Raw genomic sequence first — 115,343 nt, 5'->3', positions numbered from 1 at the left:
TTTTACCGTGCGGTTCAGGGTGGGGTCGCGTTCCGGGCGATTGGTGATCACGGTTCTGGGGGCGGCTGTTTTTTCCGCGGGGCTGAGTTTCTCCGTGCCACGGGCGATCATGCCGGGATCGAAGTAGTTGAAAAAATGGGTCGGCCCGACCCCAATAATATCCGTATCGCCCTCCTGGTGATGCTTGTGGACGGACAGCATTGAAGCAGGAAAGAACCGGCTGAGGTATTGGAAGCAATGCCGGACACCGACCTCCATGTCAAGGTGACCGCATAACCGCCGGGTGACCTGGCGGAAAAATTCATATTTGTCTTCCACCGTCTCTTTCTGATCAAGGCCGCCGGGCCTGTTCTCATGGTCCCTGACCACAGCGTTCAGAAGCCATTTGTGCGCGTCATAGAAACCCGAGAGAAAAACGGAATGTTTTTCCGCATATCGGTGTTTGCCGGTAACCGTAAAAAATATGGCGCCGTAACGGACGGCCTGTCCCTTGATGGGCATGCCGATCAGCGACCAGTCCTTGAAACCGGACCGCGCGATAATATTCAGCCCGACCGGATCTGTTTCCGGTTCATTGATCATGTAAATGGCGGGCATGTCCTCCGATTGCAGGACAGCCAGGAGGTCGCCGGGCGCCGGAACGATAAAATCCGTTTTCTCGCCTCCCGTTGCACTGGCCTGGGCGATGATTCTCATGTGTTCCCGGCCAAGGTCAAACAGGGCCAGGCTCATCCGTTCCGCGGGAAGATGGTTTTGAAGATAATCGTAATACGCGTAAACCGCTTCGTAGATATCTCCCTCTGGCTCAGCGGCACGTTCTTTGATCTGGTTTAAAACCGTATCGGCTTCGTTTCTCATGGTTTATTCCGCAAATGGTTCCGCTTTTTCAGGCCGTACGGGATGCCGAGCTTTTTCATCCTGTTCCGGAGCGTGTTGGGCTGTATGTTCAGCAGTTCCGCTGCTCCGCCCGGACCGTTTATTTTTCCGTTGCACATGGTCAGGATCTTTTTAACGTGCCGGGCGAAAAATTCATCCAGCCCCAGAACATTATTTTTTGAAATTGTATTGTCCGGAGACTTGTTGCCTGACAGTCGGGGGTTGATATTCTCAAATGTCAGCGCCTCCCCCCCGCTGAGGATCAATTCTCTTTCAACCACATTTTCAAGTTCGCGGACATTGCCCGGCCAGTCATAAGCGGCCAACCGTTCCATGGCATCGGCAGACAGGGACGGCCTGGTATGGAGCTTCAGGCCAAGTGACTTTTTTTCAATAAAATAATCCACCAGGGCCGGGATATCCGACCGCCTTGACCGCAACGGCGGAATCCGGATGGGGAAGACATTCAGGCGAAACCACAGGTCTTCCCGGAACTTCCCGGCAGCGACCAGCTCTTCAAGATCGCGGTGGGTGGCGGCAATGACACGGATATCCACTGATACGGGCGCTGTTCCCCCGACCCGTTCGATCACTCTGTGCTGCAGCACCCGGAGCAGGCGGACCTGGACCGGCAGAGGGAGTTCCGCGATTTCATCCAGAAAGATCGTCCCCCCGTGGGCCCTTTCAAAGCGTCCCTTTTTCCGGGTGTCCGCGCCGGTGAAGGACCCCTTTTCATGACCGAACAGTTCGCTGTCAACCAGCGTGTCCGGTATGGCACCGCAGTTGACCTTGATGAAGGGACCGTTTTTGCGTAACGAATTGCGGTGGATGAAATTGGCGATGATCTCCTTGCCGGCGCCGGTTTCACCGGTCAGCAATACCGGGCTGCCCTGATCGGCCACCAGGCGGGCATGCTCCATGACACCCGCCAGGCCCAGGCTGCCGCCGACGATCGTATCCGCCGCATGGTAGTGCAGTTCTTCGGCCAGGTCCTTTTTCTCTTCTTCGATCAGGTTCTTCAGCCGGATCATTTCACGGTGTTTGATATTGTTTGAGAGGGCCAGGACAAAGGGATCGTGAAGCAGCCCGAACAGCTGCATGTGTTCTTCCCGGTAACGGTCCTTTCCTTCCAGCCCCAGTACGGCTACCCCGATGGCCTTTTTATGGTGCATAAGGGGCATGGAGATACACGATATTTCATGGCCGAACATCTGCGTGTAGGGCTGCATGGAGACAGACTGTTCCGGCCGGTTGATGATGCGCAGCCTCGGGGTTCTCCGCCGGTCAGCAGGATGGCGTTCCCTGGTTAGCAAGGGAATCAGGGTCCCGGACTTTTGATGAAATACGCCGAAGCTTTCCGCGAGAACCCGCTCGGACTGCAGTTCCGGTTCCAGCTGTCTGACGATTAAACCATCAGCCGGCAGAAAACGGCTGAGGTATTGAAGGCACTGGGTGACACCGGTTTCCAGATCAAGGTTACCGCATAATCGCAGGGTGACCTGGCGGAAAAATTCATTTTTGTCTTCAACCGGCTCTTTTAAGGTGGGGTCAGGGATTTTCTTTTCATTATCCGTAACGAGGATATCGGTAATTTTTTTAAGACGCGCCGCAAAAGACATGAGCGGGCGGGTATGCTCTGGCCTGTACCTGTCTTTTCCGTCCGCATAGATCGCTACCGAGGATAACGTATCCGCGCGGTTGTGGAAATTGATGAACATGGCCGACCAGTCAAACAGTTTGGCGCGCCGGGAGACCTCTTTTCCGACGGGATCGATTTCCGGTTGATTCATGATGTGGATTTCAGGCAGGGCGTCGCTGTTCAAAAACTCCACGATCTGGGCGGGGACATCGTACATGAAATTGGTTTTTTCGCCGCCCGTTTCAGAAACCTGGGCGATGATCCGTATCATCTTCAGGTCATAGTGGGTCTGAACCCAATGAATTTTATCGACCGGAATCCGGCTTGAAATCGATCTGAAAATATCATTCAGCTCTTCCTGAAGATCAGCTTCATCAGGAAGCGTTTTCTTGTCTGTCTGTAATTCAGCGTTCAATCGGGTATTCATTTTTTTGCCTCTTTATCGTGTTACATCATAGGGCAGATTTTCCGTATTTGGCAACCAAGAATCCGCATTTGGTAAAACAAAGCCGCTTATTATTATAAACCTTTGAATGTTTTGGTTAATTATTATGGCACGATTAATGCTCTGCAAGGCGCAACAACTTACGGATGGGCGTTTGTTGAGGCCCCCGATCATCTGGATATACCGGCTGAGTCGTAATTTAAGAAATATGAAAATTAACAGAGGAGGAACAGGATGAAATATCTGGACTTAAAGAAAGACGGCAACGTCTTTGTGATCACGTTAATTGACGGTGAGAATAAAAACACCTTTCGCAGCGAAGCGCTGGTTGAATACAATCAGATCTTTGATGAAATTGAAGGCTCCCCGGGCAACGCTTCCATGGTCATCACCAGCAGTGACCCCAAATTTTTTTCCAACGGCATCAATCTCCAGTGGTTTTCCTCTGTCAGTGTTGAGGAACGGAATGATTTTTTATACCAGGTCAAGATGACCCTGTTACGGGCGTCAACCCTTAACCTTCCGACCATTGCCTGCATCACGGGCCACGCCTATGCCATGGGCGCCATCATGGCAAGTTCGATGGATTTCCGGATAATGCGCGCGGACCGTAGCCGTTTCTGCTTTCCGGAAGCCACCTATGGCATGCCCCTGGACGACCCCCTGATTGCCCTGATCAACAACCTGTCCAGCCCGGCCGCTGTCAATGAAATGGTTCTTTCAGGAAAAGCCCTTACCGGGGAAGAGTGCCTTGAAAAAGGCCTTGTTCATTCCATTTACCCGGAATCTGAGCTTTTTGAAAAGGCCATGGCGTTTGCCCGGGACATGGCCTCAAAGGAACGAAGCAACTACGCGCTGATCAAGAACAACCTGAAAAAATCACTCAAGGACATGTATAACAACTGGTGTATGGATGCCCCTTCAAAACCTTCATTGAGTATGGCTTCTTAGAACAATTTGCCGGGTTAGTCCGTATATTTCATCAGCTTTTACACCACGGAAGACGTCCATGAAAAACGCACATTACCGGAGTACCGGCCTATACCTTTTCTGTTTTTTAATCCTGTTGAGCCATTTTGCCCTGACGTTTAACGCTTCAGCAAAAGAGTTGTCACCCGAAGACATGCAGCGAACAACAGAAGAAACCATGACGGCGATAATGACCGGCCAGGAATTCGGCCCGGGCCTGACAAACGAACAACAGGCCCTGAGAGGCTTGCTTGAAAGGGGAGTGATCACCAGCGCCCAGCTCGAGTCCATGGTGGAAAAGACGATGTTGCCTTTGCTCAATCGCCACAAAACGTCACGATATGTTCTCCTGGAAGCCGGAGAACGGGTAAATACGTCGTTTGCTCCTTATATAAACTGGGAAAGGTGCAGAGAAATTGCCTGGAAGGCAGGCGCGAGCATTGTTCCTGATGGCGAGGAAGTGCTGCTGAAAATCGGGACCCTGGCTCCGCCCGGAACACCATGGCTGACCATCCCCGATACGGTTCTGTTTCCCCGGATTGCCAGGTTAAGCGACAACAAGTTCATCGTAAAAATTTTTGGCGGCGGCGTTATGGGTGAGGATACGGATATCTTGAGAAAAATGGACATCGGCCAACTCGACGGCTGCGGCTGCACCGCACTTGGGCTTCTGGCTTCAGGGCCCGATATTTCCGTGTTCCTGCTGCCGGGGCTGTTCAGTAATTACGAAGAAATAGACTATATCAGGGAAAAGTTCAGAAAACGTATCGACGAGGCTTTTGAGAAAAGAGGGTATATCCTTGGCGCTTTCATTGATACGGGCTTTTTTTATATCTTCTCCAGAGAAAAAATAAAAGGCCTGGATGATTTGAAGAAACAAAGTTTCATCAACTGGTTCGGCGAGATGGAGACCGCCCTGTATGATGAACTCGGGATTACTTCCACGCCGGTTTCGGTACCCGAAACGATATCGGCCATAAGCACCGGACTGGCCAACGCCAATATGGCGCCCCCGGCCTGGATGCTCGGGATGCAGGCCTATCAGTACGTAAACTATTATATCAAAACACCGGTGCTGTATTCACCCGGGGTCATTGTTATCAGTGCCCAGACGAAAGAGCGGATCCGCAAGCGTTTTGCAACAACCGAAACTTTTGCCTTCAACGTTCAGGAAATGTTGATTTATGAAGTTTCCACCATTGAAAATGATTGGAAAAAGTTGAGCCGGAATTATGAAGAAAAATGCCTGCAGGCATTTGAACAGCGATGCGGCATCAAAGCCGTCGAGCTCTCGGTCGAAGACCAGAAGACGTTAAAACAGGCATCCCTGAACGTTCATGAAAAACTGGCCGGCAAGCTTTATCCCCGCGACCTGATGGATGACATAACCAAGGCGCTCGCGCAATACCGGTCTCAAAAGTAACCCAGCGGAGAACTTTTTCTGAAGATCTGTTTCACCGGTGTGGCCTCGTTATATTATGGATTAAGAATTGTGGCACGATTGGTGCCATACCGCGGAAAACTATTGAGGGGCCCTATTACCATAAAAGGCATTTTGAACAAACGTCATTTATTCAAGAGGAAGAGAAAGAAATAGGCAAGAAGGACAACTGAATGGAGAAACAAAAAAAGGAGTCACGATGTTATTGCTTAACCCGAAGAAGTATCAAGACAGAAAATATCCTGATGAGCGTTCCAGAGAGATTATGCTCAAGACCATCGCGTTTTTTGAAAACAAGGGTCTTAAGAAAATGAAGGAAGACACCTACGCTGCCGATTTTACCTATGACTTTGCGGCGTTTGTAAAAAAGGAGAGAATTTTTGAGACCCTTTTCCTGCCCAAGGGCTATGGCGATAATGACCAGTATTACAGTACGTACCGGATGTTTGAGTTTTCGGAGATATGCGGATTTTACGGCGCCGCCTACTGGTACATGTACCATGTTTCCACGCTCGGGCTGGACCCTGTTTTTCTGGGAGATAATGAAGACGCCAAGCGAAAAGCGGTTGCAACCCTGCGCGAAAACCCCCTTTGCGCCTTCGGCCTGTCTGAAAAAGAGCATGGCGCCGATATCTATTCCACGGAAATGAAGCTTTACCCCCAGAAGGACGGCACCTATCTGGCCCGGGGCACCAAGTATTATATCGGCAACGGCAATGAGGCTTCGATCATTACGGTGTTCGGGAAAATGGCGGATACGGGTGATTATGTCTTTTTCGTCGTCGACTCCCATCATGAGAAGTTCGAGTGTGTGCGGAATGTCATCTATGCCCAGAACTATGTGTCTGAATTTATCCTGCACGACTACCCCGTAACCGACGCGGACATTACTTCCCGTGGGCCCAAGGCATGGGATGACATGCTCAACACGATCAATATATGCAAGTTCAACATCGGGTCCGGGGCCATCGGTATCGTCACGCATTCTTTTTATGAGGCCCTGAACCATGCCGCCCATCGGAACGTGTATGGTAAATTCGTCACTGAATTCGCCCATGTGAAACGGCTTTTCATGGATTCCTACTGCCGGCTGGCCGCCATGAAGCTTTTCGGCTTGCGCGCGACTGATTACATGCGGGTGGCAAGCCCTGAAGATAAACGATACCTGCTTTACAACCCGGTGATGAAAATGAAGGTGGCCATACAGGGCGAAGAGGTCCATGAGATGCTGTGGGACATCATCGCGGCCAAGGGGTTTGAAAAAGACAACTATTTTTCACAGGCGGTAATTGAGTTAAGAGGTTTCCCGAAACTGGAAGGGACCCGGCATGTCAATATGGCGCTCATCGCCAAACTGATGCCGAACTATTTTTTCAATCCCGGCAAGTTTCCTGAGGTGGGCAGAATCACTGGCGCTGAAAACGACGATTTTCTTTTCCATCAGGGGCGCACCCGCGGATACGGCAAAACCCAGTTCCATGATTACCATATTGCCTATAACGCCGTTGATCTGCCGAACGTTAACGTGTTTAAAGAGCAGATCAAAACCTTTGCCGATTTCCTGATGATATCGGGCATGGAAATAGCCGACCAGATGATCAATGATTTTGATTTTCTGCTGGGCGTAGGCGAGATATTTACCCTGGTGGTTTACGGCCAGCTGATCATCGAAAGCGCCAGGATGGAGAAGGTCGAGGATGATCTGCTGGATTCCATCTTCAATGTTTTCGTGCGTGATTTTTCCCGGTATGCCCTGGATATTTACGGCAAGGCCACTTCAACGGAAGCGCAGAAGGAACAGTGCCTGAAAATGATCAAGAGCCCGGTCGCGGATAAAGAACAATTCGATCGTGTTTTGAAAACGCATGTTTACTCCCTTGTGGATGAGTATATAATGAACCCATAAGATCTCTTCAAATTTTAAAGGGGCGGGGGCTTGTCCCCGCCCCCTTCTTTTGGATTTAGTCCATATCGCCGGGTGGGACCAGACCCAGGCGCAAAATAAACAGGGCCGGCAAAGAGGCGCCTGTCTTCTCCTGCTGCGACGACAATCTGAAAAAACCGGGTGGACAGCCGTCCGGACATAGGCGGCCATTATTGTGGCCGGTCTCATCAGTCAGCAGTAGGGAAAGCCGGGTACGCGCTTCAGGGGCGGCGACCGTCTTGACCTGGTCCTTTATCAACAGCAAACAAAAAAGGGAGGTCGTATGAAGAAGTCATTATGCGCGTTGATCGGCTTAATCACTGTTTCAGCCCTATTTATTGTAAACACCGGCGAGTCGAGAGGCGCCTCAAACATCATTACGGTCAGGGCCGATACCTGGCCCCCGTATAATGATGACCCGACATCCACCCTTCCCGGCTCGATGGTAGAAATCATTAAAACCATTTACCAAAAGGCAGGGTATGAAGTTGATTATCAGGTCATGCCATGGGCCAGAAGTGTCATGGCGGTGGAACAGGGCACATTTGACGCGATTATCGGCGCGACGACAGAGTGTCCCGGGTGTATAACCCCCAAGGAATCCATCGGCGAAATGATCAATCATTTTTATGTAAAAAAAGGCAGCAATTGGAGATATACCGGTCCTGATTCATTAAAAACGGTTTCGGTGGGCGTTATCGCTGACTATTCTTATACCGATGATTTTGACGCCTACATGGAGAAGAATAAGAATGATCCTAAAAAAATTGATGTGATGTATGCTGATGAACCCCTGCAGAAGAACATTAAGAAACTGCTGGCGGGAAGGCTTGACACGGTCATTGAAAACACACTTGTTTTCCCCTGGACAGTCAAAGCCATGGGGCTCAAAGAAAGTGATTTTGAAGACGCCGGCGAACTTGAGAACAGTAAACTCGAACTTTTCATAAAGTTTTCTCCTCATCAAGAGGCCTCACAGGCCTATGCCGATATTTTTGATAAAGGAATGAAAGAATTAAGATCGTCGGGTGAGTTAAAGGAGATTCTGGCCAAATACGGAATGACGGACTGGAAATGATTTCACAGGGAACAAGGTGTCGGCTGATGTTTTCTTTTGGTTTGTGCGCATGCTGTAACCGATAGCAGCAGGAAAAACACTGACCAAGCAACCTGATTTTTATAAGGATAAAAGGCCATGAAAAAAACATTATTTTATCTGGCGGCGGTGGTTGTTTTAATGACGGGCGGACAAGCCCTGGCGGCCGAAGCGACCGGGGCGATTGATGTGAATTCAGCCTATGTCTGGCGTGGCATTACCTTTAATGACGGGCTGGTGGTCCAGCCCAGTATTGATGTGACCAGCGGCGGTTTCGGCATAAACGTCTGGGGGAATTATGATGTCGGCGACTATGACAACACCCTTGATGATAACGAGTTCTCCGAAATCGACATTACGCCCTATTATGGGTTCAGCCTGCAAAATGTGGAGATTGAACTGGGACTGGCCGAATACCTGTTCCCGGCCGGCGAAGACGGCACCCGGGAGCTCTATGCCAGCTTGGGATGGCCCGTCCTCGGAGGACTGTCGCTGGGGTTGGCCGCTTACTGCGACGTCGATGAGGTGGACGGCTGGTATGGCAATCTCTCCGCCTCTTACGGCCTGGATGTGACCGACGCCCTCGGCGTCGAAGTTTCAGCCGCCGCCGGTTTGGCGGATACGGATTTCGCGGAAGCCTATGGCGGTGATGACGGCGGCTGGTACGATTACTGTTTTTCGCTGAAGAGCGCTTATACAGTCAGCGACGCCTTGAGCCTGGAAGCCTCCATTAACTATAGCGACACTCTGGACAAGGATGTGCTGCCGGATGATGTGGTCGACACCAATTTATATGGTGGTATCAGCGTCGCTTACACTTTTTAGTCATGACCTTTGTCCTGGTTAAACCCTGAATCCGGGGGGCAAGGCATCGCTGCCCCGGATCCTGTTTTTCCGATATGCCCTGGGTATTTACGGCCAGGCCACTTCAGTTTATTTTCTCTTTTCCCAGCCATAGACAATCCCCAGTTTATCCATCCGGTGACGGAGGGTGCTGGGTTTGACTTTCAGCAATTCGGCGGCGCCGCCGGGGCCGTTTATTTTGCCGCTTGTCAGGGCCAGAACGTTGGTGATGTGCCGGATATACACTTTATCCATTTCCAGGTTTTCATTTTCCGGAAGCCCGTTGTCCGGGGCGTTAACTTTCGACAGATGGAAGTCGATGTTCTGAAAGGTAAGCGTTTCTCCCTTGCTGAGGATCAATTCTCTTTCAACCACGTTCTCCAGTTCACGCACATTCCCCGGCCAGTTATAAGCCGTCAAAATCTTCAAAGCGCCGGGCGACAGGGACGGTCTCTGGGATAGATTCAATTCAACGGATTTTTTTTCAATAAAATGATCCAGCAGGGCCGGAATATCCATCTTACGCGACCGCAAGGGGGGGATTTGGACGGGAAATACATTCAGGCGGAACCACAGGTCTTCCCGAAACCGCCCGGAAGCGACCATTTCTTCCAGGTTGCGGTTGGTGGCGGCAATGACGCGGATATTAACGGGTATGGATTCAGTTCCTCCGACCCGTTCGATGATTTTATGCTGAAGCACCCGGAGCAGGCGGACCTGGGCGGCCAAGGGCAGCTCGCCGATCTCATCCAGAAAGATCGTCCCCCTGTCCGCTCTTTCAAAGCGGCCCAATTTCCGGCTGTCCGCGCCCGTAAATGCTCCCTTTTCATGACCGAACAGTTCGCTGTCCACCAGCGTATCCGGTATGGCCCCGCAATTGACCTTGATAAAGGGACCATCTCTTCTTGACGAGTGCTGATGGATGAAATTGGCCACCATCTCCTTGCCCGTACCGGTTTCACCGGACAACAAGACCGGGCTGTCCTGACCGGCGACGAGGCGGGCATTTTCCATAACCCCCCTCAAGCCTGAATTCTTACCGATGATCGTATCGCCTCGAAAGTCATGCAACTCCTCCTGCAGGACTTTTTTCTCGGCTTCGATGGCATTCTTCAGATGGATGATTTCGCGGTGTTTGATATTGTTGGAAAGGGCCAGGGCAAAAGGATCGTGGAGCATGGAAAACAAGGCCATGTGCGTTTCATTATATTGATTCCTTCCCTCTATGGAAATGGAAGCAAAACCGAAGGGCATTCCGTCCCGATACAGCGCCATGGAGATGGCCGACCAGTCGGCGCCGAATCTTTCCACATAATCGCTGAGCAGCGGATCTTTTTCGGGTTGATGGGTGATGATGACCCGGGGCAAAGCCATCATTTCCATCAGGTTCGCTTTTTCCAGATTCCAGGGTATGGTGATATCCCCGTAATGAAAGAGGCCCGACCATTTAACTACGGTAACATCCGCTTGCATATCCTGGGATAACTGGCCGGCCATCAGTGAAGTGGCGGGTAAAAACCGGCTGATGTACTGAAGGCAGTGCAAGGCACCGGTTTCCAGGTCAAGATGCCCGCATAATCGCCGGGTGACCTGGCGAAAAAAATCATGTTCGTCTTCAACGGGTTCATATTCACGGTAACCTGAAAATGTAATCCCATATTTTTGAACGGCGATTTCAAGCAGCCATTTATGTTCATCATATAAATCTTTAAGCAGGAAAGAATGGTTTTCCGCAAATTTTTTCCGGGAATTGGCAACAAAAAGGATGGCTCCGCTTACCACATGATGTTCTTTAATCGGAAGAAAAATCAATGACCAGTCACTGACCCCTTCGAAATCAATGATCGCTCTGCCGATGGGATCTGTGTCTGGTTCATTGATCACATATATCTCAGGCAGCTTGCCTTGTTTCATCAAATCCAGGAGCTGCTCCGGGACCTCGTAGGAGAAATTCGTCATTTCACTCCCGGTTTCAGACACCTGGGCGAATATCCGCATGTATTTCTGATCAAAATCAAATTTCGCCAGACTGATCTGATCAACCGGCAGGAACTCATGAAGACACTCATAATACGCGCACAGCGTCTCACCGATATCCCCTTTTGAAGATAATCTCAATTTTACCTGGTTAAAATCGTAGTCCATCATCGGCTTCCGGTTATATGGTTTTACGTTTGGTTCTTTTCCAGATTAGTTTGAAAAGAAGAATTGAACCCTCGAACCCATTAGCGCCTTATTGAGAGGGTTGATTTACCCTGGTACTGTTTCAACGAATCGGGAGATGATCCTGACTGCTTTTCACGCCGAAAGGGATTTTCAGCTTTCTCATTCGGGTGCGCAGCGTGCTGGGATTAATATTGAGTAATTCCGCGGCGCCCCCCGGTCCTTCTACTTTTCCGTTGGTGAGGCTCAGAACCTTCTTAACGTGACGGGTAAAGATTTCATCCAGTCCCAGAACATTATCTTTCCAAAACACGTTGTCCGCAGGGCTGTCTTTTGACGGCATATGCTCGATGCTCTGGAACGAAAGCGCCTCGCCCCTGTTGACGATCAACTCCCTTTCAATGACATTTTTTAATTCGCGGATATTTCCCGGCCATTCATAAGCGGTCAGTCTGCCCATGGCACCGAATGACAGGGATGGTTTGTGAGAGAGCTTGAGTTCACGGGATTTTGTTTCGATAAAATAATCCACCAGGGCCGGGATGTCCGTTTGCCTTGACCGCAAAGGGGGGATCCGGATGGGAAACACATTCAGCCGGAACCACAAATCCTCCCGGAATTTCCCGGACGCGACCATCTCTTCCAGGTTGCGGTGGGTGGCGGCGATAATACGGACATCAACCGGTATGGTCTCGGTGCCGCCCACGCGTTCAATAACTTTGTTCTGCAGAACCCGGAGCAGGCGGACCTGGGCCGGCAGGGGCAGCTCCCCGATTTCATCCAGAAAAATCGTTCCGCCGCTGGCCCTGTCAAACCGGCCTTTTTTCCGGCTGGTCGCGCCGGTGAAAGCCCCTTTTTCGTGACCGAACAGTTCGCTGTCCACCAGCGTATCCGGTATGGCGCCACAATTCACCTTGATAAAAGGGCCATGATTTCTAGCCGATTTCCGGTGGATGAAGTTGGCGATCAGTTCCTTGCCCACGCCGGTTTCACCCCGGAGCAATACCGGGCTGTCCTTATAAGCCACCAGGCGGGCGTTTTCCATGATCTCTTTCAACCCCAGGCCGGCGCCGATAATGGCCTGGCTTCTGGTGTCCTGCAATTCTTCCTGAAGGTCTTTCTTCTCGGCTTCGATCATTTCCTTCAGGCGAAGGACTTCGCGGTGCTTGATATTGTTGGCCAGGGCCAGGACGAAGGGATCATGGAGCATTTCAAAAAGCCGCCGGTGTTCTTCCGTATAACGCTGCCTGCCTTCCAGACCCAGTACCGCAATACCCAGCCGGTTTTCCTTGTGAATAAGGGGCATGGCAATAAACGATATGTCCTCACCAAATAATTGGGTATAGGTTTTTGCAAAAGGGTGGTGATCGGGCTGATTGATAATACGTGTCTCCAGAAGTTCCCTGCCGTCCTTGAACAGCGAATCATCCGCGGCCAGAGGGACAAGGGATTCTGACTGCGGGCGAAAGAAACCATAGCTTTCAGCCAGTATGCGTTCGGAAAGCAGCTCCGGCTCCACCTGCCTGACAAAGAGCCCGTCGGCGGGTAAAAACCGGCTGAGGTATTGAAGACATCCGGCGAGTCCGGATTCCAGATCCAGGTGGCCGCATAATCTGCGGGTGACCTGGCGGAAAAATTCGTTTTTATCCTCCACGGGTTCTTTCCGGGAAGGAGGGAGGTTTTTCTTTTCGTGGTTTTTAATCAGGATATCCAGAACCAGGCCAAGGGGTTCTTTCAAGGCAAGCAGCCGACGGGAATGTTCCTCCGTAAAGCGGTCTTTACCTTCCGCCGTTATCATTGCGGAGCCATAAGCGCCGGAGGCGTTTTTAAAGATGACAAACACGGCTGACCATTCAAAATGCCGGGCACGCGCGGATATTTCGCTTCCGACGGGATCTTTTTCCGGACGATTGACAATGTAGATGTCAGGGTTTTCCCCGCTGCAGGCCAGATCCATTATCTCTTTCGACGTTTCATACATGAAATTGGTCAGTTCCCCTCCGGCCGGCAGGGCCTGGGCAATAATTCTCACCAATCGAAGATCCTGGTGATATTGGAGCCAGCTCATTTTCCACAGTGGGGCGATTTTTGAAATATAACCGAAAGTATCAGACAGCACTTTCTGAATATCGGTTTCATTGTTTATGCGCCGCATTTTTTGAAGAATGGTGTTCATGTCTATTGCCATGTGAATATCCTATCACAACCTTCCATATTCAACAACCTTCCACATTCAACAGGCAAAGCTTCCGTATTCAACGGAATCGTAGCAATTATCAAAATAACATACTGAAAATTAAATATTAATTTTTAGGCACGGATAATGCTCTATTTCTTGTATTCAGCTTTTATAATCTCGAAGAAGAGGGGGTATTCATGATGAAAAACAGAACCAAACATTTTACCTTTTCCCTGATACTGATGGTGTCACTGGCTGTTTTCGCGGGTATGGTGTTATGCGGACAGGCCCTGGCCGCGCGAACATACGCGCCCGATGGAAAAGGGTACCTTGAGTATATTACCACCGATACAGGCCATCAGCAGCCTTTTCTTCACCTGGAGGGCACCGGATATGAAATGGGGTTTCAGCACGGGTATCTGATGGGAACGGCCTGCACAAACACCTTGTCGGAGGCGTTTTTAATTGATTTTTGTTCCGAATATATAATGGAGCTGGGTGATTTTGGAGACATTATCGTCAACCTTCTTTTGGCAGATGTCGGCGAATGGGTGGGGCTGGATTATGGTGAGTCCGGCATGAGGCCGGCCGACTTTTTGCTTTTTGCGTTCAAGCGGATTGCCAAACACAATGAACAATACATCCCGCCGGAATATCTTGATGAAATGCGCGGTATTGTCGACGGCGCCGCCGCGGTGGGGGTCGTTCTGGATTATGAGGAAGTTTTACTTGTCAATGTCGGTTTTGACGCGCTGTTAAGTTTTGCCTATCCCCTGGCTACCCCGGTGCTGGCGACAGCCAGTGCGCTGGGTCAGGTGACCGGCATTCAGCTGGCCTGCAATGCCTTTGTCATGGACGGCAACGCCACCGTGGGCGACAGCCTCTATATGGGCCGGGACTTCATGTTCAGCGGACAGCGTCTTACCGACAATCCGCTGATTTATGAATTTTGCGGTGACGGCAGAAACCGGGTCGTCAGCGTCGGTATCACCGGCCTCATCGGGAGCATGGCCGCCATGAATGAAAAGGGCCTGGGCATTGGCATGGACATGGTGCCGTCCGGGGATTGCACCCCGGCTGATTTTGGTATGGGATGCCTGCTCACCGCCCGTCACGCCATGGAACAAGCCGACGAGCTGAGCCAGGGCCTTTCGGTTATCCAAAACGCCAAGCGAGGGGTTTCCTGGCTGTACGTCCTGGCCGACGGCCGGGGTGTCGAGCGCGGCGGCGCGTCCGTGGAGACGTCGGCGCACCATGTGTATACCCGGTACATGGATACGCCTCCCGCGGACCCTTTTCTGCAATTGCTCATGCCTTCGAATGTTCGCCAGCAGGAGAGCTACCCGGACTTCGTGCTTCAAACCAATCATTATGTGCTGCCGGATATGTATTTGAATGTTCCGTTAAATGTTGGAGAAGCGGATTCGGTGCACCGTTATGACAGGATGATGGAAATTTTCAAGGATCCTAATCACCCGTTGGGGGGATACGGAACCTATGATTTTGACAAGGCCTTTGATTATATCAACTGGATGTATTTGACCGGTGAAGAAAATGAAACACCGGACAGCAGAGTCGATCAGAGCACGACCCTGTTTGACCTGACTACCCTGAGAATGAAGACCTTGTGTGGCCCGACCTTTGCCCAGGGAGCGACGGAGTATGCCCTGCCGGCCGACCCCCCGCCGCCTTCCGCCTTTTCTTTTAAATCATATCATGGAACCTATTTTTGCGCGGAAAACAACGGCGGCAATACCGTCAATGCCAACCGGACCGCCATCGGTGACTGGGAAAAGTTTGTCGTGACCGGCACGGACGGCAAAACAGACAATATCGCTGACGGGGAGACGGTTACCATCCGCACGGGAAAGAACTATTATTTCAACGCCAAGAAAAAGGTCAAGGTTCTGTGGTGGTACACGGGCGGCGGGCTGGATGCCGACACCACCGCCCCCCAGACATTTAAACTGATCAACCACACCCGTCCCGGCGGGACCTTGCAGAACGGTGACCTGATATCCTTGAAGACTATTTACAGCACATACGTGGTTGCCGAAAGTGACGGCGACGCCCTGGCCGACAGAACATCCATCGGCAACTGGGAAAAGTTTAATGTGATTTTTCACTAAAAACGGCCATATAAACTCCATAAGACAGGGACAACGGGCATCCCCCTTTTGAGAGGGAGGAGGCCCGTTGTCTAACAAAACAACCCTTATCTTATATGACAACTTGCCATATCCCACAGCCAGTTCTTCCTTATTCGGTAATTTCAAAGCCAGTAAAAACAATAAGATATTGAATAATATTGATTATTTTTTTCGGCATGATTCATGCTGTTAAGATTATGATAAAAAGGATGCCTGATTATTCTGCAAGTCGACCACAACCGTAACATTATTAATGGGGGATGAGAGGATGAAGAAAAAATGGCTGTTTGGTGAACTGACTGTTTTGTCAATGCTTATCCTGTTTTTGTTGTTTCAGGCAACCACTGCATTCGCATCCGCGCCCAAGCCGCCTCCGCCGCCTCCACCACCACCGCCCGTCGTCGACGGCCCAGAACCCGGCCGCCATGTCGATCGTACGTACGCGCCCGACGGAAAGGGTTACCTGGAATATATTATCACCGATTCAGGGCACAAACAGCCCTTCCTTCACCTGGAAGGCAGCGGATATGAAATGGGCTTCCAGCAGGGGTACCTGATTCCGGAAAAATGCGCGGCTGTGGCATCGAACCAGTTTTTTACCAGTATCGCCGTGGGCAACCTGTCCAGTGTCGGGCTCTCGAAGGATTTGCTCTTAAAGCCTGTTGTGGAGCTGCTTCTGGGTCAGTTTTTCGGCGACACCATTGAAGATTACCCCGGGTGGTCGGTTACGGAAATCGGCATCATGGTTTTCAAGCACATCGCGTTGCTTAATGAGACGGATATCCCGACGGAATATATCGCGGAAATGCAGGGTATTGCGCACGGTGCCCAGGCGCGGGGGGTTGACCTGAGCTATGAGGATGTTCTGCTTCTCAATGTCGGTTTTGATGCCTTCATGAGCGCCGGCTATCCGATTGTCACCACCACGGAAATTTTTTCAGATGTAGTTGATCTTCTTCAGCTCTCGTGCAACGCCCACATCCTCGACGGCAACGCGACCAAGTACGACAATCTCTATTTCGGCAGGGACTTCATGTTCGGCGGCGACGGCTTTTCCGATAACCCGGTTATTATCGAGACCTGCGGTGATGGCGGCCGGAACCGGGTCGTCAATGTCAGTGTGGCCGGAATGGTGGGGGGGATTGCCGCCATGAATGAAAAAGGACTCGGCATCGGTATGGACATGGTGCCGTCGGCTGACTGTACGCCCGGTTATTTCGGTATGGGCTGCCTGCTGACCGCACGCTGGGTCATGGAACAGGCCGATGAACTGCCCGAGGCCATTTCCCTGATCAAAAATTCCAAGCGGGGGGTTTCCTGGCTGTATGCCATTGCCGACGGCCAGGGCGCCAACCGCGGCGGCGTGTCTCTGGAAGTGTCGGCGCACAGTTCCTTTGCCCGGTACATGAATTATACCAAGCCATGGTGGTACGCGCTTATGCCGGATTACCAGAAGGAGACCTATCCTGACGCCCTGATCCAGACCAATCATTATATCGCTCCTGACATGAACATTCTGGCCCCGACTTTTCAGGATGGCGGCTCCCTGTCCCGCTATGACGGCATGATCAATCTGTTGAATCGGGATTACGGGACGTATGACTACAACAAGGCGCTCGACTTTATTAACTGGATGTATGATGCCGAAAACCAGGTCCCCGGAGACTTTGTCCACCAGAGCACCACGTTGTTTGACCTGACCAACCTGAAAATGACCACCTTTGCCGGGCCCCAATTCGGTCAGGGCGCAACAACCTTAATATTGAAATAAAGGCACGAACCGGTAATTGTCAAAAACAAAGGCGCCTCCTTTTCGGGGGCGCCTTTTTCCTCGTAACGAACTGGTTTCCAACGGGTATTTTATGTTGACAAACACGTCTGCAGAGATTATTCTGCGGCCATTTTAATGCCATAACCCGGAGAGCGTCACCATGTTGCATAATGATCAACGAAGAGAAACCAGATATATCCCCGCATACGGCATGATTGCCGTCTGTGAATCCGATCCGAAATTTATCGGAGCGGTGCTGGATATTAGTTTGAGTGGTATGGCGCTCAAAAGCCATAAAAAGCCCGCCAATAAAAAAAAGCACAGCCGTATCCGTTTGATGGGTCCTAGAGGAATGAAAATTGACAATATCCCCATGGAAATTGTATCGATCTCAAAAACGCCATCCATACCTGCCGCCAGCAAGCAGCAGAAAGGTCATTTCCATCGGATCGGTATCCGCTTGCAGCCGGAATCAGGACAGGCCGAGCAAATCAATCAAATGATTGACGTGATCCGGTGAATCGGCCGCAGACATAACCGCATAGAAGCGGTTTCAAAATCAAGTGCTACACACTGGAAGGACAAGGTCACTCGTAAACCGCTAGAATGGCCTCGTCTCTCTCCGCCAGAAATTAGGAGCTCCTTAGCTATCGTGCGTTTTTTGTAAAGCCGATGTCGACTATTTCAATCGACCCGGTACAGGCATGCGTCTTGTTTGAAGAACTATATTAGTCAAAAAGGCTAACGATGACAGAAAAGGTTCTCGTTATCGGCAGCGGCGCGGTCGGCGCCGTATACGCCCAGGCCCTGGTGAAGGCGGGATGCCGGGTGGATTTTCTGGTACGCGACCGGCAAAGTCCCAACGCCGCCATGCCCCGAACCCTTTTTCGCTACAGCCTGTTTGGCGGTTACCGGGAAGAACGGCAGGACCTGGAAACCCTGACCCGGGCTGACGGTCACTATGACCAGGTATGGCTGTGCACGCCGTCCAATGCTCTGGCCGATTCGTGGCTGACCGGACAGATCGCCGCCATTGACGGGAGCACTCCTCTGATCGCGTGGACCCCGGACATCCAGGACCTGGATATTCTTCGCCGGTTTCATCCGGGCCCCATCTGTCAGGGATTGATCGCCCTGATCAGTTTCCAGTCTCCCCTTCCCGGGGAACAGGATCCTCCTCCCGGAATCGCCTATGTACCCCTGCCCGGGTCGGCGGTATTGCAGGACGATGAACACGGCCGCAAGGCCGCCCGCTGGCTGAAAACCGGCGGTATGCCGGCCGGCATACGCAAGGATCTGGCCTGGTGGGAAGCCAGAACGGCCAGCGTCAACATCTGCGCCATGGCGGCGCTGGAACAGGAAGGCTGGTCTCTGACCGGGCTGCGCCGGTCACCCCGGCTGGGGCTGGCGGTTCGCGCCGGTCGGGAAGCCGCCGAAGCCGGCGCCGCCTATCTGGGTGTGAGCAGCGGAATGTTCCGCTATGTGCCGATCGGGCTGATCCTGCGCACCATAATGCTGGTGGGACCGAAGCTGAGCCCCATCCCGCTGGAAACCTACCTGCGCTATCACTTCACCAAGATCGGCAGCCAGACAAGACAGATTCTTGACGCTTGGATACAGCGCTGCCGGGCCCACCACCTTCCCCATGAGAATCTTATCGCTTTGCGCCAAGGCCTTTGAGAGAGGGCTGCTGGGCGATGCTTTGCTATCAGAACTTGTCGTAGGCGATCATGTCCGGCTCCACCCCCAGATCATCCAGCATCTTTTCCAGGGCGGCGATCATGGGCGGCGGGCCGCAGAGGTAATATTCGATTTCGGCCGGGTCGTCATGATCCTTGAGGTACGCCTCATACAGGCAGGCGTGAATGAACCCGGTCAGTCCCTGCCAGTTGTCTTCCGGCTGGGGCTCGGACAGGGCCAGGTGGTAGGAAAAATTATCGAAGCGTTCGGCCAGGCCCCGGAACTCGTCATCGTAAAACACCTCCTGCCATGACCGGGCGCCGTACCAGAAGGTGATTTTCCGGCGGGTGTGGGCGGTGTTGAGCTGGTGCAGGATATGGGAGCGCATGGGCGCCATGCCGGCGCCGCCGCCCACAAAGCACATTTCCCGCTCACTGTCCTGGGCCAGAAAATCGCCGTAGGGCCCGCTTAAGATCACCCGGTCGCCGGGCTTCAAGTTAAAGACATAGGAGGAGCCCACCCCAGGGGGGATGTTTTTTGTTCCCGGCGGCGGGGTGGCGATGCGCACGGTAAACCGCAGCAATTTTTCGTAGGGCGGGTTGGCCAGGGAATAGGCCCGGTACACGGGTTCGTCCGTTCCGGCGCAGAAATCACGCAGATGAAACCGGTCCCAGGCGGTCAGAAACCGATCGGCCACGTCGAAACTGGTGAAGCAGACATCGAATTCCGGAATATCGATCTGCATGTACTGGCCGGCCTGGAACGCGACGGTCTGACCGTTGTCCAGCTCCACCACCAGTTCCTTGATAAAGGTGGCCACGTTGCGGTTGGAGACCACGGTCCCGTTGTATTTTTTTATGCTGAAAATGGAAGGAGGAACGTGAATCCGCATGTCCTCCCGGACCTTCAGCTGGCAGGCCAGGCGGATGTTGTCCAGGCGTTCCTGGCGGGTGAGATGATTCAGTTCCGTGGGCTGGACATCGCCGCCGCCGGCGTCGACCCGGCAGCGGCACTGGCCGCAGGCCCCGCCGCCGCCGCAGGCGGAAGGCAGAAAAACCGCGTTGTCCGACAGGGCCGACAGCAGGGTGGCGCCCAGACGGGTCTCGATCACCCGGTCCGGGTCATCGTTGATGACGATCCGGGCGTTTCCCCGGGGCGCGACCCTGGCCTCCAGCAGCAGCAGAAACACCACCAGAATGATGATGACCGCCGTAAAAACGCTGAAGCTGGCCAGGTAAATCAAGACGGTTTCTCCTTATCCGATTATAATGAGATGCCGGAAAACAGCATGAAGGACATGGCCATCAGCCCGGCCACCACCATGGTCAGGCCGTACCCCTCCAGGCCGGCCGGGGGATCGGCGTAGCGCATTTTCTTGCGAATGGCGGCCATGGTGACGATGGCCATCATCCAGCCCGTGCCGGAGCCCAGCCCGAACACCAGGGACTGGACAAAATCGTACTCCCTTTCCACCATGAACAGGGAAGCGCCCAGGATGGCGCAGTTGACGGAAATCAGCGGCAGGAAAACCCCCAGGGCGGTATACAGGGCCTGGGAATAGCGGTCGATGATCATTTCAATGCCCTGAACCATGGCGGCAATGACGGCGATGAAGGTGATAAATTTCAGGAAGCTCAGGTCCAGGTCCGGCAACCCCGCCCAGGACAGGGCCCCCGGCGCCAGCAGATAATAATAGATGATCCAGTTCAAGGGGGTGGTGATGGTCATGACGAACACCACCGCCAGGCCGAGTCCGGTGGCGGTCTCGATTTTTTTGGAGACGGCGATAAACGAACACATCCCCAGAAAATAGGCCAGCAGGATGTTGCCCACAAAGACGGAGTTTAAAAACAGGCTGATCAGTTCTTCCATCACCGGTCCTTCTGAATGGTTTTCTGCAGCCAGACCAGCAGGCCGATCAGAATGAAAGCCGCCGGCGCCAGGCTCATGAACCCCATGTTTTCATATCCGGCGGCATAGAACGCTTCCGGGATTACCGGCCGGCCCAGGAGCGTGCCCGCGCCCAGCAGTTCCCGGATGGCGCCGACAACGGTCAGCACCGAGGCGTACCCCAGGCCGTTGCCCAGGCCGTCGAGGAAGGCCAGATGGGGCGGGTTGCTCAGGGCAAAAGACTCGGTCCGGCCCAGTACGATGCAGTTGGTGATGATCAGGCCCACGAAAACCGACAGCTGCTTGCTGATATCATAGAAAAAGGCCTTGAGAAACTCATCACAGAGAATCACCAGCGTGGAGATAATGGTCAGTTCGGCGATGATGCGGATGTTCCGGGGGATGACTTTCCGCAGCAGGGAAACGATCAGGCTGGAAAACGATACCACCAGGGTCAGGGCCAGGCCCATGACCAGGGAGGTCTGAAGCTGGACCGTCACCGCCAGGGCCGAACAGATCCCGAGCATCTGGATGTGGATGGGGTTATGGGTCCAGATGGAATCGGTAAAAACGGCTAACGACCGGTTTTTCATAAACGACCCGCCTCATGGCCTTTGTTCTTGTTGCCTCACGGGTCCAGGGGACACAGCCCCTGCCCGGGAGGCAGTTGTCTCAACTCGTTCTGGCGAAACCGGATGGATACCGGCTCATATTCCTTGAGAATGTCATGCAGGCCCTGGCTCAGGTATTTACCCGTCAGGGTGGCGCCGCTGATGCCGTCAACGGTATGGGCCTGTTTTGCGGCGGGCAGGCGGTCCCCGGCCGGCCCCTTGGCCACGGTCACGGCCACGAATTCATTGGCCTGGTTGACGATCTGCTTGCCCGCGAAATTTTTCTGAAACCACTGTTTTTCGATTTCTCCGCCCAGCCCCGGTGTTTCCGAATGTTTGTAAACCGTAAAACCGGAAATGGTCCGGCCGTCCCGGCGAATGGCCAGATATCCCCGGATGTCTCCCCACAGGCCTTTGGTCTGAACGGGAAGGATATAATTTTCAATGGTCTGGTCGGGGTTGACATTCAGATAGACCGGCAGTTCCCGCGGGTGCGACTCCCCGTCGGCCAGGAGCCGTCCTTCCGGCGACAGGCGCAGGCAGCGGATATGAAGAGCATACAGCCGGTCTATTTCCTCCGGCGGGCAGGGTTTTCCCGCCGCCACCAGGCCGACGGATTTCAGCACATTCGTCTGCCGGTCGACCCGGATGTTGCGGTTCTGGTATTGGCGCAGGCCCACCGACGCCCCGGTCAGGGTCAGGCTGCAGACCAGGCAGAGTACCAGCGCGAAAACCAGTGATTTTAAGCTATCCGGCATGACAACAATCCGTCAGACATTGGGTATTCTCTTTTTCAACCGCAGCGCAATCCCGACATGATCCAGCAGCGGTGAAAACAGGTTCATGAACAGAATGGACAGCATCACGCCTTCCGGGTAAGCCGGGTTGAAGACCCGGATCAGCACCGTCAGGGCGCCGATACAGAAACCGTAAACCCATTTGGCCGGCTCCAGGCCCGGGGCTGAAACCGGGTCGGTGGCCATGTAAACAATGCCGAAGGCGAATCCGCCCATGACCAAATGGTAGAAGGGGTTGAGGCCGAACCATGGCTGGGCGGCCGGCCCGGCAAACAGGTTAAGCAGTCCGCCTGTGGCCAGGACCCCGAGGATGCCGCCGGCGATGATGCGAAAGCTGCCCACCCCGGTGGCGATCAGAATGACGGCCCCGGCCAGGCAGCACAGGGCCGAGGTCTCGCCGATACTGCCGGCGTGATGGCCGATCAGCATCCGGAAAAAGGAAAAATCCGATCCGGCCAGAATGGTCTCGATTTTCTGACCGACTTGGCTCAGGGCGGCCAGGCCCAGGGGGGTCGCCCCGGTGACCGCGTCCACGCCGGGGGTAAGCCGGGCCACCCAGACCGGATCGCCGGACATGCGGGCCGGGTAGGCGAAAAACAGGAAAGCCCGTCCGGTCAGGGCGGGGTTGAAGATGTTACGGCCGGTGCCCCCGAAGATTTCCTTGCCGATGACCACGCCGAAGGAAATGCCCAGGGCCGCCTGCCACAGGGGGATCGTCGGCGGCAGGGTCAGGGGAAACAGGAGGCCGGTTACCAGAAAGCCTTCGCTGATGGGATGCCGGCGGATGGCGGCAAAGAGCATCTCCCAGAAAAACCCCACTCCGTAAGAGACGATGATCAGCGGCATCACGATCCACAAGCCCCGGGCCGTTACGGACAGAAAGTCCGGCGGCAGCCCGGCCGTCCGTGAGGCCTGGTATCCGGTGTTGTAAATGCCGAACAGAAGCGGCGGGGCCAGGGCCAGGATGACCACGCTCATGAACCGCTTCAGGTCCAGGCTGTCCCGGATAAAGGGCTGCCGGCGGCTGGTCTCGCCGGGAATAAAGAAAAAGGTCTCCATGGCGGCAAACAGGGGCGCCAGCAGGGCCAGTCGACCGCCCGGTTGAAAGTGCCGGCGGCCGGCGTCGAAAATTTTCCGAACCGCTTTCATGGGCGCTCCCCGACCGCCTGTTGTTCCCGGTAATAGCTTTCCCTGGCCTGCCGCAATAAAAAGGTCAGCTCGATTTTGGACGGGCAGACATAGGCGCACAAGCCGCATTCCACGCAGTCCAGTAGACCATGGGCCAGGGCCTCCTCGATTTCGCCGGCCAGAACACTCTTGAGGGTGAACTGGGGGAGAATATCGACCGGACAGACGGCGGCGCAGCTGCCGCAGTTGACGCAGGCCCGTTCCTCGCCGTGGCGGCCCGCATCCAGGGCAAGCGGATCATTGTGGAGCGCGGACAGAAAAGCCCGCCAATGGCTGGGCTTGCGCCGGCCCGGCCGCAGAAAGCCCAGAAATTCAGGCTGATTTCCGGCGGGCAGCAGCGTCAGGGCGGCGTCGTAAAGGCCCAGATAATCATTCGGCCCCGCCACCTGTCCCCGCCACAGGCCGCCGGCAATGGTAACGTGGGTGTCATGGTTCCGGACTTCCGGGGCCAGAAGCGCCAGCGGCGCGCCCAGACGGCTAAGCACGTGCCGCGAGCCATTCGGCGACGAGACCGACACCAGTCGCTTGACCGGATAAACGCCGGAAGACAGGAATTTCCCCAGCAGCACCACGTCCCGGCCGTGAATATACCAGCAGCGGTTGGCGGCGGCGGAGGCGCGGGTATAATAAAGGAACACGCCCGGATCATCGGCCGGAAACCGCCCCCGGACCCGGTGTGTCACCAACCCCCTGATTTCCGGGGGCAGGGTGTCCTCTTTACGACAGGCAACGATGTAAACGGCCGGCGCCAGGCGTTTTAAAGCGTCCAGGCCGAACAGAAAAGCGCCAGCGGAGCCGTCCAGATACAGAGCCGGTTCGGCATGAAAGGGATCCAGCGTGTCCAGGTTGATAATAATAGCCGGAGGGGTGAAAGCGGGATCGGCGATGTCGCGAAACGGCAAAGAGCGGATCAGGGGCCAGAGTCCGCCCGCCATCAGGTGCCGGGCCAGGGCATCGCGCGACAAAACGGCCAGTTGATGCCGGTCCAGGACGCCGCGGTCTTCCCGGGCTTCTTCCCGGTCCACGCGAATGGTGATGGCGTTAATGGCCCGGCGGGGGCCGTAGTCGATAGATTCCACCGTGCCGCCGCCGGGAGAGGCAAAACCGATGTCCGGGTTCCGCTTGTCCGCGAACAGGATGGACCCCTGCCTGACCTTATCGCCGACCTTGACCAGCAGTTTCGGCCGGATGTGAGGGAATGATGCCGGCGACAGGCCGACGCGTTCCATGTCCATCAGCCGGGAAGCCGGCCCATCCGGTTGCCCGGGGATGTTCATGTCCAGCCCATTTTTGGCGCGGATGGTAATCACGGGGTGTCCCTACCACATTTTTTCCGGCGGCCGGCGTTCAGGAACATAAACATGGGGGATCCGGCCTTCATTCCAGTCCCGGGAAACATACAGCGCGCAGTAACAGCTGCCGAATTCCGTCACGTCCGGTCCCCGGTAAAAGCAGGGGCAGAGAATGTCGCCGTCCTTTTTCCGGTCTCCCTGCGCCAGCCGGCAGGGACAGGACATGTAGCCGTACCTTTCCTTGTTGACCAGCAGCGCCTTGAGCAGGTCCATCACCAGGGCCAGATCCTTGTTAAAGTAAAAGCCTTTGGGCTCCTGGGTTTTCTTCAACTGCTCGTATAGTTGTTCGGCGTTCATGACAACCCCAGCGCTTTTCTGATCTCGTTTTCCTTAAAACCGACGATCACTTTACCGTCAATAACAATAGTGGGAAAAGTGCAGTTGGGGTTGAGCTGCCTGACTTCATCGATCAGCGCCTGGCGCTTTTCGCCCGTCAGCAGGTCGATGTCCACGGAATGGAACGCGACCCGGCATTCATTGAGCAGGTTTTTGGTTGATTTGCAATGGCTGCAGGTGCTTAAGGTATAAAGTTTGACATCCGGTGTGGTCATTATTTTCTCCTGTTTGACTTTAACGGCTATTCCTTCAGGCGGCATTCCTTGTCCCACTCCGGGCAGACGTTCTTCATCTTGGACTGATACTGCGCCATACACTCGGCGCACTCCATGTCGACATTGGGAACATCGCCGAAACGGTCCATCATTTCTTTTTTGGTTAAATTGGAAACGGCACTGCACCCGCATTGCGGGCAGACATTCTTGATCTGATAACGCTGGGCCATGGTTTTCCCTCCAATTTAAAGGTTTATTATCTCCCTGATGGATACCTCCTCCAGCCGGAGATTTCGATAGAGATAAAACGGTTGATCATCAGCGGCCAGTTCTGTGAGAAGCAGCCGCAATCGCTCATCTTCAAAGGCCGCGGCCGCCCAGGCGGCATGGCCCCGCACGGCGGGTTCCCGGGAAGAGAGATAAGGCGGCAAGAAGTCGGCGGTCTTTGCCATCAATTCTCTCCGGGACCTGGCCAGCCGGCCGACGCCCCATAACAGTCCCGGCTGAAGGGCTTCCAGTTCCAGGTAGTTCTGCCGCGGATCCAGATACGAGATCAGCACGGCGTGAAATTCATCCGCCAGTCGCCGGTGTCCGGCCATGATTTCTCCCATGGCTTCGGGCGCTCCCCAGCCGATGCCGCCGGATTCATCGTTCAGGCTCCACATCAGGCGGCGCATGACGATCCGGGCCGAATCCATGTCCCGGTCGGCCAGGCCGGCCATGAGCCGTCCGATGGCGGTAACCGCATGCCATTTGAGCAGGGGCTCCCGGCTGCAAAAAAAGGAGATCAGCGGGTTGATGAGCCGCCGCTCGGGCTCCAGGGACAGGACCTCCGGCATGGCCTTGTCAGGGCCCCGCCTGAGCCACAACTCCATTTCCCGCTTTAACAACCGGTTGGTCGACATCGTGGGTTTGATAATATCCATTCTGGCTCATCCGGTCAATCCGGACCGCCCTTTAAGCGCGAAAGGCGGCCTGAAGCCGCCCCTGTGGTGTGGGCTTGTTCGGGTGGCCTTTAATCTTCCGACCAGACAATGCAGCGTTCCGGGCAATACTTGATGGCATCGTCAACCTCCGCTTCCGGGTACTCCGGAAGATCCGCCACCTCGACGTAGCCGGTATCGTTGATCGAGAACACCCGCGGACACATGCCGACGCAGGCTTCACATAGAGAGCAGTCGCCCAATTCGACCACGGGCCGTTTCATACCGTTTCCTTATCCCTGTTCATTGATCCGGCGGTTGACGGCCTGCCCGATCCGGCGGCCCAGGGCCAGACATTCGCCGATCCCCTTTTCGTCAGGCACGTACTGGATGCGGACGCCCGGTTCGATCAGATCAAACTTCATCTCGGCCAGTTCCCGCTGGATATGCTGCACGGATTCGCCGCTCCAGCCGTAAGAGCCGAAAGCGGCGGCGATCTTGTTTTTCGGCCGCAGCCCCTTCATGTACACCAGCAGGTCCATGACCGTGGGAAAGACGTTGTTGTTCAACGTCGGCGAACCCACCACAATGGCCCCGGTATCCAACACCTCGGTCATGACCTCGCTGCGGTCGTCATGCCTGAGGCTCATGATCCGGGCCGGTACGCCCTCGTCGGTCAGTCCCTGGCCGATTGCCTCGGCCATGCGTTCGGTGCTGTGCCACATGGTATCATATACGACCACCGCTTTTTTTACCGGTTCATGCCGGCTCCAGCGGGCATAGGCTTCGACGATCTTGCCGGGATTCGAGCGCCAGATGATGCCGTGATCGGGGCAGATCATGCGGAAGTTCAACCCCATTTCGGTCACACTCTCCAGCAGTTTCCTGATTTTCTCCGTGTACAGGAGCAGGATGTTGGCGAAGTATTTTTTGGCGTGGAACATGATGTCATCGCCGATCTCATCGTCGAATTTTTCCGGTCCGGCATAATGCTGGCCGAAGGCATCGCTGGAAAACAGGATGCCGTCCTCCCGGTCAAAGGTGAACATGCTGTCCGGCCAGTGCAGCATGCGCGTTTCCAGAAAGGTCAGGGTCCGCCGGCCCAGGCGCAAAGTCTCGCCGTTTTCCACGGCATGGTAATTCCAGGCTTGCGGAAAATGCAGGGAGAGGTTTTTCTGACCCATCTTGGAGACATACAGCGGTTTGCTTTCACCGATGCGGTGCATGATCCGGGGCAGGCCGCCGGAATGGTCCATCTCCGTGTGGTTGCTGATCATGTAGTCGATTTTTTTCGGATCCACGATCTGGGAAATGTTGGCCAGCAACTGATCCACCTGTTCCTTTTTGACCGTATCCACCAGGGCGATTTTTTCATCCACGACCAGATAGGCGTTGTACGTCGACCCGCGGGAAGTGGAGTATCCGTGAAAATCCCGAATGTTCCAATCCGTCGCGCCGACGCTGTAAATCCCCCTGGCTATTTCAATGGCCGCCATTGTGTTTTCCTCACTTCATTATTGTTTTTTAAGACCGCCCAAAGTGATCGTGGAGCCAACAGGATAGCCCTTTTACGAGAATGTCACTCTTTTGAGAATTCATCTTTACTGGCGCCGCAGACCGGACAGGTCCAGTCTTCCGGCAGTTTTTCAAAAGCGGTTCCCGCCGGAACGCCATTATCCGGATCACCTTCGGCCGGGTCATACACGTAACCGCACACATTGCATACGTACTTGTCCATGATGTTTCCCCCTTTAAATCAATGATGTTGATGTCAACCGGTTCTTCCTTTATTCAGTTAACCCAGGGGTTTCGGGGCCAAGGCTCAACCCCTTGAACCCTATCCTAACACGCCCGCCTTGAACGCCTCCAGCCCTATCCGGTCGATGAGGGCGCCGATGCGTTCTCCCTTCTTGGCGTTTCCCTTGTAAAAGGCGACCACCTTTTCAATCTGCCGCAAGGCGGTCTCGGAATCAAGATTTTCGGCCAGGGTGTCGGCCAGACGGAATTTGCTGGTGCCTTTGCCGCCCACGGTCAACACCCAGCCGTCTTTTGTACCGTACAGGCCGATGTCCTTGATACAGTTCTCGGCGCACTGGTTCCGGCAGCCGCTGACACCGATCTTGGTTTTGCTGGGCAGATCCATGCCGTGGTAGATTTCATCCAGTTTCATGCCCATACCCAGGCTGTCCTGCTGCCCTATCCGGCAGAAGGTCGTTCCCGGACAGGCCTTGACGCTGCGGACACACATGCCCACGGCATGGCCGGGCGGGATGCCCAGGTCATCCCAGACGGCATCGATATCCGTCTCTTTGATTCCCACAATGGCGATACGGGCGGCGCTGGTCACCTTGAGGGCGGCCGCGCCGTATTTTTCCGCGACATCGGCCAGCTTGCGAAGCTGGGCCGGCGTGACCACGCCGCAGGCCAGATGCGGGGCGATGGCATACGTCTCCTTGTCCCGCTGCAGCACCGCCCCTTTTTCACCATCCTTTAAACGTGTTACCTGTTCCATCATTTCTCCTTTATTTTATATGACATTCATCGCAATTGACCGGACCGGCTTTCTTGCCTGCTTCCGCCATTGTCTTGTGGCACCCCTGGCACTGCTTCATGACCTGCATTTTTTTTAACGCGCCCGAGGCCTTCAGCTCAACAATGGCGCCGGCGGTCTGGGGAAACAGGTTGTGGCACTGCTCGCAATTTTCCAGGGCCGCCTGATGGCCGGCGTGGGGCAGGGTGACGGCAGGCTTGGTTCCCGCGGGAATCACCAGTGTCGGAGCACCCAGATTCTTTTCCGCAGCCAGGGCCGTCACTACCATCAGCAGGGAAACAAATATCAAAAAAGCCGTTTTTTTCATGGTTCAACTCCTTGATTAATACTCCAGGTCTCCCTCCGCCACCTTTCCCCTGAACAGCAGATAGGCCCAGATCTGATAGGCGATCACCACCGGGATAACCAGAACGACCACCGTCAGCATAATTTTTAAGGTTAACGGACTGGAGGCGGCGTTATAGGCCGTCAGATGATACTGTTCCCCCAGGCTGGAGGGAAAAAGTTTCGGAAACAGGCCGATGATCCCGAAAAAGGTGCACAGCACAATGGTCAGCGCCGAGGAAAACCAGGCGCCGGCCCAGGCTTCTTTTTTGAGCAGAACTTTTATGCCCAGCAGGGCCGCCACCGCCGCCGCCGGAACAAGAAACAGGACCGGCCGGGCCAGGTAATTGTCATACAGGGTGGTGGCCATGGCGGAGGCGATCAGGAAGATTACCGCCAGCAGGAGGAGACCGTACCAGATGGTGTTGGCCGCCGACACCGCCCGGTCATGCAACGGACCGGTTGTTTTCAGGCAGAGCCACAGGGCCCCGTGCTGGAGAAAGAGGCACAGGAAAAGGCCGCCGCCCAGCAGGCCGTAGGGGTTTAACAGAGACAGAAGCGTTCCGTGATAGCCCTGGCTGTCAAAGGGCAGGCCCCTGAAAATATTGGCGAAGGCCACTCCGAACAGCACCGCCGGAGCGGCGCTGCCGACAAAAATGGCGGTATCCCATACTTTTTTCCAGAGGGGATGGTCGATTTTGCCCCGGAATTCAAAGGAAACACCCCGAATGATCAAGGCGAATAGAATCAGCATCAGGGCTGAATAGAGCGAGGAAAACATGGTGGCGTAAACCAGCGGGAAGGCCGCGAAAGTCACGCCCCCGGCCGTGATCAGCCAGACTTCATTTCCGTCCCACAGGGGGCCGACGGAGTTGATCATGACGCGCCGGTCGGTGTCGGTTTTGCCCAGAAAGGGATAGAGCGTGCCCACCCCGAAATCAAAGCCGTCGGTCATGAAGAAGACGGCCCACAGCAGGCCCCAGAGAAAAAACCAGATGGTTTCCAGAATCATTTTTCACCTCCTTCTTCGACCGGGCCGTTAATGGCATGCCGGGCCATCAGAAAAAGTCCCACGGCGCCCAGCAGACCGTACACCAGAACAAAACCCGTCAGAGAGGCCATGACCTGCCCGCCGGAAATAACCGGAGAAACCGCCTGGGACGTTTTCATGATACCATAGACGATCCAGGGCTGGCGGCCCACTTCCGCCACGATCCAGCCCAGCTGGACCGCGATATACGGCAACGGCAGGGACAGGAGCATGATCAGCAGGTACCAGCGGTTTTCCAGAAGACGGTGGCGCAGAAAAAGACCGACCAGGGTGGCCAGGCAGAAATAAAAACCCAGGCCGACCATCAGCTTGAAGGCCGTGTAAACGAGCAGCACCGGCGGCCGCTCTTCCCTGGGAAATTCCTTCAGGCCTTTCACCTCGCTGGAAAAATCATGAAACGCCATGAGGCTCAGGCCCCAGGGGATTTTGCCGATTTCAATCAGATTCCGTTCGTTTTTATCGTCCGGCAGGGCGAACAGATACAGGGGGGCCGGTGCCGATGTTTCCCAGTGGGCGTCCAGGGCGGCCAGCTTGGCGGGCTGGGTGTGGGCCAGGTCGGCGCCGTGCATGTGCCCTTCGATCACCTCGAAAAAGGAAAAGACCAGGCCGAACATCAGCGCAATGCGAAACGACCGGGTGAAGACCTCAACGTGCTGTTTTTTGAGCAGGTGCCAGGCGCTGATACCCATGACGAAAAAAGCGCTCAGGATATAAGCGGCACTGACGGTGTGCAGAAATTCCAGCACGGCGAAGCGCTGGAAGACGATGGCCGAAAAGTCGGCCAGTTCGGCCCGGCCGTTGCGGATGACATAGCCGACCGGATGCTGCATCCAGGCGTTGGCGATCAGAATCCAGATGGCGGAAAAAGTGCCGGCCAGGGCCACCAGCCACATGACCGCGGCGTGAGCCCGGGGCGACAGTTTTTTCCAGCCGAATATCCAGACTCCGATCAGTATCGACTCCAGAAAAAACGCCACCGAGGCTTCGATGGCCAGCAGGGAACCGAAAATATCACCTACAAACGCGGAGTAGCGGGACCAGTTGGTTCCGAACTGAAACTCCAGAGTGATGCCGGTCACGACCCCCAGGGCGAAATTGATCAGAAACAATTTGCCCCAGAATCGGGTCATGGACAGCCAGACTTTATCGCCGGTCCGGGCGTAACAGGTTTCCATCCAGGCCACCAGTAGCGCCAGGCCCAGCGTCAGTGGAACAAAAATAAAGTGAAACATGGTTGCGGCGGCGAATTGAAGCCGTGACAAAATAAGCGGATCCATCAATCTGGCCCCTCCCCTTTTGTTATTAATCTGACGGATTCAACTGCCTGTCAAGCCGTCCGGTTGTTCAGTTTGGCGGCGATCTCCTGACAATATTTCTTAATCATTTTCCCGGCGATTTTCACCGTGCTGGATGAAAGCATCAGCGGCTCGGCGGTCATGTTCATTTTGAAGACATGCTGCATGGTGCCATGAATTCGTTTGGGGACTTCACCGCTCCAGCCATAGGCCCCGAAGGCGCCGCCGACCTTTTCCACCAGGTCGGCTCTGGCCGCCAGAAAGAGCATCTCCTTCATGTTCTCGGTCATTTCTCCCAGGTAAGTGGGACACCCGAACAGGTAGGCGTTATAACCGAAGAGATCTGTCAGGTCTTTTATTTCATGGACATCAGACAGCTTTACCTCGATATCCAGTGACCGCAGTTCTTCGGCAAGCATTTCCGCGATTTTCTGGGTTTCACCCCTTTTGGTGTCATAGACAATCAGCGATTTAAACATATAGTGTCCTGTTGTGAAGTTTGGATCGCGGCTGAGCCCGATTCCCCTGGCGGTTTCAGATAATTTTGGCGGCGATTTCCCGGCCGTAATCCTGGGCCATTTTCATGCCGCCTTGCAGCGAACTTGATTTCAGCATCAACGGACCGCCGACCATATCCATCTGGAAGATGTTTTTCATGGTCTCATAAATGCGTTCCGGCGCTTCACCGCTCCAGCCGAAAGCCCCGAAAGATCCGCCGGCCTTGCCGGCCAGGCCGGCTTTTTCGGCCAGGAACAGAAATGTCTTCATGCTGCCGGTCATTTCGCCGTGATAGGTCGGAGAGCCGAACACATAGGCGTCATAACCGGCCAGATCGCTTTCTTTCTTGATATCCCCGGCACTGGCGAGGGTCACGTCGACAGCGGCAAAGCGAAGCCCCTCGGCAATCAATTCCGCGATTTTCCGGGTTTCCTCTTTTCTGGTGGAGTATACAATTAATGCTTTGGGCATGAATAATTCCTTCCTATGCTTTCCAGAGGCCATGCAGATTGCAGTATTCCCTGGCCGTGATGGCGTCGGCGGTCACCTTGAACACCGCTTCCGGGGCCTGACCGGGTTTGAGGAACTGGATGCAGCTCTTGCCGTCGGCAATCACTTCCACCCACTGAATATAATGTTTTTCTTCCATGGGATGGGCGACACTGCCGACCTTGACCTTAACTCCGTCGGCGGTTTTCTCAATCACCGGCACATGCTTCTCTTTGGCCGCGTCAACGGTGTTTTCCTTGAGCAGGGTCATATCCTGACCGCAGCAGACCAGGGTTCCGTCACTGCCAAAGAGCACTTCCACAATATTTCCGCACAGACCACACTTGTAAACCTGAAAACGTTCAGCCATGATGTTTCCCTCCATTTTTTTATTGTTTATTTATAATTACCAGTTTTCTCCCAGCAGTTCAAAATACGCCTGAGGATGGGCGCAGGCCGGACACATTTCCGGAGCCGCTTTTCCCTCGTGGAGATAGCCGCAGTTGCGGCAGCGCCACACGGCGGCCTCGCTTTTTTTGAAGACGGTACCCTTGTCAATGTTCGCGGCCAGGTCCCGGTATCGTTTTTCATGCTGTTTTTCAGCCACGGCAATTTTTTCAAAGACGATGGCGACATCTTCAAATCCCTCCTGCCGCGCGATTTTGGCAAATCCGGGATACATGGAGGAGTGCTCATGATGCTCGCCGTCGGCGGCCGCTTTCAGGTTTTCCAGGGTGGTTCCGATTACGCCAGCCGGAAATGTTCCGCAAACCTCCAGGTCACCGCCCTCCAGGAACTTGAAGAACCGCTTGGCGTGCTCTTTTTCCTGATTGGCTGTTTCTTCAAAAATGTCGGCAATCTGGACATAACCGTCTTTTCTGGCCTGACCGGCAAAATAGGTGTAGCGGTTTCTCGCCTGGGATTCACCGGCAAACGAGAGCAGAAGATTTTTTTCCGTTTGAGTTCCTTTGAGTCTACCCATTTTTTCCTCCTTTTAAGTCGATCTGTTTCTGATTATTCTTTCCACCAGCCCTTTTTGATGTGTTCCCGCTTTTCCTTTTCGGCCAGGGCACGTATCCGGTAGGCCGAATCCAGCATGACGCCGTAAAGCACCCCGCAGCCACTGTCTTCCCGGTCGGCGTCACCTTTTTCGGCAAGGGCAATCATCTGGTTGGCGATCTCTATCGTCTGTTGGATGTTCTGATCACAGGGTTTCAATTGCTTTAATTCTCTGTCGGTTTTAATGTTGATGCCTTGGTCAGCAAGCCGGTTTCTGGCCGTTGACATTTTTAATCGCAAGATTCATTCAACATGCGTGCCAACGCCGACGCGTTTCCGACATTTCCTTTAAATAAAACAATAACAGTTGGTTATCCAACAGGAAGAACGGGCTTAACCCGCACCGGTTCCTGACGGGCCGGAAACCTGAAACATTATTGTATCAGACAGGCGGATCGCACAGCAACTGGCGCAGCCGTTCGCTTAAAAACATGATGGATTCAATGTCAAGATGCTGGGTGATGGTTTCGTCAAACAGAAGCCGGGCTTCAGGTTCGAAACCGTCATCCGGCTCCGCGTCCCAGAACATGAGCAGCAGCGGCACCCGGGGCAGGGCCTGAAAATAGATGGCCGCGTCGGCCGAGCCGATGTCGCCGGTTACGTTTTTCCCCCCCAGTCTTGCGGCCGCGGCCTGCAATTGATCAAGTTTGCCCGCGAACGCTTTTTTTAACGGTTCTTCCACATGACTTTTCATGGATTTGATTTTGGAAACCGTGTTGGGAATCTCCACCAGTCCTTTCCATTTTCCCGTCGGTTCGGCTCGCCCGCCCTGGGCCATGTGGTTGAGGATAAACACCTGCTCATAGTGGGTCAGGGACGTGCCGTCCTCCCGGGTAACGCCGTCCGTGATGATGAAGACAACATCATTAAAATAGGGAAGCGCCAGGGCCGGCTGCCCGTTTCGGTCCACCAGCCGGCCGCCGATGCGTTCCGGCAGGTCGCTGATCTTCATGGAGGCCGAACGCTGCCTGGCCCACTCCAGGGCGTCCCGGCCCATATCCCGGCGGGTCCATTTGCCGGCGGCGTACTGGGCCTGCAGCTCGGCCTGACAGGACGCTACCGTTTCCGCGGAAAGATGGGGGCACTTTTCCAGGGGAAGCTGCTCTGAAACCACCATGCTGGCAAAGGCCAGGCAAGTGGGAAACCCGCACTCCCCGCAGTTGGTCCGGGGTAATACATCGCGATAAAGGTCAAGAGCGGAAAGGGGCATGGTTTTTTCTTGTCTTCACCGGCCGGCAGACGGGCCGCCTGTTTGGAGAAACTCAATATTTTCCATGATCGCCCTGGTCTGGGGATGGTTGTCCCCCAGGGAAATACGACATACCTCCAGGGCCTTCTGGAAGTATTCCATGGCCCGTCCGTTGTCACCCTTGCCGTGACAGGCATAGCCGAGGTTATTGTAGGTCGCAATCAGATTGGGATGATTCGGCCCCAGGGACTTAAGGGTAATTTCCAGATCCTTCATATAGTATTCGATGGCCCGGTCAAACTCGCCTTTTCGACGATAGGCTTCCCCCATGTTGTTATAGGTCGCGGCGATATCCGGATGGTTTTCCCCCAGAAGTTGAATCTGAACCAGCCAGGCTTTCCGGTAGGCTTCGATGGCCAGGTCATACTCGCCGTTGCGGTGACGGGCCAGTCCCAGCCGGTTATAGTCGACGGCTATATCCGGGTGATTTTCTCCCCTGGCCGCCACATCTGCTTTCAGCGCTTTTTGATAATAATCAGCGGCCCGTCCGTATTCGCTTTTTTCTGAATAAACTTTTCCCAGCCAGGACCAGGCGTCCCCGTATTCCGGATCCAGGGTAACGGCTTTGATCAGGGAATCGGCGGCTTCATCGGGAATCCGGCCGGCCAGGGTCTGACGGCTGGCCAGGTCCAGGGCTCTGGTAAACCAGGCCACGGCGGAGAGCCTGTCGATGGCCTTCCGGAGTTTATCGCTGACGGCCCTTTTTTCTTCCGACCGGGCGCTTGTCAGTTGCCGGCTCTCCGCTTCCAAAGCGCTGACCGTATCCAGGAGATCGGACGCTTTTTTCTGGGTGTCCTGATACTTTTTCAGAAGATCCCTGTCGTTGAGAAAACGTTCCGCCTGCGCTTCCAATGTGGCCGGATTGATTTGCGTTTTAACGGTGATTTCGAAAACGAAGGACTGGTCAACGGCATAACTTTTCTGCAACACCGTTTCGATTTCAAGGATCGCGGCCGCCAGAGCCGGAACAGACTCCTTGGGAACCTTTTGTTTTTTTACAACGGCCAGATTTTCAATGTGGGGTCCGGCCTTGCCTAACACGTCCCGCCGGGCCTGGGCGGTGGCCACAATCCGGGCATCCTCGGCAAATTGAGTGTCCGCGAAAGGGTACCGTACCGTGCTGACGAATGTTGGCGTGTCCGCCTGAGCCCCGGCGGTCGCCGGGGACATCCAGCAGAGTATGGAAAAAAAGGTAAAAAGGGACTGAAGGCGCCGGCTGATTTTTGTCGTCATGGGAATAAGACCTTATTGATAAAAAAGATAACAATTTTTACCGTATTTTCGTGCTTCCGTCAAGGTCCAGTCCTCATATTTCTGACAAGCACCAGAGAATCTGTGCCAGCGGAAGGCAATCCCGGTTGCGCGGGGGCAGAAACCAAGCGTGGTTGACAGGGCAGGAAGGGATCACTATAATTTTTGGAAATCGCCTTAAAGCAGACAAGGGAGGTCACATGAGTAAACACGAATGCCGTTCGATGAAAGATGTCATTGCCTTTGCCATTGAGCGTGAAGAGGAGGCCCGTGATTTTTATCTTCAATGCCGGGACAGTATAAATAAAAAGGCGTTGCAGCCGTTTTTTCAGGAACTGGCTGATGAAGAGGAAAATCACCGCCAGTTGCTGCTGAAGCGGGATGTAAGCAACCTGAAAGATTTTGAGCCGGCGCAAGTTCAGAATCTTAAAATCAGCGACTTCATGGTGGACATCCCCTTTTCCGCGGGGATGGGTTACCAGGACGCCCTGACCCTGGCCATGAAAAAAGAGGAGAAGGCCCATGCCTTTTATTCGGCCTGGCAGAACCGCTGTTCCGACAGCGAAACTGCCAGACTTTTTGGCTTTCTGGCCGGAGAAGAGCTGAAGCACAAGCGAAAAATCGAAAATGTTTTTGACGACGATATTCTGAAGGATAATTAGGCAAGGCGGCCGTCCGGTGGGTTGGAGATACCCGCCGACCGGTGAACAACCTTATCCGCGGACCGTGATTTTCCAGGCGGGCAACAAAATGGACAATTTCTGGCTGTGCTTCGTGCCGCTGTTCGTGGCGGTGGACGCCATCGGCGTTCTGCCCATGTTTCTTTCACTGACCGAAGGGGTGGACAGCGACAGAAGCCGAACGGTCGTTTACCAGTCCGTCATCACGGCCATGGCCGTGGCCCTGGCCTTTCTGGCCTTCGGCCCGGCCCTGCTGCTTTTTCTGGGGATAACCGTTCCGGACTTCATGATCGCCGGCGGCTTGCTGCTGATCGTCTTCTCCTTGAGTGACCTGCTCCGCGGGGAAAAAGAGCAGCGCCGTCCGGACGTTCACAGCCTCGGCGTCGTACCCATCGGCGTCCCCCTGATTACCGGTCCCGCCGTGCTGGCCACCTGCATTCTTCTGGCCGGATTGTACGGCCGGCTGATTACCGCCGCGGCGCTGGTCGCCAATATCGCTATCGCGGGGTTTATCTTTTTAATGGCGCAACCCATCACGCGGATCCTGGGCCAGACCGGCACCAAGATCGTATCCAAGATTGCCAGCCTTCTGCTGACCGCCATCGCGGTGATGCTCATCCGCAAGGGTATCACGGAAATCGCGGCTAAAATGGTTCCCTGACGGCCGCTACACATCCGTAAGGCGGCCAGTCTGCCTATATGTCCAGCCACATGTCCGCTTCGTTGCCGCAATGCCGGCACACGCCGGTTCCCTTGACCTTGACCCCTTCGGGATGGGCCTCATGCCGGTGTTCGGTTTTTTTCTTTGCGGCAACCTCGATTTCGGCCAGAGAACAGGTCACTTCCATTTCCGATTCATTGCCGCAGTTTTTGCAGGTGCAGACCTGCTTCAAAATTTTCGTCATGTTATCCTCCCATGGTAATTGCGGGGCGACCCGCCGGTCGTTCGTAACACGTCCATCCCATATCGCAGGGGCACGGCGCGCTCCTGCCCTGTTTACCCAATTATTGCCGCCAGCTCTCCATGATCGTACAAAATTCGCAGGCCGATGGCGTACAAAACAAGACCGCCGATGATTTCCGCATAACGTTTCAGCCAGGCGATCCGTCCGGCCCGGCTGCCCAGAAGCATGCCGGAAAACGTAAACAGGCCGGCGGTCAGGCCGATGATCACGGCCGGGAACCAGACCGAGACGCCGATCAGCGACAGGCTCAATCCCACGGCCAGGGCGTCGATGCTGGTGGCCACCGAGAGTATCACCAGCCGCCACCCCCGGGTGGGGTCTGTTTTAATTTCGTCCTCATCCTCCTTGCCGAACGCCTGCCGCAGCATGCCGGCGCCGACCACGGCCAGAAGCAGAAAGGCCAGCCAGTGGTCGTATTGCTCGATCCAGCGGCGGACGGAAAGCCCGGCGCACCAGCCGACCACCGGCATCATGGCCTGAAACAGGCCGAAATGCCAGGAGAGGCGGAAAAACTGGCGGGCGCTGACCTGCTGAATACAGACACCGGCCGCTACGGACACGGCCAGGGCATCCATGGCCAGGGCTACGGCCAGGCCGATGATGGCAAGTAAACTCAACCCGGGGTCCTTTTACGCATCAAAGAACGCCTTCAGCAACCGGACCGACTCTCCGGGCTTTTCCATGGGGATCAGGTGGCCGGCTCCGGCAACGACCTGATGGCGGCCTTGCGGAAACTGTTCGGCGGCTTTTTCCAGATTGATGAATCCGCGGTTTTCCGAAAGTTCTCCTTCCAGAAGCAGCACCGGGCACCGGACCTGGGGCATGACCGGCCAGGGATCATAGTCCATGGATCCCATGAAGAGCGCCGCCTCCCGCTCCGGATGACAGGCCAGGGTAATACCGCCGTCATCGGCTTCCATGAATCCGTAATGCAGATACATGTCCAGCATCTCCTCGTCCCAGCGGGCAAACAGCGGCTTGGATTTCAAGTAGCTCCTGACCGACTGGCGGTCGTCCCAGGCGTTTCTGCGTTTGATGGATTTGCCCGCCAGGGGATGGTCCTCTACCCGCAGTTGCAGGCTGTATAATTCCTCCGGCAGGAAAATGGGTTCAAAAAGAACCATTTTTTCAGCCGACACCCCGAACCGGCCCGCGGCCAGGGTGATGACGGCGCCGCCCATGGAGTGGCCGACCATCCGCGGCGTCTGAAGGCCCAGGGTTTCGCAGAACCGGGCCAGATCTTCGGCGATCCGCAGCCAGCTCAACCCGCCCTGATGGGGATCGGAATGGCGGTGATCGCAGAAATAGGGAACAACGACCCGGTGGCCGGCGGCAAATTCCCGGGCAATGGGATGCCAGATCCAGGGCATGAAGCCGGTGGCGTGCAGAAAAATCATGGCCGGTCCCTGCCCGTCATAAAGCAGGTATTGAATCCGCGTATCATCGATGTCAACTGATTGCTGAACCGGTTTTATGTCCGTCATCTCAACTCCCGTGTGTGTTGAAATTAAATAATCCTTTCCGGTCCCGAAAAAACCAGCAGCCGGTTATCCTGAAAACAGATCAGCGTCATGTTGACTGTCAGGGCCAGGTCCACGGCCAGGGAGGTCGGCCGGGAAAACCCTGCCAGAATCTCCAGCCCGGCCCGGGCCGCCTTCTGAACCAGTTCGTAGCTCATCCGTGAGGACATGAGTCCCATGGCCGCGGCGTTAAGGCCCCGGTCCAGAAAAACCCGCCCGACCGCCTTGTCCAGGGCGTTATGCCGGCCGACGTCCTCGGCAAAGGCGAGAAGCCGGCCCTGAGCGTCCACGATAAGGGCGGCATGAGCGCCCCGGCTGGATTGATACAGCTTCTGGCTGGAAGCGAGCAGGTCCAGGGCCGCCATGATCTGTCCGCTTGAAAATCGAACATTGGCGGACAGCGGCCGGAGAATCTGCTGCATGTCCCGGACAACCTCCTTGCCGCAGATGCCGCAGCTGGTCTGGCTGACAAAGCCCTTGCGCGCCAGCAGGCCGTCAACAGCGGCGCGTCGCTCCGGGGTCAGCGTCACCGTGGCCACGTTGGTGCCTTCCTCGGCACAGAACCCGATGGTGGCGATATCCTCGGGCCGGTCGATCAGCCCTTCGGCCAGGCAGAACCCGGCCACATGACCGGTTTCGTCGCCGGGAGTGCGCATGACCACCGCATACGGCTGGCCGTCGATGCGGATGGAGAGGGGCTCCTCCACGATGAGGTCGGCCTGATCCGCGGCGCGGTCGCCGTTTTCCAGGCGGATCATGGGTCGGGTCATGGATTTATGTGGTTTTGGTTCATTCATTATTAACAACGACAGACATACTCGTCACACTCTTTTTCCGACAACACTTCCATACAGAAGAGAATCCGTCTCTCCTTGTCGATCCGGTCCGGGGAGAGGGTGTCAAATGTCAGCAAATCCATTTTTGTCAGGAGGTCCTGCTTTGAAGGGATGGCGTCCAGTCCCTCGGCGATCACCTTGCCGGTGCGGGTGTCCATGACATGAGCCTCCCGGCCGTTGGAAATGACAGTGCGGGGAATGACGTACGGCTCCAGCAGGCGGGCCGCGGCCAGGGCCGGCCGCTGCCGGGAGACAATGGCACCGGGACCGTAAATCACCGCCATCACCGCCCGGCCGTTCAAGCCAACGACAAAGTCAACCCGGACCGTGCCGGACTGCCCGTTGACGGTCAGGGGCAGGGTGGTTCCGACCGTGAGGTCGGCCCGGTCATAGCCTTTTTCATCCACCAGCATCCGGGCAATGGCCTGCCGGGCCCGTTCGTCGTGGGTGTCGACCATTGTCCGGCCGGTGACATAATCGGTCAGTTCGCCCAGAACCAGATGATGCCGTCCCACTATTACTCCTCTTCGACGCCCCCGATCAGCGGCAGCACTTTGGTTATCTTGAAGATCACCAGGAACTTATGGCCTTTTTCCGCGTCGCTTGCAGGAGAAAGGACACGCCGCTTGAGTTCATTGACGCGGGGCGTGTCCATTTCTTCGGAGAGTTTTTCAAGGTAAAGCCGCTTGCCGGTGTATCCCGGCCCGTCTTCTTTGAACAGGTAAGCGGCCCGGAAATTGCTTTGCAGATTGTCGTGGGTCAGTCGGTCCCGCATGATGAACCCGGCCGTGTTGTTTTCCATGATATGCGGCCGGGAGTAAATGGCCGCGTTGACATGGCCTTCACCGTCGGCTGTGGCCAGTACCCCCAGACCTTTTGTTTTTTCGAAATAATCAAGCAAATCCATCCATCGCTCCCTCTTCGATTACCGGTTATTTTCTGTATCCCCAGACCGCATAAACCGGATCGGACAGCGGTTGTTCGGGGTAATATTTGTCATCGGCCGGACGCGGGTAACCCCGCATGGACCACGTGTGTAACTTATCATATTTTCCGGATTGAAGGAAATATTCGGTAGCCAGCCCCAACCGTTCAAATTCATGACAGGTTGTCCAGAGGCTGATGGCCTTGGGCGGGAACCAGCGGTTGGAAAAGGTGACGATAAAAACGCCGCCGGGCGCCAGCACCCGGGCGACTTCGTCAAACACGGCCAGCGGTGAGATCAGGTATTCCACCGAAGCCGAACAGATCACGGCGCTAAAGGCGCCGTCGTCGTAAGGCAGTGTCGGATCGGCGTTCAAATCCCGGACCGTGTAATCGGCCAAGCGGGGGTTGGCCGCCAGTTCCTGCTCGTTCAGGCCCAGTCCGGTCACCCGGGAAAAGGCCATGTCCGCCGGCAGGTGGGAGTTCCATGAGCTCATCAGGTCCAGCACGGCGCCGCCCGGCGGCAGCAGGCGGGCGTATAATCCCGTGATCAGTTCCCGGGCCTTGGCGTCGAGATGATCCACCATCCGGGGTGTTTCATAAAACACCTTGTCCGGCCGGTTGTCCGGACGCTCAAACGGCGCGCCCGAAAAGAAGTCCGTGGGCCGGCCGTTCATACGGGCCTGCATGCCCGGACCACCGTCGCTGACGGTCTCTATCCAGTCAACGCAGGTGCCGCCCCGCTCGTCGATTTTATCGAAAATTTTATCGATGCGGACGGACAAGGCCACCTCCCGTCCGGCCAGGGGATGATTCAGATCGGCTTCAAACACGGTTCCGTCCGCAGGGCCGTACCGGAAAGGCGCCATGTTGTCGGGAAAAATATTCGCCACCCCGGACAGCGCCCCTTTGGGGTAAAACCGGCCGTAGCGGGGAACCAGCACGTTGTCGCGGAATTTGCGGTTAAAGCGGTCAAGCGGCAGGGTGACGACCTGGTTCGGATTGAAGGCCGGCAGGCTGCCGCCCGGAATTTTATCCAGCGTTATGGTGGCGCCGTTTTCCCGGCCGATCAGCGCGTCATAAAGGGGTTTAGGGAAGCAGTCCCGCCACATGTTCACCTTGCGGGCGAAATATCCGTCGGTGTGAGACACCTGACCATGATTCCATTTTAACGCAAACTGCATGGATGCTAAAGCATCGGTTGTAATCATATTCATCTTTCCCTCTTTCTGCCGTCTCTGAAAGAGACGTCCTTTTCATTATGTTTATGTTTATCGTCAAAACAAAAATAAGCACGAAGTGTGCCCGGGGAAAGGTCCGGATTAAAAACAACCGGGCTTTCTTTCGTCCGGGTCGCAACCGGTCCTGTCCTTGACAGAATCCGGCCGGCAACATAAAGATATGAGAAAAACGCTTAATTTAAGGATACCTCCGGTAATGAAACGTTACGCGGCCCTCCTGTTTGTCGGTTCGGTCCTGCTGACGGCGGCCTGCTCGTCGCTGCCTCCCCGGGACACCATCACGCAAACCTCCACCATCGACGCCCTGCTGGCCGGGGCCTATGACGGATCCATGACCTGCGACGATCTGCTTTCGCACGGCGACCTGGGCATCGGCACCTTTGACCGTCTGGACGGAGAAATGGTCCTGGCGGGCGGCCGGATTTACCAGGTCAAAGCCGACGGAAAGGTTTACACCCCGGACAAGACACTGACCACTCCTTTTGCCGCGGTCTGCGCTTTTTCCCCCGACCGCAAGGTCGCTTTTGACCAGGGGTCGGACTACGCGGCGGTTCAGCGGGTCCTGGATGAAGCGGTGCCTAACCCGAACCTGTTCTGCGCCGTCAGCATCAGGGGAATCTTTTCACGCATGCACACTCGCAGCGTACCCGCCCAGGAAAAGCCCTATCCGCCCCTTGCCGAGGTCACCAGTAATCAACCGGAGTTTCATCTGCAAGATATTCCCGGCCAGATTGTCGGGTTCCGCTGCCCGGTCTGGGTCAAGGGCATTAATGTGCCCGGATATCACCTGCATTTTATCAGCGACGACCGGACCGTCGGCGGCCACATTCTCGGTTTTGAAATGGCTGAAGGCCGGGGCGCGGTGGATATCTGCCACCGGCTGCTGCTCATTCTTCCCGGGGGGGATGAAATGTTCGGCGCCGCCGACCTTACCAGAGACCGCGCCGGGGAACTGGAGGCGGTGGAGAAATAAAAGGATTTATGTCAGGCAAAGTTCAGCACCATGCTGACGGGCGCCGCATAGGGCGTAAACGGCAGGCCCGCGGCCCGGGCCACATATTCCGGCGCGGCCAGGCCGGAGTCAAAGCGGGCATAATCCACAAAGGTTCGGCCGTCGATCATGACTTTCATGCCGGGCGCCGGCTCCTTCAGGGGAACCACTACATCAGCCGAACGGATTGGATCCGGCAGATCGGTCAACCCCATCCGCTCCGCCTCCCGACCGATATTCACCTCAAGATAATGGTTTCCCATGTCATTGATGCGGTCACTATATCTGTCACTTATGTTTCGGATAATTTCCGATATATTATTTTTTTCGTTCATCATGTCCTCCCTTTGGCTGACGATCCGTAAGAACGTTCTTGGCCGTCCGCAAACCTATTTTTTGTGGCTTTTCCCGTTTTTCTGATAAACGGTTGCGCCTTGTTTAAATGATAAGATGGAATCGCGGATATTCAAGGTATCCCCCCAGAGCCACGGCGCGCCGTGCCGCTACTTGCCGATTTGTAAAATGGCCTTATGTTTGAAAAATAAGGCATAAGGATAAAACAGCAATGAAACATAAAATAAAAACAACACTACTGATGGTGATCATGATGATGACGACTATAACCGGCGGCGACCATTACGCGGGCGCCGCGGCAGGCGATACCGGCAAAAAGACCGCTTCTCCCCTGGAAACCGCCACCTTTGCCGGCGGCTGTTTCTGGTGCATGGAGCCCCCCTTTCAGGCCCTGGAAGGGGTGACGGCGGTGATCTCCGGCTATATCGGCGGGCACCTGGCCGATCCGACCTACGAGGACGTCTGCTCGGGACGCAGCGGCCACCTGGAGGCGATTGAAGTGGAATACGACCCGGCGCGGATCCGCTATGAGGAATTGCTGAACGTCTTCTGGCGGCAGATTGACCCGACGGATGACGGCGGGTCCTTCGTGGACCGCGGCCCCCAGTACCGGTCGGCGATTTTTTTTCATGACGAGGGGCAGAAGGCCCTGGCCGAAGCCTCGAAAAAGGCGATTGACGACAGCGGCCGTTTTGACCGGCCGGTGACCACGGCCATCCTGCCCTACACCACCTTCTACCCGGCTGAGGCTTATCATCAGGATTACGCCAAAAAGAATCCGCTCCGGTACAAGGCCTACCGGGCCGGTTCCGGGCGGGACCGGTTTATCGCCGCCGCCTGGAAGGATCGGCCGGAGACGGGCGCCTACACCCGTCCGCCCGAGGATGAACTCAAAGAAAAACTGACCCCCATGCAGTACGCGGTGACGCGGAAGGATAAAACCGAGCCGCCTTTTGACAATCCCTACTGGAACAACAAGGCACCCGGCCTTTACGTGGACGTGGTGTCCGGCGAGCCCCTCTTTCTGTCTTCGGACAAGTTCGATTCCGGAACCGGCTGGCCCAGCTTTACCCGACCCGTAAAACCGGAAGCGGTGACGGAAAAAGAGGACCGCTCCCTGTTCATGAGGCGGGTGGAGGTCCGCAGCGCCGGGGCCGACTCTCATCTGGGCCACGTCTTTGACGATGGCCCGGCGCCCACGGGCCGGCGCTTTTGCATCAATTCCGCGGCCCTGAGATTTGTTCCCCTGGCGGATCTTGAAAAAGAGGGATATGAAGAATATAGAAAAGTGATTAAGTGATTACGTTTTAAGTGTTAAGTGATTAAGTGGTTAAGTGTTAAGTGGTTAGGGTTATAGCGTTTTAGGGCGGTTTGAAAAGGAAGGATTTTTATGAATAACAACCAATCACCCCGGGAACTGATCGGGCAACCGTTTACCCTGCCCTGCGGGCAGACCATAAAAAACCGGCTGATGAAATCGGCCATGTCCGAAGCCCTGGGCACGGCCGACAACCACATGACGCCCGGCCTGGTCACCCTTTACGACCGCTGGTCCCGAAGCGGAGCCGGTCTGCTGGTCACCGGCAATATCATGGTGGACCGGAGGGCCCTGGGCGAGCCGTACAACGTGGCCGTCGAGGACGAAGACGACATGGACCTGCTGCGGGCCTGGGCCCGGGCCGGGACACAGAACGGAACGCAGCTCTGGGCCCAGTTGAACCATCCCGGCAAACAGGTCCCCAAGGGGCTCAACTCCGAGGCCGTGGGACCGTCGGCCATTCCCTTTGAACCATCCCTTCGCCCCTTTTTCGAGACTCCCCGGGAACTGACGGACAAGGAAATCCAAAACATCATCGAGCGGTTCGGCCGGTCCGCGGAAATCCTGAAAAAAGCCGGGTTCACCGGCGTGCAGATCCACGCCGCCCACGGTTATCTGATCAGCCAGTTTCTCTCCCCGCGGCACAACCAGCGCGGCGACATCTGGGGCGGGAATCCGGAGAACCGCCGCCGGTTCGCGGTCGAGGTTTACCGCCGCGTCCGGGCCATTGTCGGTCCGGACTTTCCGGTGGCTTTCAAACTCAATTCAGCCGATTTTCAGCGGGGTGGTTTTACCGAGGAGGAGTCCCTGGCGGTCATTCAGACCCTGGTCGATGAGGGCGTGGATCTGGTGGAGATTTCCGGCGGCAATTACGAAGCCCCGGCCATGAGCGGCCGCCGGGCGCCGGACAGCACCCTGGCGCGGGAGGCCTATTTTCTGGAGTTTGCCGCCAATGTCCGATCCCTGATCAAGGTGCCCCTGGCGGTGACCGGCGGGTTTCGCACTGCCGGCGCCATGGCCGCGGCCCTGGCGGAAGGTCACCTGGACATGATCGGCCTGGCCCGGCCTTTGGCGGTGGACCCGGAGTACGGCACCAGAATTCTTGCCGGGCAACCCCCGACCGTGACTATCCGGCCCATCTCCACCGGCATCAAGGCCGTGGACCGCATGGCCCTGATGGAAGTGGCCTGGTACAGCCGCCAGCTCCGGCGCATGGCCAGCGGCCAAGACCCCGAGCCCAACGAGAGCGGCCTGGCCTCTTTTGTCAAAACCATCCTGACCAGCGGCTACCGCACCTTCAAGACCCGGCGTCTGCGGGCCTGATTGCCGGTATCGGTCATCTTTCGGCTATTCAAGCATTCCCGGGATCACCGGTTATTTCCCGGCGGCGGGTATCGGCATGTTTTTTATGGTTTCCCTGGCGCCGAACAGGGCCAGCTCCCCGGCCGTTAACCAGCGTCCGCCCTGTTTGATAAAATCACCAGCCTTAAAAAGATCATCCGACAGGGCCTGCTGCACCTTGTCAAAAGAGCCCTCCCAGATGGTGGCCCCCCGCGCCACGTCAATCAGATGCAGATCGAAAGCCACGGACGCCGGTTTTGCCGTTCCGATGGGGCCGCCGCTGCGCTCCGTGAACCGCCAGACATTGCCGACCAGCACATAGCCGGCATTCAAATCTTTTCCAAGCCGGATGGCCAGGTCCATGGGCGTGACCTCGTCCAGTTTACCGGCCTGCGTATTATATGAAGCGGCGGCTTTTTCCTGGTCAATGACGCGGCCTGCGTACCGCTCGGCCATGGCCTTCTGCAGGGTGGCGGTCATTGTACTTTCCGCCCCGTCCGCCAGTCTTTCCGCCTCGGTGCAGATCCGGCCCAGGGGACAGATCATCAGGGTGGGGGCTTTGTCGGGCTTTTTGCCCTTGAAAACCGGCATGACCGCGATCTGGCGGATCTGCCGGACCTCCGAGGTCTCTTCGGCGTTGATCAAACCGCAGGATAGGGCAGCAAGACTAAAACTCACCACGGCCACGATAAATATCAGACGGCGGAAACGTTTCGGCATCATGTCAACTCTCCTTTCTTCTTTATCCCTATTTATCCTTAGCGGGGCGGAAAAATCAATACCCGTATTTTCTTGCCTTTCCCCTGTTTGGGGGATATGAAAAAGCTCATCGCCTTATCGGGCAAAGGCGTCATCCGCTGCCGGACTTGTCTGGGGAGGCTTCCGGAAAACGCGATCAGGGTCCGTGCCGCATGGTCTCCGCCCTGATCATGATCTGTTATGATGAAGAGAGCATTTGAACGCCGACAAAAACAAGGTCCTGCTGCTGTATCCGGGTTCCGGTGGGGAAGCCTACGACCTCATTCCCCTGTCGCTGCTGTATATTGCCCAGCCCCTCCTTGACGCGGGCATGGAAGTGGAAATTATTGACCAGCGGATGGAAAAAGATTTTTACGACCGGGTGAGGCAGCGCCTCACCCCGGACCTGATCTGCGTCGGGATCAGTTGCATGACCGGTCCCCAGATCTCCCCGGTCATCAACATCTGCGAACGGGTCAGGAAAGCGGCCGACGTGCCGATCGTGCTGGGCGGCCCCCACCCCTCTCTTTTCCCGGAGCAGACGCTGGCCTGCCCGCTCATCGACTATGTCGTCCTGGGCCGGGGCGAGGAGCCTTTTTTAAACCTTGTCCGCGCGCTGAAGGAGGGGGGGCCGGTGGAGGGAATCAATCATATCGGTTTCCGCAGCAGCGGCAGGACGCGCGTCAACCGGGGGACTGTTTCCAGGCCCGGACACCATGCCATTCCCTATCACCTTCTCTCCCGTTACCCCGCCTCCACGACCATTCCGATTATCTCTTCCTGGGGCTGTCCTTTTCACTGCACCTTCTGCGTGGAAAAAGTGCTGCATCCCGACTTTTATCAGCTTCCCGCCGGCGATGTTCTGAAGATGATCGAGGAGGCCCTGCTTCTTCAGCCGCGCTTCATCAGCTTTTTCGACGACAACTTCCTCCTGGATATCCGGCGGATTGTGACGATCTTTTCCCTGTGCCGGGAAAAGGGCCTCGCTTTCCAGTGGATCTGCACGGGTAGAGTCGACATGGCCCTGAAGCTGGATGACCAAACCCTGCGGTTCCTGAAAGACAGCGGACTGGTTGCCATTTTCTGCGGGATCGAGTCCGGATCTCCGGAAATGCTCAAGCTGATCAACAAGGGCATAACCCCGGAAATGGCCATCCGGCTGAACCTTAAACTGAAGGAGGCGGACATTATCCCTCAATACAGTTTCATGGCCGGGTTCCCGGGGGAAACAAAAGCCGATTTTCAACAGACACTGGACCTGATTCAGCGCCTGAAAACGGATAATCCCCGGGCCGTCATCTGGAAGCTGAATCAGTATACGCCTTACCCGGGCACGGCCATGTATGAGCTGGCCGTTCAAAGGGGGTACCGGACGCCCCGGAAACTGGAAGAGTGGAGCGAGGCCTACTTTTATTCCCGGGAGTTCGTCGCGCCGTATGACGTCCGCTTGTGACCCGGAAAAAGGGAAAAGCACCTGAAGCCATCATTGCTGATCATCGGCGGCAGTTATTTGGCCGGCCGTTACAACTACGCGCCTCGGGCGCAGCCTGGGTTTTGAGTATACCGATTTTACCGATGGCATGCGTCAAACCTGGCAGTGGTATACGGGCGGCGAACCGAAGGCGGAATAGGACTACATCGCTTGTTTGAGGCGTTCCTGCAGCGAAGGGTTTTTTGAAGCGCGGTCCAGATAATAGGTATTGTCCTTCATTTTCCAGTTCACCAGAACCTCGCCTCCCAGCTCCTCGCTCTTGACGTTGGCGTGGGCGGCATCCGGATTTTGCATCAGCCTGATCTGCGACAGGAAATACCCGTGTTCCAGCAGCCGGCCAACCATGTTGTAAAACGCCTTCCTGCTGGGCGAAACCATACAGAACTCCAGGTCGTTTTTTTCGGCCGCCTTTATTTCCAGGTACTCCACTTTTTTCAGGATATGGGCGATCAGATCGGTTCTGTTTTCACCATAGACCTTATCATAGGTGCTGATATGGGCGAGGTAAGTGAATTTGCCGGGATACTTCAACACAAAAGCCGCGCAGGTGGAAACCCCGTAGGTGTAAAGGGTCCGTGGCTGATCGGTTCTCCTGAACTCATCCATATCCACCTCAAGCCCGTCATCAAAACCAAATTCCACTGGTTCATGTCCGGAGGGTTGGTTGAGATTGAGACGGTCCATCGCCTGCCGCAACTTTTCCGGGTACTGCCGGAAATAATCCGTGAATATTTCCGCTTCATCCATTTTGGCGATGATCAGCCAGCGGCTGTCCAGAAAATCAAAGGTTTCAAACGAACTGGCAACGCGCTTGCCCCGGTAGTCGACCACTTCCTTGCGTCCTTTGCCGGCGGCAAATTTACTGGAAATGTTTTCGTCCGGCAGGTGCTCCTTTAAAATAGTGGATTCGGCGTTGAAACGGGAGTCGGTCAGCATATAATGTTCACGATTGACCAGGAAAATCTCTCCGGTGGCACCGATGTCCTGCTCCTGGCTGAAGAGATCGTTTATCTTCGTCACGGCAAACTGAAGCACGATCCAGCCCTGGAAACCGTTGTTATCCTGAACTGGCTCGATAAAAAAGGCCGACGGTTCACCGGAAATCTCATAGAACTGAAAATCGACGAAGGACTCGGCGGGAGCGGCCGTCATTTTTTTGGAGAGCGCCGTATCTTTCAGTTGTCCGTTGAAAATATTCTTCTGTAAGTCATTCTGCCTGCGGATAGTGAAGAAAACATCACCCTGCGGGTTGATGAACAAAATATCATAAAAACCCTGATAATGAAGGATATAATGCTCGTTAAATTTTTTCTCCAGCAATTCGGTGTTCCGGATCGCCTGCGGCGTCAGCTGGCCGGTTCCTTTCAGCGCCTGAAAGGCCATGATAATTTTAAAAAAATCCGTGACAAACGCGTCTTGAGTGATTTGGTTGGCCTTGGTCTGAACATCGGACACATAGGAAATCAACTTGCCCTTCATGCTTTGAATCGCCGCGTCCAGATGAAGATATCTGGATTCTTTGTACTCGGCGTAGCTTTTTTCCCGGGGAGCAACCGGCGCCTGGCATGCAAACAGCAGCGCCAGGAACAGGCAAAGAAAAGGCCTGCGGCGCAGGGGGATGCGATATGTCCGGTTACTGTACATTCAGGAAATGTACGGCAGGGGCGAGATGAAAGGCAAGGACAAAAGCGGTCTTGTGTCGGCACTGTTTTTGTCGTAATCTGACCCCGGTTATGGCTTTCAGCTTTTTTTGACAGGGAGGAATCCATATGGCGCGCGTTTCGCTGATGCAATGCAGCGGTTATGTCAGCACCGATATCAAGGATGTGCTGGAGCAGAGCCTGGTCAATATCGGGTTTGACACGGACCGGTTTAAAAACGCCCGGGTGGCCGTCAACCCCAACCTGCTGATGCCGTCGCCTCCGGAAAAGGCGATCATCACCCACCCGGAATTTTTCCGGGCCGCTGTCCAGTTGGTCAAACAATATGGCGGCCGGCCGGTCCTGATTGAATCACCGGCCTTTCATTCCCTGGACCGCACCATCCGCAAGACCGGCTATCATGACATCGTCACCACCGAAGGGGTGGCAGTGGCCGACCCCCAGCAGACCCGGGCGCTTCATTACGAAGGGGCCAAATCATTTAAGAGCATCGATGTCGCCGCCGCTTTTTTTGACGCCGACCTGATCGTTAACCTGCCCAAGTTCAAGACCCACGGCCTGACCTATGTCACCGGCGCGGTCAAGAACCTGTTCGGCGCCATCCCCGGCCTGCAGAAATCCAAGATGCATGTCAAACTGCCCAATGCCGAGGCGTTCGCGGAATTCCTGCTGGATCTTTACGGGGCCATGCAGTTCGGGTTTGATCCCCCCAAAACCGTGCTGACCCTCATGGACGCCATTGTCTGCCAGGAGGGTGAAGGCCCGGGCACTTCGGGAACGCCCAAAATCATGAACGCCGTCCTCGCCGGCCTGGACGCGGTGGCCGTGGACTGGGTGGCCGTCAGGACCGCCGGCCTGGACCCGGACAAGGCCTACACCGTGCGCCTGGGGTTTGGCCGCGATTTCGGCGTCAATGGTCCCGGAGACATCGAAATCAAGGGCCGCCGGCCTGAAGACATGAGAGTCAAACCGTTCCAGCCATCCCGGGGCACCTTCATGTCCAACATGGTGCGCTGGCCGGTCACATCAAAACGGTTCCGCAACCTGTTCATCGACCACCCCCTGCCCCGGCCCGATCACTGCACCCTCTGCTATCAGTGCCATAAAATCTGCCCGGCCGGCGCCATTGCCCGGGCGGACGAGGGGGGAAAAACGCCGGTTTACGATTACAACAAGTGCATCCGCTGCTATTGCTGCATGGAAATCTGCCCGGAAGCGGCCATCGTCAAGAAGAAAGGCAGCCTGCAGTGGATGCTGCGCATGTAAAGGGTGTGGCCGGTACAGACCCATATCCCGTTTTATAGTTGCGCCATGAACTCATCCCTGAAATGCGCTTTTAAATACGCTGACTGGTACGCGATCAGAGCGTAAGCGGTGCTGTGGGACTTATGGAAACCGTAACCGGCAAAAAATTCGAGCTGTTCATACAGTTCTCGCGCAGTGTCTTCGGCTGTACCCCCAGTCGTCAGGCCATTGATAAAGAACCGTCGAAAAGCCTCCATCTCCTTTACTATTTTTTTCCCCACGGCTCTGCGAAAACTGTCCGACTGCTCCGGAGAAAAGCCAGCCAGATCCTGGACGATCCGCATGATCTGTTCCTGATATAAAGGAAGGCCATAGGTCTCTTTCAGGAATGGCTCCAGCCCCGGAACAGGATAGGCAACTTCTTTGCGGCCATGCTTCCGATCGATAAAATCATCAATCACCCCGTCTTCCAGGGGCCCCGGCCGGTATAAACCGATCAGCGTGACAATATCCGAAAAAGCATCCGGTTTCATTTTTATCAAAAGTTCCCTTATCCCTGCGGCTGCCAGTTGAAAAACACCGTCGGTGTCACCCCGGCCAAGAAGCTGGAACGTCTGTTCATCGGCCATATCGAGTTGGCACATATCCGGCGGGGTTTTCCCCTGTTCTTTTATCAATGCCAGGGTATCGTTTATGATTGTCAGGTGGCGCAGCCCCAGCAGGTCCAGTATGATCAGCCCCATGGACTCCACCTGCCAGGCAGTAAACTGGGTGGCAACTTTTCCCCTGATAATGGAAAGGGGTATAGTCCTGGTCAACGGTTGATCTCCGACAACGATACCAGCCTGATGAATGGCGGGATGACGGGGAAGCCCCTCCAGCTTTCGAACCGCCTGCTTGAGTGTTTCACCGTGATCCGAACAGCCGTCCATCTGCTTTTCTAAGGTCGGGACTTGGGCCAGGGCATCGGCCAGATCTCTGGCCTGGGGCGGTATCAACCGGATAATTGTTTCTGCTTTTTTCTTTGAAACAGACAGAACCCGGGCCACTTCTCGCACACAGTGCCTGGTTTTCATGGCGCCAAATGTGATGATGTGCGAGGCACGATGTTGGAGAAAATCGCCGGCATTGTATGTATCCAGAAGGTGTTGGACAACCTTCTCCCGCCCCCTAATGCAGACATCCAGGTCAATATCCGGCATGACCGGACGCAGAGAGTTGAAGAACCGCTCAAACAGAAGACCGTGCGCGACAGGATCAATGGCGGTTATGCCCAGGCAGTAACAGGCCAGACACCCGGGCGTGGCCCCCCGGCCCGGACCAATAGGAATGTTGTTGTCCATGGCAAAATCGACAATCTCCGCTACCAGCAGGAAATATCCGGCTATGCCTGCCTGCTGTATTTTGGCAAGTTCATGATCCAGCCGCGCCCGGTAGATGTTTTCGTCGATATGGGCTTCCTGATGCCGTCTTTGCGCCAGCCTGACCTCTAATCCCTGCCCGGCTTTTTCTTTCAAAACACCAATGGCACTGCGGCCGGCTTTCGCTTCCAGACGGGTCCGGGGCAGATGATAGGTTGTAAAATCAAACTCGACATTGCACCGTTCGGCAATGGCCACGGTATTTTCCGCGGCCCCCGGAAAACCAGCCAGCATAGAAATCATCTTTCCGGCTGATTTTACATAAAGCTGATCGCTTGCCACCCGCGGGCGGTCCGGATCATCGATTGTTTTATCGGCCTTTTGGCAGAGCAGAATTTCAAGAAACCGGCTGTCGCCGGGGTTAAGATAGCGGCAGCAATTGGTGCCGACCATGGGAATCGACAGATCACGGCTCATTTCACGCAGGGCCTGATTGACTTCCGCCTGGCCGGCCAGGCCGGTGTTCTGGATTTCCAGGTAAAAGCTGTCTTCCCCGAAGACTTCCTTATAATATCGCGCCGCTGCCCAGGCTGCGCTAAAGGTGCCCTCCTGTACCAGCCTGGCAATATCGCTTTGCATGCCGCCGGAAAGACAGATCAGGCCCCGGCTGTATTGCTGCAGCACGTCGCTGTCCACACGCGGCTGCTGATAGAATCCGGAAACAGCGGCAAACGTCGCGATGCAACACAGGTTGCCATAGCCCTCCATATTTTCCGCCAGTAGCGTCAGATGGGTGACCTCCCGGCAACGGGCCAGGGTATTGTCCGCCATGGTTCGCGGCGCCAGATAACAGTCGCACCCGATAATCGGCTTGATCCCGGCCCTGACCATGGTCCGATAAAAATCCATGACCCCGTACATGACCCCGTCGTCGGTAATGGCCACGGCCTTCATGCCCATTTCGCGCACCCGCTCAACCAGATCCTCGATGCGAATGATACTGCCGAACAGGCTGTATTCGGTATGAACGTTCAAATGAACAAAATTCGGTTGTTCAGAAATCACGATTTTCTCCCCTGTTATCCATGCCACGCTTTGATGGCCGGACAATACATTGCCCTGCTGATGCTTCGACAAGCCAGAATTACATTCTCCTCAACACATCAGCAGGTTGAGTTCCCCGGGGCTCAACAACCATAGATAACGGCCTGCAAACCATCCATTCCAATCCGGGGATTTATAGCGTACGTCCACAGGAATTCAGTTGACAGATTGTCGGGCAGTGCCTCGTAAAGCGGATCCCTTGCTGCCTCCAATTCATAAAACGGAAGATCGTAAAGGGATATTGGCGTCAAAAGCTCAGTTGGCACATTTTTGGGCAGTGCCTTGTAAAGCGTATCGCTTGCTGCCTCCAATTCATAAAACGAAAGATCGTAAGGGGCTATCAGAGCCAAAAGCACGCCCTTGAAAAGCATGGATCTTTTTCGGGCGGACAGATAGCGCCAGGCGGAGGAGACAGCTGTTTCAGCTCGCTTCTTTCCCCAGCCCCAACCAATACCAAACGATAATTCTTTGGCCCCTGACATCATCAGCTTAATGTTGGCTAAATCCAGTCCCCCAAGTACTCCTTGACTACACAAAGCCTGGCTTATGCCTGAAACAGCAGCAGCCATAAGTATGTCAACACTCTGTGCTGAAACAACATTGCCGTCGCTACCTGTGTTTGAAATGTTGTCGTTTGATACGGTGATGACACAATCACCGGCCCGGCGCCATGCTTCAAGCCGTTGTTCAGCGAGCAGCTTTTTCCCGGTACTTACGGGATCGGACGGCATTGATACGACCGATAAGGTAAACTTCCCCATTTTTTTACCGATGTCCGATATAACCGGAACGACGTCAGCCGTTGTATGCTCTTCTAATCCGGCTATGATAAAAACAAGCTGGCTGTGATTTATAATGTCGCTGAGTTCACAAAATTGTTCCTTCGTGAAGGCGGGTATTGACCTTATGGGCTCGCTGCCGTGCGACTCTACTAAAATATACTCGATGGTGTCATCAATTCGGCCGTACTCTTCGAAAAGCCTTAAAACAGTATGCAGGCCGGCCCGGCCCACGCCAAAGGCCTTTATCGTTGCTCCGTTAGGGCTACTCTCGGTTTTGCACGGCAGACGCCTTATCGTTAAACCGCCGTTAATCTCTGGTTCTGCTGAAACGATGGCACCGGTCGATAAGGGTAAAATCATTCCCGCGCCCAATGCCATCCGCCGCATAAATTCGCGTCGGGAAAATAATGATGGTTTCTTCATCGTTAAGCCCCTCCGTATTCTTACATTGTCATTCACCTACGTTTTTCCTCGTCATCCCCTGGTTTGTCTTCTTGTCATCCCCCGGCTTCTCACTTTGTCATCTTCCGGCCACTTTTCCTGGGCACCCCGACCCTTTTCCTCGTCATTCCCTGTGCCCACTCCGGCCCTTTTCTCGTCATCCTCCGGCCACTTTTCCTCGTCATCCCCCGGCTTGACCGGGGGATCCAGAATCGCCCGATCAGGACGTCTGCGCCCCCCTACAGCGGTATATCGTCGTCCTCGTCCTCATCCTCATCATCTTCTTCGTCTTCATCCTCTTCTGCTTCCCGTATTTCGGCCAGGGTTTTTTCCGCCTGCCGGGCCACATCCGGGTCATCGTCCTCGGTCAGATCCTCCAGCACCTGAACCGGCGTGTCCGTGTTTTCGGCCAGGGCAAACCGCACGCCCGGGTCCTTCTGGCCGGCCAGCTTTTCGCACAACCAGTCTTTTTCACAGACTTCGTAAACCTCCGTAAAATACTCCAGGTCCCTGGCCATCGTGCTCAACAGCTCGCAGTCGCCGGTGGCAAGGTATGCTTCCATATCCCTGCGGGTCATGTGCTTTCTGGCGTGCCTGGAGTCAATGACCGCCCGCATGACTTCCAGCGATGAATCCTCGATCAGCATCCGCACCGTCAGCCTGGCCAAATGCTCTTTATCGACCAGGTTGACCAGCAGCGCGCTGGACTCCGATTTGGCCAACTCATGAAAAATGTCGCTGTTCTCAGGCGCGTCCTCCAGCCAGAATGCGATCTCTTCCAACCCTTTGTGGCCCAGGGTGATTTCATAATTGTTAATCATCAGTTTCGCGTTCATTTGCCTTCCTCCTTGTTTCGTCTATGCCCTTCCGTTGATTGGATTGTCTGCTTTGGCTGACACTATAAAACGGGATCGTTCCATAAGACGGAACAAAGAAGGCGTTTGCGGAGTATGGGCCGGGAATGGGGCAAAAAGCGTCCGGGCAGTTGACCTCTCGCTTGTAGTGCGAAATTGGCTTTACGACCGACAGTGTCGGGAGAATTTATTTCAAAGGAATCCGCTCGCTTGAACCTTGCCGACGCCGCGCAGCCCCTCTCCCGTCGGTTCGCCCTCGGTTGTTGGTCTCAATACGTCGAACTGCTCACGCTGGACGACCCGTCTGAACGCCGCTTCTATGAAATTGAGGCCGCCGTCAAACAGTGGAGCGTTCGTGAACTCCAGCGCCAGATCAGAGCGTCTCTCTACCAGCGTCTCGCACTCAGCCGGGACAAAGCCGAAATCCGTCGTCTCGCCACCGAAGGCCAGAGGGAAGAGCTGAAAACAAGGCTGGAACACATCACGAACGAGCTGGAACAGGCTAGTCGGGGAGATGGGGGAATATGAGGCCGATATTATTACGCCATCGATCCCGTAGCAACGAGGTAACTATTCAAAAATTTTGAATAGTTCAGACGAAGGAACCCGCCAAACCCGCCAGAGGTATGGGTCCCCAACCCGGGGACGAATTGCGTATGGTTACAAAGTCTGATTCATATCAGTTAATCAGGCAAATTCCCTGGGGGCATATTAAGTTACTTATTGGCAAGGTAGGGGAGAAATATCATTATATTTCAAAAATCAAGGACTCTTCGGCCCAATCAGGTCGGTGATGTATGAAACCAGTTGTTCCGCCTTTGGTATCCACGGCAAGACTTGAGATTCGTCAAAGCTGACAAAGTCAACATAGTCTCCTTCCTGTCGGCTTTCAAACAGGTCATTATAAATTTGCGCCATCTCCTTTGAAATTTTTCCGGTTTTAACAAACTGTTGATTAAAAAGACTGCGTACGCCGGAATGTTTGGAAGAAGACTGGCCGTCCAGCCATAAAAGTCCCGAAACGGCAAAAAGCAGGCATAATATAGACGGTTCACACAGGCATTCCACCGTCCGGCGTCAGCCAGAACACGAGCATCTTCCAGCGTTTCATCGGCTTTTGCCAGACGGTGCGCGACCAGATCCTTGTTCCACTCCATCAGATACGGATCCCTTCGGCTTCGACCTGTTGATAAAACGGCATTCCCTGATAACGTTTGCTTTTCCATTCCTGGTGGGAACGTACAATGGCGGAAATCACGGTTCCGGCCGACCATTCCACCTCATAGAGTCGGTGACGAATGCGATCGGTGCGTTCATCATCGACCAGACCATCCACCAGAACAAGAAGATCCCAGTCAGATTCCGGGCCGGCATCGCCCCGGGATCGGGACCCGTAAAGAATAATCTCCGCCGCCGGTTCAATCTCATGGACCGCCTGTCTTATCTGGTCCAGTAGCTGGTCTTGTTTCATCCGACGATCCCCCGGTAAGGTTCTTAACATATTGCAATTACGATTATTAAATAATGACACAGCCACGATCCTTTTGCAACACTTCATCCGACCGGCAAGACCACACAACCCGCTCATTGCCGGCGCCTTTTTCCGCACCGGCGATGTCGAGTCCTGGGGACGCGGCATCGAAAAAGCCCGCACCGCCTGCCAGGAAACCGGCACGGATTTCCCCACCTTCCGGTTTGAGCCCACCGGACTCATGGTCATGTTCAAAGGCCGGATTCCTGTGGAAGCGGTTTCTTCTGAAACCGAGGGAGACGTTTTGGTGAAAACGCCGGCTGATGTGAGTGAAGCGTCGGGAAAGCGTCGGGATAACGCCCAGGAAACTGTGGGAAAAACTGCGGGAGAAATCCTGCGGATTCTTCAAGCCAATCCAAAAATAACCCACATGGGGCTAAGTGAACGGCTGCAACTTTCGATACGCTGGGTAAAATGGAATCTGACGAAGATGAAGAGAGATGGTTTGATCCGCCGCATCGGGCCGAAGAAAGGCGGCCACTGGGAGGTGACGGGCGAGTATGTGCAAAATTTGCACATGCTGACGAGGACGGCAAGAAGTCTCCGGTCCAGTTTTTGCCTTGAACACGATTCTTCCCGGGTCAGGTAGTTGGGCCACCCGGCCAAATCCAATCCCTTCATTATTAATAGCGCTAATAACGCCATCATTCCATAGGAAGGAACGTCAAGTCGGATTTCGGCCGGCCATGCCGGAAAGGGCTTGCGCTTCAGGCGATTTTTCACCATATTGAATAAGCAATCTCCCGCAGACAGCGTTTCCGTTTTTAAGGGAATGGATTGAATTTCCTTTAAAAAAGATCACGTTGCGGTTAAATTGTTTTACAAAACAACAAGGGGGAAATCATCAGGCAATGAATGATCGGTTTTTCGAACAACCAGTCCTGAATTCACCATACACCTATCCGGCCCGCCACTGGGAACTGGACGGCCAGGGTCAACCGACCCAGAAAATTCTGGAATACCGCCGGCCGGCCCAATTCATCACCCCCATTCCCAAGCCGAGAAAACGCAAAAAGAGCCAAGAGCAGCAACTTGAGTTTGTCTTTGATGAAGGCAAGGGGCTGTCCACCGAGGCCCAGCAATACGACCCCACCTCCATCATCAATCAGCTTCGTCTGGAGGTGGGTCTCTGGCGGAAAATTCCGAATTCAAGCGACTGGCGGGTCACGCCGGAAACCGCCCGCCTGCTGCAACACTGGCGTCATCATAAATTCAACAGCTTCCGTCCCTTTTTCTGCCAGGTAGAAGCCATGGAAACCGCCATCTGGCTGACGGAAGTGGCCCCGAAGTCCGGTAAATCGGGCCAGGGCTTTCTGACGCATCTGGCCAATGCCAACAATGACGCCAACCCGGAAATCAGCCGCCTGGCCCTGAAAATGGCTACCGGCTCGGGCAAAACCACCGTCATGGCCATGCTCATCGCCTGGCAGACCATCAATGCCGTGCGTCGCCCCACCAGCTCGAACTTTACCCGCGGCTTTCTGGTCGTCACCCCCGGCCTGACCATCCGCGACCGACTGCGCGTCCTCTTTCCCAACGATCCGGACAGCTACTACCAGAGCCGGGAACTGGTTCCGCCCGACATGCTCGGCGAATTGCAACGGGCCAAGATCGTCATCACCAATTTTCACACCTTCAAAAGACGCGAGCGCCTGGAAATTTCTAAAGGCGGCCGCGCCCTGCTCCAGGGCCACGGCGCGCCCCTGGACACATTGGAAACCGAAGGGCAGATGCTGCAACGGGCCATGCCCGATCTCATGGGCTTGAAAAGCATTCTGGTCATCAACGACGAAGGCCATCACTGCTACCGCGAAAAACCACCGGACGAAGACGAGCTCGCCTTAAAAGGGGATGACCGCAAAGAAGCGGAAAAAAACAACGAGGCGGCCCGGCTCTGGATTTCGGGCCTGGAAGCCGTCAACCGCCATCTGGGGGTCCGCCGGGTTATCGACCTGTCCGCCACCCCGTTTTTCCTGCGCGGCTCCGGTTATGCCGAAGGCACCCTCTTTCCCTGGACCATGAGCGACTTTTCCCTGATGGACGCCATTGAAAGCGGCATCGTCAAGCTGCCCCGCGTGCCCGTGGCCGACAACCTCATCAAGCGCGATGATATGCCCCGCTTCCGGGACCTCTGGACACACATCGGCAAAAAAATGCCCAAGAAAGGAAGGGGGAAATCCGGCTCACTGGATCCCCTCAGCCTGCCCATAGAGCTGCAAACCGCGTTAGAAGCGCTTTACGGCCATTATGAAGAAACCTTTCATCTATGGGAAAAAGAAAACCTGCCTTCGCCGCCCTGTTTCATCGTGGTCTGCCAGAACACGGCCATTTCCAAGCTGGTCTATGACTATATTTCCGGCTTTGTCCGCGAAACGGAAAACGGCCCCGGCCAGGTGGAAAACGGCCGCCTGGCCCTGTTTCGCAATTTTGACGAAAACAACCAGCCCCTGGCCCGGCCGCATACCCTGCTCATCGACAGCGAACAGCTTGAGTCCGGCGATGCTCTGGACGACAACTTCCGGAAAATGGCCGGCGACGAAATCGAGCGCTTCCGCCGGGAAATCATCGAACGCACCGGCGACCGCCGTCAGGCCGAAAACCTCACCGACCAGGATCTGCTGCGGGAAGTCATGAACACCGTGGGCAAACCGGGCCGCCTGGGTGAGGCCATCCGTTGCGTGGTTTCGGTTTCCATGCTCACCGAAGGCTGGGACGCCAACACCGTCACCCATGTACTCGGCGTGCGCGCCTTCGGCACCCAGCTTCTCTGCGAACAGGTCATCGGTCGCGCCCTGCGCCGTCAATCCTATGCCACCAACGAAGCAGACGGACTGCTGAACCCCGAGTATGCCGACATTCTCGGCATTCCTTTTGACTTTACCGCCAAACCGGTGGTGGCCCCGCCCCAGCCGCCGTCTAAAACCATTCATGTCCGGGCTGTCCGGCCGGACCGCGATGCCCTTGAAATCCGATTTCCCAGGGTAACCGGCTACCGGGTGGAACTGCCCCGGGACCGGCTGTCCGCCAAGTTCACCGCCGATTCGGTGCTGACCCTGTCGCCCGATCTGGTCGGCCCCTCCATCACCAGAAATGCTGGCATTATCGGCCAGGATGTGGATCTCAGCCTGAAGCATCTGGAAACCGTTCGCCCGGCCACCCTGCTGTATCATCTCACCAAACAGTTGCTTTATACCCGCTGGAACGACCCGGACGAAGACCCCAAGCTCCACCTCTTCGGCCAGCTCAAGCAGATTACCCGCCAGTGGCTGGACACCTGCCTGGTCTGCAAAGGCAACACCTATCCGGCCCAGTTGATGTACTTGGAACTGGCCGACATGGCCTGTGAACGCATTACCAGCGCCATTACCCGCTCGCATGTGGAAGAATGTCCCGTCCAGGCCGTGCTCGATCCTTACAATCCCACCGGCTCCACCCGTCATGTCAATTTTAATACTTCCAAACAAGACCGTTATCAGACCGACGCCCGCCGCTGCCATGTCAACTGGGTCATACTTGACAGCGGCTGGGAGGCCGAGTTCTGCCGGGTGGCCGAGGCCCATCCCAGGGCCCGGGCCTATGTCAAGAACCACAACCTGGGCCTGGAAGTGCCTTACCGCTACGGTTCCGGCGTGCGCACCTACCTGCCGGATTTTATCGTCGATATTGACGACGGCCGCGACGATCCTCTGCACCTGGTCGTGGAGATCAAGGGCTATCGCGGCGAAGATGCCAAGGAAAAGAAAGCGACCATGGAAACCTACTGGATTCCCGGCGTCAACAATTCCGGCCGCTACGGCCGCTGGGCCTTTGCGGAGTTAACGGAGGTTTATGGCATGGAGAGCGATCTGAAGGATGTTATCGAAAAACAGTTCGAGCAAATAGTTCATTCTGTTTCCCCTCAGCCTTAGAAAACAGAGGATAGCCACATGGCAAAAAAGAGCACGAAAAAAGAAACTGTCAAAGAAGTCACCACCATCACCCACGCCAGGGCCTCGCGCAAGAACATCCCCACCGCCGAATATCAGTCGGTCATGCGCGACGAGGAGAAAAATCCGGTTCTCCTGGCCTATCAGCGCCGCAACCGCGACCTGGACCCCCAACTGGTCTGGCGCGGCAAGGATATGCAGGACTGGTCCGATCTGATCGTTCAGGCCCCGCCCCTGTATATTCAGGAAAAAGTCCATCCCAAAATCCTCATCGACGACCTGCGCCGCCAAACCGAAGCAGAAGAACAAGCCGGCAAACCCCAGCAACTGGATCTGTTTGCCGATTTTAACGGCCTGCCCGATGAAAAGGCCAAAACCGAGTTTTATAAGCACGACGCCAACTGGTCCAACCGCATGATTTTAGGCGACTCCCTCCAGGTCATGGCCTCCCTGGCCGAGCGCGAAGGCCTGCGCGGCAAAGTCCAGTGCATCTACATCGACCCGCCCTACGGCATCAAGTTCAATTCCAATTTCCAGTGGTCCACCACCAGCCGCGACGTCAAGGACGGCAAGGCCGAACACATCACCCGGGAACCCGAACAGGTCAAGGCCTTCCGGGACACCTGGCGCGACGGCATTCATTCTTATCTCACCTATCTGCGGGACCGGCTCACCGTGGCCCGGGACCTGCTCACCGATTCCGGGTCCATCTTTGTCCAGATCGGGGACGAGAATGTGCACCGGGTCCGGGCGCTGATGGATGAGGTGTTTGGAGAAGACAATTTTTGTTGTCAGATTGTATATCAGACTACTAGCACTCAAGGATCCAATCTGATGCCGATAGTAAATGACAATATTTTATGGTTTGGTAAAAACATTCGGATGACAAAATACCGACAACTTTTTAATCGTAAAATATTTGGTGAATTTGGCACTACTGGATACGGGCAAATCCAGACTGCAGATGGCAGAACTGCACCAATAGCGAGCATAAGTGATTTAGGAAAAGAAATAAAAGCAGGCGGAAAGATTTTTGCCTCTTCTGATTTGACTTCTTCTCACTATAGCAAGAGCGAAAACATTTATCATTGTGGAAAAGAATTTAACCCCAAAAAAAGATATTGGTCAACTTCGACAGATGGCATGTACAACCTACAGAAAGCGGATCGTTTGATGGTGGTTGGTGACACACTAAGATATAAACGGTTTCTTGAGGATTTTGATGTATTACCAATCACAAATTTATGGAGCGAGCAGCTTTCAGAACAAAATAAGTCGTATGTGGTACAAACAGCCAGCACTGTTATCCAACGTTGCATCCTTTTAAGCACCGACCCTGGCGATCTGGTTCTTGATCCAACCTGCGGGTCCGGAACAACCGCCTACGTGGCCGAGCAGTGGGGCCGCCGCTGGATCACCATCGACACCTCCCGGGTGGCCTTGGCCCTGGCCCGTGCCCGGCTCATGGGCGCCCGCTATTCTTATTATTTGCTGGCCGACAGCCCGGAAGGCCGGCGGAAAGAAGCGGAAATTACCCAGATCGAACCATCCCGCACACCCACCTATAACGACATCCGCCAGGGCTTTGTTTACCAGCGCGTGCCCCACATCACCCTAAAATCCATTGCCAACAATACCGAAATCGACGTCATCTGGGAAAAATATCAGGCGGTGCTGGAACCCCTGCGGGAAAAACTGAACAAGGCCGTAAAAGAAAAATGGGAAGAGTGGGAAATTCCCCGCGAAGCAGATGACAACTGGCCCAAAGCCGCGCAAAAACTTCATGCCGACTGGTGGGAAAGCCGCATTGCCCGGCAAAAGGAGATCGACGCCTCCATTGCCGCCAAAGCCGATTATGAATACCTCTATGACAAACCTTACGAGGACGGCAAAAAAGTCCGGGTGGCCGGCCCGTTTACCGTGGAAAGCCTTTCGCCCCACCGGGTGCTCGGGGTGGATGAAAACGATGAGCTGATCGACGGCGTGTCCGAACCCGGCGATGGCTTTTCAGAAACCTACGACTTTACCACCGTAATCCTGGAAAACCTGAAAATCGCCGGGGTTCAGCAGGCCCACAAGGAAGACAAAATCACCTTTACCTCGCTTGCGCCCTGGCCGGGCCACTATGTCTGCGCCGAAGGCCGCTACGCCGAAGGCGACACGGAAAAACGGGCCGCCATTCTGATCGGCCCGGAATTCGGCACCGTCTCCAAGCCGGACCTGGTGGCCGCGGCCCGGGAAGCCGGCGACGGCGGATTTGACACGCTGATTGCCTGCGCCTTCAACTACGATGCCCATTCCTCGGAGTTCGACAAGCTGGGCCGCATCCCCATTTTAAAGGCCCGCATGAACGCCGACCTGCACATGGCCGATGAGCTGAAAAACACCGGCAAGGGCAACCTCTTTGTCATCTTCGGCGAACCCGACATCGAGATCTTGCCTGCCGAAGACGACCAGATTCAGGTTCAGGTCAAAGGCGTGGATGTGTTCCATCCCTCCACCGGCGAAATCCGCAGCAACAACACTGACGAAATCGCCTGCTGGTTCATCGATACCGATTACAACGAAGAAAGCTTCTTCGTCCGCCACGCCTATTTCCTCGGCGCCAATGATCCCTACAAGTCACTCAAAACCACCCTCAAAGCCGAAATCAACCAGGAGGCCTGGGAATCCCTCAACTCCGACACCTCCCGCCCCTTCCCTAAACCCGCCTCCGGCCGCATCGCCGTCAAAGTCATCAACCACCTGGGGGATGAAGTGATGAAGGTGTTTAAGGTATGAATGATGATAATTGATATGAAAAGGTTTTAAAAGTCCTATTACGAAGATTCAAAGGAAATTATATGTCTGGCACATTCTTCATTCCTGATCCGGAGGTAATTCCCACCTCCCGTGTTGATCTGACATTCAGATTACGGTCTGCAATGCGTTATCATCGGGAACAAACAATACCGGGACTTGGTGGTGTATGGTTTGTTCGGCAACTGAGCTGGGCAGTTGCCGGCCTTAAATTAGTTCAAGAGAATATTAAGGAAAGTCCAATCAGAGTTGCAAACGCGATAGAGGCGCTTGGGTGCAAGGCAGAATATCAAAACAATTTGGACACTTACTCTTTCCGTGGGAAACGGGCATTCAGTCGAGATCAGGAGAATGACGACACTTGGAACTTCAGACAATTGGTTCAGAAACGGCATTACGTTCAGATTACCTACCGGCAATCAACCGTTCGTGCTTTACCCTCCAATATCGGGTTAGGGTTTGTGGAGGGCGAAGGAATTCGGTTCAACACAATGCATCTTTCAAAATTGGGAGAATCTCTTGCAGAGGCATTTCTTCTTAAGCAGGAAAGTGGAATTGGAAGGGGTAATAAAGCTGTCGTAAAATTTCTATCAGAATGGATTCAGGGACAAGCAGGCCCAGGACAATATGTTGATCCACAATCAATTTCACAGAGGTTAGGTCCCAGTTACCCTACAGAAAAAGAGAAGGAAATTGTATTAGGACGTCTTAACAGCTTTGTGACTGGAGGTGTTTGCTCTGATGATCAAGAGAGACGTCGGCGAATCGTCAAATATTTCAAAGAGAATGATTCAGGCTCGTGGCAAGACCTTTTAGAAAAGATGGCAGTATCCGACGAAAAAGCACGTATTCACGCAAATCATTTACTGAATGCAAAAGCATTTGAAGATATGCGGTTGAGTTGTGTCAAACTGCTGGATGTATCTGCAATGGCCATGGAAAATGAAGATATTGGTATACCTATCGTAAAATTATCACAATTGCAGGAGATTGCTCATGCTTTTGGAGAGGTAACTCGATCCGCAGAACAGTACCTTTCCTTAATAGAAAAACAGGGGCCATACCCGCGCGATGCACAAGTTTTTGCCAGTCAAATGGTGAGTGAAAATCTAAAAGAAAAACTGTCGTTTCTACTGGCACGTGATGGTCGCATACTCCAAATCATCGACGGAAAAGTTTCAAAGGGGCCTTTATTTAAAACAGGTTTCTCGGAGACTGACATCCATGACGAGGAAACCGGTGACAATACCCCTTCGGAAGTGAATCATGAAAACCCCTGGGTGCTTAACAGATTACAACAATTCCATAATCTCTGGCTCAATTGTGGAGGGGGAACAGTATAGTGTCTTCGAACAACTTGACGTTAAGTGAATTGTTTCTTCCTCCAGATGGCTTGGTAGGACAAGTCGGAATTACCTGTGCTTATAGTGCATCACAGTCGTATGTTGATCGAATTCTTGAAACTTTTACACAACGCAGCAAGATGCACAGAAGGTTATGCGGATATACAAATCTGTTTCTTATGCTTAATCCCCATTGTGTGGATCTGAACGAGTTGGAACTGCCAGGCCTTATATGGCTTAAACCTCATAGGTGTGAACTCTGGAAAAAATGGATCGCATCACAACATGCTAAGGTTGCCCTCCTCTCTTTCGGAAAAACCCCTAACGGAAAACCATTATGTTACCGTTTAGTCGTAACGAGTGGTAACTGGACAGAATCTTCGGGCAATCAGACAATCGAAATGGCGTGGTACCTCGATGTCAGAACTAATGAATCTGGAAAATTGTCCGCAGATGATAAAATAGATATTTTGGACATAGTCGCAGCCGCACAGTTTTTTAAAAATCTCATAACCTTTTATAGTGTGAATAAAAGTTTATGCAGTAGAATGCTGAATCTGATTGATTCTCTGGAGGCGGAACAAACAATCGGTAAAAAAAGGCCCCGTTTTTTTACTTCACTTGACCATCCTTTGCCTGATGGGACTCAGGAGAAAGCAATCGGAAGGCCTTTGATAACATCTATCATCTCTCGACTGAAGGGTGATCATCCTGCACGAAATATGCTTGTTTGCGGTTCGGGTTTTTTTGAGCAGGCAGGTGACTCTGATCTGGAACCGAAATCACTGAGCATTATCGGCACTCAATTAAAGTCTGCAAAAGTATTGCAGAAAGATCCAAGGAAATATCTGATTGCAAATCCGGATTTTTGTGGGCAGGTCGCCTTATGGGATAGAAGTGATACCCAAAGAAATTCATGGGAAATTCTCAAACCATCCGATCCTGCTGATGCAGGCAGATCGCGGTTGCACGCCAAGTACATCTTTGTCGGTAAATTACAAAGCTCGGGTAAAATAGAATACGGTTCTATTTACATTGGGTCAGGCAATCTTAGTATGATGGGATTGCATTCGGCACCCGGGCAAAGTCCTAATGACAAATTCGGTAAGGGAAACATTGAAGCTGGAGTTGTATTCCATTTCGATTCGAATGCAATCTTCAATGAGGATACACTGTATAAAACACTTGCATGTGGTGATGAGATTGATGTTGATAAAAACGATTTAAAATCAGGAAACGACAATGGGTCTATACCGGATATCGAATTTACCGAACCGCCTCCAATAACATATTTCGAGGTATCCGGAGAAAATATATTGCGCCCTTCCTGGAATAATGGATCGGTGTCTTTAAAAGACGATAAAATTTATCTGCTGAAGCATAATGAGATTTCTGAACAAATTATGGTCGGTTCTACCGTTGATGTTGGATGGGAAGGTAATATACCGAATTATGTGAAAGTAATTTGGAGGCAGGATAGATATATTATTCCTGTGATAACTGAAAACGGAATGTTCCCTTCTCAAAAACCAGAGTTAAGTCGTGTCGACGATCTATTTGCATTCCTTCTCAATTATCCGAATAACAATTTGGATGACAACGATCAAGACGATGGAGACGATGGAGACGATGGAGACGGAAAAGACAAAAATCATTCCATTAAACCGAAAAAAACAGATAAGAGCGGCATTGCAAAGGACCAATACCCGCTTTATACAAGCATGCGATTTGTTGAATTTTTAGCGGATCGTAATCAACATCTTCCAGGGCCGGAATATATTGAAGATTGGGTGAATCAAGTTTCTGCCACAATTTCCTGTCTGTCACCTGAGCAGATAACAGAGTGGCGTTCAATAGGGATTAATTTTCTCGAAGTGTTAAAGTGTCCAGATTTTGCACCTCCATGGAAAAACAAATTTTGGAATGCGTTAATTGACGAACTCGTAAACAAATGGGGCATGAAAAATATGCCGGGTGTTGTTGGAGGTGGAAATGTCTAATTTTAATTGGGACAATGTGGCAAGTCACCTCGAAGTTGTCATTGCATCCATGAGCGCATCCGGCAAAGGGAAACCCTGTTTCGGTCAGGAACATGCGGCAAGAGCAATTGTTAAGAGGCTCCGCGATGGTGGAACGATATTGGCGGATGAAGTCGGTTTGGGAAAAACCAGAGTGGCTCTTGCAATTATGGATGCGGTTATGCGGGCAGGTGGTGCGGTTGCGGCAGTAGTGCCGCCGGGGCTTGTTTATCAATGGGAATTTGAAAGTAAGGAGTTTAGCGACTCAATTAATTCCGTCGCCCCCGACACTTGTGCGTTGAAAAAAGCTAAAAAGCTCCGATCATACTGGGGTATTTATGATGACGTTGATACTTATCCACTTGTCAATCAGAAAAATGGCGATTGGTTACTGGTCTCGCACAACTTTGGCTTTTTAAACCGGGTTCAAAGCAATACGGAGCTTTGGAAGTTTGAACTTCCAATTCTGGTAAGAAGCCTGATCGCATTGTCTAATGAAGAACATGGAAATTCGATTTGGATAAAGTATTTAAGCAACGTGTTTGATGAACGCTCAAATCGATCATGGAAAACCAAGATTGAAAAAGAGGAGAAATGGAATAATCAGGTAAAAAAAGCTGCTGAATATCTTGTTAAAAAATATAATTCCTTAAGTAGCCATACACAAAATTTTGTAAATGAAATGGCCCCACCGATTAAGCGTGATGGGAGTCCACTTGACAATGCTGCGGAACCCTTTCAGCAAAATGGTTATGGCCGGAAACCCCTGCATGAACTTATCGGACATATACTTGGGAAAGTGGACCTTCTGATTATAGACGAGGCACACAAAAGTCGCGAAGAGCAATCAGAGGATTCCGATTCTAACGGTAGAGTGATGAAACGACTTTCGACCCTTCTTGAAGAGATCATCCAGCCGAGAAACAGCACTTCACGACGTCTCTGCCTGACTGCGACTCCAGTTGAATTGGGAGCAAGCCAATGGAAAGACCTGCTGCAGCGGGCAAAAATCAATGAAGTTGAAAAAGACTGCCTGGTTAAGTTTGAGGAATGCTTGAAAAAAGCAAATATGGCTCCGGACGATCCACAGGCTATTGATCAGCTTGAAATTACTGCAAAAGATTTCGAAGCGAGTCTGCGACCGGTAATGGTCAGACGCCGAAGAATCAATCAAAAGGAACATAAGGACCTTCTTATCTCTGAAGAAACCGCACACCCCCATCGATTCATGAATACCTTATCAGTGGATATTAATGATTTAAATGAACCTTGGAAAAAAGCGGTACTGGCGTTGGAAGGCATGTCTCTGGCGGCAGCTGGAACAAAAGTTAACAATGGAGCTAAAATAGTCAGATACCGCTATGCTTCTGGAATGCTTGATTTGAGTGCAGGCACGGCAGAACAAGATATGGTTGCGAATAATATTCCGGGCCCTAAATTATCGAAAGAAAACCGTGTTCGTTTCTGGCATAAACTTGCCCTTTCTCATGTAATAAATCATGACGGTAGGTGGGATAGTACCAGTCATCCACGGGTACAAAAAACAGCTGACTTTATTGAGGCGACACTGCGGGAATATCCGGACGAAAAATTTCTTGTATTCGGTACTTTTACCAAACCAATGCAAGGACTTGTGAAAGAATTGAACGCCCGCTATGTGATACGTCAACTTGTATCAGGAAAACCGACTCTTTCGATGAGAGTGTCTGATGATGCACTTTGGAATACTTATCAACGTCTTGACAATAGAAATGATATGTTGGGATTCAGTGATACACATTTACGGTTTAAAAACAAAGAAGACCTGATCAATAAACTTAAAGAGGCCGAAAAAGAGTATTTGAATCTTCAGGAACGTCTGGCAAGATGGTTTGATGAAGATGAATTGTTAAAAAAGCTTCCAGGAGACTCCTGCCTCAAAAGCATGAAAGATGATGAATCTTCCGGAAAAAATTTAAAAAGTGTATTGCACCAACTGCGGGCTGATTTGTTGGAAGAGTTACTTGAGGGTACATCAAATAGAAGAAATATTTTTTCTTTTAACGAAAATGATACTGAATTAGATGATGACAGTCGGAATAATTTGACTAAGCGAATAATCGAAATCTGGTCAGATTATATACAGGGTGCATATGATCAGAATCTCTCTTCAGATATCCAGAAAAGTACCGAATGGGATGGTGATAAGGAATTCCGGGAAGTTGATGCGCTTGGAGATCATATAACGCCATATCACCTGTTAAGTGCAATGGAAATTGATACTACCGAAAGAACCACGGTTCAGCGTGGCGGTTTCTGCAGATTAATGGACGGCAGTATGGCAATGTCTACGCGGAGAATAGTACAGGAACGATTCAATCGAAAAGGGGCGATGCCGAAAGTTCTTGTTGCCCAGAGCCTCGTTGGACGAGAAGGCCTTAATCTGCATCGAGCCTGCAGAAGAGTTGTTCTTTTTCATCCAGAGTGGAATCCGGCAATTGTTGAACAGGAAATCGGTAGGGTTGATCGAATTCGGTCCTTATGGAACGAGATGGCTATCGAGTGGAAAAACAACGATAAAAACCCAGAGACATATCCTAAGATCGAGTGCACGTTTGTAGTTTTTAAAGGCACTTATGATGAATGGCAGTTCCGAACACTTGAGAGTCGACGGCGTTCTTTGGAGGCACAACTGTTTGGGGCGTTGTTGGATGAGGAAGCGTTGGCTAGGCTGGGAGAAGGAGAACGCCTAAAAATAGCGAAAGCAGCACCAGATTTTGACCCGGTGAATACTATCCGAAAATAAAAGGCTTAGTTTTATGGTTTATTGACCGGGCCATTGTCCGGGTAGAGAAACTCATTGAGGAGGAAATGAAAAGTGACCAGGGATTTGGTGACAAACACGATTTCAACTTTCGACAAGGGGCAGCTTCTCGTTTATGAAGCGGAAGACGGCCGGATAAAAATTGATGTACGGTTGGAGGATGAGACCGTCTGGCTGACGCAGCAACGGATGGCGGATCTTTTTCAGACAACGGTTCCAAATATCAGCATGCATATCCGCAACATTTACGAAGAGGGGGAGCTGACGCCGGAAGCAACTATTAAGAAATTCTTAACAGTTCGTCGGGAAGGGGATCGGGATGTGCGCCGGGAACTGGATTTTTACAACCTCGACATAATCATTTCAGTCGGTTACCGCATCAAGAGCCGGGTAGCCACCCGCTTTCGCATCTGGGCCACCCAGCGTCTGAAGGAATATATCGTCAAGGGATTTACCCTAAATGATGAACGGCTGAAAGAGCCGGAAGGCGGGCGTTATTTTGAAGAGTTGCTGGCCCGTATTCGCGACATCCGGTCTTCAGAAAAGGTTTTTTGGCGCAAGGTGCTGGATATTTATGCCACCAGCATTGACTATGACCCCATGGTGGAGACATCTCAGAAATTTTTCAGGCAGGTGCAAAACATGATGCACTGGGCCGCCCATGGACAAACGGCGGCTGAACTGATTTATGAACGCGCCGATGCCGCGCGAAGCAATATGGGAGTGACCAATTATCCGGGCAATAAACTGCTCAAGCGCGATGTGGAAGTGGCCAAAAACTATCTGAACAAAGAGGAACTGGATCTGCTTAACCGGATCGTGACCGCTTATCTTGAGGTTGCTGAAATCCAGGCTTTGAACCGCAACCCCATGACCATGGCCGATTGGATAGAGCGCCTGCACCAGTTTTTAACCATGACCGGCCGCGAGCTGCTCACCCATGCCGGGAAAATAAGCCATGAAGAGGCGTTGCGCAAAGCCCACGAGGAATACGAAAGGTTCCGGGTACGGCAGTTGGCCGAACCGACCGAAGCCGAAAAACACTTCATTGAGGCGGAAAAAAAACTGAAACAGATTGAAACTGTCAATAAGCGTGGCCACAAAAAATGAGAAAAAATTCCACACAAATTATTTAATCAACCCTTACCACCCACCCCGACACCGGATAGTGCAAAATCTTCACCACCGGCTTAGCGCTGATTTCCTTTAGACAATTCTCGTAGGCGGCCAGTTGGCCGAAATATTCCGCTGACCTTTTATTGACCTCATCCTGGCTGCCGGGGAATGCCTTGTGGTCGATGATGACCAGTTGTTCCGGGGTTTCCAGAAGCAGGTCGATAAACCCGGAAATCAGGGTGCCGTTGTCCAGGCGGTGGAGGATGGGCATCTCTTTTTTCCAGGATGCGTTGGGGTAATTCCGGTCAACCCAGGCCGTAAGGGCGTCGGCGGATTGCAGAAGGTGTTCGGGCGTTAAGCTGGCGGCGGTCTGCCAGCGGTGCAGGATATCGGCGGCCAGGGTCAGGCGTGCGGTTTTCTCAAGGCCGAGGCGGTCGGCGGCATAAAAGGTGTGGATGGCTTCGCCCAGGGCGGTCATGTCCGCCTGGTCGGCCAGGGGCAGGCGGTCGCTGATTTTCTCCAGGGAGATGATCCGGCCGGTTCCGGGGATGGCCGAGGGAGAGAGCCGGGCCGGGGGATGGCCGGAGTCTTGCAGCGGGGGGCAGACGTCCGGATAATCTTTTCCCGGAATGGTTTGCCGGGGTTCGGGGTCGACCGGGTTCAGGACGCGGGTGTGAATGTCTATCTTTTTGCCGGCCCAGGTGGCCTTGTTTTTGTCCGGGGGGCACAGCAGCCACTGGTTTTGATCGTCGACCAGCATAGCCAGGATGCCGGAGGAAAATTCCTTTTCCCGTCCGGCCAGGATGAGGCGGTCCCGGGCGCGGGTCCAGCCCACGTACAGCAGGCGCAGCTCCTGGCGGTTATGCTGGCGGGCGGTTTCTGCCATGGAGGGATGGTTTTGCAGGCGGTCGTGGAAAGCCGAATTTTTCGTCCGTTCATGATAGGGGGAGATCCAGAAGCGCAGCAGGCGGTCGGCCAGGGGGTTGTCCAGGCTGAAGGTCCGCCAGTTGTTGACCACCTGCACGCCCAGGGGATCGGGATCAAAGGTTTTGCCGATCTGGGCCAGGACGGTGATGGGCCATTCCAGTCCTTTGCAGGCATGCCAGGTGACGATGTTGACGGCGTTTTCGCCGGTGACCGGCGCGCGGCTGTCTTCTTCGTTGGCGTTGAGATCATAGAGGTGGGCGATGAGCCCGGCCGGGGTGCAGCCGATACCTTCCTCAAAGCAGGCGTTGATGTAGTTGCGGGCATGGGCCTTGAGCGAATCCAGGTTGGCGAAGCGCTCGGCGGCATCGCCCCAGGCCAGGCACCACTTGCGGATATTGACGGCCCGGCAGACCCGATCCAGGCTCTGCTCGATGCCGGCGGCCGGGTGCAGTTGCGATTGGGCGATGATGGCGGTGATTTCGGGCAGGTCGGCAAAGGCCGGGGCGCCGGGGTTTTTTAACAGGGTTTCCAGCCATTGCCCGGGGGCATCCGGAAAATGAAAGAGGCGGGCCAGTTCGGCCGCGGCCAGGGAGTCGCGGACATCGACCCAGAGGCGAAGGCCGGCCATGACGGCCATGATCTCCGGGGTGTTGAGCAGGCCGGTCCGGGGCAGCACGGCCCGGATGTTGAGGCTTTCCAGGGCGGCGGCGGTTTTGCGGCCGACGTCGTGGCTGCGGCAGAGGATGGCGATGTCGCCCGGTTTGACCGGGCGGGTGGCGCCGGTGGCCTTGTCGCGGACACGGGTGTTCGGGTCGTTTAAGAGCTTGCGGATACCATCGGCCAGGGCCGCGGCGTCCTGGGTCTGTGATGCCCGGCCACTGCTGGTTATGGTCCACCATTCGACGGTCGGACCCAGATCCGGGTCGTCTTTTTGATGGGCCGGAGAGAGACGGATCATGTCTTCGGGGATGCCGTGCCGGGCAAAGGCCCGGCTGAAGACATCCGAGGTCAGTTTGACCAGGGGCGGGCGGCTGCGCCAGGATTTGTCCAGGATTTCGGGGCGGCGGTTTTTGACGATTTCGGCCAGGCAGGTGTCCATGAGGGCCGGGTCGGTGCCGCGAAACCCGTAGATGGACTGCTTCTGGTCGCCCACCCAGACGGTTTCTTTGCTGATGCCCGCCAGTTTCAGCAGGATGGCCAGCTGGATGGGGCTGGTATCCTGGAATTCATCGACCAGCAGCAGGTCGATGTGGCCCTGCAGGCGGCTGACGACTTCGGGCCGGTCGAGCAGTTCGAGCATCAGGACTTCCTGGTCGGTAAAGTCGACCACACCCCAGAGCCGTTTGTGCTCCTGGTAAATATCGAGGGTGGCAATGGCGATATCAAAGACCAGGCCGATGGCGTCATCCAGGTCCTGTTTTAAGCCGGGGTGGCTGTCGTGAGCGGCGGCCAGGGCCATGAGGGGTTGGGCAAGTTCAGCGGACTTTTTTCCGAAACCGGGGTTGGTGAGTTTAAGCCAGGCCGCCCAGGCAATCGGCCGGCCCTGTTGCATCTGGGTCAGGGTGTTTTGGCAAAAATCAAGCGCACTTTTGGTCCCCTTGGTGGTGTCTTCATCCAGGTCGATTTGGGGGATCAGGGCGGCCAATTCGTCTTTGACAGACTGCTCCAGGTCGGCCGCGGCCTTGGCCGTGGATGTCCGGCCGAGCAGGTACCGGATGCTTTCGCGGCTGTGGGCTTTTGATTTTTCCAGGTCCGCTGTTGTCAGGCCGTTGCTTCTGGCCAGGCCGATGATATCGCGGACCGATTCGGACCAATTGAAGCTGGTCAGCCGGTTTTCAAGCTCGGTCAGTTGACGGGCGCGGTCCTGGGTGACCACGCTGGAGATGGCGCGGCGGACTTCCCGGTTGGCGGCGGCTTCGTCCAGCACGCCGGCCTCGGGAAAGATGCCCTGCTCAAAGGCAAAATCGCTGATCAGGCGGCCGCAGACGGAGTTGATGGTGCCCATGCGGGCGGCGGCCAGGCGGTTGGCTTCCTCGATCAGGTTTCCGGCGATCAGGTGCCGGCGGACCCGTTCGGACAGTTCGGCCGCGGCCTTGCGGGTGAAGGTGGTGGCGATGACAGCTTCCGGCCGCACACTGCCGGCGGTAATGCGTTCGTGCAGCAGGGTGGAGAGGCGGTAGGTTTTGCCGGAGCCCGCGCTGGCGGTGATGATGTGGATGTTTCTCATTCCGCCTCCATAAACGCCTGGCCGCAGAGAGCGCCCAGATTGCAGAAAGCGCAGGGTTTTAAGGAAAGCCGGCCGTCGATGATTTGGCTTTCTTTGGGAGGTTCTTCCTGGTTGCCCGGAATCCCGACCTCTCCCCGGTCAAGTTCTTCACGGACGGCTTTGTACGTGGTTTTAACGGCCTGCCAGGTCTCTTTTAATTCAATGCCATTAACGGCGATTGCTTCGGGGAACGCCCGCGGTTCGGTGGTGATCAGTTGCCCGGTTTTGAGCATGAAATAGGCGGCCGGAGGGAAAGGCGCGCTTTCTTTTCCCCGCAGCAGGTGGCCGTAAACCGCCAGTTGGATGCTGGTGCCGTTGGCCAGCTCGGTCTGGCGGTATTTAACCCCGCCGCGTTTAAAGTCGATCACCGCCTGGGGGGTGCCGAGCACCAGGTCCGGACGGCCGTTGAGCGTAATCTTCAGGGACGGCGCCTTCTGTTCATATTTCTGCTCCACGGCGTCAATGGAAAAGCCGACCCGGTCCATCAGCCGGAAGATCTGAGCGGCGGCTGTTTCCGTGTTGCTTTTCACCCGGGCCCGCAGGTCGTCGTGACCGGGAAGGAAAAATTTGGCTGCCAGAAACGGCCCCTGTTGATCGAATATGCTGCCGGCCTTTTTGGCGGCGGCGGTCGGCGCCTGTTTGCCCTGTTCCAGCAGGCGCCTTAAAATTTCATGAATGAACCAGCCTTCCAGCTCTTCGGGTGACGAGAGGGCGGCGGACAGGCCGCTGGAGATCCGGCCCAGGCGGGTTACCAGCCAGCGAAACGGGCAGGAAAACAGGTCGGACAGGCTGTCGGGCGATTCCGACTCGGGCCTGATGATCAGGGTTGGATCGATATGCAGTTCGCTCTCCGGGCCGGGCAGGGGAATTCTTTTGCGTTTTTTGAGGGCCGGCTTTTTGGGTGAGAGAATGTCCCGCGTTTCAAGGGCCGCGGCATTGGCGCTGTTTTTTAACCGGCCGACCAGTTCGTCCCACAGGGGGTGGGGGAACTGTTCTTCGTTGGCAAGGCTGTTTTTCGGGCAGACCAGAATGAGCTGCTTTTCGGCCAGCAGCAGGGGTCGCTGCCAGCGGACGGCGTTGCGGATGGCCTGCCGGCCCGGGTCGGGCAGCACGACGCCGATATCCCGCAGGGAGCGTCTTTCGTCATCGGAAAACGGGTCGGTGAAAACAGACCCGGCTGAATCGCGGTTAAATGACCACCAGAGGATGTTTTCGGCCCGGTCCACCAGGCATTCGGGCGCGTCCACATGGGCCAGGCCGGCCTGGTCCGGGTACAGGGGCAGGACATGGCTTTCAACGGTGATATCGTGAATCATGCGCCGGATCTGGGGCGCGGTGAAATGTCCCAGCCCGGACAGGGAAACCATGCGCCCGGCGTTTTCCAGTTGGGCGATCAGTGGCTGCCAGTCCAGGCCTTCGGCGGGATCATGCTGCATGCGGCCACGGGCCCAGTTGCGCAGGAGATCGATGCGGGTGTGGACCTCGGTGACCGGGTATTGTTTGTCCCTGATGCAGGGGTTGAAAATGGCTTCCAGCCGGTTTTTGAGGTTTTTGAGGCGGCTGGTGTCTGGGATTTCCTGCAGGCCCGTGTCCAGGGCCCGGCGCCATTCTTCTGATTCCACGGCCGGGTAGTTTTGCAGCGCCCGGATCAGCCGGAAGGCGATCCCCCTGGGGATGGGGCTGACCGGCAGCATCAGCAGTTCCAGGGCCCGCTGGGGGTCGGGCGGGGACCAGGCCATTTCCAGCACCAGCGGCAGGATTTGCAGCAGGGCGTTGTCATACACCGGGATGCCGCCGCCGGTGGTGGGCAGGCCGAAGCGGTACAGGGCGGCATCCAGGGTGTTGTCCGGGCCGATGATGACGGTGCGATCCAGGTTTGAAAGGCCGGACAGCCAGGCCGCTGCCTCCTGGGCGGCCGCTCCCGGGGTAAGGGGCCGGAGAAGTTGCAGGGAGCCGTCGCCCGTGGGCGAAAAGGCGGTTTTACGGCAGGCGGCCAGGTCGCCTTTGGGTGTGGCCGGGAGGATGCCCTGGATGGCCACGGTGGTACCGGTCTGTGTCAGGGCGGTGATGACCTGCTGCCAGGTCCGGGGCAGATCGGCCGGCGGTTCAAATAGGTGCAGTTCGGAGATGGCGTTGTTTTGGCCGGAGATGGTTCCGGCGGCCTGACGCAGGCGGTCGGGAATGCCGGGCAGGACGGCGGCGGTGACTTCGGCCAGGGCCGGCAGGCGGCCATGGCCTTTTTCGCCCTGCCAGCCGTGCAGAAAGAGAAAATCCCGCCAGTCCAGAATTTTGGCGGCCGTGCCAAAGGGGTCAACGACGGCGGACTGGCTCCAGAACCGGCTGGTTTGGCGAATGGCCGGCACCAGGGAGGCGACACGGACAGCCCCGGGTATGCCGGGGCCGCGCAGGCCGGTCATGGTTTCGATGAGGTTGAGCAGGCCCAGGGGGCCGACCCAGAGTTCGCCGGCCGCTGCTTTGCGGTCTGTCAGGGGGCCGGGCCAGCAGCCCTGGTCAAAGGCCATGTCGAAGGTTATTTTCATATTATATCATTTCTGGCGACTTCGTAAAAACAGGCAAGAACTTGATCGGTTATTCCGACCAAAACAGATCATAGCTGACGCTGCGGCCGCCGCCGGGATTTTTTTTGAGTATGCCCATGCCGACCAGTTGGATCAGGTCTCTTTTAGCGGTTTCCCGGGTGGTTCTGGTCATGGCCCGGTATTTTTTATTAGTCAATCCCCCCTCAAATCCTCCGGGCCCTGCATCTAAAAGCTTGTTGACCGCTTTTTTCTGACGGTCGTTAAGGTTATGGTCAGCCACGTTCCGCCAGAAGCGGGCTTTGTCCATGACCTTGTTAATTTCGAGGGCGGATTGCTCCATTGCCCTCTGAAGACATTCCAGAAACCAGATGATCCATTCGGTGATGTCGCCCTTGCCCTTTTGCGTCCGTTCCAGGACATTATAGTACTGCTCGCGTTCGGCGTTGATCTGGGCGGACATACTGTACAGGCGAAAGCCTTTTTTTTCATCCTGGGCCAGGGCCATGTCGGTGATGGCCCGGGCAACGCGGCCGTTGCCGTCGGCAAAAGGGTGAATGGTGACAAAGCGGAGGTGGGCTTCGGCCGCCCGCACCAGTCCGTCGAGCCGGTCCGGCGATGATTTGAACCAGGCCAGAAACTGTTTTATTTCAGCCGGCACGTTTGCGGCCGGTGGGGCTTCAAAATGTATTTTTTCCTTGCCGACCGGCCCGGAAATTACCTGCATGGGAGTTTTGTCCCGCCGCCAGTCACCCGTGACGATTCTGTGCAGGCCCGCGTACCCGGTCGGGAAAAGCGACGCCTGCCACCCTTTTAGTCTTGATGCCGTCAATGGCGTGGCATAATTTCGGGTGGCATCGATGAGCATTTCCACCAGGCCGTCAATGTGCCGATCGGAGGCCGGCAACCCGGCTGTCGGCAGACCCAGCCGTCGGGCGACGGATGAGCGGACGGCTTGGCGGTTAAGGGATTCGCCCTCTATGGCCGCGGTGGTGAAGGCCTCTTCGGTCAGCACATCGGCCTGCAGGTTCAGCTCAAAATAATCTGCCCTGGCAAACAGTTCTCCCTGGGCCTGACGTGTTTTGCCCAGGGGGCGTAACAGCGCTGAATCGTCCCGGATCAGATTCGGCCATGCGGGGAGCTGCCATATATAGCGCGTCATTATTACCTCATCAATGGATGACCCGAATATCTTTTTTTGGGTTATGTTTTGACCCGATTATGACGCATAAATGGGTCATTGTCCACTTTTTTCCCTCGTGGCACCTATAAAAAACAAGTTCCATCCGATCCGTCTGCTTGACACCACCAGCATCGCACGTTATTGTTCCATAAAACGGAACGATAATTCCTTTTATGAGGAGGGGGACTCATGCCGCGGAAGAAATCGGATAAAACCTACGGGGAAAAGCTGATCTGGCTGTTTGCCGAGCTTTATTTTACAGGGAAATCCCGGTCGCTGAGCGACCTGGCCGAGGAGATGGAATGCTCCAAACAGGCAGTGATACGGATAGTCAATCATATCAGCCGGGCATATGTGCCGATTGAAGAAACCAGGGAAGGCAGAAAGAGCTATTACCGGATCCCGCGGCCGGAAACGCCTCCCGGCGCCGTGAGTATGTCGCCGTCCGAACTGTCCATGCTGTACATGTGCCAGGCCTTTACGCGGCACTTGCTGGGCAAAGATCTGTTTCTGGAGTCTGAAAAGGCCATTCAGAAAAGCAGCTTGCTGGCGGCCGGCTCGGCCGGATCCGATTCCTTCGCGGCCTTTCTGCCCGGCACCATCGATTACACGCCCCGGCAGCAAGACATCCGGCGGTTGATCAGGGCCATGGATGAGAAGACCGTCTGCGAGATCGTTTACAAAAGCCCCATGGAAGAGACGGGCAAAACCTTTTATATCAAGCCCTACAAACTTTTTGCCTATAACAACGCCCTTTATCTTCACGCCGGCATGGCCCGTTATCCCGGATCACGGAAGACGGAGTTTGACTTTGATCCCCTGCTGGCCGTCCATCGGCTGGAAAAGGTGTCACCGACCGATAGAAAGTTCGTTGTTCCCAAAGACTATAACTTTGAGAAACAGTTCAACCAAGCCTTTGGCATAATAAAAGACGATTCCTTCCGGGTCAGGCTGGAGCTGAGCGGGTATGCGGCTGCCTATGCCATGGAACGTCGCTTGAGCCCGGACCAGAAAATTCAGAGGAAAAAGGAGGGCATCATCCTGACCTTTACCGCTTCATCGGAGCCGGAGGTGCTTTCCTGGGTTTTGTCGTTCGGCGATCAGGTCAAGGTGCTGTCACCCGCCTGGCTGGCGGATGAAGTGGTGCAATCCATAGAAGCAACAAGAAAAAAATACCGATAACTATTTTATCTGACAGTCAAAATCCATGCCGGCGCGCTGGATATCATCGGCAGCCGTTTGATATGCTTGTTGAAAGCAACATGGCCTGCAAAAAAGAAATGGCCTCTTTTTCGACGAAAAAAGGCCATTTTGAATTTTGGCTCCCCAGCACGGACTCGAACCGCGGACACGGTGGTTAACAGCCACCTGCTCTGCCGACTGAGCTACTGGGGATCAGTCAAGTAAACCAGAAATGTTTATAAAAACTCCCGGTTAAAGTCAAGATAAAAACGGAAAAATTTTTCCCCGGCGGGATAAGAGATCACAGCACTTGTTTCAGAAACCGGCCGGTGTGGGATTCTTTGACGGCGGCCACCTGTTCGGGGGTGCCTTTGGCCACCACCCGGCCGCCCTCGTCGCCGCCTTCCGGGCCGAGGTCGATGATATAATCGGCGTGTTTGACCACGTCCAGGTTGTGCTCGATGATGATGACCGTGTTGCCGGTCTCCACCAGCCGGTCGATCACGGCCAGCAGCTTCTGGATGTCGTCGATGTGCAGGCCGGTGGTGGGCTCGTCCAGGAAATAGACCGTCTGGCCGGTGCCTCGCTTGCTCAGCTCCCGGGAGAGTTTGATGCGCTGGGCTTCGCCGCCGGACAGGGTGGTGGCGGCCTGGCCCAGGTGAATATAGCCCAGGCCCACGTCCACCAGGGTCTGCAGCCTGGTGCGGATACTGCCGATATTCTTGAAAAACTCCATGGCCTGGTTGACGGTCATGTCCAGCACGTCGGCGATGGTTTTGCCCTTGTAGTGGACTTCCAGGGTTTCCCGGTTGTAGCGCTTCCCCTTGCAGATGTCGCAGGCCACGAACACATCCGGCAGAAAATGCATCTCGATCTTGATGATGCCGTCACCCTCGCAGGCTTCGCAGCGGCCGCCCTTGACGTTGAAGCTGAACCGGCCGGGAGTGTAGCCCCGGGTCCGGGCGTCGGGCGTTTCGGCAAAGAGCTCGCGGATGAAGGTGAAGACGCCGGTATAGGTGCCGGGGTTGGAGCGGGGCGTGCGGCCGATGGGCGACTGGTCGATGTTGATGACCTTGTCCACCAGTTCGATGCCGGTGATGTCGTCATGCCGTCCCGGTGTTTTGCGGGACTGGTTGATGCGCTGGGCCAGGCGCCGGTAAAGGGTGTCCAGCACCAGGGTGGACTTGCCGGACCCGGACACGCCGGTGACGCAGATGAGGGTGCCCAGGGGGAAGGCCACGTCGATGTTCTTGAGGTTGTTCTGGCGGGCGCCGCGCACGACCAGGGCCTTCTTGCCGGCCGGCCGCCGTTTTTCCGGCACGGCGATGGATTTGCGGCCGGAAAAATACTGCCCGGTCAGGGACTCGGGGTGGTTGAGCATCTCCGCCGGCGGGCCGGCGAACACCACCGAGCCGCCCTTCATGCCGGCGCCGGGACCCATGTCCACCACGTGGTCGGCGGCCATGATGGTCTCCCGGTCATGCTCCACCACCAGGACCGTGTTGCCCAGGTCCCGCATTTTCAGCAGGGAGGAGAGCAGCCGCAGGTTATCCCGCTGGTGCAGGCCGATGCTGGGCTCGTCCAGCACGTACAGCACGCCGGTCAGCTTGGAGCCGATCTGGGTGGCTAGGCGGATGCGCTGGCTTTCACCGCCGGAGAGGGTGCCGGCGCCGCGGTCCAGGGTCAGGTAGGTCAGGCCCACGTCCGCCAGAAAACCGAGCCGTTCGTCGATCTCCTTTAACACCGGCGCGGCGATGATCTTCTCCTTGCCGGCAAAGGCCAGGCCGGCGAAAAATTCCCGGGCCGCGGCCACGGACAGGGCGGTGGTCTGGGAAATGGTGCGGCCGCCGACGGTGACGGCGCTGCTGGAGCGGTTCAGGCGTGTCCCCCGGCATTCGTCGCAGACGCTGAAATTCATGTACTGCCGCATCTCCTCCCGGGACCAGGCCGAATCGGTTTCCAGGTAGCGGCGGTGCAGATTGGGAATGACGCCCTCAAAGGCCTTGGTGTAGGTCAGGCGCCGGCCGCCCCGCTCCACGTAGAACGGGATCTCGGTCCGGCCCGAGCCATACAGCAGGATCTGCCGGAAGGGTTCCGGCAGATCTTTGTAAGGGGTATAGATATCCACCTTGTAAAAGGCGGTCAGGGCGTCCAGAAAATCCGCGAACTGAACGGAATTGCGGTTGGCCCAGATGGCGATGGCCCCCTGCCGCAGGGACAGGTTGGGATCCGGCACCAGCAGGTCCGGGGCAAATTCCATGACCGACCCCAGGCCGTCGCACTTGGGGCAGGCGCCCTGGGGGGAGTTGAAGGAAAAGCTGGCCGGGGTCAGTTCCGGGCAACTGATGCCGCAGACGGTACAGGCGGATTTTTCGCTGAACAGCAGGGTGCTGGCGGCCTGGCGGGTCCCGGCCTCCAGCACGTCCACGATGGCCATGCCCTCGGATTTGGACAGGGCCAGTTCCAGGGAGTCGGCCAGGCGCTTTTCAATGCCCGGCCGGACATGGAGCCGGTCGCAGACCACCTCGATGGTGTGCTTTTTGTTTTTTTCCAGCTTGGGGACCGCTTCCAGTTCATGCTGCTCGCCGTCGACCCGGACCCGGGCGAACCCCTCTTTTTTCAGGCGGGCCAGCAGCTTTTCGTGGGACCCTTTCTGGCCGGTCACCAGGGGCGAGAGAATGACGATGGCCGTGCCCCCGGGCAGGGCCGTGACCTGATCCATGATCTGGTCGATGCTCTGGGACGAGATCGGCCGGCCGCACAGATAACAATGGGGGCGGCCGCAGCGGGCAAACAGCAGCCGCAGGTAGTCGTAAATTTCGGTGACCGTACCCACGGTGGAGCGGGGGTTGTGGCCGGCCGTCTTCTGCTCGATGGCGATGGCCGGCGACAGCCCTTCGATGACGTCCACGTCGGGCTTGTCCATGCGGCCCAGAAACTGGCGGGCATAGGTGGACAGGGATTCCACGTAGCGGCGCTGGCCCTCGGCGTATAGGGTGTCAAAAGCCAGGGAGGACTTGCCTGACCCGGACAGGCCGGTGACAACCACCAGCTTGTTGCGCGGCAGGGTCACGTCGATGTTTTTCAGGTTATGCTGCCGGGCGCCCCGGATAATGATGGCATCAGTGGTCATGGCCGTTCCGTTCCGGCGGCGGACCGGGTCGCCTGATGAACCGCCATGCGGACGGCCGCTATCAGGCTGGCGCAGCCCGCCTTGCCGGTGCCGGCGATATCATAGGCCGTGCCGTGGTCCACGGAGGTGCGGATGATGGGCAGGCCCAGGGTGGTGTTGACGCCGTCTTCAAAGTGGAGCAGCTTGAGGGGAATCAGCCCCTGGTCATGATACATGCAGACCACGGCGTCGTAGCGGCCGGCGGCCGCGGCCACGAAAACGGTGTCCGGCGGCAGCGGGTCGGTGATGGTCGCGCCGGTGGTTTGCCGGGCCTTGTCCACGGCCGGCGCGATGAGCCGCGCCTCTTCATCACCGAACAGGCCGCCTTCGCCGGCATGGGGATTTAGCCCGGCCACGGCGATAGAGGGAGAAACGATGCCGAACCGGGACCGCAGGCTTTCGGCCGTGATCTCCAGAACGGTCTGAATCTTTTCCGGCGTCAGCGCGGCCGGGACCCTGGTCAGGGCCATATGGATGGTCACCAGCACCACCCGCAGGCGGTCGCCGGCCAGCATCATGGCGTAGCGCTTGCAGCCGACCCGCTCGGCGATCAGCTCGGTGTGGCCGGTGTAGGGGCTGCCGCCCATTTTCAACGCTTCCTTATTAATAGGCGCGGTCACCATGGCGGCGATTTTTCCGGACACGGCCAGGTCGACGGCCGTGGTAATGTACGCCTCCATGAAGCGGCCGGTCTCCGGGGTAGGCCGGCCCCACTCGACCGGGCCGGAAAAGGGGCCGCAAGGGTTTATCACGGCGATGGTGCCGCGAACATATTTCCCGGCAGCCGGATCAGGGACCGGATGAAAGAGGGGATTCTGGCCGACAATCCCGGCGGCCCGTTTTAACACATCGATATCGCCGATCACCAGGGGGCGGCAAAGCGCGTACAGGGATTCGTCCGCCAGGGCGCGGATGATGATTTCCGGTCCGATCCCGACCGGATCTCCCATGGTGATGCCGATGAAGGGGCGGGTGGTCATGGGTTGTGTCCCATTTGAAAACGTTTCGGTGAGCCTATTAATAAAAACAACGAATGGACACCAGTTAAAAATGAAGAATAGATATTACTCCCCGGGCGTTTCTTTTTCAAACAGAAAGGAGACCGCATCCGAAGACGGGAAACCCGCCCCGCCGGCCATGGGAATCCGGCCCCAGACGATCAGGCAGATTTCATCAATTGTCTTGATTTGTTGCGAAATCTTTTCGATATCGGCGGTCGCCCCGATGCGGGTGCCCTGGAGAAGGAGGGTTTCCATGTTGCTTTTATTCAACTGTTCCGTCACCCGGCGGCTGTATTCCATCTGCTTCAGGCAGCGTTCTCTTTCCGCGCCGAAAACCATCCACATGTCTTCATCCGTTATCGGCCGGCCCGGAAGGTCGAGGATCACCTCAAGATAAGAAAACCATTGCTCTTTTGTGGCCGGACCGGATTGCCGGATGAATCGCAGCAGAAACGATGTTCGCGGCCCGGTCAGATCCGCCCGGGAGTGACGGATGGCGGCCAGGGCCGCCAGCAGGTCGGAACGCTCCGGCAGGCGCTCTTCCAGGGCAGCTCGGATCTCCGGGTCGATGGCCCGCGTTAAGTTAAGTTGGCCAAGAAACCGGCGCCGGCAGGAACCTGGTACGAAAAAGCAGACCGCCCCGGACAGGCCGGGTACCCGGACGCTGGTCGAAAGCGCTTCCGGCAGCAGGGATAGCACCTTATTAACAGCTTCGTCCGAAAAAGAGGCTCGCGAAAACAACTCCTCCATCTCGCGGCAGACGACCGGATCCGGAGAAATAATCAGTTCGATCAGTCCTTCCCGATCAGCACTGTCGGCGTTGTTTAAAATGGCTTGCAGTTGCCCATAGCCGGGATAAGCAAACGTGGAGTTGATGAAATGAACAACGGACGCGTCCGCTTCAAATCCGGCGGCCATCAGGTTCAGAATCCTCGCGGCCAGTTCCCGGCAATGGTCAGATCCGCTGCTCATAAAGAAACCTTTGATGGTAATTAGTAAGGCGGTTTTTAGCGGCGCCTTTTAAAAATTATGATAGGATATCACTCACCATTGCGTCAATCGGTTAAACTCGCATGAAACTTTATTCCTTTGGGTTCCGCTCGGTTTTTATCGCTGGCCGGCATGACGACGCGTCGTTGAAAACAGGAGCAACAATCATGGCAGGGAGACAAGCGACATGAGCAGGCGGTCAATACTGTCGGTTCTGATGTTCGCTCTCATCCTGGTTCGCCTCCAGGGCGGGGCCGCGCCGCCGGTTGCCCCGGAACCGGCCGGCAAGGAAGCGCTCTACGGCCCGGCGGTTCAGGTCGGAACTATTGTCGACCCGGAGATTGCCGAAGCCTCGGGCCTGGCCGCCTCGCGGCGGGATGACAACCTGCTGTGGGTCATCAATGACAGCGGCAACCCGGCCGCGCTGTTCGCCATCACGCCGAACGGCCGCATCCTCGGGAAATTCATCCTCGCCGGCACGCCCAACGATGACTGGGAGGACCTGGCCTCCTTTACCCTGGACCAGATTCCTTACCTGCTCATCGCCGACACCGGCGACAATATGGCCGGCCGGACTCATTTTGCCCTTTATGTTGTCGAAGAACCGGAAGTTATGGAAGGCCTGCAGGTGCAGGAAGGGACCTTGCCGGTAAAATGGCGGATTCAGTTTGCATATCCGGACGGCCCCCGGGACTGCGAGGCGGCGGCCGTTGACGTCCCTCGAAAGCGGGTTCTGCTGTTAAGCAAACACTCCCGGTCGCCGGTTCTTTACGAACTGCCCCTGCTGCCCGATGCCGCGGAGGTGAAGGCCACGGTTATCGGCCCGGCCTCTATCCCGCGGCCCACCCCTGAAGACGTCAGACAGCCGTACGGGTTTTCCTGGTCGCGGCCGACGGCCATGGACCTGTCAACCGACGGCAGCCGGCTGGTCATCCTGACCTACAAGCATGCTTACGCCTTTGTCAAACCACCGGAACAGTCCTGGCGATCGGCAATAGCAGCGCCCGGCGTCACCGTTCCCCTGCCTCATCCGGGCGTCGGCCTGCTGCCCATCCGGGAGGGGCTGTGCATTCAGCCTTCGACCGGCGACCTGTTTGTCGCCGGCGAATCCCCTCCGGCGCCTGTATTCCGTCTGAAGCGCCTGGCCGTTCACTGACACTGACGGATAAAAATGGGCATCAGGGTTCCGGAACCGGCAGGTTAAACACGCTTTTCTGAAGCAGCATCTCCCGGCTCAACCGTCCGGAATCCAGCAGATCCAGGGCGATCCGGGTATCCGGGAAACGGGGGCAGGATTCCAGTTCCGCCTGCCATTGCTTCCGGGCGAGCCCGGGGTCTCCGGCCAGAAAGTGGATGATGCCCAGGTAGAAATGGCCGGTGCAGAGCGCCGGGTCCGCGTCCAGGGCCAGGGCCAGCATTTCCTCCGCCCGCCGGAACGCCTCCGCGTCCATGCGGAAGGTGATCCCTTCCAGCAGGGCCTTCGCCGTATTCAGGCAGGCCAGGGCCTGTTCCTGGTCGGCAATGATCATGTCCCGGGCGTATCGGGCCAGACCGCTTTCAAACCGGCTCGGCCAGTCTTCCGGCGGCGGGGGGAGCGCGCCGGATTGGATCAGGGCGCGACCGACCTCCCTGCCAAGGTCCCGGTGAACGGCCGGTTTGGGATGGCAGTTGTCCAGGAACTGATCAAAGCCGAGAAGGCCGTTGGCGGCGTCACGGCGCAAGGCACTGACGCAGTCGGCCACAGGGATGGACCGGGACCGGCAGAACGCCAGCAGTGTCCGGTTCAAGGCGCCGCAGGCCCGCAGCCGCAGGCCGTCCTCATCCAGAGCCGCCTGGTAAGCCTCCCGCGCCGCTTCATATTGTCCCATCTGCTCACTGGCTTTCCCCAGGAGGAAATGGGCCAGGGCGTAGCGGCTGTCCTGATCCAGCAACCGCCGACAGATATCCCCGGCCTCCCGGGGACGGTGGCTGTCGAGCCGTTGCGCGGCCCGGCGGAGATCATCCATCCAGCGCGCCTGATCCGGTTCCGTAAGCGGTTGGGAATGAATCGACACATAAGGCGGCCAGTCTTTTTCGTTGACCGGGACGGTGCAGAACACCAGGGGCACATGGGCTTCGGAAGTTATTCGGAAGATCTCCTTCAGACCGGCGGTATATTTTTCAAGAAGATAGGGGAGTTCATCCGCCGAACGGGGCGCACCCTTGTTCTCCGGGCCGGCCACCGCGAATTTCCAGTCAAAAGAGGGCCGCCGGCCGACGATCAGGTAGTGCAACACCTGAAAGGAACGGAGGTTCCAGCAGAGGCGCAGCAGACGGGAGCCGACATCCGTATTTCTAAAAACGGTCGTTCCCTCGTTCAGGTTGCGCTGCTCGTTGTTGCCGGAATAGATGACAACCGCGTCGGGTTGATACGCCAGCATTTCCAGGACAACGGCGGCAACCGTGTTGATGGTGATTCCGGGCAGGGCGGCGTTGACGACATGGAAAGAGAGGTCCGGGTAGACGGCCTCCAGCCCGGATTGGAGCCATTGCGGAAAAGCGACCCGGCCGGAATAGGGGAACCCGCCCGGGGCGGAGCCGCCGGAGACAAAAATATAAAACGCGTTTTCCGGTTTAGGCGTCAAAATGGGCTGGAGCCGGCGGGGGTCAGTTCCTCCGGCCAAACAGACATAAGCCTCCCGGCCGTCAGGCAGAACGCTCTTTTCATAGAGACTGCCGGCTGAAGCGGGCAACCGCGGAGAAAGCGACTCCTTTTCATAAGGATTGATCCCGGCCAGACGCAGACCCAGGTCCAGCAAAAGAAAAAACACGACCGGCATGAGGATCAGGACAAGGTAATGCCAGCGCCGCGTTGTCATTCCAGCAGTCCGTTTTCAATGAGAAAGTCATGGAGCCGCCGCATGATCAGCAGATGGCCGGCCGGGCTGGGGTGGACGGCATCGTTTGCCTGGAAGAGGGCGGTTGAGTCATCGGCGGTATTCTTTTCGGTCATCTCCGGGATCGTCAGCAGGGGAATCCCCGCTTCAGCGGCTGTCTGCTCGAGAACCTGCCGATAACGGACGATTTTCATTTCTCTTTTTTCATCAATTCCGGTGAACCGCAGCATCGGTGAAATCAGCACCAGCCCGGCGCCGTTTTGGTCGCAGGCGTCTTTGAGTTTTAGAAGGGTCTGACGGAAATCTTCGGCTGACAAGCGCTCTTTCAGGGGTTTTGCCCCCGATTCCCCTCCGGAAACATCGGAGAAGTTTTTGCGGATCACCCTGACCAGCGATGATCTCAGCAGCCACTTGTTCACAAAAAGCCTCAGCCATTTCGGCCGGCCGGGTTTCAAGATATCGGCGTCGCTTAAATAAAAACGGGTGACGGTTTCATTGGCGCCGAAATAGGCCGTCACCAGGTCCGGCTTGAATGCGGCGCCCCGGAACAGGTACAGGCTCAAGCCCTGAAGCGAGGTGTATCCGAGAACCCCGGCGTTGATCACCTCATAGCGCCGGTCGGAACGCGCCTGTTCACGGTTCAGCCGCTCTTCCAGCAGGGCGTGATAGGTCAGTTCCAGGGGCATTGGAAAACCGAAGGTACTCGAATCTCCCAGGCAGAGAATACGGAAAACACCGTCGGGTTTTTTCTTATCATATTCCCTGTCCCGGAAGCCCTGGCTGCTGATCGTCACGTGGCGGTCTTTGTATCCCGGCAGCAGCGCCCACATCAGAAGCGGGTCTTCAACGATATAATCCAGGCGCAGGTCGTTGTCCACGTGCCGGATATAAAACCGGAAATCCGAATCCGCGTTTCTGGCTGAACCGTATACCCGGCAGGCGATTTCCATCATTCCCAGCGCCGCCATCGTGATCAGCCCGATAATCAGGAGATCTTTTTTTTTCATCTTGTCATCACCGCCAAAAGGCCATGATTCAGCGATCGTCCGTGTATATGACCGCGTTCATAAGATATTCTTATAGAATTTCCCGGGTGTTCATGCAAGCTTCGAAAATGGTTTCATCTGTAAAGTTGCAATGGCCGGCCCGCTCGGCTATCTTACAAAAAACGGCCCGGACGGGTCGGTGGAGGGGCGCTTCATCATTGATTTGAAATGGTAGTCATCAGCTTTTAAAGCCGGTATGAACCAATCTCTGCGAACTTTATCCGCAATCATTCTTGTCGCGGCCGTATTCACCGCCGCCGTCTGGTATCTGTACGCGCCGGCGCTCCGGGCGCCCTTTGTGTTCGACGACATGGCCAACATCGTTAATAATCCGGGTATCCGCCTGACGGCTGTCACGCGGGACAATCTTGTCAATATTTTAAAAAGTCCAAACCCTGCTCGCCCTCTGGCTAACGCTTCCTTTGCCCTCAATTATTACATCGGCCGATATGATGTGGCCGGATACCGCCTGGTCAACCTGGCCATCCATATCTTCTCGGCCCTGCTGGTGTTTCTGGTCGCCCGCCTCACCCCCGGACCGGACGCTAAACAGGGGGCGGGGACGGCCTTTCTGGCCGCGGCCCTGTGGCTGGTCAACCCCGTGCATACCCAGTCGGTCACTTATATCGTCCAGCGCATGAACGCCCTGTCGGCCATGTTCGTGCTCCTGGCCATGGTCTGCTACATCACGGCCCGGCGGCTGCAGCGGCAAGGCCGGACCGGTTACCGGCCGCTGATCCTGCTGGCCGGAACCGCGCTTTCCGGCCTGTGCGGCCTGGCCGCCAAGGAGACCGCCGCCATCCTGCCGGTCCTCCTCCTGCTCTATGAATGGTTTTTTTTCCAGGACTTGAGCCGGGCCTGGCTGAAAAAGCAGCTCGCCTGGATAGGCCCGGCCGCTCTGGCCGCGGTTGTCGCCGCGCTTGTGCTGACGGCGGGGCACCCCTTTGAAAAACTGGCGGGAATGTACGCCAAACTGGATTTCACGCCAGGCCAGCGGCTGCTGACCGAGCCCGGGGTCATCCTGTATTATCTGACGCTGCTGCTGTTCCCCCACCCGGACCGGCTCAACCTGGATTACGATTTTCCCTTAAGTTACTGCCTGGTCAACCCGGTTGTGACCCTGCCGGCCATTCTGGCGCTGGCGGCCCTGACGGCCGTCGCCGTGGTCGCGGCCGGGAAACACCGGCTTTACGCTTTTTCCGTTTTCTGGTTTCTGGCCGCCTTGGCCATCGAGTCGTCGTTTCTGGGGCTAGCCCTGATTTTTGAGCACCGCACCTACCTGCCCTCGGTTTTTCCGGCCATCGCGGCGGCCCATTTCCTGACCCGCCGGATCAAACCGGCCCCGGCCGGAGCCATAGCGGTCTGCCTGCTGATCGCCCTCTGCGCCTGGGGCACATACCGGCGCAACCGGGTCTGGGCCGATCCCCTCGTCTTCTGGCAGGATACCGTCCGCAAATCTCCGGATAAGGCGATCCCCTGCAACAACCTGGGGCTGGCCTATAAAGAAGCGGGCGGTCTGGACAACGCCCTGTTCTTTTTAAACAAGGCCTTGAGAATCAGAAAAGAGCAACTGGGCGAAACGCACCCGGATGTGGCTGAAAGCCTGAGCAATATCGGCCTGGTTTATTACCGGCAGGGAAATTTTGACCAGGCCCTGGCCTGCCATCAGGAAGCGCTGGGCATCCTGCAAACCGTTTTCGGCGCCGGCAGCCGTCACCTGTTTGAAATCCATAGTCACATCGGCCTGGCTCTTGACGGCAAGGGCGATTCGGACGCGGCTCTTTATTATTATCAGCAGGCGCTGGAGATGGAACGGGCGGGCGGAGACGATGAAAACCTGAATACGGCCGCCATATACAACAACCTGGGCAGCGCCTGGTATAACCGGGGAGACGGTGAAAAAGCCCTGGCTGTTTTTCACAGGGCCCTGGCCATCAGAATAAGGTTGCTGGGGGAACGGCATCCCCATGTCGCCGAATCCTTCAACAATATCGGACTGGCCTATGGCAGCCGCGGGGATTACGAAACCGCTATCGGGTATTACCGGCAGGCCCTGGACATTGAGCTGGAGACGCTGGGGGAAAATCACCCCATGACCGCCGCGACTTATTTTAACCTCGGCCTGGTCAGCCATGCCCGGGGAGATTACCCGCAGGCCGTTTTTTATATGCGCCGGGTTGTGGACCTTTATGCCGACGCCCTGGGCCGGCATCACCCGTATCTGGAAACAGCCGCATCGATCCTGAACGAGGCGCAGCGGAAAAGCTGTAACCAGAACGCCGGCCCCCCGTGAACCCTGAACCCTCGGCCCCTTGAACCCTCTATTTTTCCCCGCTCTCCGCAGCCCGATCCCCGCCTCCACCCATAGCGGCGTAAAGACGCACCTGATTGGCCAGATCCGCCAGTTGAACGGCGATAAGCCCCTGCTCGGCCGCGTACAGGGCCCGCTGGGCGTCCAGGACGTTTAAGTAAATACCGCTGCCCTTGTCATAACGGAGGGCGGAAAGCCGGTGGGTTTCCGCGGTGGCTTCCACTAAAGACCGCTGGGCGTCCTTCTGTTCGCCGATACTGCCCTTGCGGGCAAGGGCGTCGGCCACTTCACGGAACGCGGCTTGAATCGCCCCCTCGTATTGCGTCAGGGCGATTTCTCTTTCCACCTGGCTGACTTTCAGGGCCGACCAGACCCGCGGATCAAACACCGGCAGCCCGGCCTGAACGCCGAACACCCAGGCCCGCGATCCGGAATCAAACAGGCCGGACAATTCATCACTGGCGGTCCCGTAAGACGTAGTCAGGGCAATGCGGGGAAACAGCATGGCCCGGGCCGCTCCGATGTTGGCATAGGCGGCCTTAAGATTGTTTTCGGCCTGGAGAATGTCCGGCCGCCGCAGCAGCACCTCGGACGGCGTTCCGGGCGCGATGTCCCCCAGGGGCGCCAGTCCGGTCAGCGACGGCGGGTACAGGTCCGCGGGCACCGGACTTCCGGCCAGAAGATTAAGGGCGTTTTCATCCCGGGCCACCTGCTCAGCCAGCCGGGCCGCGTCCACCCGGGCCGCTTCCAATCCGGTCCGGGCCTGGCTCAAATCCAGCCGGGTGGCCACCCCGACTTCATGACGCCGCCGGATGAGGGCGAAAGCCTCCTGCCGGGCGGCCAGGGTGGAACGGGACAACGCCAGGGAGTCGCGGTCCGCGGCCAGGGTCAGCCAGGTGTTGGCGATTTCCGATATCAGCAGGATCTGGGCGCCGCGGCGGGCCTGGTCCGTGGCCAGATATTCTTCCAGGGCCCGCTTATTCAGGCTGCGGATACGCCCGAACAAATCCATTTCCCAGGCGGTAATGCCCACCTTCAGCCAGTCTTCCCCGGAAACCGTGGACTCTCCGGATCGGGAAAGATCGCCGGGCATGCGCTGCCGGTAATGGGAACCGGAAGCGTCCACCGCCGGCAGCAGTTCGCTGCGCTGAATGCGGTACATGGCCCGGGCCCGCTCCACGTTGAGGGCCGCGGCTTTCAGGTCGCGGTTGTTAACCAGGGCCGTCTCAATCAGCTTCTGGAGACGGGGATCCGTGAAGAACTGGCGCCACGCCAGATCCGCGGCCGGAACGGCGCCGGTGTCCCCGGCGGCATCCCCGTAGTCGCTCACGGCCGGCCAGCTCTCCGGCACAGGCGCCTGGGGCCGGTTGTATTTGGGAATCATGGTGCAGCCGGCGAAAAGAAGACCGGCAATGGCCATGGAAATAAGCTTTTTACTTGTCATGTCAGCGCACCTCCGAAGAAGTCCCGCCGTCGGAAACGGGCGTTTGCGTTCGCGGCTTCTTTTTCCCAAACGTCTGGACCACCGTCATGTAAAACAGCGGAATGAAGAAAATCGCCAGAAAGGTGGAGGTCAGCATGCCGCCAAGGACACCGGTGCCGATGGCGGTCTGGGCGCCGGCGCCGGCGCCTGACGCCAGCGCCAGGGGAAGCACGCCGAATCCGAACGCCAGGGATGTCATGACAATGGGCCGCAGACGCAGCCGGGCGCCTGCCAGGGTGGCCTCCAGCAGGCCCATGCCGTCGGCCACCTTGGCCATGGCGAACTGGACAATCAGGATGGCGTTTTTGGTGGTCAGTCCCAGAACCGTCAGCAGCCCGATCTGGAAGTAGACGTCATTGGGAAATCCCCGCAATGACGAGGCCAGCACGCCGCCGATGACGCCCAGGGGCAAGGAAAGCATGATGGCAATGGGAACGGTCCAGCTTTCGTAAAGGGCCGCCAGACACAGAAAAATAACGATCATGGAAAAGGCATACAGCAGTCCGGTCTGGGACGTGGCCATGCGCTCCTGGTAGGAAATACCGGTCCAGTCAAAGCCGATGCCCTTGGGCAGCTTGGCGGCGATCTCCTCCATGGCGGTCATAGCCTCACCGGAACTTTTTCCCGGCGGCGGCTCCCCCCAGATGTTGACCGAAGAAAAACTGTTGAAACGCTCCAGTCGCGGCGAGCCCTCAAACCAGTGCCCCGTGGCGAACGCCGAAAAAGGCGTCATGGTTCCGGCGGCGTTGCGCACGTAAAGTTTTTCCAGATCCCCGGGCAGCATGCGGTAAGGCGCGTCGGCCTGAACAAAGACCCGCTTGACCCGGCCTTTCTGGATAAAATCATTGACATAAGCGCTGCCGAAAGAGGCGGCGATGGTGTTTTGAATGGAGTTAAGGGGAATACCCAGGGCGCCGGCCTTGTCCCAATCAATATCGATGTGGTACTGGGGCACGTCATTCAAACCGTTGGGCCGGACCTTGGTCAGCCGGTCGTCCTTGGCAGCCATACCGAGCAGTTGATTGCGGGCCGCCATCAGGGCCTGGTGGCCTACCCCGCCGCGATCCTGGAGTTGAAAATCAAACCCGCCGGCCTGCCCCAGTTCCACCACCGCCGGCGGCGGAAAGGCGAAAACGCGGGCATTGCGGATGGCGGAAAATTTCATCATGGCCCGCCCCACCACGGCGTTGATTTTCATGTCCGGCCGATTGCGTTCTTTCCAGTCCTTGAGGTGAACAAAAGCCATGCCGACATTCTGTCCGGCGCCGGAAAACGCCCGGCCGGATATGGTGAAAATGGATTTAACGGTTTCGGCCTCATCCTTCATAAAATGATCCCGGATCTGTTTCATGACCGCGTCGGTCTGCTCCAGGGTCGAACCGGACGGCAGCATGGCCTGAGCGAACATGACGCCCTGGTCTTCGCTGGGCAGATAGGCGGTGGGCATGCGCTGAAAAAGGAAGAAGAGCGCCGCCACCAGCAACAGGTAAATGAACAAAAACCGGCTCTTCCGGTTCAGGATGCCGCCGATGGCGGCCTGGTACTTATCGCGAATCCGAAAAAAGGTCCGGTCAAACCAGCGGAAAAACGGGCGGAAAAGGAAAAAAGCGTTGTCCGCGGGCTCATGCCCTTTGGGGACGGGTTTGAGGAGGGAGGCGCACAGCACCGGCGTCAGGATCAGGGCCACCAGCACGGACAGGAGCATGGCGGAAATAACGGTAATGGAAAACTGGCGGTAGATGACGCCGGTGGAGCCGCCGAAAAAGGCCATGGGGCCGAACACCGCCGCCAGCACCAGCCCGATGCCGATCAGGGCGCTGGTGATTTCGTCCATGGATTTGCGGGTGGCCTCCCGGGGCGAAAGACCTTCTTCCGTCATGATCCGTTCCACGTTTTCCACCACCACGATGGCGTCGTCCACCAGCAGGCCGATGGCCAGGACCATGGCGAACATGGTCAGCATATTGATGGAAAAGCCGAATATTCCCAGCACGGCGAACGTGCCCAGAATGACCACCGGCATGGCCAGGGTGGGAATCAGCGTGGCCCGGATGTTGCCCAGGAAAAGGTACATCACCAGAAAGACCAGCAGCACGGCTTCCAGCAGGGTTTTGACTACCTCTTCAATGGCGACCCGCACAAACGGCGTGGTGTCGTAGGGATAGATGACCTCCATGCCGGGCGGAAAGTATTTGGCCAGATCCTTCATTTTGGCTTTGACGGCATCGGCCGTGGCCAGGGCATTGGCGCCGGCGGCCTGGCGCACGGCCAGGGCGGTGGCGGGATGGCCGTTATACAGCGGATGGCTGCCATATCGTTCGGTGCCCAGTTCCACCCGGCCCACGTCGCTCACCCGCACCATCGACCCGTCGGGATTGATGCGCAGCGGAACGGCGGCGAACTCCTCCGGCGTCTTGAGCAGGCTCTGGACGATAATGGAGGCGTTCAGCCGCTGGCCGTCCACGGCCGGCGCGCCGCCGAACTGGCCGGCGGACACCTCGGCGTTATAGGCCTTCAGCGCCGCGATGACATCCTCCATGGTCAGGCGATAATCGGTCAATTTTTCCGGATTGAGCCAGAGCCGCATGGCATACTGAGACATGAAGACTTCCACCTCGCCCACGCCCGGCACCCGGGCCAGGACCTGCTCCAGATTGGCCTGGGCGTAGTCGGCCAGGTCGATATCGCTCATGCTGTCGTTGAGCGACGTCAGCCCCACGATGATCAGCCAGTTGCGGGTGGACTTGCTGACTTTGACTCCCTGGCGCTGGACCACGTCGGGCAGGCTGGCCATGGCCAGTTGGAGCTTGTTCTGCACCTGGGCCCAGGCCAGATCCGCGTCCGTCCCCGGCGCGAAGGTCAATTCGATTCGGCCGGACCCGGAGGCGTCGCTGCTGGCCGTCATGTAAAGCATCTTGTCAAACCCGGTCATCTTCTGCTCGATGATCTGCACCACGCTGTTCTCGACTGTTTCGGCCGAAGCACCGGGATAGAAGGCGTCGATGGCGATGGACGGGGGAGCGATGGGCGGGTACTGGGATATCGGCAGATGGTGAATGGCCAGTGCCCCGCCCAGCATCATGATGATGGCGATAACCCAGGCAAAAACCGGACGATCGAGAAAAAATCTGGACAGCATTATTTTCCTCCGTTACCCGCCTCTCCGGAAGCCGGAGCGGCAGCATCCAGGGGAACCGGTCTGACTTCGGCCCCCGGCCGGATATTGAGCATGCCTTCGACGATCAGCCGGTCACCGCTGGAAAGCCCGGAGGTGACCAGCCACTGATCCCCGATGGCCCGGTCCAGGGTCAGGGTCCGCAACTGAACCATGTTGGCCTCATCCACCACCAGGGCCACCGGTTCGCCTCTGGTATTGCGGCTGACGCCCTGCTGCGGCGCCAGAATGGCCTCCCGGGCAACACCTTCCTGAATCACGGCCCGGACGAACATGCCCGGCAGCAGCAGCAGGTCCGGATTCGGCACCACCACCCGCAGGACATAGGAACCGGTCGTCGGGTCCACGGTAACATCGCGGAACTGGAGGTCCCCCTCCTGCGGATAGCGCGTTCCGTCTTCGAGTTGGATGGCCACTTTTTTCGCCGCCTCACCATCCGCGTTGAGGGTCCCGGATTCCAGCCGGCGCTTGAGCCGCAGCAGGTCGGCGGAAGACTGGGTGACGTCCACATAAATGGGATCGAGCTGCTGAATAACGGCCAGGGGCTGCGGTTGATAGGCCGTTACCGTGGCCCCGTCGGTCACGCCGGATTTGCCGATCCGTCCGGAAATGGGGGCCGAAACCCGGGTGTACTCCAGATTGATGCGGGCGGTTTCAATGGCCGCTTTCCAGCGCTGCATTTCAGCCAGGGCCTGGTTCAGGGCGGCCGCCGCGTCATCGACATCCTGCTGACTGACCGCCTTGTCGGCCAGCAACTCCCGGTACCGGTCCGCCCGGGCTTGCAGGGATGGCAGGTTTGCCTCAACCGCGGCGAGGGACGCCACGGCGGCGTTCAGGGCCGCCTGGTACGGGGCCGGATCGATCTGATACAGGAGTTGGCCGGCCTTGACATCGGTCCCCTCCTGAAAGGCCCGCGTCATTATAATGCCGTTGACCTGGGGTCTGATCTCGGCCATGAGAAAGGCCGAGGTGCGCCCGGGCAGTTCGCTGGTCAGCCTGACCTGCCGCGGGGCGATGGTGACCACCCCTGCTTCGGGAATTGGCGGGGCCTGCTGTCCATTTCCTTTCTGGCAGGCGTTCAGCCCCAGAAAACCGGCCAGCAGCAACAAAACCCATACCCGATCCAGCGGCTTCCACGCTTGTCTTTCCAATCGCATCAATGTCTCCCTATTAATAATGATACCGATATTTAATTATCAAACCCGCAAGGGACATCACGGGCTGAGCAGCCCTTTTAAAAAAATATCCAGTATGGCATCCGGATCTTCGGGATAAGGAAAACGTTCCGGCGATTCCACCCAGAGCAGCAGAAAGGCGTCAATGGCGCTGTCCAGGGCAACGGCCAGGGCGTAAGGGTCGGCGATTTTCTGAAACCGCCCGCTTTCGATCCCGCGCGCAAAGACCTGCGCCAGTTTTTCCATAAACAAGTCGATCCGTCGGCGGAGCTCCGCGTCAAGGCCGGCCTTGAGGTTGAAACTCGCCCCCTTGCTTTCGGCGATAAACAGTCGCACAAACGGCAGATTGCTCCGGCACATGTCGCCCCGGGCCCGGACAAAATTCCGCAGCTTTTCGATCTCATCGCCCGGCCCTTCGATGGCGGCCAGAAAAGCGGCTTCAAACCGTTCACACTGCTCCATGACCAGCGCCCGGTACAGGTCCTCCTTGTTCTGAAAAAACTTGTACAGGGTGCCGATGGCAAATTCAGCGGTTTCCGCGATTTCCTGGATGGAGACGTTGTGGAACCCTTTTTCGGAGAAAAGACCGAGGGCGGCGGTCAGGATTTCCTGGCGCTGGCGCAGCTTTTCTCTTTCCCTTCTGGAAAGTTTCCCGGTCTGCAAGAGGACATTCTCCTTGACCCATGAGCGGCTGTTACCGGACATGGCATGACGTTAAGATTCAAAAAGTGAATTGATCGTCAAAATACAAAATTATTCTTCATAAAGTCAATCACTAATTTATTTGCCGGACTGTCCGGCCGGCGGGTTATGCCGGCCTTCTTCACCATCAGGGGCGCCCGGCGCCATCGCCGGTCAAAATATTTTTATTCCTTCGTTATTTTAAATGGTTATTTTTTAAAAACAGAACGCTTCAAAACGAACTTTGAAAAAACGTGTCGGGGGCAACGTGTTTGAAAGGTAATAGGCGCGCAGGGGAAAAGACCGGCTATTAAACCGACAAAACAATCATCAGGGGGATGAAACGAAAAATATCGGTATTCAAGTTCCGATTTTTTGGGCGCGCCTGCCGACTACCGCTAAAGCAGTCCTTCGCCTTCTTTGCGGTTCCCTTTGAAGGCGTTCTTGCTCAAGCCCAGCCGCTTCATTTTATTATACAGCGCCCGACTGTGAATTCCCGACATCCGGGCCGCTTCGCCGACCCGACCCCGGGTTTGCCGCAGCACCATGGTCAGGTATTCCCGGTCCACCTGGTCTAATATCAGTTCCCGTACTTCCGGCAGGGTTTTCCCCTTCCAGGAATCGGACATCAGCGCGCCCGGCATGGCCAGGGGACTGGCAAAAGAGGCCGGTTCATGGAAAATATAGGGAAGATCGGTAACGGAAATGATTTCCGTCTGGCAGAGAAGAATGGCCCGCTCAATGACATTCATGAGTTCCCGGACATTTCCCGGCCACCCGTACTGGCACAGCGCCTGCATGGCTGCCTCTGTTACCCCCCTGATATCTTTACCTATTTTCATCTGATAGTGCTCGATGAGACGGTGGACCATACCGGGGATATCTTCGGCCCGGTCCCGCAGCGGCGGGATGGTCAGCATGATGACGCTAAGCCGGTAGTAAAGGTCTTTCCGAAACTTCCCCTGTTCCACCGAAGACTCCAGGTGCTGGTTGGTAGCGGCAACTACCCGGATATCCACCCAGGTGGACCGCTCACTTCCCAGGGGACGCACTTCGTAGTCCTGAAGCACCCGCAGGAGTTTGGCCTGAAGGTGCAACGGCATTTCCCCAATTTCATCCAGGAAAATCGTGCCGCCGTGGGCCATTTCAAAGGCTCCCCGCCGGGACCGGATAGCGCCGGTAAAGGCGCCTTCCTCATGGCCGAAAAGCTCGCTTTCCAGGAGCTGTTCCTGCAGGGCCGCGGCGTTGACGGCAACAAACGGTCCGGCCGAACGCGGGCTTTCGGCGTGAATAGCCCGGGCCAGGTGCTCCTTGCCGACGCCGGTTTCCCCCAGAATAAGCAACGGCGCGTTGCTGGGGATGACTTTCCATATTTCCTCCATGAGCACCTGCATGTTTCTGCTTTGGGAAATAAAATCGCTGAGTCGGGGAGAAGCCTGTCCTTTGGCGTGAAGCCGGTTTTTCTGAATGAACTGCCGGCGGGACTCCATGGTGGATTCAATGGCTTCGACCAGGCTTTTTCTGGATATGCCGGAATACAGCACCACATCGGCGCCGGCGCCGACGAGCTGGGCATGCTCCTCGGAAGAATCGCTGTTGTGCAGCACCACCGTCGTCGGTGTTTCCGGGAGCTGATTCAGCATGGAGATGCTGGATTCGATCTGCGGAGGAATGAAGGTCTCACTGACGACAATGATATCGCCGCAACTGCGGATAACCGACTGCCAGGGGCTTTTGTCATCGCCGCAGCAGGCTACCTGAATATCATCAAACTGTTGGAAGTTTTTTTCCAGGTAGGTTTGCAGCTTTCTGTTTTTTATTGCCAGGACCAGACGAATGAGCATGGGTACCCCTCAAAAAAAGAAATCAAATACCGAATTTTTTAAAGCATACGACAGAGAGAACCGGTTTTCAAGCAAAATCCCTTTTCTTCTCCTCTCTCCATCTCTCCGCTAAAAAATATTTTGCCCGCCGCCAGGCTTTTCGGTTCCGCTTTAGCTGATCTTTTCTCCGGTAAACAGGCTGATAACTGATTATTAAGCACGGAATTGCTGAATTTTAATAAAAAAAGGTAAAAAAATACCCGTTTTTCCCCTTACAAATCCTTTTTTTAGGGGACACCAAAAAAACCATATTAAAACGATGTGTTGTCGTTAAAAAAAACATGGCACAAAAAATGCTTAATGGTTAAAAAGTAAAGTGCGCGGCCGGAAAATCGGCCGGAATAAACGGGTCCTAAAAAACTGGTCCTGCTGGGAACCAGAGAAAAAGGAGGCAAGCCTGATGAAAACAGTGGCAGCGGCAAGACAACCCCAGGAGGAGGAATCGCCTCAATACGTTGCGGAAAAAGAAACGCAATCCATCTGGGGACTGGCTTCGTCCATCGATATTTACAATTGTGATCCGGACCTGATCAGGGACGCGGAAGCCATTCGCCGCTTTGTCGTTGAGCTGTGCGACCTGATCGAGATGAAGCGCTTTGGAGAAACGCAGGTGGTCAATTTTGGCGAAGATGAGCGCGTGGCCGGCTACTCCATGACCCAGTTGATCGAAACGTCATTGATTTCCGCCCATTTTGCCAACCTGACCAACACGGTTTATCTGGACGTGTTCAGCTGCAAGCTTTACAACGCCGAAACCGTGAGAAGTTTTGCCCAGAAATTTTTCAAAGGCACCCACAGTATTTTGAATGTAACACCGCGATATTGATGGAATGGATCTCATCCATATCGCGCACAAAACAGACGACTGCCGGAACCTCTGGGAACGATTGTGGCCACAGAAAGCCGTTTTCGATCTCTGGCCGGTCAGGGCCTGTTTTCAGAAACACTATCAACGTCCTCTTTTTTTCTTAAGCCGGGAACAGGCGGATCACCCTCCCCTGTTCCTGGCGCTTTCCTGGATCGAAGAAGAACAATATTACGGCCATTTTCCGGGAGAGACCTGGCAGGGTAAAACCTGGCTGGAACAGAACAAGATCATCGGCGTCGCCGATTCCTCCCCGCAAGCCCTGATGGAGAAAATCCCCGGAAAGGTATTTATCCGGTACCTTGACGAAAATTTTCTTTTTTCCCCCGGCCGCCACACCGTCGAAGATGAGATCGGCTACCTGTTTACCCCGGGGCAATACGACTATTCATTTGAAACCTATCGCCGGACATTCCCCGGAAAAACCCGGAAAAAATTCGACCAGGAAATCAGACGGCTGGAAACGCAGACGGTCACCTGGCATTATGACCGGATGACCGACGTGGACCAGATGATGCGCATGAACCTGGCGGCCTTCGGCGAACACTCCTACTTTCATGATCCCCGGTTTTTCGGCTCCTTTATCGACCTGCTGACCTTTTTTAAAGAAAACAACATGCTTCGCGTCACCTCGGTCCTGATCGGCGGCCGCCTGGCGGCGGTGGACGTGGGCGCCCTGTGGAACAACACCTACACGGTGATTGCCGGCGGAACGGATCCCGAATTTCCCGGTGTGGCCAAGCTGATCAATTTTCATCATATTGAATGGGCCTGCCGGGAGCGGCTGGGCATGGTTGATTTTCTGTGCGGTGATTTTGCCTGGAAAACACGGTTCCGCCTGCAACCGCGGCCGCTTTACAAATTTCATTATCCTGAACCGGGAACCGCGGCCGAATCTTCTGCTGAAAAGAGGAGTGGCGATTGTGGCGCCTGATCGTCGCGTACTGGTGGTGGGCACAACGCCCGACTATATTGACTGGATCCGGCGCGCCTGTCCGCAACGATCCGTTTTTGTAACGGATCAGGATATCCGTCGCAAGGCCCGGGAACCCGCGCCCGCGCCGGACGAGGAGGTCCTCTGCGATCTGACCGACATGGACCGGCTCCGGCAGGCGGTTACCGCCCATCTGGGGCAATGGCATCTGACCGTAAACGGCGTGGCCTGTTTCGACTGCGAATCCCTGGCGCCGGCCGCGCTCCTGGCCGGATATTTTTCTTTGCCATTTCCTTCCCCGGAAGCGGTTTCCAACTGCCGGGACAAGTCTGCTTCCAAAAGAATATGGCTGCGAAACGGTCTGTCCGCTCCCCGGGTGGCCGCTGTCAGGACGGCCGACGAGTCCGTTGCCTTTTTTCGCCAACTGGGTGCCGACTGCGTGCTCAAACCGGTGTCGGGCAGCGGTAGCGAACTGGTCTTCTGCTGCCGCACCGAAGCGGATTGCCGGCAGGCATATGCGGTCATTGAGGAAGGCCTTGCCCGGCGGTCGAACAACCGGCTTTACAGCGACCGGTCCGTTCACTCGGCCCCTGTTATTGCTGAAGAGTTTATCCGGGCGCCTGAATTCAGCTGTGATTTCCTGCTGGAGAACAACCGGGCCCGGCTGATCCGACTGTCAGAAAAACTGCCTTCCTGCACCACGACCGCTTTCGGCACCACCATGGGGTACGTCCTGATCGACTCCCTGCCGGGCGTCGACCGCCAGGACCTCTGCCGTAATCTGGCCAGGGCCGCGACCGCCCTGGGGCTTACCCGGGGTGTCTGCATGACCGATTTCATGGTGCGCGACGGACAGATCTTTTTGCTGGAAATCACCCCCCGGCCGGGCGGAGACTGCCTTCCCGCCCTGATCCGTCATGCCCTGGGCCTTGACATGCTGACCCTGACGCTGGACCTGGCCCAGAACCGGCCGCTGGAACTGGAATCCCTTCCCCCTGTCCGGCCCATGGCGGGCCTGCGCGTTCACGCCGGCCAAGGCGGCGTGTTGAAAATAGTTGACTGGAAGACCATTGCCGGTGATCCCCGGGTAAAAGAAATTTTTCCCCTGCGCCGTCCCGGCGACACCATCCGGATCCCGCCGGATGATTATGAATCTTTCCTCCTGGGCAGCATCATTTTCGCCCCTGAAAGCCGCCAAACCGCACCGGAAGAGTGCCGGGATCTGTTGAACCGTTTGAACGTGGAGATCGAACCCCGATGACCCATCATCCGACCCCTGACCAGGCGATACTGCCGGCCGAGGCGCTGGCTTCTTTTGTTCAATCCTGGTTTGACCGCCGGGAGACCTATCTGCGGCTCTTCCGGGAGAATGGCCGGCCGCTGTATGTCCTGGAGCCGGACGTGCTGACCCGTCAGGCTGACCGGTTCAAGAAAGCGTTTCAGCCGGTTTTGCCCGAAACCGGTTTTTATTTCGCGGTCAAGAGCAATAATCATCCCGGTGTGGCCCGAACGCTTCTGGAATCCGGATTCGGGCTGGATGTGTCCAGCGGCCTGGAGCTGCGGATGGCCCTTGATCTCGGGGCGGACAACATCGTTTTCAGCGGCCCCGGAAAAACAGCCGATGAACTGAAGCTCGCCGTCGACAACGCCGGCCGGGTGACGGTGCTGATCGACAGCTTCGGAGAGCTGCAGCGGCTTGAGCCCATTGCCGCCGCCGCCAACACGACCGTTCGCGCCGGCGTGCGCCTGACCACCAATCCATCGGGGTTGTGGAGAAAATTCGGCATTCTCCCGGACCAGCTCCCGGAATTTCAACAGGCCGCCCTTCGGTGTCCCCACATCGACCTGCGGGGAATCCAGTTTCACACCAGCTGGAACCTGACCCCGCGGGCTCACGCCGACTTTATCCGGACCCTGGGGGCGCTGCTTGCCGCTATGCCGGAAGCATTTACCCGGCAACTGGCGTTTATTGATATCGGCGGCGGCTACTGGCCGGAGCAGGGCGAATGGCTGCACCAGTTGCCGGAAGGCGAAACCGGGACACCGGAACATAACCCTTCGCGTAAATGCCGACCCCACTATCGGCTTGCCGCTGAGCCGATTACGGTATTTGCCCGGGAAATCGGCCGGGCGGTGACAGAAAGCATCTGGCCGGTTACCGCCTGCCGGATCTGCCTTGAACCCGGCCGCTGGATCTGCCACGAGGCCATGCAGCTTTTAATGAGCGTGGTGGATAAAAAAGGCGACGACCTGGTTATCACCGATGCCGGCACCAACACCATCGGCTGGGAACGGTTTGAAACCGATTATTTTCCGGTGCTGAACCTGACCCGGCCGGACCTGACGGAACGGCCCTGCCATGTTCTGGGCGCCTTGTGCACGCCGCATGATGTCTGGGGATACAGTTATTTCGGGCAGGATATCCAGGTGGGCGATATCCTGATGATTCCCGCCCAGGGCGCCTATACCTACAGCCTGCGCCAGAATTTCATCAAACCGGTTCCGGACGTGGTCGTTCTGAACCGGTGACCAACCCCAACGAATATTACGCTTTTTACAAAACCGTCAGCGGTGGTATTCCTGGATGGGCTTGACCGTGACCGGCCCTCTGGCCAGGGCGGCCACGCCGTGGGCCATGGCCAGGGCGCCGGCGATGGTGGTGGCGTAGGGGATGGAAAACTTCAGGGCTGACCGGCGGATCTGGTACCCGTCCCGCTGGGTCTCGCTGCCGGTTCCGGTATTGACGATAAAATGGATCTCCCGGTTGATGATGGCGTCGACCACGTGGGGCCGGCCGGAGGAGACCTTGTGGATCTCTTTAGCGGGAATATGGTGGTGCAGCAGAAAAGCGGCCGTGCCCTTGGTGGCCAGGATGGAAAAGCCGGTGTCATGAAAAATCTGGGCCACCTGAAGCATCTTGGGCTTGTCGCTGTCTTCCACGCTGATGAACACGGTGCCTGAAGTCGGCAGGTTCTGCCCGGCCCCGAGCTGGGCCTTGGCAAAGGCCGGCCCGAAGGCGGCATTGATGCCCATGACTTCACCGGTGGACTTCATCTCCGGGCCCAGGAGGGTGTCCACGTCGGGGAAGCGGTTGAAGGGCATGACCGCCTCCTTGACCGAGACATGGCCGGGGATAACTTCTCTGGTCAGGCCCAGGTCCGCCAGGGTCCGGCCGAGCATGACCTTGGTGGCCAGCTTGGCCAGGGGCACGCCGGTGGCCTTGCTGACAAAGGGAATGGTCCGGGAGGCCCGGGGGTTGACTTCCAGGACGAACACCCGGCCGCCTTTGATGGCGTACTGGACGTTCATCAGGCCGATGACGTTCAGCTCCCGGGCCATGGCCCGGGTGGCGGCCGCCACCTGCTCTAAAATATCCTTGTCCAGGCTGTAGGGCGGCAGAACGCAGGCCGAATCTCCGGAATGAACCCCGGCCGCCTCGATGTGCTCCATGATGCCGCCGATGATCGTCCGCTCGCCGTCACAGATGGCGTCCACGTCCAGCTCGGTGGCGTCCTCCAGAAACTGGTCGATCAGCACCGGATGATCCGGCGCCACGCTGATGGCATAGGCGGTAAAATTCTCCAGGGACTTGCGGTCATACACGATCTTCATGGCCCGGCCGCCCAGCACATACGACGGCCGGACGATGACCGGGTAGCCGATCCGTTCGGCCGCGGCCACGGCCCCGGCCACGTCGACGGCCAGATCATTGGCCGGCTGAACCAGGTTGAGCTTTTTAAGCATGGCCTGGAACAGCTTGCGGTCCTCGGCCCGGTCGATGCTTTCCGGGCTGGTGCCCAGGATGGGAACGCCCGCCCGGGCCAGGGGCACGGCCAGCTTCAGCGGCGTCTGGCCGCCGAACTGCAGGATCACGCCGTCCGGCCGCTCCTTTTCCACGATATGCAGCACATCTTCCAGGGTCAGGGGCTCAAAATAAAGTTTGTCCGAGGTGTCATAGTCGGTGCTGACGGTCTCGGGGTTGCTGTTGACCATGATGCTTTCCACCCCTTCCTCCTTCAGGGCGAAGGAGGCGTGGACGCAGCAGTAGTCGAACTCAATCCCCTGACCGATACGGTTGGGGCCGCCGCCCAGGATCATCACCTTTTTGCGGTCGGAAACCCGGGCCTCGCACTCCGTCTCATAGGTGGAGTAGTAATACGGCGTGGCCGCCGCGAACTCGGCGGCGCAGGTATCCACCAGCTTGTACACCGGACGGATGCCGGACGCTTTTCTCCGTCCGGCCGCCTCAAGCTCGGCAAGGCCGGTCAGATGGCCGATCTGGCGGTCGGAAAACCCCAGCCGCTTGGCCTGGCGGAGAACGGCATCGCCGGGAAAGCCGCCGTTGGCCGCGGCATCGGCCCGGATCTCCTGTTCAAAATCCAGGATCTGCCGCAACTGGCAGAGGAACCAGGGATCGATACCGGAGAGATTGTAAATTTCCTCGATGGCCAGCCCCTGCTCCAGGGCGTGGCGCAGGAAAAAAATCCGGTTGGAATTGGGTATCGCCAGCTTTCTCCGGATGGTGTCCAGGTCCGGCGGAGACGGTTCCAGGCCGGCCACCTCCCGGCCGTCGGCGCCAAAGCCGTAGCGGTCGATTTCCAAAGAGCGCAGCCCCTTCTGCAGGGCCTCCTTGAAGGTGCGGCCGATGGACATGGCCTCACCCACGGATTTCATGGCGGTGGTCAGTTCGTCCGGGGTTTCGGGAAATTTTTCAAAGGTCCAGCGCGGGATTTTGACCACGCAGTAATCAATGGAAGGTTCAAATGACGCCAGGGTCTCGCCGGTGATGTCGTTGGGAATCTCGTCCAAGGTGTAACCGACGGCCAGCTTGGCGGCGATCTTGGCGATGGGAAAGCCGGTGGCCTTGGAGGCCAGGGCGGAACTGCGCGACACCCGGGGGTTCATTTCGATCACCACCATCTCGCCGTTCTTCGGATTGACCGCGAACTGCACGTTGGAGCCGCCCGTGTCCACGCCGATCTCCCGCATAATGGCGATAGCGGCGTTGCGCATGACCTGGTATTCCCTGTCGGTCAGGGTCTGGGCCGGGGCCACGGTGATGCTGTCCCCGGTGTGCACGCCCATGGGATCGAAATTTTCAATGGAACAGATAATGACCACGTTGTCGGCATGGTCCCGCATCACCTCCAGCTCGAATTCCTTCCATCCCATGATGGACTCTTCCACCATGATCTGGTGGATGAGACTGGCGTCCAGCCCTTTTTTGGCGATATAGTCCAGGTCCTCGGGATTGTAGGCCACCCCGCCGCCGGTCCCGCCCAGGGTATAGGCCGGACGGATGATGACCGGGAACCCGATTTCCGCGGCAATGGCCCGGGTCTGGGCCATATCCGTGGCGATACCGCTCCTGGGCACCTTCAGGCCGATGGCGGTCATGGCCTTACGGAACCGGTCCCGGTCCTCGGCTTTTTCAATGGCCTCCAGGGAGGCGCCGATCATCTCTACCCCGTATTTTTCCAGCACCCCCATCTCGGCTGTTTTTACGGCCGTATTTAAGCCGGTCTGGCCGCCCAGGGTGGGCAGCAGGGCGTCCGGACGCTCCTGTTCGATGATCCGGGCCACCACTTCCGGCGTCACCGGTTCGATATAGGTGCGGTCGGCCATTTCCGGGTCGGTCATGATGGTGGCCGGGTTGCTGTTGACCAGCACCACCTCATAGCCTTCTTCCCTCAGGGCCTTGCAGGCCTGGGTGCCGGAATAGTCAAACTCACAGGCCTGGCCGATGACGATGGGGCCGGCGCCGATGATCATGATCTTATGAAGGTCGGTCCGTTTAGGCATGATGCGCTTTCATCAGTTTTACAAAATCGTCAAACAGGTACCGGGCGTCATGGGGGCCGGGCGACGCCTCGGGATGGTACTGCACGGAAAAAGCGCCCAGGCCCTGGTGCCGGAAACCTTCCAGGGTGTTGTCATTGAGATTGATATGGGTCACGTTCACGTCGCCCATGTCGATGCTGCCGGTATCCACGGCAAAGCCGTGGTTCTGGGAGGTGATCTCGACCCGGCCGGTGGAAAAATTCTTGGCCGGTTGATTGGCCCCGCGGTGGCCGAATTTCAATTTATAGGTTTTGCCGCCCATGGCCAGGCCCAGCAGCTGGTTCCCCAGGCAGATGCCGAAGATGGGAAAAACGCCCAGCAGCTGGCGGATGGTGTCCACGGCATAGGTCAGCGGCTCCGGATCGCCGGGGCCGTTGGACAGAAAAACACCGTCCGGGGCCAGCCGTTTGACCGTGTCCGCTCCGGTTTTCGCCGGCACCACCAGCACCTCACAGCCGACCTGCTCCAGGCACCGCAGAATATTGTATTTGACGCCGTAGTCAAAAACGACCACGGCCTTCCTGTCACCCCGATGGCGCCAGACGTCCGGGGTCAGTTCCTCTGCTGCTTCCGACAACCGCTCCGGCCGGCCCTTCTCCCACCGGTAAGGTTTTTCCGTGGTCACCTCGCCGACCAGATCCCGGCCGACCATGACCGGCGTCATTTTCACCCGCTTGACCAGGGATTCCGGATCCAGGTCCGAACAGGAAATAAACCCGCGCATGGCGCCGGCGGTTCTAAGATGCCGGGTCAGGGCCCGGGTGTCCAGGTTGTCCACGCCGATAATATGCTGGCGGTTGAGATAGTCGGCCAGGGTGCCCGTGGCCCTGAAATTGCTCGGGCAGGGCTGATATTCGCGCACGATGAAAGCCGCCGCCTGAATCCGGTCGGACTCCACGTCTTCATCATTGACCCCGTAATTGCCGATCAGGGGATAGGTCATGGTCACCATCTGTCCCCGGTAGGAAGGATCGGTCAGCACTTCCTGGTATCCGGTCATGGAAGTGTTGAAAACGACCTCCCCCCAGGCTTCGCCGGGTTCGGTGAAACAGCGACAGGTAAAGATTCGCCCGTCTTCCAGGGCCAGCATCGCGTCCATCTTTTTGTCTTTCTTTTGTTCCGTCTTTTCTTACCACAACGGCCCGTTTCAGGGCCGAATGCGGGCCATGATCCTCCCCGTCGGGAAAAGGGCGCAGAAGCCCTTGCGGTAATCATCTGCGATTGTTCAGGAACGCCGTTGTTCCGTAACACCGGGGAAGAATGAGTTCGATGCTCCAGGCTGCCCCGGTTAGTATCATAATATCCCAAATCGGTGCAAACATTTTCTTGCCGGCTCCGGGAAAAGACGACTTTTTAGAGGTGAGCGCAAAATTTTTCTTTCAAAAATATGCAACAGCCTGTATTTTATCCACCTGCTGAAAAGAATGATCTCGAAATAACAGCCCTTTGACAATCCCTGAAGAAGAAAATCATCATCATTAAAGGAAAGAACCACATGAACCCCATTGCCAAAGAACTGAACGCGACCATTGAAGCCGGCAACCCCCATATACTGGAAATGCTGTCGGGTATCGGCCGGGAACTGTTTTTTCCCAAAGGCATATTGAGCCAGAGCGCCGAGGCCAAGGAGAAAGCCCATACCATCAACGCCACCATCGGCATCGCCAAGGAAGGGAAAGGCATCATGCACCTGTCCTCGGTCATGGGCATGATCGGCGGCCTGGCGCCGGAAGAGTCCATCACCTATGCCCCTTCCTTCGGGATTCCCGGGCTGAGAAAACAGTGGCAAACGGAAATTTTCGCCAAAAACCCGGGCCTCAAAGGCCGGAGCATCAGCCTGCCCGTGGTTACCTGTGGCATTACCCATGCCATCAGTATTTTCGCCGATGTCTGGACCAACCCCGGCGACACGGTGCTGCTGCCGGACATGATGTGGGGCAACTACAACATGATCCTGTCCGTCCGCAAGGGCGTCAAGATCGCGCAATTTAAGCTGTTTGACGAAAAGGGCGGCTTTAACCTGGACGCTTTTGCAACCAGGGCGAAAGAACTGGCCAATAAAGACGGAAAGCTGATCGTGCTGATGAACTTTCCCCATAACCCCACCGGCTATACCGCCCGGGAAAAGGAAGGCGAGGACCTGGCCGCGATCCTGACCGGGATTGCCGAAAGCGGCAGCAACGTCATCGTCGTCTGCGATGACTCCTATTTCGGGCTTTTCTATGAACCGGACGTCATGAAGGAATCCCTGTTTGCCAAACTGTGCAACCGCCATCCCCGGCTGCTGCCGATCAAACTCGACGGCGCCACCAAGGAAATCTATGTCTGGGGGTTGCGGGTGGGATTTATCACCTACGGCTGCGCGGCAGACAGCAACCTGGCCGGGATCTTCGACGCCCTGGAGAAAAAGACGGCCGGCTGTATCCGGGGCAATATTTCCAACGCCTCGCACCTGAGCCAGACCATCACGTTAAAGTCCCTGCAGAGCGACTCCTACCAGAAGGAGAAGAAAGAAAAATACGAGATTCTCAAGGGCAAGGCGGCCCGCGTCAAAGCGGTACTGGCCGACCCGAAATACGCCGCCGCCTGGGATGTCTATCCGTTTAACTCCGGCTATTTCATGTGCATCCGGCTGAAAACCGTCAATGCCGAAAAGCTGCGGGTTCACCTGCTGGACAAGTACGGCGTGGGCCTCATTTCCATCGGGGATCACGACCTGCGCGTGGCCTTCTCCTGCATCGAGGAAAAGGACGTTCAGCTCCTTTTTGACACCGTGTTAAAAGGCGTCCAGGAGCTTGGTTGACGCCGGATTCGGCGGTTACGGATTGAAATAAAGCCCGGCCTGAGGACAGAACCATGAGCAGGAAAACCGGTTTCATCATCTTGTGCCTGATGCTCGCGGCCGTGCCGGCGATGGCGGAGACCTTGCTGCTCAACGGCGGCCAGCAAACGGCCATCCGTTTACATATCGCCCAATCAATCGGCATCCCGGAAACCGCGCAAAAATTGGCGCTGAATTTCATCCAGCCGGTGAATTTCAGCTCGCCGACGTACAACCAGACGGTGGAGAAATTTTACGTCAATTACTCCACCGCGCCGGACAGGGAAGAAAAACGGACCGATGCTCATGGCAACGACATCATTGAAGCCGTCTGGGAAAAACCGCCGCCAAAACTGATCGCGACCATTGATCTTGCCGTCAACACCGGTGTGCGGCTGGAACCGTTGACAACCGCGGCGCCCTTCCCCGTCGGAGAGCCGGCCCCGGACATAGTCCCTTATCTTGCCGCCACCGCCCAGGCGCCGTCCAACAATCCGGAAATTCAGGCCAAAGCGCGGGAACTGACCGCCGGCGCCGCCAGCCAGTTTGACGCGGTTCAGCGAATCCTGTCCTGGGTCGTTGACAACGTGCGCTATGCCCAGCTTCCGGACCAACATGACGCCCTCTCCGCCTTGCGCACCGGCAAAGGCAACTGTCAGAGCTTTTCCCGCTTATCCGCCGCCCTGATGCGGGCCGTCGGCATTCCGGTCAGAATCGTCACCGGCGTGACCCTGAAACAGCCTTATGAGATCCGGCTGGCTTCCGGAGGCACCCTGGTGATGAAGAACGCCCAGGGCCGGTATGCCTGGATAGAGGTCTGGTTTCCGGATTTAAACTGGATGCCCTTTGATCCCCAGGGCACGGAAATGTTTGTCGGCAGCCGGTTTATCCGGATGGCCGTGGGGCTTGACTGCGGCGACGCGGAAAAACACGGCCTGATCCAATGGTCTGAGATAAAGACGCCGCCGGACAAACAGTCACAGGATGAGCCACCGGGCAAACGGTCACAAGAAGGAGTGCCGGGCAAATTATCATACACGGAAGATATCAGTGCCGAATTCGTGTCAGACAGCGTCAAAATATCAGGCCGGGCCGGCGGCTACGGTCCCCGCCAGCGCCTGCTTTGCCCGGAAGTCTCCGCGGAATTCCAGAAAACCCCGCTGGCTGCCGGGGAACCGGAACCGGTTCAACTGACCGCCGAACAAATGCAGCGACTGTCATACGTTAAGCCGTTTTTGACCGGCAATCTTGAGTTCCCGGAGCACCACGATTTTACCGACCCCCGTGAACCGGTCCGGCAGGTCGCCGACGGCGCCATGGAGACAGCCAGAAGTTTCCTGGCGGAAACCGCCGAATATGTCACCGCCCAGGGCAATAAATACGCCCAATCCTTTATCCTGACCGAGCCGGTCAAAGCGAAAAACATCGGTCTGGCCCTGCGCAATTTCAGCGCCGACGGTCAGATCTGGGCGGAGCTTTTCAGCGACAACAACGGCCTGCCGGATCAACGCCTGGCCGTCAGTGACAGCCTGCCGGCCAGCGGAATTGACCGCGGTCCCGGCTACCACTGGGTGGATTTCGTTTTCGGCGGCCAGGACATCGCCCTGTCTCCCGGCCGCTACTGGCTGGCCCTTGGATTTTCCGGCGGACCGATCATCAACTGGTTTTTCACCTACGGCAAACCTTCCGGCCTTATGGACGGTACCCGCCTCCAGACCCTGTTTGACAAGAACTGGGGCCACCGCCTGGCGTTTGAGTTCAACTACCGCATCCAGGGGATGGGGACGGATAAACCGATTGATAAATAAGGAGGGGAAAATGGCACCCTATCAGCCCTTGACCGGCACCTTCACCAACAAAGACGGCCTGGAGATTTTCCACCAGCGCTGGATGGTAGACGATCCGCGCGGGGCCGTGTTGATCGTGCACGGTCTGGGTGAACATTCCGGACGCTACGGCCATCTGCTCGAGACCATGTCCGGCGCGGGGGTCTGCTTCTTCGCCCTGGACCACCAGGGCCACGGGAAATCCGGCGGCAAGCGGGGACATGTCAACGACTTCGCGGATTACGCGGCCGATATCAAGCAGTACATCGATCAGATCGTCAAAAAAGAAGCCCCCGGCCTGCCCCTGATCTGCCTGGGGCACAGCATGGGCGGCCTGATCGCGGCGCTGTTTGCCCTCACCCACCCGCAGGACATCACCGCCCTGATTCTCTCGGCGCCGGCCTTTGTGCCGGCCGTCAAGGTGCCGGCCATTCAGGCGGCCGCCGCCCGGATTATCTCCCGGATCCTGCCCCGCCTGACCCAGAGCAACAAGCTCTGCGCCGATGACCTGTCCCACGACCCGTCAACGGTGACGGCCTATCAGGCCGACCCCCTGGTTCACGACCGCGTTTCCACGGCCTGGTTTGTGTCGTTTCAGGCCACGGCCGCCAAGTGCCTGGAGCGGGCCGGAGAGCTGACCCTGCCCCTGCTGGTCGTTCACGGCACGGCCGACAAAATGGTTTCCGCCGAAGGCAGCCGGATGTTTTTCGACAAGGCCGGCAGCAGCGCCAAAACACTGAAACTGTTCGGCGGGCTCTTCCACGAAACCATGAACGAGCTGCCGAAGGACAGGCAAGTGGTCCTGGACGTCATCTCAACCTGGATTCAGGCAAGGCTTTAACCGGCTCCGCCTCCCGCGCCGCGGCGAATCCCCTTCTCGATTTCCACCACCGTGAAAATCACCAGACCGGTGCCCAGCACCAGACCCCATTCCGTCCATCCCATGGGCGTGCTTTGGAAGACGGTGTTAAACAGCGGCAGGTAGGTATAGAGCATCTGCAACAGCGTCATGGCGGCCACCCCGGCCCAGAGCAGGGGGTTGCTGAACAGGCCCAGGGCCCAGACCGGGCGGGTGATCGAACGGCAGTTGAACAGGTAAAACATCTCCCCGAAGATAAACACATTGACGGCCACGGTCCGGGCCAGGGCTTCGTTATGCCCGGCCAGCCTCAATTCCAGCTGGAACAGACCAAAGGAGCCGACCACCAGCATCAGGCTGACCATGACGATGCGCGTGATCAGGGGAGCCGTGAGAAGCGGCCTGCCGGGTTCCCGGGGCGGCCGCTGCATGAGGCCCGCTTCTTTCGGTTCAAACGCCAGCATCAGCCCCAGCAGCAGGGCCGTGGTCATATTGATCCAGAGGATCTGAAGCGGCAGGATGGGCAGTCGCGTACCCAGCAGGATGGCGGTCAGAATCACCAGTCCTTCCCCGCCGTTGGTGGGCAGGGTCCAGGTGATAAATTTAATGAGGTTGTCGAAAACGCCCCGGCCTTCTTCCACGGCGGCTTCAATGGTGGCGAAGTTGTCGTCGGTCAGCACCATGTCGGCCGCCTCCTTGGACACTTCGGTGCCGGCCAGCCCCATGGCTACGCCGATGTCGGCCTGACGCAGGGCCGGGGCATCGTTGACGCCGTCCCCGGTCATGGCCACCACGTAGTTCCGCTTCTGCAGGGCCTCCACCAGCCGCAGTTTCTGCTCCGGTGAAACCCGGGCGAACACGGCCGTATGGTCCGCTGCTTCCACCAGTTGTTCACCCGCCAGCTCGGCGATATCCCGTCCGGTGAGCACCTCCCGGGTATGCCAGGAGCAGGTTTCACCGCAGAGGCCTATCTGACGGGCAATGGCGGCGGCGGTTCCGGCGTGATCGCCGGTAATCATCTTGACCCGGATGCCGGCCGCCTGGCAGGCGGCCACCGCTTCAATCGCCTCGGGCCGGGGCGGATCGATCATGCCCTGAAGGCCGATAAACTGGGCACCGCTCTCCACGTCGGCATGGGTAATATGCGTCGTGCCGGGGGGCATCTCCTTGCGGGCGAAGGCCAGCACCCGCAATCCCCTGGCGGCCATGGATTCCACCCATTCGGCCACGGTCCCCGGGGCCGGCACCTGCGGTTTTCCGTCCGCGCCCATCATGGCGGCGCATTCCACGCAGATACTCTCAATGGAGCCCTTGACGTAAAGAACCCGGGGCTTTCCCTCTCCCTGGTCGTGCAATGTCGCCATATACTGACGGGCCGACTCAAACGGAATGGCGTCGACGCGCGGCATTTCTTTTTCCAGCGCTTCAGGATCGTACCCGGCCTTCATGGCCGCGGCGATCAGCGCGCCCTCGGTGGGATCGCCTTCCACCTGCCAGCCGGTTTCGGTTTTCTTGAGCCGGGAGTCATTGCACAGCAGCCCGGCCTTGACCAGTTCGACCAGGTCCATGTTGGCGGTCGGCTCAACGGCGTCGTCCCGCGGCATGATGGCGCCCTCCGGCGCGTAACCGGTCCCGGAAATTTCGTACCGCAGGCCGCCGGCCAGGATATCGGTGACGGTCATCTGGTTCTGGGTCAGGGTGCCGGTCTTGTCCGAGCAGATAATCATGGTCGACCCCAGGGTCTCCACCGCGGGAAGCTTGCGGATGATGGCGTGACGCCGGGCCATGCGGGAAACGCCGATGGCCAGGGTAATGGTAATGGCCGCGGGCAGGCCTTCGGGGATGGCGCCCACCGCCAGGGCCACCGAGGCCATGAAAATCTCCACCGGATCCTGCCCCCGGAGAAAACCGACGGCAAAGGTCAGGACCGCCATGGCCAGAATGGCATACAGCAGAATGTTGGAAAACTGGTGAATTTTGCGGGTCAGGGGGGTCTCCAGCACATCGGCCGCGGCAATGAGCTGATTGATGCGGCCGATTTCGGTGCGGTCGCCGGTGGCCACCACCAGGCCCCGGCCGCTGCCGTAGGTGACCAGGGTGGAGGAATAGGCCATATTGCGCCGGTCCCCGACGACTATGTCCGTGGCCAGCACGGTTTCCGCCTTCTGAATCGGCACGCTTTCGCCGGTCAGGGCGCTCTCGTCGATCTGCAGCTCCCGGCTCTGGATCAGGCGCAGGTCCGTCGGCACCTTGTCCCCGGACTGGAGCAGGACCAGGTCGCCGGGCACCAGCTGCCGGGCAGGCAACCGCTGTTTGCGGCCGTCCCGTACCACCGTGGCCTCGCTGGTCATGGCCCGGGACAGGGCCTCGATGGCCCGGATGGCTTTTGACTCCTGCACGAATCCGATGATGGCATTGACCAGCACCACGGCGAAAATGACCCCGGCGTCGATATATTCGGCCAGCATCAGGGTGACCAGAGACGCGGCCAGCAGAATGATCACCAGGGGCTGTTTGAATTGAAGCAGAAACCGGACCAGCGGGCTCTGGCCCGAGGACCGGGTCAGTTCGTTGGCGCCGAAGCGTTCCGCCCGGGCCAGGGCTTCCGTCTCGGAAAGGCCCTTGTCTTCATGGGATTCAAAAGCGGTGACGGTTTCCCGGACCGTCAAA

At 56.4% G+C, this 115,343-nt stretch carries 91 protein-coding genes, 1 tRNA gene and 2 pseudogenes (2 of these 94 cut by a window edge); 34 read left to right on the top strand and 60 right to left on the bottom strand.

Features of this window, described 5'->3' with window-relative positions; translation table 11 throughout:
* Window positions 1–858, bottom strand: partial view of a sigma 54-interacting transcriptional regulator gene (locus AB1724_11625; protein ID MEW6078454.1) — the start only. Its footprint begins 1,221 nt before the window's first position; the window shows 858 of its 2,079 coding nt (coding positions 1–858); it begins with the start codon at window positions 856–858; its stop codon lies beyond the left edge, outside the window.
* The gene (locus tag AB1724_11620) at window positions 855–2,942 is read right to left on the bottom strand and encodes a sigma-54-dependent Fis family transcriptional regulator (protein ID MEW6078453.1); all 2,088 of its coding nucleotides are present in this window, start codon (window positions 2,940–2,942) and stop codon (window positions 855–857) included. Before AB1724_11620 ends, AB1724_11625 begins: the two co-directional genes overlap by 4 nt.
* 252 nt (window positions 2,943–3,194) lie before the next feature.
* Between AB1724_11620 and AB1724_11615 the strand changes: the two genes are divergently transcribed.
* From AB1724_11615 to AB1724_11595, 5 genes are all read left to right on the top strand, one after another.
* A complete protein-coding gene (locus tag AB1724_11615; GenBank protein MEW6078452.1) occupies window positions 3,195–3,911 on the top strand; it encodes an enoyl-CoA hydratase/isomerase family protein in 717 nt (238 codons plus the stop codon).
* Window positions 3,912–3,969: 58 nt separating this feature from the next.
* Window positions 3,970–5,352 carry a TRAP transporter substrate-binding protein DctP gene (gene dctP, locus AB1724_11610; protein ID MEW6078451.1) on the top strand — a complete coding sequence of 461 codons (1,383 nt, stop codon included), beginning with the start codon at window positions 3,970–3,972 and terminating at the stop codon, window positions 5,350–5,352.
* 217 nt (window positions 5,353–5,569) lie between these two features.
* Entirely contained in the window at window positions 5,570–7,276 is a 1,707-nt protein-coding gene (locus AB1724_11605; GenBank protein ID MEW6078450.1) for an acyl-CoA dehydrogenase family protein, read from the top strand.
* A 301-nt stretch (window positions 7,277–7,577) separates the two neighbouring features.
* Window positions 7,578–8,372, top strand: a complete 795-nt coding sequence (locus tag AB1724_11600; GenBank protein ID MEW6078449.1) for a transporter substrate-binding domain-containing protein — start codon at window positions 7,578–7,580, stop codon at window positions 8,370–8,372.
* 117 nt (window positions 8,373–8,489) lie between these two features.
* Complete coding sequence (locus tag AB1724_11595) at window positions 8,490–9,215, top strand: MltA-interacting MipA family protein (GenBank protein ID MEW6078448.1); 726 nt, start codon at window positions 8,490–8,492, stop codon at window positions 9,213–9,215.
* A gap of 108 nt (window positions 9,216–9,323) precedes the next feature.
* Here AB1724_11595 and AB1724_11590 read toward each other — a convergent pair whose 3' ends face one another.
* Entirely contained in the window at window positions 9,324–11,381 is a 2,058-nt protein-coding gene (locus AB1724_11590) for a sigma 54-interacting transcriptional regulator (GenBank protein MEW6078447.1), read from the bottom strand.
* 118 nt (window positions 11,382–11,499) lie between these two features.
* On the bottom strand, window positions 11,500–13,584 hold the full coding sequence (locus AB1724_11585) for a sigma 54-interacting transcriptional regulator (protein ID MEW6078446.1): 2,085 nt from the start codon (window positions 13,582–13,584) through the stop codon (window positions 11,500–11,502).
* A gap of 188 nt (window positions 13,585–13,772) precedes the next feature.
* Here AB1724_11585 and AB1724_11580 point away from each other — a divergent pair, with 188 nt between their 5' ends.
* From AB1724_11580 to AB1724_11565, 4 genes are all read left to right on the top strand, one after another.
* Window positions 13,773–15,704, top strand: coding sequence for a C45 family autoproteolytic acyltransferase/hydrolase (locus AB1724_11580; GenBank protein ID MEW6078445.1), 1,932 nt, complete (start codon window positions 13,773–13,775; stop codon window positions 15,702–15,704).
* A gap of 289 nt (window positions 15,705–15,993) precedes the next feature.
* The gene (locus AB1724_11575; GenBank protein ID MEW6078444.1) at window positions 15,994–17,496 is read left to right on the top strand and encodes a C45 family peptidase; all 1,503 of its coding nucleotides are present in this window, start codon (window positions 15,994–15,996) and stop codon (window positions 17,494–17,496) included.
* Window positions 17,497–17,656: 160 nt separating this feature from the next.
* A complete protein-coding gene (locus AB1724_11570) occupies window positions 17,657–18,016 on the top strand; it encodes a PilZ domain-containing protein (GenBank protein ID MEW6078443.1) in 360 nt (119 codons plus the stop codon).
* 227 nt (window positions 18,017–18,243) lie between these two features.
* Entirely contained in the window at window positions 18,244–19,176 is a 933-nt protein-coding gene (locus AB1724_11565) for a 2-dehydropantoate 2-reductase N-terminal domain-containing protein (GenBank protein ID MEW6078442.1), read from the top strand.
* A 28-nt stretch (window positions 19,177–19,204) separates the two neighbouring features.
* Here AB1724_11565 and nqrF read toward each other — a convergent pair whose 3' ends face one another.
* The 24 genes from nqrF to AB1724_11445 form a co-directional block, all read right to left on the bottom strand.
* Entirely contained in the window at window positions 19,205–20,419 is a 1,215-nt protein-coding gene (gene nqrF / locus AB1724_11560) for an NADH:ubiquinone reductase (Na(+)-transporting) subunit F (GenBank protein ID MEW6078441.1), read from the bottom strand.
* Between the two features lie 20 nt (window positions 20,420–20,439).
* Window positions 20,440–21,048: an NADH:ubiquinone reductase (Na(+)-transporting) subunit E gene (gene nqrE, locus AB1724_11555; protein MEW6078440.1), complete on the bottom strand. Its 609-nt coding sequence runs from the start codon at window positions 21,046–21,048 to the stop codon at window positions 20,440–20,442.
* A complete protein-coding gene (locus tag AB1724_11550) occupies window positions 21,048–21,659 on the bottom strand; it encodes an NADH:ubiquinone reductase (Na(+)-transporting) subunit D (GenBank protein ID MEW6078439.1) in 612 nt (203 codons plus the stop codon). Before AB1724_11550 ends, nqrE begins: the two co-directional genes overlap by 1 nt.
* Before the next feature lie 35 nt (window positions 21,660–21,694).
* Entirely contained in the window at window positions 21,695–22,435 is a 741-nt protein-coding gene (locus AB1724_11545) for an FMN-binding protein (protein ID MEW6078438.1), read from the bottom strand.
* Between the two features lie 12 nt (window positions 22,436–22,447).
* On the bottom strand, window positions 22,448–23,623 hold the full coding sequence (locus AB1724_11540; protein ID MEW6078437.1) for an NADH:ubiquinone reductase (Na(+)-transporting) subunit B: 1,176 nt from the start codon (window positions 23,621–23,623) through the stop codon (window positions 22,448–22,450).
* Entirely contained in the window at window positions 23,620–24,972 is a 1,353-nt protein-coding gene (locus tag AB1724_11535; GenBank protein MEW6078436.1) for a 4Fe-4S dicluster domain-containing protein, read from the bottom strand. Before AB1724_11535 ends, AB1724_11540 begins: the two co-directional genes overlap by 4 nt.
* Before the next feature lie 9 nt (window positions 24,973–24,981).
* On the bottom strand, window positions 24,982–25,311 hold the full coding sequence (locus tag AB1724_11530; GenBank protein ID MEW6078435.1) for a ferredoxin-thioredoxin reductase catalytic domain-containing protein: 330 nt from the start codon (window positions 25,309–25,311) through the stop codon (window positions 24,982–24,984).
* Window positions 25,308–25,565: a glutaredoxin family protein gene (locus AB1724_11525; protein MEW6078434.1), complete on the bottom strand. Its 258-nt coding sequence runs from the start codon at window positions 25,563–25,565 to the stop codon at window positions 25,308–25,310. The genes AB1724_11530 and AB1724_11525 overlap by 4 nt, the downstream gene beginning before the upstream one ends.
* Window positions 25,566–25,591: 26 nt before the next feature.
* Window positions 25,592–25,795, bottom strand: a complete 204-nt coding sequence (locus AB1724_11520; GenBank protein MEW6078433.1) for a hypothetical protein — start codon at window positions 25,793–25,795, stop codon at window positions 25,592–25,594.
* A gap of 15 nt (window positions 25,796–25,810) precedes the next feature.
* The gene (locus AB1724_11515; GenBank protein MEW6078432.1) at window positions 25,811–26,491 is read right to left on the bottom strand and encodes a DVU0298 family protein; all 681 of its coding nucleotides are present in this window, start codon (window positions 26,489–26,491) and stop codon (window positions 25,811–25,813) included.
* An 89-nt stretch (window positions 26,492–26,580) separates the two neighbouring features.
* Window positions 26,581–26,760: a ferredoxin gene (locus AB1724_11510; protein ID MEW6078431.1), complete on the bottom strand. Its 180-nt coding sequence runs from the start codon at window positions 26,758–26,760 to the stop codon at window positions 26,581–26,583.
* Window positions 26,761–26,781: 21 nt separating this feature from the next.
* Window positions 26,782–27,984 (bottom strand): FprA family A-type flavoprotein, encoded by a 1,203-nt coding sequence (locus tag AB1724_11505; GenBank protein MEW6078430.1) that lies wholly within the window; start codon window positions 27,982–27,984, stop codon window positions 26,782–26,784.
* Between the two features lie 83 nt (window positions 27,985–28,067).
* The gene (gene rd / locus AB1724_11500; GenBank protein ID MEW6078429.1) at window positions 28,068–28,226 is read right to left on the bottom strand and encodes a rubredoxin; all 159 of its coding nucleotides are present in this window, start codon (window positions 28,224–28,226) and stop codon (window positions 28,068–28,070) included.
* Window positions 28,227–28,325: 99 nt separating this feature from the next.
* Entirely contained in the window at window positions 28,326–29,000 is a 675-nt protein-coding gene (locus AB1724_11495) for an NAD(P)/FAD-dependent oxidoreductase (GenBank protein ID MEW6078428.1), read from the bottom strand.
* A 10-nt stretch (window positions 29,001–29,010) separates the two neighbouring features.
* The gene (locus tag AB1724_11490) at window positions 29,011–29,346 is read right to left on the bottom strand and encodes a cytochrome c3 family protein (GenBank protein MEW6078427.1); all 336 of its coding nucleotides are present in this window, start codon (window positions 29,344–29,346) and stop codon (window positions 29,011–29,013) included.
* 15 nt (window positions 29,347–29,361) lie between these two features.
* Complete coding sequence (cydB, locus tag AB1724_11485) at window positions 29,362–30,375, bottom strand: cytochrome d ubiquinol oxidase subunit II (protein MEW6078426.1); 1,014 nt, start codon at window positions 30,373–30,375, stop codon at window positions 29,362–29,364.
* The gene (locus AB1724_11480; protein ID MEW6078425.1) at window positions 30,372–31,691 is read right to left on the bottom strand and encodes a cytochrome ubiquinol oxidase subunit I; all 1,320 of its coding nucleotides are present in this window, start codon (window positions 31,689–31,691) and stop codon (window positions 30,372–30,374) included. The genes cydB and AB1724_11480 overlap by 4 nt, the downstream gene beginning before the upstream one ends.
* Before the next feature lie 50 nt (window positions 31,692–31,741).
* Complete coding sequence (locus AB1724_11475; GenBank protein ID MEW6078424.1) at window positions 31,742–32,188, bottom strand: flavodoxin domain-containing protein; 447 nt, start codon at window positions 32,186–32,188, stop codon at window positions 31,742–31,744.
* A gap of 55 nt (window positions 32,189–32,243) precedes the next feature.
* Entirely contained in the window at window positions 32,244–32,678 is a 435-nt protein-coding gene (locus tag AB1724_11470) for a flavodoxin domain-containing protein (protein ID MEW6078423.1), read from the bottom strand.
* 13 nt (window positions 32,679–32,691) lie between these two features.
* Window positions 32,692–33,066, bottom strand: a complete 375-nt coding sequence (locus AB1724_11465) for a desulfoferrodoxin (protein MEW6078422.1) — start codon at window positions 33,064–33,066, stop codon at window positions 32,692–32,694.
* A gap of 36 nt (window positions 33,067–33,102) precedes the next feature.
* Complete coding sequence (gene rbr, locus AB1724_11460; protein MEW6078421.1) at window positions 33,103–33,678, bottom strand: rubrerythrin; 576 nt, start codon at window positions 33,676–33,678, stop codon at window positions 33,103–33,105.
* A 32-nt stretch (window positions 33,679–33,710) separates the two neighbouring features.
* A complete protein-coding gene (locus tag AB1724_11455) occupies window positions 33,711–33,983 on the bottom strand; it encodes a hypothetical protein (GenBank protein MEW6078420.1) in 273 nt (90 codons plus the stop codon).
* A 154-nt stretch (window positions 33,984–34,137) separates the two neighbouring features.
* Window positions 34,138–34,965: a DUF3786 domain-containing protein gene (locus AB1724_11450; protein MEW6078419.1), complete on the bottom strand. Its 828-nt coding sequence runs from the start codon at window positions 34,963–34,965 to the stop codon at window positions 34,138–34,140.
* Between the two features lie 15 nt (window positions 34,966–34,980).
* Complete coding sequence (locus AB1724_11445; protein ID MEW6078418.1) at window positions 34,981–36,237, bottom strand: tetratricopeptide repeat protein; 1,257 nt, start codon at window positions 36,235–36,237, stop codon at window positions 34,981–34,983.
* A gap of 218 nt (window positions 36,238–36,455) precedes the next feature.
* On the opposite strand from AB1724_11445, the gene AB1724_11440 reads away from it, so the two are divergent.
* Entirely contained in the window at window positions 36,456–36,917 is a 462-nt protein-coding gene (locus AB1724_11440) for a ferritin family protein (GenBank protein MEW6078417.1), read from the top strand.
* Window positions 36,918–37,005: 88 nt separating this feature from the next.
* The gene (locus AB1724_11435; GenBank protein ID MEW6078416.1) at window positions 37,006–37,596 is read left to right on the top strand and encodes a MarC family protein; all 591 of its coding nucleotides are present in this window, start codon (window positions 37,006–37,008) and stop codon (window positions 37,594–37,596) included.
* A 34-nt stretch (window positions 37,597–37,630) separates the two neighbouring features.
* Here AB1724_11435 and AB1724_11430 read toward each other — a convergent pair whose 3' ends face one another.
* From AB1724_11430 to AB1724_11400, 7 genes are all read right to left on the bottom strand, one after another.
* A complete protein-coding gene (locus AB1724_11430) occupies window positions 37,631–37,840 on the bottom strand; it encodes a hypothetical protein (protein MEW6078415.1) in 210 nt (69 codons plus the stop codon).
* 92 nt (window positions 37,841–37,932) lie between these two features.
* On the bottom strand, window positions 37,933–38,517 hold the full coding sequence (locus AB1724_11425) for a manganese efflux pump MntP family protein (GenBank protein MEW6078414.1): 585 nt from the start codon (window positions 38,515–38,517) through the stop codon (window positions 37,933–37,935).
* Between the two features lie 12 nt (window positions 38,518–38,529).
* Window positions 38,530–39,384, bottom strand: coding sequence for an alpha/beta hydrolase (locus AB1724_11420; protein ID MEW6078413.1), 855 nt, complete (start codon window positions 39,382–39,384; stop codon window positions 38,530–38,532).
* A 23-nt stretch (window positions 39,385–39,407) separates the two neighbouring features.
* Window positions 39,408–40,190 (bottom strand): formate dehydrogenase accessory sulfurtransferase FdhD, encoded by a 783-nt coding sequence (gene fdhD, locus AB1724_11415; protein ID MEW6078412.1) that lies wholly within the window; start codon window positions 40,188–40,190, stop codon window positions 39,408–39,410.
* 29 nt (window positions 40,191–40,219) lie between these two features.
* Window positions 40,220–40,771, bottom strand: coding sequence for a type I restriction enzyme HsdR N-terminal domain-containing protein (locus AB1724_11410; protein ID MEW6078411.1), 552 nt, complete (start codon window positions 40,769–40,771; stop codon window positions 40,220–40,222).
* Between the two features lie 2 nt (window positions 40,772–40,773).
* Window positions 40,774–41,163: a pyridoxamine 5'-phosphate oxidase family protein gene (locus AB1724_11405; protein ID MEW6078410.1), complete on the bottom strand. Its 390-nt coding sequence runs from the start codon at window positions 41,161–41,163 to the stop codon at window positions 40,774–40,776.
* 25 nt (window positions 41,164–41,188) lie between these two features.
* A complete protein-coding gene (locus tag AB1724_11400; GenBank protein MEW6078409.1) occupies window positions 41,189–42,397 on the bottom strand; it encodes a class I SAM-dependent methyltransferase in 1,209 nt (402 codons plus the stop codon).
* A gap of 220 nt (window positions 42,398–42,617) precedes the next feature.
* Between AB1724_11400 and budA the strand changes: the two genes are divergently transcribed.
* Entirely contained in the window at window positions 42,618–43,394 is a 777-nt protein-coding gene (gene budA, locus AB1724_11395; GenBank protein ID MEW6078408.1) for an acetolactate decarboxylase, read from the top strand.
* Between the two features lie 11 nt (window positions 43,395–43,405).
* On the opposite strand, the gene AB1724_11390 is transcribed toward budA, so the two are convergent.
* Window positions 43,406–43,750 (bottom strand): hypothetical protein, encoded by a 345-nt coding sequence (locus AB1724_11390; GenBank protein ID MEW6078407.1) that lies wholly within the window; start codon window positions 43,748–43,750, stop codon window positions 43,406–43,408.
* A 227-nt stretch (window positions 43,751–43,977) separates the two neighbouring features.
* On the opposite strand from AB1724_11390, the gene msrB reads away from it, so the two are divergent.
* Complete coding sequence (msrB, locus tag AB1724_11385) at window positions 43,978–45,066, top strand: peptide-methionine (R)-S-oxide reductase MsrB (GenBank protein ID MEW6078406.1); 1,089 nt, start codon at window positions 43,978–43,980, stop codon at window positions 45,064–45,066.
* A gap of 90 nt (window positions 45,067–45,156) precedes the next feature.
* A complete protein-coding gene (locus AB1724_11380) occupies window positions 45,157–46,407 on the top strand; it encodes an NADH:flavin oxidoreductase/NADH oxidase family protein (protein MEW6078405.1) in 1,251 nt (416 codons plus the stop codon).
* Window positions 46,408–46,458: 51 nt separating this feature from the next.
* On the opposite strand, the gene AB1724_11375 is transcribed toward AB1724_11380, so the two are convergent.
* Window positions 46,459–47,148 carry a hypothetical protein gene (locus AB1724_11375; GenBank protein ID MEW6078404.1) on the bottom strand — a complete coding sequence of 230 codons (690 nt, stop codon included), beginning with the start codon at window positions 47,146–47,148 and terminating at the stop codon, window positions 46,459–46,461.
* Between the two features lie 232 nt (window positions 47,149–47,380).
* On the opposite strand from AB1724_11375, the gene AB1724_11370 reads away from it, so the two are divergent.
* Window positions 47,381–48,616, top strand: coding sequence for a radical SAM protein (locus AB1724_11370; protein MEW6078403.1), 1,236 nt, complete (start codon window positions 47,381–47,383; stop codon window positions 48,614–48,616).
* A gap of 180 nt (window positions 48,617–48,796) precedes the next feature.
* Here AB1724_11370 and AB1724_11365 read toward each other — a convergent pair whose 3' ends face one another.
* On the bottom strand, window positions 48,797–50,299 hold the full coding sequence (locus AB1724_11365) for a cache domain-containing protein (protein ID MEW6078402.1): 1,503 nt from the start codon (window positions 50,297–50,299) through the stop codon (window positions 48,797–48,799).
* A 125-nt stretch (window positions 50,300–50,424) separates the two neighbouring features.
* Here AB1724_11365 and AB1724_11360 point away from each other — a divergent pair, with 125 nt between their 5' ends.
* A complete protein-coding gene (locus AB1724_11360; protein ID MEW6078401.1) occupies window positions 50,425–51,582 on the top strand; it encodes a DUF362 domain-containing protein in 1,158 nt (385 codons plus the stop codon).
* A gap of 32 nt (window positions 51,583–51,614) precedes the next feature.
* Here the strand turns inward: AB1724_11360 and dnaE are convergent, their stop codons facing one another.
* The 3 genes from dnaE to AB1724_11345 form a co-directional block, all read right to left on the bottom strand.
* Window positions 51,615–53,987 (bottom strand): DNA polymerase III subunit alpha, encoded by a 2,373-nt coding sequence (gene dnaE, locus AB1724_11355; protein ID MEW6078400.1) that lies wholly within the window; start codon window positions 53,985–53,987, stop codon window positions 51,615–51,617.
* Between the two features lie 122 nt (window positions 53,988–54,109).
* Complete coding sequence (locus AB1724_11350) at window positions 54,110–55,231, bottom strand: hypothetical protein (GenBank protein MEW6078399.1); 1,122 nt, start codon at window positions 55,229–55,231, stop codon at window positions 54,110–54,112.
* A 257-nt stretch (window positions 55,232–55,488) separates the two neighbouring features.
* Window positions 55,489–56,085 (bottom strand): hypothetical protein, encoded by a 597-nt coding sequence (locus AB1724_11345; protein ID MEW6078398.1) that lies wholly within the window; start codon window positions 56,083–56,085, stop codon window positions 55,489–55,491.
* A gap of 228 nt (window positions 56,086–56,313) precedes the next feature.
* Here AB1724_11345 and AB1724_11340 point away from each other — a divergent pair, with 228 nt between their 5' ends.
* Window positions 56,314–56,631: a DUF1016 N-terminal domain-containing protein gene (locus tag AB1724_11340; protein ID MEW6078397.1), complete on the top strand. Its 318-nt coding sequence runs from the start codon at window positions 56,314–56,316 to the stop codon at window positions 56,629–56,631.
* A gap of 234 nt (window positions 56,632–56,865) precedes the next feature.
* Here AB1724_11340 and AB1724_11335 read toward each other — a convergent pair.
* Window positions 56,866–57,260, bottom strand: a pseudogene (locus AB1724_11335) (HEPN domain-containing protein).
* Entirely contained in the window at window positions 57,260–57,574 is a 315-nt protein-coding gene (locus AB1724_11330) for a nucleotidyltransferase domain-containing protein (GenBank protein MEW6078396.1), read from the bottom strand. Before AB1724_11330 ends, AB1724_11335 begins: the two are co-directional and overlap by 1 nt.
* A 31-nt stretch (window positions 57,575–57,605) precedes the next feature.
* Here AB1724_11330 and AB1724_11325 point away from each other — a divergent pair, with 31 nt between their 5' ends.
* The 7 genes from AB1724_11325 (at window position 57,606) to AB1724_11295 (ending at window position 71,633) form a co-directional block, all read left to right on the top strand.
* Complete coding sequence (locus AB1724_11325; protein MEW6078395.1) at window positions 57,606–58,223, top strand: ATP-binding protein; 618 nt, start codon at window positions 57,606–57,608, stop codon at window positions 58,221–58,223.
* Window positions 58,224–58,485: 262 nt separating this feature from the next.
* Entirely contained in the window at window positions 58,486–61,542 is a 3,057-nt protein-coding gene (locus AB1724_11320; GenBank protein MEW6078394.1) for a BPTD_3080 family restriction endonuclease, read from the top strand.
* 18 nt (window positions 61,543–61,560) lie between these two features.
* Window positions 61,561–64,341, top strand: coding sequence for a site-specific DNA-methyltransferase (locus AB1724_11315; GenBank protein MEW6078393.1), 2,781 nt, complete (start codon window positions 61,561–61,563; stop codon window positions 64,339–64,341).
* Window positions 64,342–64,403: 62 nt separating this feature from the next.
* The gene (locus AB1724_11310) at window positions 64,404–65,702 is read left to right on the top strand and encodes a hypothetical protein (GenBank protein ID MEW6078392.1); all 1,299 of its coding nucleotides are present in this window, start codon (window positions 64,404–64,406) and stop codon (window positions 65,700–65,702) included.
* A complete protein-coding gene (locus AB1724_11305; GenBank protein ID MEW6078391.1) occupies window positions 65,702–67,702 on the top strand; it encodes a hypothetical protein in 2,001 nt (666 codons plus the stop codon). Before AB1724_11310 ends, AB1724_11305 begins: the two co-directional genes overlap by 1 nt.
* Window positions 67,695–70,505 (top strand): helicase-related protein, encoded by a 2,811-nt coding sequence (locus AB1724_11300; protein ID MEW6078390.1) that lies wholly within the window; start codon window positions 67,695–67,697, stop codon window positions 70,503–70,505. The genes AB1724_11305 and AB1724_11300 overlap by 8 nt, the downstream gene beginning before the upstream one ends.
* A gap of 72 nt (window positions 70,506–70,577) precedes the next feature.
* Entirely contained in the window at window positions 70,578–71,633 is a 1,056-nt protein-coding gene (locus AB1724_11295) for a virulence RhuM family protein (protein MEW6078389.1), read from the top strand.
* Between the two features lie 22 nt (window positions 71,634–71,655).
* Here the strand turns inward: AB1724_11295 and AB1724_11290 are convergent, their stop codons facing one another.
* The 3 genes from AB1724_11290 to AB1724_11280 are packed head-to-tail and all read right to left on the bottom strand — an operon-like array spanning window position 71,656 to window position 78,531.
* Window positions 71,656–74,793: a UvrD-helicase domain-containing protein gene (locus AB1724_11290; GenBank protein ID MEW6078388.1), complete on the bottom strand. Its 3,138-nt coding sequence runs from the start codon at window positions 74,791–74,793 to the stop codon at window positions 71,656–71,658.
* Window positions 74,790–77,372 (bottom strand): PD-(D/E)XK nuclease family protein, encoded by a 2,583-nt coding sequence (locus tag AB1724_11285; GenBank protein MEW6078387.1) that lies wholly within the window; start codon window positions 77,370–77,372, stop codon window positions 74,790–74,792. The genes AB1724_11290 and AB1724_11285 overlap by 4 nt, the downstream gene beginning before the upstream one ends.
* Window positions 77,373–77,421: 49 nt before the next feature.
* On the bottom strand, window positions 77,422–78,531 hold the full coding sequence (locus AB1724_11280) for a Fic family protein (GenBank protein MEW6078386.1): 1,110 nt from the start codon (window positions 78,529–78,531) through the stop codon (window positions 77,422–77,424).
* A 210-nt stretch (window positions 78,532–78,741) separates the two neighbouring features.
* On the opposite strand from AB1724_11280, the gene AB1724_11275 reads away from it, so the two are divergent.
* Window positions 78,742–79,734 (top strand): WYL domain-containing protein, encoded by a 993-nt coding sequence (locus AB1724_11275; GenBank protein MEW6078385.1) that lies wholly within the window; start codon window positions 78,742–78,744, stop codon window positions 79,732–79,734.
* Between the two features lie 137 nt (window positions 79,735–79,871).
* Here the strand turns inward: AB1724_11275 and AB1724_11270 are convergent.
* The 4 genes from AB1724_11270 to AB1724_11255 all read right to left on the bottom strand — a co-directional run bounded on the left by AB1724_11270 (window position 79,872) and on the right by AB1724_11255 (window position 84,879).
* A tRNA-Asn gene (locus tag AB1724_11270) sits at window positions 79,872–79,947 on the bottom strand.
* Between the two features lie 88 nt (window positions 79,948–80,035).
* A complete protein-coding gene (uvrA, locus tag AB1724_11265; GenBank protein MEW6078384.1) occupies window positions 80,036–82,867 on the bottom strand; it encodes an excinuclease ABC subunit UvrA in 2,832 nt (943 codons plus the stop codon).
* Window positions 82,864–83,886 carry a 4-hydroxythreonine-4-phosphate dehydrogenase PdxA gene (gene pdxA / locus AB1724_11260; GenBank protein ID MEW6078383.1) on the bottom strand — a complete coding sequence of 341 codons (1,023 nt, stop codon included), beginning with the start codon at window positions 83,884–83,886 and terminating at the stop codon, window positions 82,864–82,866. Before pdxA ends, uvrA begins: the two co-directional genes overlap by 4 nt.
* 84 nt (window positions 83,887–83,970) lie before the next feature.
* Complete coding sequence (locus AB1724_11255; GenBank protein MEW6078382.1) at window positions 83,971–84,879, bottom strand: hypothetical protein; 909 nt, start codon at window positions 84,877–84,879, stop codon at window positions 83,971–83,973.
* Window positions 84,880–85,084: 205 nt separating this feature from the next.
* Between AB1724_11255 and AB1724_11250 the strand changes: the two genes are divergently transcribed.
* A complete protein-coding gene (locus AB1724_11250; GenBank protein ID MEW6078381.1) occupies window positions 85,085–86,053 on the top strand; it encodes a hypothetical protein in 969 nt (322 codons plus the stop codon).
* A 22-nt stretch (window positions 86,054–86,075) separates the two neighbouring features.
* On the opposite strand, the gene AB1724_11245 is transcribed toward AB1724_11250, so the two are convergent.
* Both AB1724_11245 and AB1724_11240 read right to left on the bottom strand, forming a co-directional pair.
* Window positions 86,076–87,755, bottom strand: coding sequence for a tetratricopeptide repeat protein (locus AB1724_11245; protein ID MEW6078380.1), 1,680 nt, complete (start codon window positions 87,753–87,755; stop codon window positions 86,076–86,078).
* Entirely contained in the window at window positions 87,752–88,780 is a 1,029-nt protein-coding gene (locus AB1724_11240) for an SGNH/GDSL hydrolase family protein (protein ID MEW6078379.1), read from the bottom strand. The genes AB1724_11245 and AB1724_11240 overlap by 4 nt, the downstream gene beginning before the upstream one ends.
* A gap of 235 nt (window positions 88,781–89,015) precedes the next feature.
* Here AB1724_11240 and AB1724_11235 point away from each other — a divergent pair, with 235 nt between their 5' ends.
* Window positions 89,016–91,112, top strand: a complete 2,097-nt coding sequence (locus AB1724_11235) for a tetratricopeptide repeat protein (GenBank protein MEW6078378.1) — start codon at window positions 89,016–89,018, stop codon at window positions 91,110–91,112.
* 28 nt (window positions 91,113–91,140) lie between these two features.
* Here the strand turns inward: AB1724_11235 and AB1724_11230 are convergent, their stop codons facing one another.
* The 5 genes from AB1724_11230 to AB1724_11210 all read right to left on the bottom strand — a co-directional run bounded on the left by AB1724_11230 (window position 91,141) and on the right by AB1724_11210 (window position 99,488).
* Entirely contained in the window at window positions 91,141–92,574 is a 1,434-nt protein-coding gene (locus AB1724_11230) for an efflux transporter outer membrane subunit (GenBank protein ID MEW6078377.1), read from the bottom strand.
* Window position 92,575: 1 nt separating this feature from the next.
* Window positions 92,576–95,752: an efflux RND transporter permease subunit gene (locus AB1724_11225; GenBank protein ID MEW6078376.1), complete on the bottom strand. Its 3,177-nt coding sequence runs from the start codon at window positions 95,750–95,752 to the stop codon at window positions 92,576–92,578.
* Complete coding sequence (locus AB1724_11220) at window positions 95,752–96,945, bottom strand: efflux RND transporter periplasmic adaptor subunit (GenBank protein MEW6078375.1); 1,194 nt, start codon at window positions 96,943–96,945, stop codon at window positions 95,752–95,754. Before AB1724_11220 ends, AB1724_11225 begins: the two co-directional genes overlap by 1 nt.
* Window positions 96,946–97,002: 57 nt before the next feature.
* Window positions 97,003–97,626, bottom strand: coding sequence for a TetR/AcrR family transcriptional regulator (locus tag AB1724_11215; GenBank protein MEW6078374.1), 624 nt, complete (start codon window positions 97,624–97,626; stop codon window positions 97,003–97,005).
* A 416-nt stretch (window positions 97,627–98,042) separates the two neighbouring features.
* The gene (locus AB1724_11210; GenBank protein MEW6078373.1) at window positions 98,043–99,488 is read right to left on the bottom strand and encodes a sigma-54 dependent transcriptional regulator; all 1,446 of its coding nucleotides are present in this window, start codon (window positions 99,486–99,488) and stop codon (window positions 98,043–98,045) included.
* A 520-nt stretch (window positions 99,489–100,008) separates the two neighbouring features.
* Here AB1724_11210 and AB1724_11205 point away from each other — a divergent pair.
* The 4 genes and pseudogenes from AB1724_11205 to AB1724_11190 all read left to right on the top strand — a co-directional run bounded on the left by AB1724_11205 (window position 100,009) and on the right by AB1724_11190 (window position 103,855).
* Window positions 100,009–100,353: pseudogene (locus AB1724_11205) on the top strand (S-adenosylmethionine decarboxylase).
* 4 nt (window positions 100,354–100,357) lie between these two features.
* Window positions 100,358–101,326, top strand: coding sequence for a GNAT family N-acetyltransferase (locus tag AB1724_11200; protein ID MEW6078372.1), 969 nt, complete (start codon window positions 100,358–100,360; stop codon window positions 101,324–101,326).
* Complete coding sequence (locus AB1724_11195) at window positions 101,316–102,587, top strand: ATP-grasp domain-containing protein (GenBank protein ID MEW6078371.1); 1,272 nt, start codon at window positions 101,316–101,318, stop codon at window positions 102,585–102,587. The genes AB1724_11200 and AB1724_11195 overlap by 11 nt, the downstream gene beginning before the upstream one ends.
* Entirely contained in the window at window positions 102,584–103,855 is a 1,272-nt protein-coding gene (locus tag AB1724_11190) for an alanine racemase (GenBank protein ID MEW6078370.1), read from the top strand. The genes AB1724_11195 and AB1724_11190 overlap by 4 nt, the downstream gene beginning before the upstream one ends.
* A 36-nt stretch (window positions 103,856–103,891) precedes the next feature.
* Here the strand turns inward: AB1724_11190 and carB are convergent, their stop codons facing one another.
* Window positions 103,892–107,128: a carbamoyl-phosphate synthase large subunit gene (gene carB, locus AB1724_11185; GenBank protein MEW6078369.1), complete on the bottom strand. Its 3,237-nt coding sequence runs from the start codon at window positions 107,126–107,128 to the stop codon at window positions 103,892–103,894.
* Complete coding sequence (carA, locus tag AB1724_11180; protein ID MEW6078368.1) at window positions 107,121–108,266, bottom strand: glutamine-hydrolyzing carbamoyl-phosphate synthase small subunit; 1,146 nt, start codon at window positions 108,264–108,266, stop codon at window positions 107,121–107,123. Before carA ends, carB begins: the two co-directional genes overlap by 8 nt.
* A gap of 396 nt (window positions 108,267–108,662) precedes the next feature.
* Here carA and AB1724_11175 point away from each other — a divergent pair, with 396 nt between their 5' ends.
* Genes AB1724_11175 through AB1724_11165 form a run of 3 tightly spaced genes read left to right on the top strand, consistent with a single transcriptional unit; the run spans window position 108,663 to window position 112,655 of the window.
* A complete protein-coding gene (locus AB1724_11175) occupies window positions 108,663–109,970 on the top strand; it encodes an aminotransferase class I/II-fold pyridoxal phosphate-dependent enzyme (protein ID MEW6078367.1) in 1,308 nt (435 codons plus the stop codon).
* 53 nt (window positions 109,971–110,023) lie between these two features.
* A complete protein-coding gene (locus AB1724_11170; GenBank protein MEW6078366.1) occupies window positions 110,024–111,796 on the top strand; it encodes a transglutaminase-like domain-containing protein in 1,773 nt (590 codons plus the stop codon).
* 10 nt (window positions 111,797–111,806) lie between these two features.
* The gene (locus AB1724_11165; GenBank protein MEW6078365.1) at window positions 111,807–112,655 is read left to right on the top strand and encodes a lysophospholipase; all 849 of its coding nucleotides are present in this window, start codon (window positions 111,807–111,809) and stop codon (window positions 112,653–112,655) included.
* Here AB1724_11165 and AB1724_11160 read toward each other — a convergent pair.
* Window positions 112,652–115,343 carry the 3' portion of a cation-transporting P-type ATPase gene (locus AB1724_11160; GenBank protein MEW6078364.1) on the bottom strand. It continues 32 nt past the right edge of the window, so only the last 2,692 of its 2,724 coding nucleotides appear in the window; the start codon falls outside the window, past its right edge — the gene reads right to left on this strand; it ends in the stop codon at window positions 112,652–112,654. The genes AB1724_11165 and AB1724_11160 overlap by 4 nt on opposite strands.

Source organism: Thermodesulfobacteriota bacterium (genome assembly GCA_040753795.1).
Lineage (GTDB): Bacteria > Desulfobacterota > Desulfobacteria > Desulfobacterales > Desulfosudaceae > JBFMDX01.
Note: the sequence above shows the minus strand (reverse complement) of the source record. Positions and strands in the feature narration are given on the sequence as shown.

What these genes read in the sequence shown, in the direction of transcription:
- AB1724_11620 (MEW6078453.1), bottom strand. Translation starts at nt 2,942, where the DNA reads ATGAATACCCGATTGAACGCTGAATTACAGACAGACAAGAAAACGCTT.
- AB1724_11615 (MEW6078452.1), top strand. Translation starts at nt 3,195, where the DNA reads ATGAAATATCTGGACTTAAAGAAAGACGGCAACGTCTTTGTGATCACG.
- dctP (MEW6078451.1), top strand. Translation starts at nt 3,970, where the DNA reads ATGAAAAACGCACATTACCGGAGTACCGGCCTATACCTTTTCTGTTTT.
- AB1724_11605 (MEW6078450.1), top strand. Translation starts at nt 5,570, where the DNA reads ATGTTATTGCTTAACCCGAAGAAGTATCAAGACAGAAAATATCCTGAT.
- AB1724_11600 (MEW6078449.1), top strand. Translation starts at nt 7,578, where the DNA reads ATGAAGAAGTCATTATGCGCGTTGATCGGCTTAATCACTGTTTCAGCC.
- AB1724_11595 (MEW6078448.1), top strand. Translation starts at nt 8,490, where the DNA reads ATGAAAAAAACATTATTTTATCTGGCGGCGGTGGTTGTTTTAATGACG.
- AB1724_11590 (MEW6078447.1), bottom strand. Translation starts at nt 11,381, where the DNA reads ATGATGGACTACGATTTTAACCAGGTAAAATTGAGATTATCTTCAAAA.
- AB1724_11585 (MEW6078446.1), bottom strand. Translation starts at nt 13,584, where the DNA reads ATGGCAATAGACATGAACACCATTCTTCAAAAAATGCGGCGCATAAAC.
- AB1724_11580 (MEW6078445.1), top strand. Translation starts at nt 13,773, where the DNA reads ATGATGAAAAACAGAACCAAACATTTTACCTTTTCCCTGATACTGATG.
- AB1724_11575 (MEW6078444.1), top strand. Translation starts at nt 15,994, where the DNA reads ATGAAGAAAAAATGGCTGTTTGGTGAACTGACTGTTTTGTCAATGCTT.
- AB1724_11570 (MEW6078443.1), top strand. Translation starts at nt 17,657, where the DNA reads ATGTTGCATAATGATCAACGAAGAGAAACCAGATATATCCCCGCATAC.
- AB1724_11565 (MEW6078442.1), top strand. Translation starts at nt 18,244, where the DNA reads ATGACAGAAAAGGTTCTCGTTATCGGCAGCGGCGCGGTCGGCGCCGTA.
- nqrE (MEW6078440.1), bottom strand. Translation starts at nt 21,048, where the DNA reads ATGGAAGAACTGATCAGCCTGTTTTTAAACTCCGTCTTTGTGGGCAAC.
- AB1724_11550 (MEW6078439.1), bottom strand. Translation starts at nt 21,659, where the DNA reads ATGAAAAACCGGTCGTTAGCCGTTTTTACCGATTCCATCTGGACCCAT.
- AB1724_11545 (MEW6078438.1), bottom strand. Translation starts at nt 22,435, where the DNA reads ATGCCGGATAGCTTAAAATCACTGGTTTTCGCGCTGGTACTCTGCCTG.
- AB1724_11540 (MEW6078437.1), bottom strand. Translation starts at nt 23,623, where the DNA reads ATGAAAGCGGTTCGGAAAATTTTCGACGCCGGCCGCCGGCACTTTCAA.
- AB1724_11530 (MEW6078435.1), bottom strand. Translation starts at nt 25,311, where the DNA reads ATGAACGCCGAACAACTATACGAGCAGTTGAAGAAAACCCAGGAGCCC.
- AB1724_11525 (MEW6078434.1), bottom strand. Translation starts at nt 25,565, where the DNA reads ATGACCACACCGGATGTCAAACTTTATACCTTAAGCACCTGCAGCCAT.
- AB1724_11520 (MEW6078433.1), bottom strand. Translation starts at nt 25,795, where the DNA reads ATGGCCCAGCGTTATCAGATCAAGAATGTCTGCCCGCAATGCGGGTGC.
- AB1724_11515 (MEW6078432.1), bottom strand. Translation starts at nt 26,491, where the DNA reads ATGGATATTATCAAACCCACGATGTCGACCAACCGGTTGTTAAAGCGG.
- AB1724_11505 (MEW6078430.1), bottom strand. Translation starts at nt 27,984, where the DNA reads ATGGCGGCCATTGAAATAGCCAGGGGGATTTACAGCGTCGGCGCGACG.
- rd (MEW6078429.1), bottom strand. Translation starts at nt 28,226, where the DNA reads ATGGACAAGTACGTATGCAATGTGTGCGGTTACGTGTATGACCCGGCC.
- AB1724_11495 (MEW6078428.1), bottom strand. Translation starts at nt 29,000, where the DNA reads ATGGAACAGGTAACACGTTTAAAGGATGGTGAAAAAGGGGCGGTGCTG.
- AB1724_11490 (MEW6078427.1), bottom strand. Translation starts at nt 29,346, where the DNA reads ATGAAAAAAACGGCTTTTTTGATATTTGTTTCCCTGCTGATGGTAGTG.
- cydB (MEW6078426.1), bottom strand. Translation starts at nt 30,375, where the DNA reads ATGATTCTGGAAACCATCTGGTTTTTTCTCTGGGGCCTGCTGTGGGCC.
- AB1724_11480 (MEW6078425.1), bottom strand. Translation starts at nt 31,691, where the DNA reads ATGGATCCGCTTATTTTGTCACGGCTTCAATTCGCCGCCGCAACCATG.
- AB1724_11475 (MEW6078424.1), bottom strand. Translation starts at nt 32,188, where the DNA reads ATGTTTAAATCGCTGATTGTCTATGACACCAAAAGGGGTGAAACCCAG.
- AB1724_11470 (MEW6078423.1), bottom strand. Translation starts at nt 32,678, where the DNA reads ATGCCCAAAGCATTAATTGTATACTCCACCAGAAAAGAGGAAACCCGG.
- AB1724_11465 (MEW6078422.1), bottom strand. Translation starts at nt 33,066, where the DNA reads ATGGCTGAACGTTTTCAGGTTTACAAGTGTGGTCTGTGCGGAAATATT.
- rbr (MEW6078421.1), bottom strand. Translation starts at nt 33,678, where the DNA reads ATGGGTAGACTCAAAGGAACTCAAACGGAAAAAAATCTTCTGCTCTCG.
- AB1724_11455 (MEW6078420.1), bottom strand. Translation starts at nt 33,983, where the DNA reads ATGTCAACGGCCAGAAACCGGCTTGCTGACCAAGGCATCAACATTAAA.
- AB1724_11450 (MEW6078419.1), bottom strand. Translation starts at nt 34,965, where the DNA reads ATGCCCCTTTCCGCTCTTGACCTTTATCGCGATGTATTACCCCGGACC.
- AB1724_11445 (MEW6078418.1), bottom strand. Translation starts at nt 36,237, where the DNA reads ATGACGACAAAAATCAGCCGGCGCCTTCAGTCCCTTTTTACCTTTTTT.
- AB1724_11440 (MEW6078417.1), top strand. Translation starts at nt 36,456, where the DNA reads ATGAGTAAACACGAATGCCGTTCGATGAAAGATGTCATTGCCTTTGCC.
- AB1724_11435 (MEW6078416.1), top strand. Translation starts at nt 37,006, where the DNA reads ATGGACAATTTCTGGCTGTGCTTCGTGCCGCTGTTCGTGGCGGTGGAC.
- AB1724_11430 (MEW6078415.1), bottom strand. Translation starts at nt 37,840, where the DNA reads ATGACGAAAATTTTGAAGCAGGTCTGCACCTGCAAAAACTGCGGCAAT.
- AB1724_11420 (MEW6078413.1), bottom strand. Translation starts at nt 39,384, where the DNA reads ATGACGGACATAAAACCGGTTCAGCAATCAGTTGACATCGATGATACG.
- fdhD (MEW6078412.1), bottom strand. Translation starts at nt 40,190, where the DNA reads ATGACCCGACCCATGATCCGCCTGGAAAACGGCGACCGCGCCGCGGAT.
- AB1724_11405 (MEW6078410.1), bottom strand. Translation starts at nt 41,163, where the DNA reads ATGGATTTGCTTGATTATTTCGAAAAAACAAAAGGTCTGGGGGTACTG.
- AB1724_11400 (MEW6078409.1), bottom strand. Translation starts at nt 42,397, where the DNA reads ATGAATATGATTACAACCGATGCTTTAGCATCCATGCAGTTTGCGTTA.
- budA (MEW6078408.1), top strand. Translation starts at nt 42,618, where the DNA reads ATGAAACGTTACGCGGCCCTCCTGTTTGTCGGTTCGGTCCTGCTGACG.
- AB1724_11390 (MEW6078407.1), bottom strand. Translation starts at nt 43,750, where the DNA reads ATGATGAACGAAAAAAATAATATATCGGAAATTATCCGAAACATAAGT.
- msrB (MEW6078406.1), top strand. Translation starts at nt 43,978, where the DNA reads ATGAAACATAAAATAAAAACAACACTACTGATGGTGATCATGATGATG.
- AB1724_11380 (MEW6078405.1), top strand. Translation starts at nt 45,157, where the DNA reads ATGAATAACAACCAATCACCCCGGGAACTGATCGGGCAACCGTTTACC.
- AB1724_11375 (MEW6078404.1), bottom strand. Translation starts at nt 47,148, where the DNA reads ATGATGCCGAAACGTTTCCGCCGTCTGATATTTATCGTGGCCGTGGTG.
- AB1724_11365 (MEW6078402.1), bottom strand. Translation starts at nt 50,299, where the DNA reads ATGTACAGTAACCGGACATATCGCATCCCCCTGCGCCGCAGGCCTTTT.
- AB1724_11360 (MEW6078401.1), top strand. Translation starts at nt 50,425, where the DNA reads ATGGCGCGCGTTTCGCTGATGCAATGCAGCGGTTATGTCAGCACCGAT.
- AB1724_11350 (MEW6078399.1), bottom strand. Translation starts at nt 55,231, where the DNA reads ATGAAGAAACCATCATTATTTTCCCGACGCGAATTTATGCGGCGGATG.
- AB1724_11345 (MEW6078398.1), bottom strand. Translation starts at nt 56,085, where the DNA reads ATGAACGCGAAACTGATGATTAACAATTATGAAATCACCCTGGGCCAC.
- AB1724_11330 (MEW6078396.1), bottom strand. Translation starts at nt 57,574, where the DNA reads ATGAAACAAGACCAGCTACTGGACCAGATAAGACAGGCGGTCCATGAG.
- AB1724_11320 (MEW6078394.1), top strand. Translation starts at nt 58,486, where the DNA reads ATGAATGATCGGTTTTTCGAACAACCAGTCCTGAATTCACCATACACC.
- AB1724_11315 (MEW6078393.1), top strand. Translation starts at nt 61,561, where the DNA reads ATGGCAAAAAAGAGCACGAAAAAAGAAACTGTCAAAGAAGTCACCACC.
- AB1724_11310 (MEW6078392.1), top strand. Translation starts at nt 64,404, where the DNA reads ATGTCTGGCACATTCTTCATTCCTGATCCGGAGGTAATTCCCACCTCC.
- AB1724_11300 (MEW6078390.1), top strand. Translation starts at nt 67,695, where the DNA reads ATGTCTAATTTTAATTGGGACAATGTGGCAAGTCACCTCGAAGTTGTC.
- AB1724_11290 (MEW6078388.1), bottom strand. Translation starts at nt 74,793, where the DNA reads ATGAGAAACATCCACATCATCACCGCCAGCGCGGGCTCCGGCAAAACC.
- AB1724_11285 (MEW6078387.1), bottom strand. Translation starts at nt 77,372, where the DNA reads ATGAAAATAACCTTCGACATGGCCTTTGACCAGGGCTGCTGGCCCGGC.
- AB1724_11280 (MEW6078386.1), bottom strand. Translation starts at nt 78,531, where the DNA reads ATGACGCGCTATATATGGCAGCTCCCCGCATGGCCGAATCTGATCCGG.
- AB1724_11275 (MEW6078385.1), top strand. Translation starts at nt 78,742, where the DNA reads ATGCCGCGGAAGAAATCGGATAAAACCTACGGGGAAAAGCTGATCTGG.
- uvrA (MEW6078384.1), bottom strand. Translation starts at nt 82,867, where the DNA reads ATGACCACTGATGCCATCATTATCCGGGGCGCCCGGCAGCATAACCTG.
- pdxA (MEW6078383.1), bottom strand. Translation starts at nt 83,886, where the DNA reads ATGACCACCCGCCCCTTCATCGGCATCACCATGGGAGATCCGGTCGGG.
- AB1724_11255 (MEW6078382.1), bottom strand. Translation starts at nt 84,879, where the DNA reads ATGAGCAGCGGATCTGACCATTGCCGGGAACTGGCCGCGAGGATTCTG.
- AB1724_11250 (MEW6078381.1), top strand. Translation starts at nt 85,085, where the DNA reads ATGAGCAGGCGGTCAATACTGTCGGTTCTGATGTTCGCTCTCATCCTG.
- AB1724_11245 (MEW6078380.1), bottom strand. Translation starts at nt 87,755, where the DNA reads ATGACAACGCGGCGCTGGCATTACCTTGTCCTGATCCTCATGCCGGTC.
- AB1724_11240 (MEW6078379.1), bottom strand. Translation starts at nt 88,780, where the DNA reads ATGAAAAAAAAAGATCTCCTGATTATCGGGCTGATCACGATGGCGGCG.
- AB1724_11235 (MEW6078378.1), top strand. Translation starts at nt 89,016, where the DNA reads ATGAACCAATCTCTGCGAACTTTATCCGCAATCATTCTTGTCGCGGCC.
- AB1724_11230 (MEW6078377.1), bottom strand. Translation starts at nt 92,574, where the DNA reads ATGACAAGTAAAAAGCTTATTTCCATGGCCATTGCCGGTCTTCTTTTC.
- AB1724_11225 (MEW6078376.1), bottom strand. Translation starts at nt 95,752, where the DNA reads ATGCTGTCCAGATTTTTTCTCGATCGTCCGGTTTTTGCCTGGGTTATC.
- AB1724_11220 (MEW6078375.1), bottom strand. Translation starts at nt 96,945, where the DNA reads ATGCGATTGGAAAGACAAGCGTGGAAGCCGCTGGATCGGGTATGGGTT.
- AB1724_11210 (MEW6078373.1), bottom strand. Translation starts at nt 99,488, where the DNA reads ATGCTCATTCGTCTGGTCCTGGCAATAAAAAACAGAAAGCTGCAAACC.
- AB1724_11200 (MEW6078372.1), top strand. Translation starts at nt 100,358, where the DNA reads ATGGATCTCATCCATATCGCGCACAAAACAGACGACTGCCGGAACCTC.
- AB1724_11190 (MEW6078370.1), top strand. Translation starts at nt 102,584, where the DNA reads ATGACCCATCATCCGACCCCTGACCAGGCGATACTGCCGGCCGAGGCG.
- carB (MEW6078369.1), bottom strand. Translation starts at nt 107,128, where the DNA reads ATGCCTAAACGGACCGACCTTCATAAGATCATGATCATCGGCGCCGGC.
- carA (MEW6078368.1), bottom strand. Translation starts at nt 108,266, where the DNA reads ATGGACGCGATGCTGGCCCTGGAAGACGGGCGAATCTTTACCTGTCGC.
- AB1724_11175 (MEW6078367.1), top strand. Translation starts at nt 108,663, where the DNA reads ATGAACCCCATTGCCAAAGAACTGAACGCGACCATTGAAGCCGGCAAC.
- AB1724_11170 (MEW6078366.1), top strand. Translation starts at nt 110,024, where the DNA reads ATGAGCAGGAAAACCGGTTTCATCATCTTGTGCCTGATGCTCGCGGCC.
- AB1724_11165 (MEW6078365.1), top strand. Translation starts at nt 111,807, where the DNA reads ATGGCACCCTATCAGCCCTTGACCGGCACCTTCACCAACAAAGACGGC.